Here is a 115,343-nt window from a genome sequence, read left to right as displayed (position 1 = left end):
CGCCTACGAAGCACGCAGTCTCGCGAGCTTGATCACGCTCTTCGGCCTCGCCCGCAAAGACAGCAGCTTCTCTATTGACGACGCCTGGGCCCTCTATCGCCGACCCGAGCACAAACGCGATTTTAACGCTGTCGCGGAGATCAGCGCGTCGTGTCATTATCCGGTCCGGATCCGCTGCCTCGGCGTCTGGGACACGGTCGGCAATATCGGCAATCCGTTTTGGTCGTCGGCGTGGTTGAGCCGCAAATTGGATTACCACGACACGCGATTGCACGACACCATCGACGTCGCGCTGCACGCGCTGTCCATCGACGAGGCGCGCAGCCCGTTTCGTCCAGCGTTCTTCAGCTATCCCGACGACATCCGGCTGCCGTCATACCAGTACGTCGAGCAAACCTGGTTTGCCGGAACGCACGCCGATGTCGGCGGTGGCTGGCCCGAAACGGCGCTGTCAGATGTCGCGCTGCTCTGGATGGCCGAACGCATCCGGGCGACGACCGACCTCGCCATCGACATCGAAAAATTGCGCCGCGAGAGCAAGCCCGATCATCTCGGGCTCCAACACTATTCGTCAAGGGGATGGCCCTACGCCGTCGGCCGCATTTTACCGTATGTGCGTCTTATCCAACAAAATTTGAGCGGGCTTTCTGAGCGCCGCCGCAGCGTTTTCCGCGGCTGGAGAACGAGCGCCGTCGCAAGTAGCCTCGCATCCCTCAACGAAACGATCCATCAAAGTGCGATCTCGCGCCTCGGCCAAACCGTCAAGGAAGCACGCGGCGATCTCGTTCAGGATATCGTTTACGAACCGCCGACGCTCGTCGACGCCGCGAACAGCGGAATCCCAGTGGCGCGCGCCCGGTTGCCCAAGCTAAGCCGCCGGCAACTCAATCCATCGCCCAGCGCGCCGGCGCGTCCGTCGCCGCCCGTTGCGGCGGCCGAACCCGAAAATCCCACCGTCGAAATTCATCAAGCCGAAACGATGCAAACCGAAACCCCCGCCGCCGCCAAAAACGGCGCGACGAACGATCTTCGAGAAGGTGTCGATATGCCCGAGACGAGTTCGGCCCTCAAAGCCCGCGACCCGGTGACGATAAACGAACCATCTGCAGTTCCGGCGGAAGCGGTGCCCGCTAAAATCAAAGTCGTGACCGTCCACGGCACCGGAGCAGGCGTTCCCGACGACGTTGGCCAATCGTGGTGGCAGAAGGATAGTGCGTTTCAGAAAAAGACGGCGGAAATCGTCGAACTGGCGGGAGACGACATCGAAGTCGTGCCGTTCCACTGGGGCACCGGCCCGAACAGCGAAACGAAGCGGCGCGAGGCCGGTGCGAAGCTCTACGAGCAGCTTCGCGGATACGACGAAGCGGGCATCGACTATTACGTCATCGGCCACAGCCACGGCGGTTCGGTGATCTATGATGCGCTCCTGCGCTCGGCAGCAAAAGCCGCGCCTTTGGAACGGTTGAAATCCTGGCTCACGGTCGGCACGCCATTCCTCGACTTTAAGCCAAGCTGGTTGCTGTTCAACCGCCTCAACATCTGGGGACAGGTCGCCTACGTGACAGGCGTCGGAGTTCTCTTGTTGGCGATCGGCCTCCTCGCATCGAAATACTTCGATCTTCCGTTCGCGCAGACGGTTTCGGCGTCTCTGGGCGACAAGGCCTTCGCCAATTTCTACTATCCCGTGCTGAGCTTCTTCTTCGGCTATGTCGTCATGTGCTTCGCAATTCTCACGGCCATCGAGAGACTGACGAAGCGCTGGTATTCGGATCGCGACAAGACGACGGTTCGCGACCTTTACGAAAAGAGGTGGGTGGGCCTCTGGCACCACGACGACGAAGCAATTAGTGCGCTGGCGAACGTGCGCGCGCTGCAACGGGCAATTATTCCATCGAATTTTCTTGTGCCCGTTTTCTCGCTCATCCCCCTGCTGATAACGATCTTCGGACTGGGCTACGCCATGGTCTATCTGGTCCATTCGTGGAATCCCGATACGCAATGGCTCAAAGATATCTTTGCCAAGTTGGCGACCGTCGACGCAGATCCGAAAAAGGATTGGACGCTTCAATCGCTCGTGTCGACGATCTGGGCCTTGGCAACGGCGGTCACATTCATCATGGGACCGATCATCGGCTTCTATCTTCTGATAACGACCATCGGCATCGGCCTCTTCCGCGGCTTCGCACACCTCATCGGCATTCCGCTGGCAAAAGCCATTGATCGCCTCGTTTGGGATTCCGTGCGCCAGGAAACCTGGGGTAACGATCGCCGGGGTGAATCCGTGCGATCCGTGTCTCCGACCCCGCCTCTTTTCTCACCGCGTTATGTGCCGCTGCCTGAAGCAGTGGCTTCTAAGATTGCCAAATATAGCGAGACACACGCCACGGAAACGCTGCGAAAAGCCCGCGAACTTTTGGGCATGACCGCGACGGCCACAGGAATGGGCGATATCGGGCGCGATCTCTCGCAACAACTCTCCTGGAAGGAGCTGATCCACACATCCTACTTCGAGATCGAGGAATTCATCGCCCTGCTCGCCGCCGCCCTCCGCAGTAACGGACTGAGCGCCGCCAAAGCCGCGAAGATCGCCCACGCGATAAGCGACGACATGGCTGAAGAATGGCTGCGGGATATTTCTACCCTTCCCAAGCCGTTGCCGGCCGACGAGGTGCGCTCCAGGCCATAGACCTCGCAAACAGCTGGGAACCTTGCCCATTTATTATGCGGCAGCGGTGGTACGCCGCAGTTGTCTGCCCTACTGCCAATGCCACATCTGAGAGAGTTCGTCCGTTCCGAACTATGCGCCCTAATGCACGCGCGTCTCCATCGATAAATCCGGATATCTCACATGACATCTCTGTTCGATCCGCTCAAAGCCGGCGCTTTCAATCTCAAGAACCGCGTTGTCCTCGCCCCTTTGACGCGCTGCCGCGCAAGCGCCGGACGCGTCCCGAACGACATGATGCGCAAATATTACGTGCAGCGCGCCTCGGCCGGAATGATCCTGTCGGAAGCGACCGCGGTGACACCTCAGGGCGTCGGCTATCCCGATACGCCGGGCATCTGGTCGGATGAGCAGGTCGCGGGCTGGAAGAAGATCACCGATGCCGTCCACGCCGCCGGTGGCACCATGCTGTTGCAGCTCTGGCATGTCGGCCGTATCTCCGATCCCTTCTATCTCAATGGCGAGCTCCCCGTCGCTCCGAGCGCGATTGCCCCCAAGGGTCACGTCAGCCTGATGCGCCCGATGAAAGATTTCGTCACTCCGCGCGCTCTTGTATTGAGCGAAATCCCCGGCATTGTCGCTGCCTATCGCAGCGGTGCCGAGAACGCCAAGCGCGCAGGCTTCGACGGCGTCGAGGTGCACGGCGCCAATGGCTATCTGCTCGATCAATTCCTGCAGAATTCGACGAACAAGCGGACCGACGCTTACGGCGGCTCCATCGAAAACCGCGCCCGGCTCATGCTCGAAGTCGTCGATGCCTGCATCGAAGTCTGGGGCGCTGATCGTGTCGGCCTCCACCTCTCGCCGCGCGGCGATTCACACGATATGGGCGATAGCAATCCGCTGGAGACGTTCGGCTACGTCGCAACCGAAGTCGGCAAGCGCAAGATCGCGTTCATCTGCACCCGCGAATATCAAGGCGCGGACTCGATCAGCCCCGAGTTGAAGAAAAGATTCGGCGGCGTCTTCATCGGCAACGAGAAGTTCACCACGGAAACGGCCAATGCAGCGATCAACGCTGGCGTCGTCGACGCCGTCGCTTTCGGCAAGACGTTCATTGCCAACCCCGACCTGCCGCTGCGTTTAAAGCAGGATGCACCTTTGAATGCTCAGGACCCGGCGTCGTTCTACGGCGGCACTGAGAAAGGTTACATCGATTATCCGGCGCTCGAATCGCAGAGCGCCTGAAGACCACACCTATCATCCGAGGGTCGAGCGCTCAGCGCTCGACCCCGCGCCGCTCCGAGATCGTATCGAAGGCGTTGACGAATTCGAGCGATCCCGGCGTGGTGATTGCCCGTGTCATACGCCGATCGAGTTCCGCCCGAAGCTGCTCGCCATTGAGCCCGATCACCATTTTATTCACGTAATAGGCGCGCCGCGCAAAAAAGTTTGGTGTCGGCGCATCCGCTCCCGGTGCCTGCAGCATCTCAAGCCCCGTCATCGGACCCGCAAGGTTCATGAGTTCGAGTTCCGCCCCCGAAAGCGACGTCCGGCCGTCCTTCGCCGCCAAGTCTTGCAGCGTCTGAAGCTTCGTCGCCTGCAGCATCGGCCCGATATCACAGTCGATGTTCAAGGTATGGATGCCCATTCCCGCCTCCGTCTTCGCATAAGCCTGCTGCACGTCCCATTCGAACGGCTGATGCTTCACGTTGGCGTACATTTTCTTGAGCACGACAAGCTTGTGCTTGAGCTGGGCCTTCCGCGCCGGCGAATTCCTCGGATCGTTATACTTCGCAGTCAGCCGCCGGATGAACATCGCGCCGCTGCGGGCAAGCTCGTTGATCGAGTTGGCGTCGAGAAGTTGTCCATAACCCAGGGCGCTCGAAATCGCCCGGCCTGTCTTCTTGATCGGATGAATGCCCGCCTGCGTGTCGTAGGTGCCGTTTCCGCCCGTCTCGAGCGCATAAACGCGCACGACTTGCTCCTTCGAAAGGCCAAGCACCTCAGCCTCCGCAGCGTAACGCAGTTTGAATTCTTTTTCCGAGACCCGTTCTGGAACAAAGTTGTAAACGCGCTTCGCGGCGGCGAGGTAATCCGGAATGGTCGACAATTCTTTCGACGGCGACGGATTGGCCTCCCTCTGCGCGACAAGAAACCGATCGTATTTCTGCGCGAGTTCGCCCGCGAGAGATGGCCCCCTGTAACTCGGCGGAAAGCTCATCACGTAGTCGCTGGCGCTAAAAGGGATTTTCCGCGCACGCTTCGCTCTGCGCACTTGCCGTTTCTCCTCGACGGCATCCCAATACGCGTCGAGTTGTGCTTTGAATTTCTCCCGGCCGGTCTTCCAAGTTTGAAACGCTTCAACCTCGCTGTCGGACAGCGATGTCAGAAAATCGATGGTCGACATCGCCCCGGCGGGCGGCGTCATGATGGGGCAAACCAGCGCGAGCACAGCCATCAGCGCCGAAAGGCCCTGTATCCGAAACGGCGATGTCATACGTAAGTAGGCCACGCGCAGTCCCATTTGCCTGTAAACGAGGCGCAGTTGATACGACGAATCGAAGGTAGCGTGATTCAACCGGCTCCGGCCACCCCAGGGACGCCACGCTTCGATTTCAGCCAGGTTGCGAAATGAACCCGCTTTCCGCCTCCAATATGGCAATACCCGATCTCGACGCCGCCGCTTTCGAGCGGCTGGCCCGGGCGCGCCTGCTCGCCAGCCCGCCGTTACTCAATGAACCGCAATCACCCGGCGACGACGATCTGAACCCCGGCATCGGCAGATTTGCCTCCGGGCTACGTCATGCCGCGGTGCTCGTACCCATAATCGCCCGCTCGCCGCTGACGGTGCTGCTGACGGCGCGCACCGAGCATTTGCCGTCCCACGCCGGGCAAATCGCGTTCCCCGGCGGCAAGGTCGAGACCCACGACGCGAGCCCGCTTGCTGCGGCTCTTCGGGAAACCCGCGAAGAAATCGCCCTCGATCACGCCTTCATCGAGCCCGTCGGCTACTTGCCGCCCTATCGAACCGGCACCGGCTTCATCATAACGCCATCCGTCGCCCTTGTACGCCCCGGCTTCAAGTTGACCGCCAATCCCGACGAAGTGGCCGATATTTTCGAGGTTCCATTCGCTTTTTTGATGAACGAGGCCAACCACGAGGTGCACAGTCGCGTTTGGAACGGCGCCGAACGACACTTCTATGCGATGCCTTACGGACAACACTATATTTGGGGGGCGACAGCGGGAATAATCCGCACGCTCCATCGGAGATTATTCAGCGCATGATCCGCATCGTCATTGAGAATATTTTCTTCTTCCTGCTCCCGACTTTTTTTTACGTCATCTGGATCGCCTTCTCCGAGGACAAGTGGCCGGGACTGATGACGGTCTTGGTACAAGCTCCCCTCGTCCGCCTGTTTGTTGCCGGAGCGGCGCTGATGCTCTTAACGCTCACAGTATTTTCCTCCCGCACCTATAACGACCCGAACGACGTCTACGTCCCGGCCTCGGTCGTGAACGGCAAGCTCGAACCCGGACACACCATCCACGAGCCTGAATCCCAGCTCCCAAAGGCGAAGCCCTGACCGCATGACCGAGGCTGCAATTAAATGGCCGCGCGTAACCGGCGCCTGGCTCCATTCTCCCGCACTGGTCAAAGTGTTCGCGGCGCTTTCGGGTGGCGGCGCCGAAGCCCGCATCGTCGGCGGAGCCGTCCGCAACGCGCTCCTCGACCGGCCGGTCCGGGATATCGACATCGCGACGACCGCTGTCCCCGAAGACGTTATGCGTCTTGCACAGACCGCAGGTCTCGGCGCGTACCCGACCGGCATCGACCACGGCACCGTCACCGTCGTCACCGATAAGCAGTCGTTCGAAGTCACGACCCTGCGCCGCGACGTGGCGACCGACGGTCGCCACGCGGTTGTCACCTTCACAACCTCCTGGGAGGAAGACGCCTCACGCCGCGACTTCACGATAAACGCGCTCTATTGCACGGCCAACGGCACGATCTACGACTCTGTCGGCGGCCTCGATGACCTGCGCCAGCGCCATGTGCGCTTCATCGGCGACCCGGAGGCACGCATTCGCGAAGATTATCTGCGCATTCTTCGCTTCTTCCGCTTCAGCGCCGAGTACGGCAAAGGCCACCTCGATCCGGCGGGGCTCGCCGCTACGAACGCACTGAAAGAAGGCCTCTCGCTGCTCTCCGCCGAACGCATCCGCGCCGAGGTGTTGAAACTTCTTGCCGCTCCCGGCGCGGTCGACGTCATCCACGCGATGTACAAAATCGGCATCCTGCAGCTCGTCGTCAGGACGCGCCTTGAGCCGGAACGGTTCGAACGCTTGGCGGCGATCGAAGCAACCCTCGGCGAGCCGCCCGACGCCCTGACCCGCCTCGCCGCGCTCGCCGTCAGCCACCCGGACGACGCATTGTTTCTCGCCGAGCAACTTCGCCTGTCGAACGCGGAAGCATCCCGCATTGCCGCCGCGTCCGCCGGCGATCCCGCGATCGACCCCGTGACGTCCGAGGCGGCAGCCCGCGCCGCCCTCTACAAGCTCGGTCCGGAAACTTTCCTCCGCGCGGTGCGGCTGGCATGGGCACACTCCGGCGCGCCGAGCAACAATCCCCATTGGCGGGCGCGAGCCTTGCTCCCAGACCGCTGGCATGTACCCGTAATGCCGTTCTCGGGCAGCGACGTCCTGGCCCTCGGCGTCGCGCCGGGACCGCAGGTCGGCCGCATCCTCGAAGCTTTCGAACGTTGGTGGGTCGCCGATAACTTCCCATCGGATGCCGAACAGCAAAGCAGTGTGCTTAAAGAGCTGGCTTCGAAGGCACTTACTTAACAAATCATTAAATTTCACTTCACCTTCGCTTGTGCTCCGACTAAGTTCCCTTTCCGCGGGGTTCGTCAGTTTTGTATTGCGTTGAGGAAATGCCCTGATGGAAAGCATCGGCCACGAGCGAGACCGTTCGCTCAAGTTCGTTCAAATCGTCTTTGCCGTTCTCGCCCTTCTCAGTCTCGTCTCGGCGCTGACAGTTTCGACCCGGGGCGTGGATTTGGGCCTGCCCGAAAACTCGACATATCCGATAGCGCTGGCGTTTCTCTTGGTTGGCGCCGTCGACACCATTCTGCTCTTTGCCTGGGAACACATCTTTCAGCGCACCGAGCTTTGATCTTTCGGCGCGCTGCCGCCCGAGACGGCGGTGCGCCTTTTTATCCGGCCTATCCGGCCGACGCCTTATCCCGCCAGGACGTCTCGCGGCGAGGCCTTAGCCAGCCGGCGAAACTGGCGCTATTTCATTCACCCTGTTGGTAAACACGCCAAAAGCGCAGCTTTACGGCGTCTTTACAGCATCGAACGCATCCGGCCGCATGCCTTCGTCATACGCCTGTTACATGAATCCGGTCCTACGTTTTACATGAAATGCATAGCCGCTTTTATGGGAAGCGTACTGACTGGGGGCCGACCTTGAGCGCACCGAACCCGGAATTGAACTATCGCACCGTTTTCATTTCCGACGTCCACCTGGGAATGCGTAATTGCCAGTCGACGGCCCTTCTCGATTTCCTGAAATACGTCGAATGCGAGAACCTCTATCTCGTTGGTGACATCGTCGATTTCTGGAAGGTCCGCCGCGGAGCGTACTGGCCGCAGAGCCACAACGACGTGCTCCAGAAGCTTCTGCGCAAATCCCGCAAGGGCACACGCATCGTCTTCATTCCGGGCAACCACGACGATGGCCTGCGCGAATATACCGGCACGAACTTCGGCGATATCGAGATCCGTCGCGACGCCGTTCACGAAGCCGCCGACGGCAAGCGCTACCTTATCCTGCACGGCGATGAATTCGACGTCGTCGTCCGCTACGCGCGCTGGCTCGCATTCCTCGGCGACCGTTCCTACGACGCCGCTCTCGCCCTCAACGTTCCGCTGAATTCCATGCGCCGGATGCTAGGCCTTGGCCATTGGTCGCTCTCCGCGTTCCTGAAGCACAAAGTGAAAAGCGCCGTGAACTACATCGGCGAATTCGAGGAAGCGCTCGCGGGCGAAGCCCGTCGCCGCGACACGCAGGGCCTCATCTGCGGCCACATCCACCACGCCAACACACGCATGATCGACGGCATCCATTATATGAACTGCGGCGACTGGGTCGAAAGCTGCACCGCGATCGGTGAACGCTTCGACGGTCAATTCGAAATTATTCGTTGGAAAGATCATCTGGCCGCACGCGCATCCCAAGCGCCTTCCGGTCGATGGTTGATCGAAGCCGCTTGAATCGGCACTATGCCGGACGAGAAGCGAGCCGGCGAACGGAGAATCCCAAGTGAACGCGACCGCAAAAGTCCTTGAGCCGACGAGCGTCGATCTGTTGAGCGAAGCAGTGCACCAAAATCGTGCACTGAGCATCGCCGGCATTCTCGAACGTACCTTTACATTCGCTTTCCGATCGATGGTCTATCCCCAGATCTGGGAAGATCCGCGCGCCGATATGGAAGCGCTCGAAATCACGCCGCAGACCCGCATCATGACCATCGCGTCGGGCGGCTGCAACGTCATGAGCTACCTCTCGGCGAATCCGGCGCGGATCTACGCAATTGATCTCAACGCGACGCACATCGCGCTGCTGAAGCTGAAAGTCGCGGCGGCCCAGCACTTGCCGAACCACGCCACGTTCTATCGCTTCTTCGGCGCAGCCAACGACCGGCGCAACGTCCACCTCTATAACGACCTTATCGCCCCCCACCTCGACGCTGATACGCGCGCCTATTGGGAAGGCCGCGAATTGACCGGCCGCCGCCGCATCTCGCGGTTCGCTCGGAACTTCTATCATTTCGGTCTGCTCGGACGCTTCATCGCGACCGGCCATATCGCGGCGCGCGTTTTCGGCGCCAAGCCAAAGCGCATCCTCGAGGCCCGCTCGATCGAAGAGCAACGTGAGATTTTCGCGCGGGAAGTCGCGCCTGCCTTCGACCACCCGGTGCTGCGCTGGATCACCTCCAATCGCGCTTCTCTTTTTGGCTTGGGCATTCCGCCCGTCCAGTACGATGCCCTCTCGGGCGGCGGCGCCCGGCCGATGAACGAAGTTTTGAAAGAGCGCGCCGAGCGCCTCGCGACGGGCTTCGACCTCAAGGACAACTACTTCGCCTGGCAAGCCTTCGGCCGTAGCTATGCGGCCCAGGGCGAAGGCCCGTGCCCGCCGTATCTGGAAAAGTCGAACTTCATGGCGATCAAGGCCCGCGCCAACCGGGTCAATGTCGTCCATGATAATATGATCCGCTTCCTCTCGGGTGAATCGGCGGAAAGCCTCGACCGCTACATCCTCCTCGACGCCCAGGATTGGATGGACGACGAGGCCCTCAATTCGCTCTGGCGCGAGATCACCCGCACGGCGCGTCCCGGTGCGCGCGTCATCTTCCGCACCGCCGGCGAAGAGAGCATCCTTCCCGGCCGCGTCGCCGACGACACTCTGAATCAGTGGACCTACGACGCCGCCAAGTCCGCCGAAATCCACGCCAAGGACCGCTCGGCGATCTACGGCGGCTTTCACCTCTACATCAAAAACGCTTGACCCGCGCGATGACCGAGAATGCGGCAAGCGCGATGGATGGCATGTATCGCCATCAGCGCTACATCTACGATCTGACGCGCCGCTACTATCTCATCGGCCGCGATCAGATGATCGCAGACCTCGATCCGCCGGCGGGCGGCACGGTGCTCGAAATCGGCTGCGGCACCGCCCGCAACCTTCTCCTCGCCGCGAACCGCTATCCGCGTGCGAACTTCTACGGCCTCGACGTCTCCGAGGAAATGTTGAAGACCGCGCGCGCCGCCATCAATCGCAGCGGATATAAAAAGACGATTTCGCTCGCGCAGGCCGACGCCACGACGTTCTCGCCCACCGATCTTTTCGGCCTGCAAAACATCGACCGCATTTTCATTTCCTATGCGCTGTCGATGATTCCGCCGTGGCAAGCCGTCGTCGACCGCGCCGTCTCACAACTTTCGCCAACCGGCGAGTTGCATATCGTCGACTTCGGCACGATGGCCTCGATGCCCACGTTGGGCCGCCGTGGCATGCGCGCGTGGCTGACACGCTTCAGCGTCACGCCCCGCCTTGATCTCGAAACCGTCGTTCGCGACGCTGCGCGCCGTCACGGCCGTAGCGCAACCTTTCGTCAGGGCCGCTTCGATTACGCCGCGCTCGCCCGCATCGGCGCGAAGCTTTCTTAAATCCGGACCGTCAGAACGCGCGCAAAAGCCCCGGCTCATCACCGGGGCTTCCGTTATCGCGACAGCCGCCCGGACGCTAAATGCTATTCCGCTGCGGGAGCAGCAGCGGGCGCCTCGGTCGGATGCGCCGCACCGTTGGTGACAATCGCCGCCGCGACAGGCTCATCTTCGGCAGCCTCGGCAGCCACCTCGATCGCGCCGCCACCGTCCGCCTCCGGAGCGGCCTCGGCGGCCACTTCGGATTCGGCGGACGCAACGGCCGGAGCTTCCTCCCCCGCAGCGGCATCAGGAGCCGCGGCGGCTTCTTCTTCCGGAGCGACTTCAGCGGCAGCTTCCGCTTCGACCGGAACTTCGGCCGGAGCCTCGGCGGCCTCCTCGGCCGGAGCGGCTTCCGATGCTTCCGCAGTTTCAGCTACCGCCGCCTCGACCACCTCTTCGACCGTCGGTTCGGCAATCGCCGCTTCTTCCGCGACAGCCTCCGCCGCTGCTGCCTCTTCCGCGGCCGCAGCAGCCTCTGGAGCGGCCTCTTCGACCACTGGCTCCATGACCGCGTCCGCCGCCAACACCGCCTCTACGGCGTCGGTATTCGCGGCAACGGGCACAGCAAGGACGTCCGAAAGCTCGCCAATGGCACGTTCGACGGCTTTCATGGCTTTGAAGTCCGGCGTCGCCTCAATGCGCGCTCGAACGTCATCGTGTAAGGTCTTGAGCTTGGACAGGATATCGGCCGACATCTATTCTTCCCTTTTTCTTGGGGTTTTGAGAATAAGTTTCCGCTTCGCCTGCACATGACTGAACATGCGGACGCTCTTCTTCAAATTTTTCAGTAATGCGCAAGAATAAATGTACAGGAATTCGCCGCGCCGCGAGCACCTGCGACAGACTGTCAACAACTATAAATTGCGCCGAGAGCCGGTTGGCTTGTTGAACGGTTTGGCCTCGCTGTCCGGAGGTGCTGTGATGGGGCAGCATCAGATTCGGAGACTTACGCATGGCAGAAGCAAATGCCGATATTCAGAACGCGCCCGACACTCTCACCGCGTCGGCAACGACCGTAACTCCACAAGAGATGGATGCGTCGTTCGTTCATCCTGCTCCGATTTGCAATCGGGTCTTGCTCACGATGTCCTCCTTAGGAGGTCGTCTCAGCTTTTTGGAGCTATCGCCCAATGGCGAGGCTCACTTCCGGTCAGCCGTTTTCATGACGCTGGATGGCTTGCTGAGCTTGCAGGAACTCATCCGCACAATGGTGCCGCAGCCTTTGGTCGATCACGCCTCCGAGGAGAACAAAGATGCTCCCCTCAGGTAAGGCTGCGGCGAAGCCTATCGCCGCAGCGACTCCCCCAGCCACAGATAAGATCGACACAGCGGCGTCTACTCCCGATTATGCGGACGCAGCGGAAGGGTCCACTGTCGTTACTGAACAGCGGACAACTCCTAGCCGGGGCGGAACAAGACTTCTCCGAATGGCGGGGAAGCGTCCGATGAAAGAAATTCCTTTCACGCCCGACAACATCAAGGAGATTGTTCGCCTCGCGAAAACGGAGCCGCCATCCAAAGTGGACTTCGGGATCGCTGCGGGCCTTTCCGGTTTTTTTCTAAACGTCGCTTTGGGGTTGAGCTTCGTTGAAGTTAAAACGACAGGATATTATGTGTGGCTATCTATTTGCTTTGCGGCGTTGGTCGGCGCTGCGGTCTCCTGGTGCCGATGGTTTGGAATAAGAAACACAGATACTTCGAGAACCGATATTATCGAACTGGTTGAGCGCATCGAGAAAGAGACGAAATTCGACTAAAGGTGAGCAATGTCCAGAGGCAAATATCTCTCACTTGAAGAAGCCCGCAACGCTGGCAAGCTCGAACAATTCGCCCAAGAAAATCCGAGCGAGGCAGAGCGCCGAGCTTAAAATTCTTCCGACAACAACACACCAAGCCACTTCGCGAAGCCACTACTCAACCTTCGCACTCCGTGTCCGCAGAAACACGGCAAGTTCGCGGGCACGCCCCCAGGCGTAGCCGAGCGGGGCTTTTCGCCAATAAAAACGTTGCTGCCCGCTGCGCGGAATCGATGAGCCGAGGCCGCCGGCTTGGCGGACGGGAGGCGGAAAGATGCCGTAGCCATTCAGCCCCATTTCCCACCCATAGCGAATGTCGACGTCGACCGGACGAGACCGCAAGTGCGGCTCCAACAGCTTTTGGCAACCCGCTCGGCTCAGAACGTAACCCGCTGTCACTTTCGGAAATCGCGAATAGCGGACCAGATTGCGCGCCCCGAGAGACGCTACGTTCCGGTGCGGATGTTGTTTGGCGCCCGACAGCCCGATCACGTCCCAATCGGATAGAAAACGAACCGCATCTGCGACCGCGTCCCATGTATCGGGTTCGACCTGAGCGTCGTCTTCGAGAATGACGGCGTGGGCAAGTCCGCGCTCCAGGATCGTGCGCGCGGCGACAAGATGGCTCGCGTAGCAACCGACTTCTCCCGGCGTCAACTCGGCTCCAAATTGCCCCTTGAGAAAGTCTGGAACGTTGACGCCCTGCACGCCCTCGACGCGCTCGAAACCGTCGCCCAACTGCGATTGCATGAAGGCTAGGCGAGCCGGAGCCTGCTTCAAGTTGATGACAAATATATCGACGCGATCCTGCTTCACGATTCTGTCCAGTTCGCTCCGCCGCGAAGGCGAGCCCAGCAACCGCGCGGTCTACGCGGGCGTGAGAGAAGCAACATTTTATACGAGTCGAGCAAGAACCGTGAACGTGAACACGGACCAGCGATCGATCGGCCTAGGGCGCTTGAAGTTGGAACGGACAACAGATTTCCGATGTGCCCCGGATCTACCCCCAAGATTTTCAAAGTGACGAATTTCAAATCGGCCGAACAAAAAAAGCCCCGCATCGCTGCGGGGCTTTTTGATTTATCTGTTGCGCCGAGCAGCCGGCTCCCCGGAGGGGAGTCGCTCGGGGCCAGCAAAAAACTTCCTTAGAAGTCCATGCCGCCCATGCCACCCATGCCGCCGCCAGGAGCGCCGTGCGAGTGACCAGAATCCTTCTTCGGCACGTCAGCGATCATCGCTTCCGTCGTGATCAAGAGACCAGCAACCGAAGCAGCGTCCTGCAGCGCGCAACGCACGACCTTCGTCGGGTCGATGACGCCCTGGGCGTAGAGATCGCCATACTCATGCGACTGAGCATTGTAGCCGAACGCGTACTTCGCGTTCTCGAGGATCTTGCCGACGATGACCGAACCGTCTTCACCAGCGTTCGCAGCGATCTGACGGGCCGGAGCCTGCAGCGCCTTGCGGACGATGTTGATGCCGACCTTCTGGTCGTCGTTCTCGGGCTTCAGCGCGTCGAGAGCTTTGCCGGAACGGAGAAGCGCGACGCCGCCACCAGGGACGATGCCTTCTTCAACGGCTGCGCGCGTTGCGTGCAACGCGTCGTCAACGCGATCCTTACGTTCCTTGACTTCGACTTCGGTTGCGCCGCCGACCTTGATGACGGCAACGCCGCCAGCGAGCTTGGCAAGACGCTCCTGAAGCTTCTCACGGTCGTAATCCGAGGACGTGTCCTCGATCTGCGCCTTGATCTGCTTCACGCGAGCTTCGATGTCGGCCTTTTTGCCCGAACCGTCGACGAGCGTCGTGTTTTCCTTGTCGATCGTCACCTTCTTGGCGCGGCCGAGCATCTGGAGCGTCACGTTCTCGAGCTTGATGCCGATGTCTTCGCTGATCACCTGGCCGCCCGTCAGGACAGCGATGTCCTCAAGCATGGCCTTGCGGCGATCGCCGAAGCCCGGAGCCTTGACGGCAGCAACCTTGAGGCCGCCGCGCAGCTTGTTGACGACGAGCGTTGCAAGAGCTTCGCCTTCGACGTCTTCAGCAATGATGAGGAGCGGCTTGCCCGACTGGACGACGGCTTCAAGAACCGGAAGCATCCCCTGCAGACCCGAAAGCTTCTTCTCGTGGATGAGAATGTAGGGGTTCTCAAGTTCAGCGATCATCTTGTCGGCGTTGGTGATGAAGTACGGCGAGAGATAGCCGCGGTCGAACTGCATGCCTTCGACGACATCGAGTTCGAAGTCGAGCGTCTTGGATTCTTCGACAGTGATGACGCCTTCCGAACCGACTTTGTCCATCGCTTCGGCGATCTTCTTGCCGACGACTTCGTCGCCGTTGGCCGAGATCGTTCCGACCTGAGCGATCTGGTCCTTCGTGACCTTCTTCGAGTTGATCTTGAGGTCTTCGACGATCGCCTGGACAGCGAGATCGACGCCACGCTTCAGATCCATCGGGTTGGAACCGGCAGCAACCGACTTCGCGCCTTCGCGAACGATAGCCTGTGCCAGAACCGTTGCCGTCGTCGTGCCGTCACCGGCGAGGTCAGCCGTTTTAGAGGCGACCTCTTTGAGCATCTGCGCGCCCATGTTCTCGAACTTGTCTTCGAGCTCGATTTCCTTCGCGACCGTCACACCGTCCTTGGTGATGCGCGGGGCGCCGAACGACTTCTCGATGACGACGTTGCGGCCCTTGGGACCGAGCGTAACTTTGACGGCGTTGGCGAGAATGTCGACGCCGCGAAGCATGCGCTCGCGAGCGTCTTGAGAAAACTTGACGTCTTTAGCTGCCATGTCGAGCAACTCCTAAGCTTTGCGAATTGGGGGGACGTGAATTAAGCGGCGGCTTTGGCCTTGGCGGGGACCGAGAGAACGCCGAGGATGTCGCTCTCCTTCATGATCAGGAGATCCTGGCCGTCAATCTTGACTTCGCTGCCCGACCACTTGCCGAACAGAACGCGATCACCAACCTTGACGTCGAGGGCGTTGACTTTGCCAGCTTCGTCGCGGGCACCGGGGCCGACGGCGATAACTTCGCCCTGCTGGGGCTTCTCCTTCGCGGTGTCAGGGATGATGATCCCGCCTGCGGTCTTTGCTTCTTCCTCAATGCGTTTCACGACGACACGATCGTGGAGAGGACGGAATGCCATGGGTTTAACCTCATGATTTGGCTAGATGATTTGTTTCGGTTCGCGGCTTAGCGATACTAGGCCACCAGCGACAAACGTCGCTGTTCGCCAGCTCTCTGCGAGCAGGACCGCTTGCGAGCCCGAACGCGACGGTTATATGCTGCGGACTGCTAGCACTGTCAAGAGTCGAGTGCTAAAAGTCTGCGCTTCAGCACCCCTGACGCTCCCGCCGATAAGCTCGCGGCGGCGAACGGGCTTTAATGAGTTTGTGCTGCACGGCGCGCAACAAAAGCGCGATCGCGATTAGGTTGCGGCGGCAAGAATCAGCCACGCAATTGCATGTCCTATGCAAAATGCACGCCCGATTAAATATCGCGCCGCAACCCGTGAAAGCAATTGTCGATGAAGGACCCACAATTCCTACCACGGGAGATTGAAATTACCCGATACGAATTGCGTCTTTTCCCTCTGACCTGTCGCTTACGATAAGCGTGGGATCAAATTGAAAAATCGGCGAGCTTGGCGCCCTTTTTCAACCGCTCGACCAGCCAGTTCGGCTTACGGCCGCGACCTGTCCAAGTATCCGATTTATTTTCCGGATTTGCGTATTTCGCGAGACCGACGGACTTGCCCTTTGCCGCACCCCGGCCGCGAGTAGCGCCGAATAGTTCGGCCACGGAAAATCCGTGCGTTTCCGCAAGATCCGCCACTTTCTTTTTCAGTTCGACCTTCTCGCGGTCCCGAGCAGCGGCGATTGCCTTTTGCACTTTCGTCTCAAGATCGACAAGATCCTTAAGAGAAAGCTTGTCGACATTAATCGCCGCCATAGCCTTTACCTTCCGCATCACTAACGACAACCTCTATTAAATCTTCTGCTCGCCGGTGTAGTCACATCTTGACGCCCGCGCAGCAGGAATCTCCAAGATGTGTCACCTTGTCAATGCAAAGTCCTCAATAGTCATGAATAATCGGCAAACAATAAATTGCCGATCACCTTATTTTGTCGAGGCCGCCGTTTATAAGCCAAAATAGACTGCATTTGCAATTGTAGTCCGGCGCTCAAAGAAACGCTCTTGTTGAGAAATAGCTCAAAGCTATCGGGTCGCTCCACCACATTAGAAGAAAATTCTTTTTTCCGGATCACGAAAAGACGGCAATCAGAATGCAGAATTCGGCAATAGTGCGCAGAACGCTCCGTACAAATACGAAACCCGCGTAATCCTGCATTGGACGCATCAAAAAGGCAATTGGCCCGCTCATTCGTGCTAGAAGGCGAGGATCGTTCTAAACTCCAATCTCGTCGTCAGATTGGGGTTTTTAACCCTCGCTGGATGCATCAGCGATTTGAGATCGTGGCGCCCCCGCTTAATTCCCGCGCTATCGGACGCGGGCAGCATCCGGAGACCCGACATGTAGAGAATGACAAGCGCTGATATGATCGGCGACATGGAACCGCGCCGCGGGATGCGGGTTCAGCCTTCGACTTGTGCAAGGCGATTCCAAAAGCTACGGTCCCGCGGCTTTCAACCCACCCCCAAACATCAGATGAGTGGCCGTCTATGACGCTGAAACTCCCCGATCTTCCTTACGCCTACGATGCTCTCACGCCGTTCATGTCGGCCGAGACGCTCGAGTTCCATCACGACAAGCATCACCTCGCGTATGTCGAGAATGGCAACAAGCTCCTCGCTGGCTCCAAATATGAGGGCCAGTCGCTCGAAGATATCGTCAAGAACGCCTATGCCGATAAGGTTGCAGGCCTCATCAACAATGTTGGCCAGCACTACAACCACCTGCATTTCTGGCAGTGGATGAAGAAGGGCGGCGGCGGCAAGAAATTGCCCGGCAGCGTCCAGGCTCTCGTCGACGGCTACGGCGGCTTCGACAAGGTGCGCAATGACTTCATCGAAGCCGGCAAGGGCCAGTTCGGCTCGGGCTGGGCTTGGCTCGCGGTCAAGGACGGCAAGCTTGAAGTCGTAAAGACACCGAACGGCGAAAACCCGCTGATGCACGGCTCAAAGCCGATCCTCGGCGTCGATGTCTGGGAGCACAGCTACTACATCGACTATCGCAACGCCCGCCCGAAATATCTCGAAGCCTGGTTCGACAATCTCGTGAATTGGGAGCACGTCGAAGCTCTCGTCGGCTGATTGAACGCCAAGTTCGACTGAGCCCACACTAATCTCGGGGCCTAATCTCGGGGCGTCTGCGCACCGGCTGCGGCCGCGCAGATGCCCCGATCTCGTTCGACGATCCACTCGAGCATTCAATATGATGCCCTAAAGCCACGGCAGTTCTCGTCGCATCGAGACTTTCCGCTTCTAACACTTTCGCCTCGTTGCCCCCGCCTTGTCCCTGCCGTAGAAGTAACGCAGTAGACGGGATATTTCGCGGCCGGGGGGATTCAGGTGTTCGTGCCTAGGCTGCACGTTGCTTTCATCGTCATTTTTGCGTTCGTGCTCACAGGCTGCGCGACGGTGATGACGCGCAACGGGATCTCAAGCGCGAAACTGGCCGAAACCGCTGAGATACCGGGCATGCCGGGCGTTCGCTTCTGGGGCGACGAAGTTCCGACCGACCCCATCGCGGAAATCCGGCGACGCACGTCGCATATGCCGCCGATCGCCCGCGACGCCAAGACAATGAACGGCCGAAAGGTCATCGATACCCTCGCGCTCTCCGGTGGCGGATCCGACGGAGCCTTCGGCGCAGGCGTATTGGCAGGCTGGACCAAACGCGGCGACCGCCCCGAGTTCCAAGTCGTAACCGGCGTCAGCGCCGGCTCGATCATTGCGCCATTCGCTTTCCTTGGTCCGTCCGAGGACGAAAAGCTTCACACCATCTGGACCCAATATAAGCAGGACCAAGTGGTCACTCCCGAAATCCTCTCCGGGCTTTTTGGAGGTCCGGCTCTCTCGAGCACCGCGCCGCTGCAAAACCTGATCGCGCATTACGTCGACCGCCCGTTTCTCGATCGCATCGCCGCGCAATACAAACGGGGCCGCATCCTCCTTGTCCTGACGACAAATCTCGACGCGCAGCGTCCCGTCGTCTGGAACATGGGAGAGATCGCCCTCAACCGATCGCCCGAGGCGACGGAACTCTTCCGCAAGATCATTCTGGCGTCTGCGGCGATCCCCGCCGCCTTCCCGCCAGTCAAGATCGAAGTTGAAGCCGACGGCAAGCCTTACGACGAACTTCACGTCGACGGCGGGACGACTCGTGAAGTTTTCGTCAGTCCCGTTGACGCCCCCCTCAAAGCCTTCGATACGCTCTACAAAGTGCCACCGATCCGCCGCTACTTCATCATCAAGAACGGCAAGGCAACGCCTGAGCAGGAAATCGTGAAGCCGACGACGCTTCAGATTGCAGGCCGCTCGATTTCGACGCTGATCAAGAGTCAGAACATGGGCGAGGTTTATCACATCTATCGTGTCGCCCTCGATGGCGGCGCCGACTTCAATTTCCTGGCCGTACCGCCGTCATTCACTTACGAAACCAAGGAAATCTACGACCCTAAATATCAGGCGGCGCTTTACGCCGAGGGCGCGAAGGTCGGCCGCAGAGGTATTTGGATGAAGCATCCCCCGGGCCAAGCACCGATCACGGTCGACGGAGTTCAGCCCCGTCCCGCAGCACCCGAGCCTGTCGCAGCCGCCGGCAGCGGCTAACGCGTCCGCGCACTTTTTCCAAGACGTGACGGGATAAAGCAAAGGCGCCGGTCTCCATCCACCAGCGCCCTCTCACAAATTCATCAATCTCGCCGGTTGATCAGAACCAGCGCGGCTGCCACCAATGCAGCAACATATGAACCGTTGTCGGTGAGACCAGATACGCGACGCCGATCACCAGCGCGACCACGATCAACCCGATAAACAATGTCGTGCCAAGCGGCGTGCGATAGCTAAGGCCGGTGCCCGGAATGCCGAGCGTAACCTGCTCGCCCTGCTTGCCCACGTTCAGCGTCGCGCCGTTACCGCCGAGGCTACCGCTGACGCCGGTCTTGCTGAGATTGATCCGAACGCCCGGAAGAATTGTGAATGTCTTGCGAAACCGGAAATAACCCATTTCATTCTCCTCGTCGGCGGTAGCCGCCGGTTAGAACATCCAATTCACGCGCCACAACACTCGCGATTTGCGAATCCTTGAAAAAACCTAGCGGCTCCAATCGTGATTTTCAACGGATTCGCAGGCAGTCGTCACTTACCGCGTAGGATATTCGAGAACGACGACAGCCGTTGCTTGATTTGCCCGACCATGGTGTTGCGCGACTGAAGCCGTTCGTGCGCCGATTCGCGATCGAGTTGCGTGCCGTATTTCTTCTGGTTTGCCGCATCCGCCTTGTTGATTGCCACCCGCTCGTCGGCGGTCAGCGGCCCAACGCGCGACATCGGCGGCCGGATCAGCGTCCGCTGAACCATCGACGGTTCGCCCTTGCCCGTCAGCAGCGACACCAGCGCCTCGCCAACCTGCAACTCCTGGATTGCGCGCTCCGTGTCGATCTTCGGATTCGGACGAAACGTCTGCGCCGCCGCCCGGATCGCTTTCTGCTCTCTCGGTGTGAACGCCCGCAGTGCATGTTGAACGCGATTGCCGAGCTGTGCCGAAACGCGGTCCGGCACGTCGCCCGGGCTTTGCGTCACGTAATAGACGCCGACGCCCTTCGAACGGATGAGCCGCGTCACGCGCTCGACCTGCTCAAGCACCGCCTTCGGCGCCTCGTTGAAAAGTAGATGCGCTTCGTCGAACAAAAAGACGAGCTTCGGTTTGTCGAGATCCCCGACCTCGGGAAGTTTCTCGAACAACTCCGTCAGCAGCCAGAGCAGGAACGTCGCGTAGAGACGCGGCGTGTTCATCAGCTTCTCCGCCGCCAGGACGTTGACCACGCCGCGCCCGTCGTCTGCGACTTTCAGAAAGTCCATGATGTCGAGCGCGGGCTCACCGAAGAACCTGTTGGCGGACTGCTCTTCGAGAACGAGCAAGCGGCGCTGAATGACGCCGACCGTGGCAGGCGCGATATGCCCGTACTCACTGCGAAGCGTCGACGCCTTCTTTCCCATTTCGTCGATGACGGACCTAAGATCCTGAAGATCCAGGATCGTCATCTTTTCGTCGCCCGCTTTGCGTTGGTCTTCGGCCCACCTGAATGCGATGTTGAGCACGCCTTCCTGCGGCTCGGTCAACTCCATCAGCCGCGACAGCAGCAGCGGCCCCATCTCCTGAACCGTCGCGCGCACCGGATGGCCATCGACGCCGAAGATGTCCCAGAAGACCGTCGGGAACGACGTGTTGCCGTACCGCGTGAGGCCGATCTCTTCCGCCCGTTCGACGAGCTTCGGCGACGGCGTGCCCGTGATGGCAATACCCGAAAGGTCGCCTTTGATGTCGGCGGCGAACACCGGAACGCCGGCCGCCGAAAATCCCTCGGCCAAGACCTGAAGCGTAACCGTCTTACCCGTGCCCGTCGCGCCCGTGACGAGACCGTGCCTGTTGGCGAGCGAGAGCTGGATGCATTCAGCGGCGAGGTCTTGTCCTGACTTGCTGACGCCGATGAGGATCAGGCCATCTTGAACATAGTCGCGAGGATCGGCGACGCCCTGGCCAGTCTCCTCGGGGCCATGCTTTCCGGTCATATCGCCTCCTCAATGCTCCGGACAGGCCGACTCGCCCTATCCCACGCCTGCCGTGATGCCATGCGCTGCGCACCGACGCAAACCTGGCCCAGCCCCAGCCGCCGTCCACGCCCCAGCGCGGCAATTGGGCCAAGCCACCGGAAAAATTCGGGCTCGCGCGACGGTCTTAACGGGGTATATCGGAAAGAACCCGTATCGATGACGCCCCTTTGCCTTGGGAACCAAGTTGTATGACGACCCAGACGCAAGACTTGCATTTCGCCCAGGATTTTCCGGACGCAAATATCGATGAATGGCGCTCACTCGTCGAAAAGGCCCTGAAAGGCGCAGATTTCGACAAGCGGCTCGTCTCCCAGACCGCTGACGGCATTAAGATCAATCCGCTCTACACCCGCGGTGACGCCCTTCAGAGCACGGTCGACGAAGTACCGGGTAGACCGCCCTTCACGCGCGGAATGGCGCCGGTCCGCGACGGCCTCGGTTGGGACATTCGAACCTTCCACATCGAATCCAACCCCCAAGCGGTGAACGCCGCAATTCTGGATGACCTCCAAGGCGGCGTGACATCTATCGCGCTCCAGGTCGGCGGCAACGGTTTGCCCACAACCAAGGACGCTTTCGCCGCGGCCCTCGCGGGCGTTCTTCTCGATGTCTGTCCCATTATTCTCGTCGCCGGAGAGAATGCCTTTGATGCCGCCCTGGCACTTCTGGCGGAGTGGGACGCAAAAGGCATCAAGCCGTCCGACCGCCAGGGGTCGTTCGGGGCCGACCCGCTCGGCACGCTCGCCGCGACCGGCCGACTTTCCGAACCGGTCGAAACCGCGCTCGCACGCGCCGTGGCCTTGATGAAGACGACGGCTTCTTCGGCTCGCGTCCAAGTCATGACGGCCGATGGCGTCGTCGCTCACGTCGCTGGTGCTAGCGAAGCCCAAGAACTCGCGTTCATGCTGTCGGCCTTGGTCTCTTATCTGCGCGCGGCCGAGCAAGGCGGGATCAGTCCGGCAGAGGCGCTGCCGAAAATCAACGTCGCGCTCGCCGCCGACGTCGACGAATTTTCAACGATCGCGAAATTGCGCGCCGCCCGCCGCTTGATCTGGCGTGTCGCCGATGCGTGTGGTGCCGGTGACGCGGCCTCCGCCGTCGAGCTCAACTGCCCGACGTCCTATCGCATCATGGCGAAGCGCGACCCTTGGACGAACATCCTTCGCACCACGATCGCCTGCGCGGGCGCGGCGCTCGGCGGTGCCGACGCCATCGTCGTGCTTCCCTTCACGTTCGCACTCGGTAAACCCGACGCGTTCGCGCGCCGCGTCGCACGCAACATTCAAATTGTCTGCCAAGAAGAAAGCCACCTCGGCCGCGTCAACGATCCGGCGGGCGGCTCCTGGTACGTCGAAAGCCTCACCGACGACATGGCGAAAAAAGCATGGGAGATTTTCCAGGATATCGAAGCCCGCGGCGGCCTCTTGGCCTGCCTCCAGTCCGGCTTCATCCAGCAGACAATCGCCAAGACGGCGGAAACGCGCGCCAAATCCATCGCCACCAACCGTCAGGAACTGACCGGCGTGAACGCCTTCCCGTTGCTCGGCGACGATGGCGTCCATACCGATCCCTGGCCTGCTCCGTCCGCGCCCGCTGGCAAAGCGGCAATCGAAATTGCGCCGTTGAAGCCTCACCGTCTTGGCGAAGCTTTCGAAGCGCTGCGCGACACCGCCGACGCACACGGCGGCTTTAAGGTATTCCTCGCCAGCATGGGCGAGATCGTCGATCACAACGTCCGCACGACCTGGACGAAAAACTATTTGGCGGCAGGCGGCATCGCTGCGCTCATCAGCGATGGCTACAAGACGCCGGAAGACGCCGTCGAAGCATTCCGCAAGTCCGGCGCATCGGCTGCCTGCATCTGCTCATCCGATGCGATCAACTCCGCTCTCGCCGCGCCAACGGCAACGGCTTTGAAAGCTGCCGGAGCCGCACTCGTGCTGATGGCCGGACGTCCGGGAGACAGCGAAGCGGCGCTCAAAGCCGCCGGCGTCGATCAGTTCCTGTTCGCCGGAGCCGATGCCGTCGCCACGCTGAAGGGCCTCCAGGAGAAACTGGCCTGAGCGAAAATAAGCCAAGGAACGCACTGCTCGTGGATTCAAAATTGCCGACCGTTCGGAAGGTGACGCATCGCAGAGATTTGCATTTGCGTTTGCGCCGTTATCGCCACGTCAGCCTGTCGCGCCGCGTCTGGCAGCGACGCATCATCTTTCTAACCGGCGCGATACTCATCGGCCTCGCGGCCGTGGGCTTCGCCGAACTCGCCGACAAGTCTCAGGACCTTTACTACGAAATCCTGAAAAGATGGCAGTGGCTGCCAATCCTCATGACGCCGCTCGGCTTTGCGGTGCTCGCCTATATCACGGCGCGGTGGTTCCCGGCCGCCGCCGGTAGCGGCATCCCCCAGGTCATCGCCACGCGCAAAAGCAAAAACTTCGCATTCCGTAACAGGTTACTTGGCTGGCCGACGATGATCGCCAAGGTCATCATGACCTCCCTCGCGCTTGTTGTCGGAGGATCCGTCGGGCGCGAAGGACCGACAGTCCAGATCGGCGCTTCGGTAATGCATGCCGTCGCCGGATTTGCGGGCATCGGCCGCCACAACGGTCTCGTACTCGCGGGCTCGGCTGCGGGCATCGCGGCGGCGTTCAACGCACCGATCGCCGGAATTTTGTTCGCCATCGAAGAACTGGCGAAATCTTATGCCGGACGTATCAACGAACTCGTCATCGCATCGGTGGCGATCTCAGGCGGCGTAGGCTGGCTCTTGATTGGCGACTACGCCTATTTCGGTGAAGTCTCGGCAAAGATGATCAACCCCGCCGATTGGGTTGCCGTCCCGATCTGCGCCGTGGTCGGCGGCATCATGGGTGGCATCTTCTCACGCTCACTCGTAACCCTGACGCTCAGACCGCCGCCGTTCGTCAAAAGCCTCCGCCGCAACCCGGCCCTGTTCGCTGCAATTTGCGGATTGATCGTCGCCGTGCTCAGCATCGCGACAGCGGGCTACGCCTCGGGCAACGGCTACCATGAAACGCGAGCGGGCCTCGTCCTCGGCGAACATATTCCTTATTGGTACGGACCGTCGAAGCTCATCACGACGCTGTTGTCGTCCGCCAGCGGTATTCCCGGCGGCCTTTTTTCGCCATCGCTCGCCGTCGGAACCGGGCTGGGCTCGATGCTGACTCCGATCTTCACGTTCATTGATCCCCGCGCGCTCATGCTGCTCATGACCGTCGGCTACTTCGCAGCTGTCGTGCAAGCGCCGCTCACCGCCGTCGTGATCGTGATGGAAATGACGACGGACAGCAGCATGGTCATCCCTCTGATGGCGACGGCGCTGCTCGCCGCTGGCATATCGCGCCTCATCCATCGCGAGCCGCTCTATCACGCGTTGTCCCACGGCTACGTGCCGTCTGCCCTCGACATCAAAAACGACGAAAAAAAATAGAGCGCACAGAAGCCGCGCCGGTCTTCAGCAGCCGCAGAAGATCCCAAGGCACGATCTCGCGGCCTTCGCGCATTTCGAGATCTGCGGCTCCATCGATTGGCCGGGGATTCCGATTTGGAAATCTTCGTTGCTGCTGCCGCCATCGGCCGCTAGAGCGCCACTCTGCGGAGACGGTCGATCAGCCGCGATCTTGGCGCGCTCGGCCGCTTCAGCGGGAACTACTCGATATTTCGCGAGACCGTTGCCGCTTTTCTTTTTTTTGGAGCAACGGCCGAAATCGGCGGCGCTTCCTCGGCGGAATCAACCACCATGCCGAGGCCCATAGCAGGTTCGAACCGCTTCTCGACGCGGTCATGGCTCGTCGTCGCCGCGACCTTCTTCTCCGCCTTGTGCCGTCGCGTCTTCTCGGCCGGATAACCCGTCACGATCTTCACAGGGTCCGCGAGAGCCTCCGCCGGTCGCCCGATCGGATCGGGTACAGAAATGCTCGGAACGCTCGGAATGCTGGCGACCACCACCGGCCGTGTGATTATGATCGGCGCTGGCTTCGCCACGCTAAGCTCGGCGGATTGCTGGGATGCTTGATGCTGCTCGGTCCCTTGAGACTCGAGGCCAGCAGTAAATTTGGCGCTCAAGGCCTCAGCCGCGAGACGTGCCGCTGGCGGATTTTGGGCGGCGAACGTCTGCGTCGCCATGATGAACTCGCTGAAATTGATGACCGGAACGAATTCCGGGATCTTCACCGCATCCGGCCTAACCAGCGGGATCGCGTCGGCCGCATCGGCCGGACTGCCGGCTCCAAATTTGGTCGGCGAAGAAAACGAAGACGCGACGACCGCGCCCAAAAGGACGGTGATTGCTTTGTATTTCACGACGCACACCCCACGCGATACTCGATGGGAGAACTCGTCGACTCCGGCCCGCACCGGTGCCGCGGCACCCGACAAAAACACACACGGCAGGGTAGCTGTCTTCCCTAACCCCCCGTGCCCCAATGACTAAAGAAACGCTAACAAAGGCAGGAGAATGGCGCGTTGCATACTCCACGCGAGTTCATCGCGGTGCTATTGGCGCGGCCGAAAACCCTGATGCGCGCCAGCGTCAGGCTCCCCTACTCCCGCCCGGAAGCTGCGAGTACGGCCATGATGCCAAGCATCGGGATCGATGCAAAAACCGATACGGCTGCGATCGCATATTCGTTGCCACCTTCAAACAGCGGCGAGAGAAGCGCTTGAGCGTCGGGAAGGGCGGCAACAACCACGGTTGCGGCAGTAACGACAGCGGCGGCGGCGGAACCAGCGACAATGGCGGACATGACGTCTCTCCTCTCGACTTGCGGCCGGCAATGGCCTGACGAGAGAGAGATTGCACCCGAAGCGCGCCGCCCGCTGTTACGCGAGTGACAACCAATCTGAAGGCTGGGTTGGACTTTTAACGAAAGAAATTCAGTCTGAAGCTACTGGTCGAGCTTCTCGATCTTGGCAGCCAAGTCGGGCACGACCGTCATGCGATAGCGGACGCCCTTGCACATGACGAACCACACCGTCTCGCTGGGCTTCGAAGCTTTCTCGTCCAATTTTGCGCTCTCGGGATGATCGCACGCAAAGCCCTGAAGGCGAAGTTGCGTCGCCAGCAGATCCATGGGCGGCTCAAGTCCGCTCTCGGCCAGGGCGCTTGTCGTCACCACCCCCGCGAAGACAGCCGAAACCAATAATGCAAATGAGTTGCTCATGAGACTATTCCGGAAATTGACGGCATAACGATACGACGAAAAGCGGATGGCATGCACGAGAACCGCCTTTCGAGGTAATATTATCGCGCCTATTCCTCAATTTTTACTGCACATGGACGATTGAGTGCAGCCACCAACGTATACGAAATCAACATCAATAGAAACCAAGACCCAAGCTTGCCGACGCTGACCAGCACCCAGCCATGCCTCTGGTTTGGGTAGGCCCAGGCGGCGGTAAATGTTCCGATGTTCTCGGCAAACCAGATGAAAAGCGCGACGAGGAAAAGGCCGAGCAGCAACGGCATGTGCCGGTGCGTCTTCCAGATTTTGTAGTAGATGGTGCACGGCCCAATCAGAATGACGGCCGCCGCGAACAGAAGAGGGCGGAAATCCCAGACGTAATGATGCGCGAAAAAATTCGCATAAATCGCAGCGCTTAGAATTCCGAGCGCCCACACCGGCGGATGCCGCGTGAAGCGGAAATCGAAAAGCCGCCAGCATCGCGCGATATACGATCCGATCGCCGCATACATGAATCCCGTAAAAAGCGGCACGCCACCGACGCGAAGCAAACTCGCCTCGGGATAGATCCAAGACCCGACGGACGTCTTGAAGATCTCCATCACCGTGCCGACGACGTGAAACACGAGGATGACCTTCGCCTCCTCGATCGTCTCCAGTTTGAAGACGAGCATCACCACCTGAATCAAGACCGCCGCGATAACTAGAAAGTCGTAACGCGCGAGCGTCGCGCCCTTCGGGTAGAAAAAATGCGTTGCGATCAGAAGGCCGAGCAGCAAAGCGCCGAACAGACACGCCCACGCCTGCTTAACGCCAAAGCGAACGAACTCGTAGGCGAAATGCGCGACGCGGCCACGGGCTTCGGCGGCTTCTCCAAGCTTCGCTTCCCAATCGATGAAGCGTGCCAGTGGCGGCCAGACCCGAGCCGCGCTTTGACGCGCGCCGTCGCCGGAAACCTTGCGTTGCATGCCTCACCCTGAAAACGGCGCCCAGACCGCGCGGCATCATGCCGAGGTTTATGGCTTTCTCATTTCCCCAGCGCGCCTTCATCAAGACCGCCGTCATTTGTGATATGGCAGGATCGAAAAGCTTCTCGGATTATTCGGCATGGCATCCCAAGACGCTCCGCCCTCCGCCCCAAGTCATTCCCTCCTGCTGCTTATGCTGATGGGCCTGCTGAGCGTCACCATTTCGGCATTCATAGCCGCGACGACGATGCTCGCACTCTCCGAGGGGCAGATCTCTGGAACAACCGCCGGATCGGCGGTCCAGAATTACGCCGACGACTTGCCGACAGCGGTGATCGCGGCGTTTCTTTGGTTCCTACCCATGGGGATATTCATTTTCCCACCCACTGCGAAATTTCTCGGCGCGGCCTCGGGCAGCGGGACCCTTCGTCTGTTGAAGTTCGTCTTTTTGGCAGCGGCTATGTGGTGCCTCCTCGCCGAAGCGATTTACCTCGTCCTGTCGCCGCTTGCGCCTGCGCCGCCGGGCGTCCAGCGCCACGATCTGATCAGCGCGGCGCTCAGCGGCGTCCTTTTCGCGATCGTTTACGATCTCCTTCTCCGCCGAAGGGACTACCTCTTGGACCGAAGCCGCCGTTAATCCACGCCTGCCACCCCACGCATGGGGGTAGACTCCCTGGACGGAGACAAAAGCCCGCGCGTGCGGCCGGGCTCCCGCAGGGGAGTCGCACGCGCCGACAAAACTTGTCCCCGCCCCTGGTTTTGCCGTACCGTACCCACGAACACATCCCATTTTGACCGGATCAGCGACCCGAATGACCTCGATCCCTAATTTCGCTCAGATTCCCCTCGATCCGGAAGTCCCCGGCAAACCCGCGGCGGCAGCCAAGGCTCCCGACACGCCCGTGTGGGAAACGCCCGAAGGCATTGCCGTGAAGCCGGTCTTCACCGATGCCGACACCGCTGGGCTCGACTTCGTCGATGGCTTGCCGGGCATTGCGCCGTTCGTGCGTGGTCCCTATCCGGCGATGTACGCGCTGCAGCCCTGGACTATCCGCCAGTACGCTGGTTTCTCGACGGCGGAAGATTCCAACGCCTTCTATCGCCGCAATATCGCCGCCGGTCAGAAAGGCCTCTCGATCGCGTTCGACCTTGCGACCCATCGCGGCTACGATTCAGACCATCCACGCGTCAAAGGCGACGTCGGCATGGCGGGCGTGGCGATCGATTCGATCTACGACATGCGCGTGCTCTTCGACGGCATTCCGCTGCAAGACATGACCGTCTCGATGACGATGAACGGCGCCGTGCTGCCCATTCTCGCACTCTTCATCGTCGCGGGTGAAGAACAAGGCGTGCCGCCGCAGAAGCTCGCCGGAACCATTCAGAATGACATTCTGAAAGAGTTCATGGTGCGCAACACCTATATCTACCCGCCGACGCCATCGATGCGCATCGTGTCAGACATCTTCGCCTACACCAGCGCGAACATGCCGAAGTTCAACTCGATCTCGATTTCCGGCTATCATATGCAGGAAGCGGGCGCGACCGCCGACCTCGAACTCGGCTACACGATCGCCGACGGTATCGAATATGCGCGCGCCGGTGTTGCGGCGGGCCTCGATATCGACGCCTTCGCGCCGCGCCTGTCGTTCTTCTGGGCGATCGGCATGAACTACTTCATGGAGATCGCCAAGATGCGCGCCGCGCGTCTGCTCTGGGCGAAGCTCATCAAGGAAGAATTCAAGCCGAAGGACCTGCGTTCTATTTCGCTGCGCACCCATTCGCAGACGTCGGGCTGGTCGTTGACTGCGCAAGATATCTTTAACAACGCCACACGCACCTGCCTTGAAGCGATGGCCGCCACGCAGGGCCACACGCAATCCCTGCATACGAACGGCCTCGACGAAGCCATCGCACTGCCGACGGACTTTTCCGCTCGCATCGCCCGCAACACGCAGCTTCTTCTGCAGCAGGAATCAGGCACCTGCCGCACCATCGACCCGTGGGGCGGCAGCCATTACGTCGAGCGTTTGACATTCGAGCTTGCGAAGAAGGCGATGTCGCACATCGAGGAAGTCGAAGAGCAAGGCGGCATGGCGAAGGCAATCGCCGCTGGCATTCCAAAACTTCGCATCGAGGAAGCCGCCGCCCGCACCCAGGCCCGCATCGATAGCGGCCGCCAGACCATCACCGGCATCAACAAGTACAAAATCCAGGGCGACCGAGAGGTCAACTTCCTCAAGGTCGACAACCGCGCCGTCCGCGAAGCCCAGTTGGCCAAGCTCGATCGCCTGCGCGCCGAGCGCAACGAGGTGGAAGTCCAGGCAGCACTCGAAGCACTGACGAATGGCGCGCAGGGCAACGCCAACTTGCTCGACCTCGCCGTTCAGGCTGCGCGCAAGAAAGCGACCGTCGGCGAAATCTCCTACGCGCTCGAAAAAGTGTATACGCGCCACAAGGCTGAAATCCGCGCCATCAGCGGAGTCTACAAGAAGGAAGCGGCGATGAATCCGAGCGTCGACCGGGTCAAAAAGCTTGTCGAAGCCTTCGACAAGAACGACGGCCGCCGCCCGCGCATCCTCATCGCCAAGCTCGGCCAGGACGGCCACGACCGCGGCCAGAAGGTCATCGCCTCGGCGTTCGCCGACCTGGGCTTCGACGTCGATATCGGACCGCTGTTCGCCACCGCCGATGAAGCCGCGCGCCAAGCCGTCGAGAATGACGTCCACGTCGTCGGCGTGTCGTCGCTGACAGCCGGGCACTTGACTCTGGTGCCGGAACTCAAGGCGGCGCTCGACAAGGAAGGCCGCGGCGACATCATGATCGTCGTCGGCGGCGTCATTCCGCCGTCAGACTATGACGAGCTGTTCCGCTCCGGCGCCAAAGCGGTATTCGGCCCCGGCACCAACATCCCCGAAGCCGCCGCCGACCTCGTCGAAAAACTCAACGCTCAGTTGGGGTACGTCGACAAACAAGCGGCCGAGTAATGCACTTTGATTACGTCCCCACGTGACATAAAATACGACCCGCATCTCGATCCAGAGCGAGTAGGTGCTATTGGCGTTGCACGCTACGCGGTAGAATTTTTTGCCGCTGGTGAAGCTGCTGACGATGCAATCGGGAGCGAGTATCTGGACGTCGCTCCCACGTCGGTGACATTCTTAATGGGCAGATCCTTGGAACTAGCCCTGAAGGCCTTCCTCATTCATAAAGAAATACCTCTCGACTTCCTTAAGAGAGATGTCGGGCATAACCTTGAGCGCGCGCTGACAAGAGCCGAATCTGCTGGTCTTTCGAGCATCGTCACACTCACCGACCAAGATCGCTCCATCATAATCATGCTGAATGCGAGCTACTCAAAGAAAGACTTGGAGTATTTCATTCGAGGAGCGGCCACATATCCCCTCTACCGTCCACTGCAGTCGGTTTGTAAACGCGTGCTGGAGGCGATCATCAATGAAATTCCTGATGCTCGAATTTTACTCCGCAGTCGAGCAGGTCGAATTTTTGAGAGCGTTCAAACTTAATGCGCTCGGATGCCTCTTGGAGCGCTAGCGGCGTTATAACTTCATAGCAAAAAGGCCCAAAACCATGGCATTCGACCTGATCAAGCTGGAAATCGAGCAGCTTCTGACCGACATGCAGAACCAGCCCCAAGACGGCCACGAAATTTATCTGTCCGTTATGGAAAAGCTGAACCAGCTAAAGGCGACCGGCATGCCGCTGCCGGAGGATCTCGTGACGCTCGAGCGCAAGCTTGAAGAAGAGTTCGCAAGCGAGCAGCGGGAAGGCGAATAGCGGCAATCGTCGCCACTGGCACCACGCGCTTTTCGCTCGTCAGGCGAACGAAAGACCAGAGGGCCGGCCATCGCGCGCCAGCCCTCTCAATTTCTCGCACTTAGTCTCGCTTACCAATTCCAGCGCACGCCGGCCTTGGCCTTGATTTCGTCGGTGTCGTCCGTGCGTCGACCGCCCTCGACATCGAGAAAAGCCTGGCCATGTGTGCCGAGCGCCACGGCGGCGCTTAGCCCCCCGAATGCAGTTCCGACAGAACGGTCCGAACCAGGATCGAACGAGAAATCTGCGCCGACGATCGAACCGCTGACATCCGTATTCCCGACCTGCGTGTAACCGCGAACGCCGACAAAAGGCGCCACGAAATATTCGACACCGTTCGCCGCCGAAAAGTTCATCGGCAGTCTGAGTTCGGCCCGCGCGTGAAACAATTGGAGGCTCTGACCGTCAACCGACATGGCCCCGGCTCCGCCGTCCTCGCTATAGCTCTCCGACCACGAACCCGCATAGCCCACACGCGCGGCAGCTAGGAGCGGCGTTCCCAGAAAGCCGCCACGAGAGGAAACGCCAAGAACCGGATTGACGAACATGCTCCAGTAATCGCCGTTTTCCGTCTCGGAGCCCGTGATCGTCAGATTGTTCGCGGTCGTGCGCTTGGTGCCATGTTCCGAGCCGCCCAGCGTCAACGCTCCGTTGAGATCGAATCCGCGAAATGCCTTCTGTGCGTAAAATCCGCCGAACACGCTCGTCGCATCGCTGCTTTCGGCGGCGTCATTCGCATCAACCGCGCCGTAAGCTCCGCCGAGAAAAACACCACCGCGCTCCCCTCCGCCGAAGTTGCGATCGTAGCCGGCGACCATTCCCCCGACAGTGCTCGACGTGTCCGAATGTCCTCCCTCACCGTCGGTCTGTGTCCAAGTGCCGAACGCCCCACCCCATCCGGCGAGTGCCGGCATATGGTCCCGTCCGCCGCCGCCTTCGCCCTCGTCCTTCAGAGAAGCGCGCATTCCAAGATTCATTCCGCCGGCAAAGCCCGACGACGCTCCCGCCCCCTGCGACCTGGGCGAAAGACCTTCCAACTGGCCAAAGACCGTATCGGCAATCCCCTCGGTCAAATCCGAGAAGGCACCGGCCGCAGCCGCCTGCGCCGAAGCATTGATGATCCCGACCTTGTTGCCGGATACGACAACCACCTGGCCAGGAGCGTTGACGATCTCGGGAGCCGAATTCGAGAACGTGTACACGGCGCCGCGGGTTTGCAGGTAATTCAAGGTATCCCGGCCGCCGCCGAGGTCCATCAGTCCGGTAACGACCGACCCCGAGCGCAAGGTCAGGGTATCGTTGCCGTCACCTGTCCGGATCGCTTCGGTCGCGCCAGCGATGGTTCCGGAGTTATCGATCACATTGTCATAAGCGCCTTCGATCCGAATGCCCGTCCCCGTGACGCCCTCAATCGTGCCACGATTGGTAATGTGCGTCGCCGCGACGCCCGCTCCGCCCGAGCCATCATCGATGAGGATGCCGTTCTGAGCACCACGAACAAGGGCGCCCGAGCCATTGATGATCGTGCCACCGCCGGCCGCGATGCCTTCCGAACCATTAGGCGCCCCGCCGTCATCGACGCCGCCCGCGCCGGTGCCGATAATCTGACCGTAGTTTTCAATGTGGGCGACGCCATCGATATCGACCCCGTCGCCGTCTCCATCGCCCTTGCCAACGTAATCACCGCGAATGAGACCGAAGTTGTACACCGAGCAGTTGCACAGCGTTCCAACCGTATCGAGGCCGACACCCGCGCCGTTCCGGCCAATCATCTCGCCGCCGGCGTAGTTCCATACGGTGATGCTCGTGGCCGCCGCATCGCCGCCATTCACGCCGTTGTGCTGGCCATCGATTACGCCATAGTTCTCGATGAGGATTTTGTCGACGCCTTCCTTGATGTCGATCGCGTCGTTCTTGTCTCCGAGATCGCCGGAGCTTTTGATCGTGCCGTAGTTGGTAATCTTCGTGTTGCTTCCCGGGCGGATTGCGTCGTCGTCTTTGGCGCTGATTAGTGCCGCGGTGTTATTCGGCGATCCATTGACGATCGTGCTCCCCGGCAGGTTGCTGTCGGCGAAATCGAGGGCCTGACCGCTGCCCTTGGCCCAGATGGTTCCTTGATTGTCGATATGGTAGCCGGTAGCCGCACCAATCTTCATGACGTCATCGCCGAGCGATGTAATCGATGCGCCGGCTCCGTTGTGGACATCGAGCGTGAGGCCGCTGGTTTGGCCGCGTATGGCTCGGGCCGTGCCGGTCTGCTCGATGATGCCGTTATTGTTGATCGTCGCCGTACCGCTCGTGCCGTTCACTCTCACCGAAGTGCTGTTCGTACCTGAGGTCCCCGATACGGAAAGCTTCGCACCTTTATCGACGGTCAAGACATCTCCACCATTGATGATCTGCTGAGCGGTCGTCGTGCCGCTGACCTTCGTTTCTCCAGCGAAGGCGGTCGCTGGACCTGAAAAAACACACGCTCCCGCAAGTCCGGCCTTCACGGCAAGACGAACCCCACGAACAATTTGCATATAGCCCCCAACGCACTGACTTACTCAGAGGGCTGTTAACGGCGGCATATGACGTCTCGCCAACACACGCCGTTGTGTGAAACCGCAAACACAACAGTGTGATCTAAAAAGCTCATCTTGGTCCGCGAAGCGGCCGTACCGAAATTCGCAGCCATCGCTTTAAGGCGTTCGCTACCTGTCCGGATACCACGCCGTAAACTTGACGGCAGCCAACAGCGCAAGGACCGTAACGATGATCCCGAAGCGGACCGGGATCTCCGGCATCGTAAGCATCACGAGATCGGCCAGAACAAGGGCGAGAAACGCCAGTGCCCAAACGGCTGCGATGACGTAATTGGTACGGACGAATTCAGGATTGCCCCATAGCGCCGGTTCTGTTTCCTCGCGCGCATACTGTAGTGTGAAAGGCTGACCGATTAACATCGAGAACAGCACGACCACTAGCAATCCGGAGTCGACCAGAAGCCGCACGGTAATGATCGACCAGTCCGGATTTTTGAGCGCGACGTAGGCCGCAAGTCCGGCGAACAATACAAAGGTTCCGACTTCGAGAATCTTGGCGGCGTGATGCAAGATAAAACGCTCACGCACAATCAGAATAGCCGACACCAACGCGCCCGCGACCAATCCCTCTAAGGGGCCTGCAAGCCTATCGACGATGGCAAAGACCACGAATGGCGAGAAGGCAAGCAGAATACCCACGGATCAACTCCCCCTGCATCAGATGCACACGGATTATCTCGGCACCGCTTATAGCACCTATGCACCTTTCCGCCGCTATCTGTAAATCCCGGGTGCGTCGAAGGAGAGGTCATGACAATCAAAGTCACGTCATGATGATGCTCGGCCGGATGCCGGGTGACGGCGGTGGAGCGCGGGTATCCGGAAATATTAACTCACCCGTGCCTTACGCCCCGCACCAAACTCGTCAGCAGGCGTACCACGGCGGCGACGACGAGACCGATCAGCAGAAGAAGCATCGACTTTGGTCCGAGTTCACCGAACAGACTTGCATACGCCGTATTCGATGAGCCCGATAAAAACCGCTCGACCAGACCTGCAATCGTCTCCAGAACGGCACCCGCGAAACGCACCAGCGTTCCGAAAAGCTCGAAGCTGTAGACGTTGAGACCGGTGTAAACGAGGATCGTCAGCACGAGTTCGACGATCAGCAGGATGACCGTCGAAACGATGGCGCTCAATGCCCGCATAAATGTCCCTCCGGGAAAATCAGAAGTCGGCATTATCGCCAAACAACGGCGTCAATATGCTGCGGAAGGCTCGACGGCCTCGCGACGGTTGCGGCGGAGCGTTGCGCAGAAACAAAAGCGGCCCCACCAAGGGCCGCTTCGCAAATCCATCATTCGCCCGGACGCGCCGCGTCCTGCGGCAGCGCTCAATACTTCCGCAAACGGAAGAACGCCGTGCCAGCTTCACCCGCGAGGCTCACGGAGCCGGTGCTGCCAGAAACCGTGATCTTGATCGAACCGCCGGTATTGTACTGCTCGTTGAAAAATCTGCCGACGTAGCTGCTGGCACCAACCTTTGTCAGCTGGGCCGTCTGATCGACCTTCGCCGATGGCGTCGCGCACGATGCCGACATTTCATAGCTCCGCTCGCCCGTTTTCGCGAAATGCGCGCGGCATCGCGCATTCTCCTTCGAGCCGGAGGCAAAATTGATCGAACCGTTTCCGGCCCATGTTCCGACGAGCATTGCGGACTCGGCGCGCGCTTCGGCAGCAGACAGACCGAGCCCCATCGCACCGGCGAGCACAACAGCAAAAATCGAAGCGCCACGCGCTTTCCAAGGTTGGCTCTGGATCATCAAATTACTCCGTTGAGACCGGTGCGCCCCGCCGATTATAGCGCACCTTGTCGAATGTTGCAGCGGGGAGCACGTAGGCATCGAAGCGAATTTCGTCAATTGCCATGATTTCCAAACTGCGCGTTTTCCTGGTGTCGCCGCGCGGTTCTTATGGCGCGGCAAAAACGTTACCGCCCCAGATCAGTGAACCGTGATGACATCCATGTGACGCGGTCCAGCGCCACCTCGACACTTGGTTGCGGCATTCTTACCGGCCGAGCTTGTCGTTTAAGAAAAAGCATGCTCAGCAGGGGGCATGAAGACCCTTCCGGAATCCTTCCGCCCTTTCGATGCCCGCATGCTCGACGTCGGCAATGGCCATTGGGTCTACGTCGAGGAAGTCGGCTTGAAGGGCGGCCGCCCGATCGTATTCCTGCACGGTGGCCCCGGAAGCGGGTCGCAGGCAATGCATCGGACGCTATTCGATCCGGCGCGCGACCACGTCTTTCTGGTCGACCAGCGCGGAGCCGGACGCAGCCACCCTTACCTTTCGCTGCAAGCCAACACGACGGCGCACCTCGTTGCCGACCTCGAGGTCATCCGCGAGCATTTCGCCATCGCGAGATGGATGATGGTCGGCGGCTCGTGGGGATCGACCCTGGCGCTCGCTTACGCCGAACAACACCCCGAGCGCGTGTCAGCTCTGGTTCTGCGCGCCCTCTTTCTCGGCACTGACGAAGAAGTCCGCTGGGCCTTCGTCGATGGCCCGCAAATTTTTCGCCCCGAGCTTTTCGAAGCTTTCTGCCGCCATCTTCCCGTGGCGGAGAGGATCGACCCTCTCGCCGCCTACATCGAACGCTTGGCTGGCCCCGACGGCGCGAAGCGAACACTGGCCGCTCACGCTTGGAATGCCTACGAGCGCGCTCTCTCCGAGCTGGCGCCGAAACATGCCGCTATTCCCGAGACGGTTGCCGACGGCGCGCGCCTGCCGCCGACGCCGATCGTCGAAGCTCACTATATCAAGAACAGTTTCTTTCTGACGCCCGGTCAATTGCTATCGAATGCCCATAAGCTGCGGGACATCCCGGGCGCTATCATTCAAGGGCGCTATGATCTCATTTGTCCGCCGAAAAACGCCCACGCGATCGCCGAGGCGTGGCCCGCCGCCCGCCTCGAAATCATCGATCACGCCGGCCATTCGATGACCGAGCACGGCGTCATGGACGCCATGCGTCGCGCGATTTCTTCTCTCCCGGATCAGACCAGGGCAACTTAACCACTCTGGCCTAACTCCGGCAGTTCCGCGTCCGAGCGACACAGTCGAGACCAAATTGGCAATCCCGGCTTGACTTTAGGTCCGAACACCGTCACTAGCACGGACATTGCTCTTCGATGGCGCTCGGGTCCTCGTGCCACTCCAAGCGGTTCAATCACCGCGCTCGACCCTGCATTGAGATCAATCCTTATAGACAAGGCCACACCCCGAAAGCGCCGGTGTGGGCCATGGGACTAGCACCGGCACGAGATGCGCGGGCCTAGAAGCCCTTGGGAACTCTTTCACTTTGACAAATGAGACTTTTGAGGCGTTCGGATTTGCCGAGCCTCTTTCGCGCGCACTCACGCAGTGCGGCTACACCACCCCTACGCCTATCCAGGCCCAGGCGCTGCCGCCGCAACTCGAAGGCCGCGACATCCTTGGCATGGCCGAAACCGGCTCCGGCAAGACCGCAACCTTCCTCCTCCCCCTTCTGAATAAGATGGCGACGAACCCGTCCGACCCGCAGTGGAAGCAGGTTTTTGCGCTGATCCTGGCGCCGACGCGTGAACTCGCGGTCCAGATCGACCAGGAAGTCGCGAAGCTGTCGCGTAACATGAACCTACGCCGCGCCGTCATCCTTGGTGGCGTCAGCAAGGGTCCGCAGATCAACGCTCTGAAGCGCGGCGTCCACGTTCTCGTCGCGACGCCGGGCCGCCTGCTTGACCATGTGAACATGCGCAGCTGCGATCTCTCGGGCGTCCAGACGCTCGTCATCGACGAAGCCGACCGCATGTTCGACATGGGCTTTATTCGCGACATCAAGAAGATCGTTTCGCTCATCCCGCAGAAGCGCCGCACCGCACTGTTCTCTGCGACGATGCCGGACGAAATCAAGAAGTTCGCCTACGACATCCTGCACGATCCCTATCGCATCGATCTCTCTGCGAAAAAGATTGTCGTCGAGCGCATCGATCAGAAGATCATGATCGTGAAGTCGACCGAGAAGCAGAGCCGCCTGCACACCATTCTCGGTGATGAGGCCACCAAGCGCGTCATCGTTTTCACGCGGACGAAGCGTGGCGCCGACCGCGTCGCGGATCGCCTCGCAATGGCCGGCATCAGCTCGTCGGCGTTCCACGGCAACAAGGCCCAGAACGCTCGTCAGCGCGCCCTCAATGATTTCACGATGGGGCATGTCCGCGTTCTCGTTGCGACCGACATCGCAGCACGCGGCATCGACGTTTCCGACGTCACGCATGTCATCAACTTCGACATGCCGCTCGATCCCGAGACCTATGTGCATCGCGTCGGCCGTACGGCCCGCAAAGGCACAAGCGGCATCGCGATCTCGCTGTGCGATCCGTCAGAGCGCCAGGAAGTTCGCGCAATCGAACGGATGATAAAGCAGCCGATTGAAGTCATCGACGACGTTGGCGGCGAAGTCCTCCCGATGCCGGAACGTCATTCTCATCGCGATGAAAACGCTCCGCGCCGCGAAGGCGGACAGCGTGGCGGTCGCGGTGGTGAAAACGGCCATCGCGGCGGCGGCGCTCGACCGAACCGTAGCGCTGGAGCGGCTCACCCGAGGCGCGAACGCTCGAACAACGGCCAGCGCGCTGAACGCTCGCACGGCCCGGCTGAGCGCCGTCCCTACAATCCTTTGGGCGACGCCTTCGGCTCGGAAGGAACGGCGAAGGCCGGTGCAGCCGGTCGCGAGCATCGCCCGCGTCCGGACCACACCCGGCCCGATCGTCCGCAGCGCGATCATGCGCCTCGCTGCGAACCCCGCTCGGCCGATCAACGCTCTGCCAACGGCCATAGCCGTCCCAGCGAGCACCGTTCTGCTGAACGCCGCCCAGGCGAGCGCTCGAACAGCGAACGACCGAACGGCGAACGCCGCGGTCACGAGCATCGTTCAAGCGAACGTCCGGCCGGTGAACACCGCGCGTCCGAGCGTCGTGGCGAACATCGTCCCGCGCGCCCGTCCGACAAGCCGCACGCCGATCGCAACCACGCTTCCGCGGGACGCCACCGCACCGAAGCGGGCAGCGCCAATCGCGAACCCGGTCAAGCACCGAGAAAGCCACAGCAGAACGGCGAAGGCCGTCGGTCTTGGGGTGATGCCGGCGCTCCGAAGTTCATGAAGCGCAAGGATGACGGCACCCGCGCCCGTCCGGCCCGCTAAGCAGCGCACAGCTAAGAAATAATATGAAGCCCGGCCCATAAAAAAGGCCGGGCTTTTTAGTGCCCGGCCAAGTCTGGCGACTGGAGAGTAGAACAGCGGGAAATAGGACCGAAGAACCTTAGCCCTTCTTGTCCGGCTCTGCCGGTGCCAGTTCCGGACCGCCGTCGTTGTCGTCGTTGTCCTTCATCTGCGAACCGCCGTGATCGCGACCGCCGTCATGGCCGAACCAGCCGTGTTGACGGCCACCCGGACCCCAGCCTTCGGCAAAGCGGTGTCCACCGCGATGACCGCCAAAGCCCGGCGACAACTGATGCATCAACGGACGCAGGACGTCTTTCTGCTCATCCGATAGCGACGCGTAGAACGGTGAGAACGCCGTCGAGAACGCCTTCATGTGGTCGGCGCGCTCGGACATACGTGCGCTCATCTTCTCAAAGCGCGTTGCGAGATCGGCGCGTTTGTGTTCGCCGTCCTTATCGCCCTTTTCGCGAGCAGCCTTCCACTCTTCGCGCTTCTTCTTCCATTCTTCGATCCGCGATTCACGCACCTTGAATGCGCCGCGAACCTGCGTTTCGACCGGCGCCCAAAGCTTCTCCTGGTCCGGCGTGAGTTGTAGCGCGGTCTTCACCATCGCCAAACGGCCTTCCTCGAGACGCGAGCGGGTTTCGGGCGTCATTGTGCGCCAGCCGCCGCCATCAACCGTCTTGGCGATAGCAACGGTAGCGGGCACCGCTACGATCGCTGCAAGAGCAATCCAGGTACCGCGCGATAGATTTTTCATGAATATCTCCTTCGGGCCGGAGAGGCATTGGGGATTATTGCCCGGCCATCGAAGTTAAAAACGCAGCCATGCTCTCGATCCGTCGCGAGACTTTGACGAGCGTGCGAGATGAATAAAAATGAACGAAATCAGGCGAAATATCGGCAAACGGTCGCCCGAAATGCAAAGGCGATATCACCGCGAAGGCGCAGCGCCAAAACGCCTAATTCGTTTGGTTGATGATCGCCGGAGTGCGCGGATCGATAGCGGCAGCCCGGCTCGGCTTATCGGCTTCTCCAAGCTTTTGCGGAGCGACCGAGCCGCGCAGCAAATTCGCCGAAGGCTGCGCATAGATCACCCGGTCACGGCCCGCAAAGCATCCAGCGATGCAAATCACGAGATCCTCGTTCGGCCGGGACGCAAGAATTTGCTTCACCAGCGGGCTCTCCGTTCCCGGCAGTTCCCGCAACGTCGAACCGTCCACCGGAACACTGTTGAGATTGCCAGGCTTCGGCGTGTACGCGTCGGCTCCCGCCGGTTCGAGTTGCCCACCTTCTACCGAGCCCCCATCGACGTCCCCGTCTTCAGCGAAGACGCCCGTGATCGGCATGAGAGCGAGAAAAGCAAAAATAGCGGCGGGGGCAATGAATCGCGACGAGCTACGCATAACGCCAGGCTCCAATACTGAACAAATCCGCAAGAAGTGTGCCGCACCGAAGTTAAGGAAACGCTTAAACCTCTCCCGATGGCGCCGGTTACGGCTATTGGGCGATCGTCACTTCGAAGGAGCGGCCGACGGTTTCGCCGCTCGCGAGCTTCGCCGAGACAGCGAACCGATCCGTTCCCTGCACCCCCTCCCGCGCTGTGTAGTAAACGCCCGTGCCCGTCGCTTTCTGGCCGAGGCATGTACCCTGCGCCGAGTATTGTATCGTCGTCTCCTGACCGGGAACGAACGTCACATCGCCCTTTGCCGGGGGCTGGGTAATCGTGATTTCAGGTGCCGCCAACGGCTCGCATTTGGCGCCGAGCCCGGCAAAGATGAAGACGCGCGCACGCCGTCCCGGCACCACGGGCGCTGACCTGACCGCCACATCGGATGGCTGCGCGCTGCTCGGCGACTGAAGTCCCGCGACGCCTGCCCCCTGCCCCGAGCATCCCGCGACACCGACAATGAACCCGCTCGCGATCGCCCCCAGAAGGTAGCGCAGCCAAGCGGCGCGGCCGCGAAATTTGCGGCTTATCTGGTCGTCCGAACCCGCCACCTGGTCGCCCAACTCCCATTTTCACCATCGAACCGCAGCCTCGGGTCCGGACGGCGCTTAGATAAAGCTGCTGGAGGTCGTGTGCAAACGTCTCGTCACGGGGCCGACGCCCAAGGACTTCTGACCGGCGGCAACAGGCGCACACGCCGGCATGAAAAGCATGACGGGCACCTCCTATTTGCAATAGCGCTCGAAGAGGTGCCCGGCCATCAAGCCTGTTGTTTGTGAAGACAAGCGCGAATGGCAGAACCTATTTGCCGACAAGATCCCCAAAAAACTGTAACCGCGGGAACAGAAAGCGAGCGCCGGAAGGCAGCCGCGAACCGCAGGCCCGCGCTATCCGCGCCGACATCGGCAACGCCTTATGACGGTTCACTTCCGCTTTTTGACCTCGCGGTTTGTGAATCGCGCATTGCCGAGCCCGGTCCCTATGGTCAAGACCGCCCAGCGCTCCCGCTCCTGCATACGGGGCAACTCGCTCAAACCTTGCACCACCGCATCGTTGTGCATGACGATCATCGTCTCGGAGCCGCCGATCTCCGGTATGCCGGCTTTGATGGCGCCGGGAAGGTGGAATCCGCGGCTTTCCCAATTGCCGGGCAGATTCTGTCCGCCCCGATCGATAGAGCCGTCCTCGCGAATGATCCCCGGACAGCCGATCCCGATCACCGGCGCAAGCGCGAATTTCTCTTTCTGGTTCCAGTGAATTTGCTGCTCAAGCATCCTTACGAGGTGAGCGACCGCTTCCGTGCGATTGGTTTCCGCTTCCGCGTGACACCAAATCTCCGAGTTAGCGACGTTGCTCTTCATAAGATCGGGCGATTTCTTGAGATTAAGCTGCACGGTCCCGACGCGAATATTCGTGCCCCCGATATCGACCGCAAGCATCGTGTCATGACCTTTGAGCATCCACGCCGGCAGCAAGTGCGCCGCGCCGATCAGACCGGCCTCATCCGGGTCGTTATGGATCATTTCGAGATCGACGTTGACGTCCTCGGCCTTCAGAAGAAGGAGCGTCCTCCCGATCACCAGTTCGCCGATGCGGCTACCGCGAAAACCTCCGCCGACGACGATGACTTCCGTATCGCGCCAATCTTTCGTCTTTAGAAAGCGGCTGATCACCGTCGCAAATTGCTGGGAAAATTCCTCAACCGCACTTTGCACCACGCCCGCCGCTTCCGGATCGCCCGTCTGAAGCTCATCCAGGAGATCCTGCTTCTTCAGGTTGTCGGTACTTTTATCGCCGAACGGATCCTCGCCGGTTTTCTTCAGCGGCTGGCGCCACTTCTCGACGATCTCCCAGAACGCCCCTTTACTCGCTTTGTCACCGATAAAACCATCACCGTCGCGAACTTCGAGGTTGTAGCTATCGACAGTCACGCTCGGCAAAACGGCGGCGCCATGAAACGGGAGATCGGATCTCGAAGACGTGGGCTTATCCATCCAGCGAGAGACGCAAACCGCGTGAATAAAGTTCCCATCGCGCGCAGCGGCCTGCGGACGGGGCGCGTCGCCGCCGTTCCCGGCCGGAACCCCTTTGACCGGGAATGCCGTGCAAAATGAACGCAGTCCTCCCGCCGCGCGGTGCTTTCCCAAATATGACAGTTGCGGCCGGATATCCGAGGTGATTTTTGGACTGTCGCGAGCCCGCTACGGCCGGTTACGGCGTCAACATTGGGTGCTCGCATGACACAAAAAATCTCGGGGTAAAGAGTTATGACATCGGAAAGCAACCTTGAAGAAGCCCGATCCGAGGCCCAGCTCATACTTGCTCTGCAAGACGAGGAGGTGGCCAAGATCTTCTTCCAGCAGACGATGCGGCGGAACCTCTCGCGCACCGTGCGCCACCTCGACAGGCTGGTGAAGAGTGGCGGCGATGATCGCAAGCTCGGTGAGAGTGCGCTTGAGAGATTGGGCTTTAGCGCGGAACATTGACGGGTCCGGCGCCCCTTTCGAACCTCGGAGGCAATGAATGCAAGACGAAGATGTCGTCGTCACTTCTCCCCTCAGCCGAGATTTCGTTCACGACGGCAAATACGTGAAGATAACTATTTATCGCGGTACCCGCAGCGACGACGACTGGATGCTCGAAGTCGTCGACGCCGATGGGCATTCCTACGTCTTCGATGAGATGTACGGAACCGATCAAGATGCCCTGGATGCTGCCGTCAGCCAGCTTCTCAACTCCTGACGACGTGCTGCGCCGGGGTTAATAAGGCGGCGCGCGCTTCGCCCGCTGCACCTTGGCCGCTTCCGTCCACCACGAGAGATCTTCGGCGAAGCGTGGAAATGCTCGCTCCAAGCCCTTACCCGCATCGCCTGTCGGCTCGCCGTCCGGGCCGAGCGTCTGTCCAATCGGGCCGACCGACAGGGTGCTCGAAATAACGATCATCCCCATTTCCGAAAGCGTCCCATGCCACGCAGTCGCCGACCGGGCTCCGGAAATGCGCCCGGCCGAATAGCTCGCGATCGCCGCCGGACGCCAGAACCACTCCTCCAGAAAATGATCGGTAAGATTTTTGAGACCGGGTTGAACGCCCCAATTGTATTCGCCAACCACGAATACGAAGGCATCCGCGGCCTTGATCTTCTGCGCCAGGGCTTCGAGCTCAGCCGGAGCGGTCCCCGGTTTATATTCCTTGTACATCCGGTCGAGCATGGGAAGGTTGACCACTTTTGCGTCGATGAACTCGACATCGAGATCTTTCTGCCGCAAACGGGATACGATGAAATCTGCCAGCCGGATGCCCATGCGGTCGCTGCGATAGGAGCCGTAAAAAACCAGGACTTTGTCGGACACGTTTGCTCTCCTTACATAGGGACGCGGCTTGAGGCATGGGAACGATTGAAATAGTAGATCTTTCTATGGCGAGCTTTCGTATCGTCCAAATGAAAATGCACCGGGTCCGAGATCGTTGCAAAATGTCCCATCCGGTATAGTGCCGCCGTTCAGTTAGGTTGCGATCACACATGACACCAGACACCACGCCCATTGTCGTGCGGCGGCGCGAGCAGATGTTCTTGCATCTGGAACAGCACGAAATTGATCGCGTGCGCCGGTTCGGCGAAATTGAATCCTTCGCTCCGGGCGAACACCTCGCTGAAGTCGGCAAAGTCGCGCACGGCCTGATGATCGTCTTGCGCGGTACCGTGGAGGTCACGCAGCGAGACAGTACGGGCGCCCGCAGGCTTATCGTCACCCACAGTCCGGGCTCGTTTATGGGCGAGCTTGCCCAACTCTCCGGCCGGCCCGCCCTCATCGATGCCGTTGCGAAAGAGCCGGTAGAAGCCCTGGTCATCGCCCCAGGTAAACTGCGCTCGTTGCTCATCGCGGAAGCCGAACTCGGCGAGAAGATCATGCGCGCACTGATCCTGCGGCGTGTCGGCTTGCTCGAAACCGGTGCGGGTGGTCCCATCATCGTCGGCCCGGCCGGGAACAGCGACGTGCTTCGCCTGCAGAATTTCTTGTCGCGCAACGGCCACCCGCATACCGACCTCGATCCGGAAACCGATGCCGAGGCGCGAACGCTGATCGAGCGCTTTAACGTCGAACCGTCTGCGCTGCCCATCGTACTGTGCCCAAGCGGCGATCTCCTTCAAAACCCGAGCGAGTTGAAGCTTGCGCGGTGCATTGGGCTCGCGCGCGCCATCGACGGCAATCGCCTTTACGACGTGGCAATCGTCGGCGCCGGTCCGGCCGGAATGGCGGCCGCCGTCTACGCTGCGTCGGAAGGACTGTCGGTTATTATCCTCGATTGCCGTTCGTTCGGCGGACAGGCGGGCGCTTCCTCGCGCATCGAAAACTATCTGGGCTTCCCGACCGGCATCACCGGCATGGCGTTGATGGCCCGCGCCTACAATCAGGCGCAAAAGTTCGGTGCCGAATTCGCCATTCCTTCGGAGGTCGCAAAACTCGAAACACATAAGAACGGTAGCGAAGAAAACTTCACACTGCGGCTGACCGACGGTCAAAGCGTTCGCACCCGAGCCGTCGTCGTCGCGAGCGGCGTCCGATATCGCCGCCTCGGCGTCGAGAATTTGGAAGACTTCGAAGGCAGCAGCGTCCACTACTGGGCATCCCCGCTCGAAGGAAAGTTGTGTTCACGCCAAGAGGTCGTATTGGTCGGCGCCGGAAACTCGGCCGGACAGGCGACGGTCTATCTCGCGGGCCGCGCGGAGAAGGTTTGGCTTCTCGCGCGCGGCGGCGACATCTCGCTGACCATGTCCCAATACCTCGTCGATCGCATCAAGGGCCTCTCCAACGTCGAGATTCAAACCAAGTCGGAGATCACCCGGCTTGAAGGTGGCGACGGCATTCTCGATACGATTTCCTGGCGCACCACTTCGGGAGATGTTGTCAGCCGCAAGATTCGGCATTTGTTTCTCTTCATCGGCGCCGACCCCGAAACCAATTGGCTTTCGGGAACCGGCGTGAAGCTCGACCCCAAGGGCTTCGTATTGACCGGTGTCGGCGCGGGCGAGGATTGCGCCTCGCTGGAATCGAGCGTGCCCGGCATTTTCGCCATCGGCGACGTTCGCGCCGGATCGATTAAGCGCGTCGCGGCCGGAGTCGGCGAAGGCGCGCAGGTCGTGGCCGCCCTTCATGCCTTCCTTGCATCTGTACACCCGGCCGTTCCGGCAACTTAGAAAACACAATGCTTCCACCGATCGGTCACATACGTCCGATCGAATGGCCTAGGCGACCGCGCGCGCCGCTCGGGATAGAATGACACCATCAGGAATGAGAGGGCTCGTATGGCGGTTTGGCGAATAGCGATTTTGGCGGCAGCATTGCCAGCCGCTTGGGCGGCTCCGTCTCGCGCCGACGAATGCGAGGCCGTGACAGCAAACCTCGGCGCCCAAGTTCCAAAGATAGCCGTCGCCGCGCGCACCGCGGAGGGGCAAGCCATCATCATTCAATTGAAACACCCCGATGCCGACGAACTCACGCTGAGCTGCGACAACACCGAGATAACTCGACAGGCAGAGGTCACCGCCAAGTGGAACTCGGCGTGGCCGCCGGCGCGCTTTTTCGATATTGTCGCTTCAGCCGGCGCCGTCGTCGTAGCAAATACCGAGGCCGCCGTCCGAAGCGGCGCCATCCTCTGCGCGCAAAGGGCTATGACGGCAGACGGGAACAGCGCGACTTTCGACGTCAACGGCGCACGTTTCGAATGCGTCACGACGACCGGCGTCAACGGATCGACGCGCATCCACATTTCGAAGCTCAACGATGCGCCACCGCAATAGAACATCCCGCAAAGCGACGCCTCGGTCTGGCGCTCAACTCTTGCATGTCGTCTTGCTTTGACCGCGCGTGAGCGTCGCGTCCCGGCCCTTGATCCAGAACTCGATTTCGCCCGCCGCGTATCGCCCGCCGTCGGCAGAAAGCACCTGCGGAAGCGTCACCTTCTCCTTCGATCCGTCGAACACGATGTCCGCCACCGCCGGAGACGCATGAAACGTTGCCGTCAGATCCGACTTGTCGGCGCACGCGTAGTGCACAGCCTCGACAGCGATCGCGGATGACGCGAGCCCCATCGAGACACAAAGTGCGCAGGCAATCCCAATGACGACTCTGATCATGACCGTTCGTACCTAAGAGCAGGGAGCTTCAGGGTTCGATATCTACGCTTACGATGGTGGAAAGTCTAACCGAAGAACAAACAGCCTGACGCCCCTGAGTTCGTCGAATACGCGCCCAACGGCATCGTCGCACCCAATGGCGATGTTCGCGTCATGCGCCCGATGCCACGCCGTCGAGCGTCGCGACGGCATCGTCCGGCAATTCCAACGCGCCAGCCGCCAAGTTCTCCCTGAGATGAGCAACCGACGATGTGCCGGGAATAAGAAGGATGTTCGGCGCGCGTTTGAGCAACCAAGCCAATGCCACCTGCATCGGCGTTGCGCTAAGATGTTGCGCGACCTCGGATAAGGTCGACGATTGCAATGGAGTGAACCCTCCAAGCGGAAAATACGGCACATAGGGAGTGCCATCACGGGCGAGATCGTCGATCAGGGCGTCATCCGCCCGATGCGCAAGATTGTAGTGGTTTTGCACGCAGACAATTTTGCATATGCTGCGTCCTTCCGCGATTTGATTGGGCGTGACGTTGCTCAGCCCGATGTGACGGATGAGGCCTTGCTGCTGTAGCTCGGCGAGAACGGTCAGCGGCTCCTCGATAGATCCCTCGGCCGGTCCGTGAATGTCGAAGAGGCTTCGAAAATTGACCACATCGAGCGCATCCAGACCGAGGTTACGAAGATTTGCGTGGACCGCTTCAATCAGTTCATCGCGGGAAAGCGCCGGTAGCCACGATCCATCCTCGCCGCGTCTGGCGCTGACTTTGGTAACGATGACCATATCGTCCGGGTAAGGATGCAGCGCCTCGCGGATCAGTTGGTTTGTAACATGTGGGCCGTAGAAATCGCTGGTGTCGATATGGTTCACGCCGGAAGCGACGGCCTCGCGCAGCACGGCTAACGCCGCATCATGATCCCTCGGTGGACCGAATACGCCCGGCCCCGCGAGTTGCATAGCGCCATAACCGATCCGCTTCACCGTGCGCTCGCCGAGAGCAAATGTCCCTGACTGGTCCTCACGCATCGCCAAGATTTCCCTTGATGAGTCTATCGTTGCCCCCGTCGGCGAACGCCTCACGTGTCTATACGTGAACAACGAGAATGGCAAAGAGCGGCGGCGTTACAGGAAAATTTCAAAATGGGTTCACGTAATTCGTTATCGCGATCATGCGCAGCATGACGCGACGTATGACGTGAGTGGAGGTGACGTGCTCCGTGAATATAGCCGCCGATCCGGTGCTTCCTGCCGGCAAATGGTGGGCAAGCGAGTCATCATCAAGTTTGATACGAACGATGAATGGAGCCGATTGGACGTCCGTCGGCATGACCGCCATACCAGATGTTTTCGTTTGGCCGGTCGCAACGGCCTGTAATATGGCTTCAACTTTTCCGGTGTAAATCTGGCCCGGAAGATATTTGAATGTCATCTCCACCGGCTGTCCTGCTTCGATATAGCGAGAATCGATTTGCGCAATCTCCGCGCCAATAATCGTCTCAGACGTATCTATGAACGCCATCACGGGAGAGAGCGGCAGCGACGTAACGCGTGCGCCCTTTCTGAGCGCTAAATTTGTTACGTAGCCATCGGCCGGTGCGCGCACCACGGTTTTATCGAGATTCCATCGCGCTGCGCGCAGTTGAGCCTTGAGCTGATCGACCTCCGCTTGCCGCTGCTCGACGTCGAATTGGCGCCCGGCCGCTCGGTTCGCAAGCTCTGTCATTTGTCCGAACCGGGTTTCGGAGAGCTTAAGCTGCGCATCGAGAGCGTCGACTTGAGCTTGGAATGGGATGGGATCGATGCGGAAAAGCACGTCGCCCGATTTGATCGGCACATTGGGCGAAGCGGGAACGTCGAGCACTTCGCCCGAGACATCCGGCACGATCTCGACAGAATGACGGACAACGAGAACAGGCCCGGAAGGCGCACCCCAACCCATCGGTATGAAAAGACCGATAAGGAGCACGAGTAAAACGATGATCGGAGAAATCTTCCAGAAAAGATTGAAGCGAACGATCTTGAACCAGACCAGCAAAAAGAGAACGAGCAGATAGACGCTGAACAGAAAAACGATCATGGCGCCGCCTCGCGCCTATAGGGAGCTGGGGCATCTACGAAAGCCCAGATCAGCGCGAGGGGCCAAAGCACGAAGCCGCAAATGAGCGTGATCCAACCGGCGACCTCCACCGCTTCGGCCCAAGGATGGTTACGCTTTTTCGCGATGTAGCCGGGCGCCATCCCAATAGCGACGAAGACGACAATCGCCGTGATCACCAGAAAGATGAGAATGAACCAGGCAAAAACATCGATGAATGACATGGCTTGGTGCTCCGACAATCCGGCGGATGTTTACACACGAACGCGCAGATCTATTCACTTCGATAAAATCACCTGGCTCTCGTTTCCCGTCGCGCACTCCTTGGCTATTGCCCACTCACCTGTGTTCATCATTCGGTTTTTCACTCGTGGCCATCGCCAGACCCGGCTCCCTCAGCGGCCGACCCGACGCGCTTTACCGCTGGCGGATTCCATTGGCCGGTAAGGGCTTCGGATTTCGGAGCATAGAGGCGCATGGTTAGGTTGAATGGACCCTTTGGAGCAGGCAGCCAATTTGCGTCCTTCCCCTCACCCGGACTCTCGCTCTGAAAATGGAGGTCGAGCGATCCGTCAGCATTCTTCTGGAACGGCATCCAACTACTGACCGCGAAGCGATTGAGACCGTTCGCCACCTGAAAACCTTCAGGGTCGTAAAGCGTGATCGACCAAAACGCGTCTACCGGAGGCGTCGCGTCCTTATCGAAGTGGATCGTGTACTTGTTGACGCCGTCGAGAGGTTTGCCGCTGTCGTCGGCGAGATTAAACGGATAGATGGCATCCTCGGGCACGTTCGCCCCGAGCCCGACTTGCGCGACGACCGCGCGCTTCAGATAGTAGTTGCCATAAACGCCCATTGTGTCCGTGTTCATCGACCAGCCGTTGGCCACACGAGCAAGCGTCGCTAATTTCCAAGTCATCAGCTTTTGCGCGTCCGCAGGTGCGGTCGCGAGTGCCTTCTGCACGGCAGGATCAAGGCTTCCGAAGTCGAAACTCTTGCCGGGCTCGATACCGATCCGCTTCATCTGCGCGATGATCGGCTGATCAGTGACATGAGGCGGATGAATCTTGAGGAGTTCGGCCGCCCGAGCAAAATATTTGTCTGCGGGCATACGATCGACTTGAAGCTTCGGGGGCGTTTTCATATCGATCGCCGGATCGATCTTCGCTTCGATTGGCTTCGGAGAGCTACCCCATTCGGACAACGGCGTGATCTTGTAACCAGCCTGGATCCTGCGCACGGCCTCGTAATCCGATGGGCCATCCGTCTTGGTGCGGCCGATGATCCAGACATATGGCGTCGGTGCATCGATGCGCGTGAATTCGGACGACACCGCTCCCGTCCAACCGGGGGGAACAATGACGAAATTGCCTGCTTGAGTTCCGGTTGTGCGCCAGCCGGGCGATGCGAATACGTCGGTCCACATATCGAGCATCGGCAGGAGGTAATAGCGGCCTCCCGTATCGGGAACCGAGATGACCACGGGCTCCTTGGTTAGATCCAGCCAACCGCTGGAATAAAGCGTATCGAAGTTCGGCCGCACGACGACCCGCATATCGGCCGTCGGGAACTCCGGGACATTGGCAAACCTGTTCATCGGCCCACCAATTTCCGATTTTCCGGCTTCGACGTTCGTGAGTTGCTGCCGCGTCAAGTCCAAGGTGACAAGCGGATAAAGATAAACATACGCATCCACGCCTATCGCGTGTGCTTCCGCGGCAGACATGCTTGATGCCGGCGCCGCGTCGGCGTTCCGTGTGGCGCCGGCCAGGAGAAAGAGAGCGGCTAGTCCATAAGTAGCCGTGCAAATCACGGTCCTCGAAAGTTTCTGCTTCACGAGCTTCACTCCTCCACAAGCGGCGGCCTCTTCACCGCATTGGTTCAATTCATCTTCTCGACGTCAGGAAGCACCCAAACCTTGTCGAAGAATTCCTTCTCCGGCCCGTAGAGACGGAACATCAGCTCGAACGCCCGCTGAGGATCGGTCGGCACCCAGTTCGATTCCTTGCCCGCCGGGGCCCTCGGCCCGAAGTAGACGTCGATCGAACCGTCGGTGTTCTTATGCAAATCGGGAATCTGCGACGACCGGCTCGCCCGCGTCATGTTGCGTATTAACGCGTGGGTCTTACGGTCGTAGGCGGTAACGGACCAGTACTGCTTGATCGGCACATTGGGCGGCACGCGCAGCTGATAGGTGTTGCCGCCGTCAAAAGAGGCGCCATCCTTGTCGCGAATGGAGATCAGGTAGAATTGGCCGGCGCCCAATCGTTTGATGCCGACAAAAGCATAGCTATAGACGAGGCCACGATCATCGGTTGGATAGGTATTCGGATCGGCGAAAGCATCGCCCGCTGCTTTGACGGAGTCCGGAGGCGCGGGAAACGTCCAGCGACTGGCCGTGGAGAAGAAAGGCGGTAGGCCGGCATCATATTTTTGTTCCAGCCACGCGCCGGCTTCGCGCACCCCCGAGTCAAGAGACTTCGTGGTTTCCTGAATAGGGCTGTACGGCTTGCCCTTCTCGATGCCAAGCGACTTGAGCTGATCGATCATCGCGCGGTCGCGTTGCAGCCAGGGTTCGCTCTGCACAATGCGGTCGAGATGCTGAAAGAAACTCGCATCGAAGCGGATCGTCGAATCGAAGATGACGTCCTTAGCATCGACGAAGACCGTCGCTGCCGGATTGGCCGCCTCCGCGAGCGGATAGACCTTCAACGTCTTGCCATAGGCGATGGCCTTCGCGACGTCGGCATCGCCATGACTTTTGAGATTCGCGCGGAACAGTATGTAACCGCCGAAGGTGTCGGATTGCAGCGTGGTGTAACCGGCGGGCCGCGGCCCTGCGTAGCCCGGTGGCAGGATCAAAAATTTCCCACCCGCGCCCTTGTCAACGCCGAGCAGCCCAGCGTCCTCCAACGGCATCTGCCAGACGGTGACGATGTTGCCATTGAACGATCCGCCCGGACCTGCGGCCGGCAGATCGAGAACGATCGGACCGTCTTTCGTGTTGAAAAACGCCATGAAGTAGAGCGCGTCTGGATTGGGCGTCAACGTCTGGTTATGCCAGTCGAGGGGACGGCCCCAGTACACGACTTGCCCGACCTTGGCGCTCGTCTTGTTGAGCATCTCCTGAAGCATCAGATCGTAATTGACCGCTGGCATACCCCAGATAACGGCCTCGACGGCGCGACGCTCGATGGCGCGGCGGGTAATATTTTCTGCGGAGAAATCTTGGGCCCGTGCATGGCTTTGCCAGAGCGTCGCCGACAGACACAGGCCGACCACAGCCAGGCTTGCGACGGAATACCGGTGCCGCTTGAGGACGGCTATCATCGGGGCACCTCCTTCTGAGGCGGAAATATCGTCTTCCAATCCGCTTTCATATCGACCACTGTCCAGCCCTTGGATGTCGCTTCGTCGAGCGCTTTGTCGAGCTTGCCGATGCGCGAGTCGCGGTCGTAGGCGTATTCACGCTCCGCGTCGGTGTGATGCACGAGGCCCATGAACTGCAGATCATCTCCGGATGCTGTCCACTCAAGCATCTGCTGGTCGCCATCGGAATTGCCGAAGGCGAAAATCGGACGACGGCCGATAAAGCGATTGATGCCGACGGGCTTACCGGGACCGTCATCTATGAATGCGACTTTCGCTTCCTTGATGAGTTGTGCTTTGCCGTCCGCCCCCAACTCGAACTTGACGACCCCCGACGAGCCGACGACTTGTTCAGGCGGAATTCCGTAAGCGCGTTCGGCGAAGCAACGCATAAACTCGACACCACCGCCCGAAACGATGAAGGTTTTAAAGCCGTTCGCTCGCAGATATTCGAGCAACTCCAGCATCGGTTGATAGACGAGTTCTGTATAAAGACGCTTGAATCGGGGATGTTTGGCCGTCTTCAACCATCCATCAACGAGTGCGTTGAAAGCGTCGGTCGACATTCCGGCATGCGTCGCAGCGACGATATCGAGCAGTCCTTTCTCACCAGACGCCGCCAATTCCTTTCGATCACCGTCGAGCACGGCCTTGAAAGGTTGTTCGTTTGCCCACTGCGGATGAGACGGCGCCATGGACTTGATCATGTCCATCGCGAACGCGAGTTGGAAGTAAATCGGTTGCTCGGCCCACAGCGTGCCATCGTTATCGAAGACGGCGATACGCCGTTCCTGTGGCACGAAATCTGGCTCGCCGATCTTCGTCACCTTAGCGACGAAGCTGACGATGCTTTGCTTTGCAGGGCCTTCGTTCCAGGACGGCAGTGGATCAGACTGAGCAACGGACTGCGAGGGCGGAAACGCAAGCGACATTATGGCGATCAGGGCCGAGAGGAGGCCGCACCACCGAATTGAGGCACCATCGCTCAACATTTCCGCCTCGCTGGATTACTGCATGCCCCGTTGCTGCAGCTGGTCGTCGATCATCTGGTTCAAGTGGCCGCGAATCCGGTCGAGGTCTAACGACTTCTTGAACGTCTCCCTGCGTTTGATGTCGTCCATTTCTTCGCTCAGGATATTCGCGGGATTGAAGCTCGGCGGGAACGAACGAGGCGGAAAGTCCTTGAATGTCGACGCAAACTGAAAGACGTCGTCCATCACCCCGTACATCAGTTGGACGTGATCCAGTTGCCAATCCCAGAAGGTATTGGATGTAATGTCGGCGCGCTCGAACGGATCCTGGAAAAGGTTGAATATCTTCTGCAGTCGCAGAGTCGTGAACGGCTCGGCCCAGACCTCCATTGTTCCCGGAGAACGCTGCTCGGAAAAGACGTACTTATAGTCGCCCTGTCGAAAGTTTATGAGCAACCCGTCGTCGCTAGAATAGAAGAAATTGTTGCGGGCGCTTTTGGTGCCGTTGTTATTCGCGGCACTGCCACTTACAGTCTTCAGGAACGCGGATTGATCGTAGCCGTCGAGATGAACCTTGTAGTTGATCCCGTTCGCCGTGTATCCGGCTTTAAGTTTGTTGACGATGTCCGGCTCGCCGGCGATTGAGCACAGCGTCGGAATCCAGTCGTTGTGACTCATCAATTCGTTGGAGACCGTGCCCGGCTTTATATTGCCGGGCCAGCGAACCAGGCAGGGCACGCGGAACGCGCCCTCCCAGTTGGTATTCTTCTCAGACCGGAACCAAGTCATGGCGCCGTCCGGCCACGTATTCATATGTGGACCGTTGTCGCTCGAATAAACGACGATGGTATTGTCCGCGATGCCTATGTCGTCGAGTGCTTTGAGCAACGTGCCGACGGTATCGTCGTGCTCCATCATGCCGTCGATGTACTGGCTATCGCCGTGCGTATAGCGACCGCGATGACTTGCGCGAACATGGGTCCGTAAGTGCATCCGGGTGCCGTTGAACCAGCAGAAGAACGGCTTTCCCGCTGCGTTCTGCCGCTTCATGTAGTCGATAGCAGCGGCGGAGGTCTCATCGTCGATCGTCTCCATGCGCTTCTTCGTGAGCGCTCCCGTGTCCTCGATCGTCTGCTTGCCGACCTTCCCAAAACGCGGGTCAACCGTGGGATCATCAACGTCGGTTGCCTTGCATTTGAGCACTCCGCGCGGTCCAAACTTCGCGAGGTACGCAGGGTCCTTCGGATAGTCAGGAAGTTCCGGCTCTTCCTCGGCGTTGAGATGGTAAAGGTTGCCAAAGAACTCATCGAAACCGTTCACCGTGGGCAGCGACGGGTTGCGATCGCCGACGTGGTTCTTACCAAATTGCCCTGTGCCGTAGCCGAGGTTCTTGAGCAGACCGCCGATCGACGGGTCAAGCTGGCTCATACCCATGGGCGCACCGGGAAATCCGACCTTGCTAAGCCCGCTACGCATGATGTGTTGGCCGGTGAGGAACGCCGAGCGACCCGCCGTGCAGGATTGCTCGCCGTAGTAATGCTGAAACTTGAGACCCTCCTTCGCGATGCGGTCGATGTTCGGAGTCTCGTAACCCATCAGGCCATTCGAATAGGCGCTGAGGTTCGCGATGCCAATGTCGTCACCCCAAATCACAAGAATATTTGGCTTACCCCCCGCGGACGGAGTTGCTGCCGTCCTCGCCGGTTGCGTTTCTTGCGCCGTCGCACGTGCGTTGAGCGCGGTCGACAAAGCGAGCAGAGATGCGCCGCTTCTCAGAATATTTCTGCGATCGAGCACACAATGCGATTCGGTCTTGTCCTGAGGGTCCTTCGGGGCGGACGTCATGAGAGATTTCCTTTCGTTACGCGTACTCCCCCCAAGATGCCCCTCGGCATTTGATTGAGGCCGCGCGCGTGACACGCGCGGCCGTGTGTGGGATGCCCCGTAAATTTTCAGCCGCAGTTCGCGTAGTATCTGTCGCGCCAATAGCCGCTTCCGGTCGCGTGCCACCGGTTCCAGTAGTAGCTGCATGAGTTCGATGCAGCGCCGACCGCGACGCCGGTTGCAACCGCACCGGCGACCCAAACGCCGTTGACCCAGCGGCCGCGACGATAACCTCGTCGATAGACGCGATTTGCCACCCGCGCCCGGTTATTGTACCTCACGTTGTGTCCCGCGACGTGGGCCCTCGCGTGCGGATGAGCGAACCTGCGAGCGTCCGCTTGCGTCGCGACGCAAGACATGCCGATAAGGAGAGTTATCAGACCGGCAATAACGGACAGCGATAATGTCTTCATTTCAGCCTCCTTCGTTGTTTTGCTTCTTCTTTTATTTTCGAACGACGCAGCGAAATCCGACGTGACTTGCCGACGTATCTATAGGCTCGGGATGCCGTGCAGCAGGCCGATAGCGACGGCAATAATTCGGCGCGCAAAGATGCGAGCCACCTTTCAAGACTTTTCGTGGAATACGGATGTGCGGCTGTTGCGGGTCAAAGCTCTTGTCTTGACTCGGACCACGAGGATTTTCCGGAATGCAGCAGGCCTTTGCCGCATCCGCCGGGTGCTTCGGCGCATACCAATCTGTCGTCCATTCCCAGACGTTCCCTATCATGTCGTAAAGACCGTAGCCGTTCGATGGAAATGCCTTTACCGGCGACGTTCGCTCGAAACCGTCGAGGGCTAGATTTTCATTTGGGAAGCTTCCCTGCCACGTGTTGGCCATATGCCGACCGTTTGGCGTCAGCTCATCACCCCAGGCGTATTCTGCTCCCTCGAGTCCTCCGCGTGCGGCGAACTCCCACTCGGCTTCTGTCGGCAATTCTTTGCCGGCCCACTTGGCGTAGGCCTCGGCGTCTCTGTACGCGACATGCACGACGGGATGATCTTCGATCCCCTTCGTCCAGCTACCCTTCCCTGCCGGATGGCGCCAGTCGGCGCCGAAACGGAATTCCCACCATTGGCTCCAGTTGCTCAACCCCACCGGATGCTTCGGCGGATGAAAGACAAGAGACCCTGCCTTCAACATGTGAGGCAGGGCGCCGGGATAGTCTTCCGCCTTGGGCACTATCTCAGCAAACGTCTTGTATCCCGTCTCTTCGATGAACCTGCGAAACTGCGCGTTGGTCACTGGCGCTTCGTCGATCCAGAAGTCATCCACCGCAACACGATGAACAGGTGCCTCTTCGGGATAATGCTGGTCCGACCCCATCGCGAACATGCCGCCCGGAATGAAAATCATGCCGTCGTTACGAGGCCGGGACATAGCCTGCCTGGCAAGAACCTCGGGATCTACGCTATCGAACACCATTTCACCTACCGACCGGTTGACGAATTGAACCCTCGCTTAAGATGCACGTCGATGGACTTCGGCTATCTCGGTAAAAATTTAGAATGGTAGCGCTACGTTCGATCTCGCCGCTGCCAGAAAGAATGATGCGCGTGGCCTTGGCCGAACGCTCGCAGGATTGCGTGAGAGCACGCACAAAATTATTTCAGTTCGCATCTTCGGACACGCACCGATAATTTTTAAGCATTGAAGAAGCTTTGATAAATGGGAAACCCGGAGAATCGATTCAAATATTCGATTCAATGAAACCATATCAGCTAACCGCATCTCCAGCCTCATCTCTGGATCTGTAGTAGCCCTGCCCGTCCCAAACCACAGTCTGACGAGCACCAAACTTAGTCAAACGAATACGTCATTGCGATGCGATAGCAATGCAGTCTTCGGCAAATGCGAAAATTGAATATTTGCCGCTCGTTTATTCGATGAAACTCAATAACGAATGGTGCCGGAAAGAATTGTCATGCTGCCGTCCCAGCGTCGCTCGACGTTAAATTCCTCGTAGTGACGCGCGCTAAGGATCAGCGGCGTCTTTCCAACCAGCGTCGTGTATGAGACGCCGCCGCCAATGGCATCGACGCTTCCCTCAAGAGGGCCGAGCACCGCACCGCTGCCGGAATCGCCCGTCAGCTGACGATAGTCGTACCCAACGACGCCGATGACGAGCCCCGGAGAGATCTCGCGGCCGACGGCCCACTCAAAATGAAAATCGGTACCGCTCAGGTAGTCCGTTGTGACGTTATCGAAGTTGAAGGTGACGCCCACGGCGCCGTTGAATTGCAGTTTTGAAGTCTTCTCCGTCCACGTGAACGCCCATCCGGTGTCGATTCCCGGACGGCTCAAACCGATGATGGGCTGAAATCCGACGGCATACGAGCCGGACGGCGCGACGACCTGAACATAGATCAAATGCGCAAAGTCACCGTCCTGCCATCCGAGTTGTAGGCGCGTGGTGATGTCGCCCAATCCCCATCCGGCCGTCTCATCGTGGAAAGTGTTGCCCAGAGGACCGGTCACGGTCGCTCGTAGATCGTTGTGGCCAACCGGGATCGTCACGCCAATTCCAAGATTGCCGCCGAAAACCTTGCCGTCAGGAACGTAAAGCCCGTTTAATGCCTGTTGGAAGAATTCGACCTTGGCGCCGGCTTGCAACGTGACATTGCCAAAGGTTATTGGCGTGTTGATCTCGCCTTGATAGTAACCGCTGACAGACGTGAGGTAGGTTCCCGGTGGCGGCGTCACGCCGGCGCCGAACGCTGCGGCGCCAAGTCCGTAGGAAGAAAACCCAAATTCGTCTGCGCGGGCGTTCGACACCAACGCCAACGAAAGCGTGCTACTCACGATGATTGCCATGCTCGTGCGCATTTCCGGACCCCCATCCAAAAGAACGCAACAGCGCGGCGACGATAACTCGGGCCGAGGACCGTTGATGTAGCGGATGGGGCACTCATGCCCAATTTTCAGCCTACTTTGCTTACTGCGTGAAAACGCTTCCGATCTAGCGAACCATTTACAATTCCGGCCACTCAGCGCGGGAGACTTGGATTGGGCGGTTTATCGAGCGATTGCGCTACGCTTTACCCTCCCTCCCTTTCATGAGAGATGAGGTTGTCGATACGCGACAGAAAGAGTTGCAGAACCGGTGATCGGTTTGCCCTGTTGTAGCCGATGACGAGCTCAATCGTTGCCCCCTCCTTCGATCGGGCGGCTGGTAACAGACCAAGTGATGAAATTCTGCGCGTATTTCGGCAACAGCGTCAGGGCGCGTGTCGACGCCACCAGTGACATCCCCATTCCAAGGTTTTCGATCTTCTGATCGCTTTTGACCGAAAATCCGTGCTCGTGGAAATAGTCGTCGATCACTTGGCGAAACACAGGCGCCGTGTTCGACATACGAATGAAGCGCTCCTTGGCGATCTCTTTCACGCTGACGCTTGTTTTTCTCGCCAACCGATGATCGCTTGGCGGTAGACTGTGTCGACTGCCCTTCGCCCGAAGGAGTGCCGTTCGCGGTGGGTCGGCGCTGTGACTCAACAGTTGACCGGCGTCCGCCCGCTGTCGGCTCAAAATCTGTCAAGTAATCTGTGCGTGAGAGCTGGGAATTGTATCGAGCGATAGGAAGCTGATCATGCGCCCCTCGGCCGGAATGACACCGCGCACGACAGCCTTCGCCATTTCGGTTGCGACGTCCGGAGTTGGCTGGATTTGATCGGCAGTCGCGCTGAATATTTCCGACACCGCGTCGACAAGCAATCCAACGACTTGCTCTCCAATCTCGGTGACCATGATGGCGTGACGCGTCGTCGGTTCCGCTGGAGCAAAACCCATTCGCGCCGAAAGATCGATGATGGGCAAGACCGTGCCGCGGAGGTTGATGACACCCAACACGTGGCTTGGGGCGTGAGGCAATGGCGTTGCAGGAGTCCATCCGCGAATTTCGCGCAGCGCCATGACGTCGACGCAGTATTCCTGCTGTCCCATCCGAAAGGCAATGAGTTCATGGACCTGGCTAGACTCGGATTTCATCTCGTTCATCGTCGTTTACCGGTTGAGAGCCCTGATTGCGGTAGGATGTGGGTAGGATGTTATTGGGTCGACCGACGATCGAGATCGGTCCACCCGCGAGATTCAGAATTCTTCCCATCCATCGTCGGCGCCGTTGACAGTTGCCGCGCGGCGTGGCGTCCGCGATGCGTCGTTCATCGCCTTCGCCGCGGGCCGTGCTGCGGCAAGACGGGGCTTGGCACCAGAGGTTTTCGCTGGTGTGAGCTTGGAAGGGGTACGGAAAGCGTGGGGAGCGGCTCTCTGGAGCTCACTGCGAATTGAATTTCCAGAAGCTTCGCCGATTTCGAAATTGCCGATGAGTTCAGCCATTGCATCCGCCTCCTTGGAGAGCGCATGGACGGCAGCTGTGGCCTCTTCCACCATGGCAGCGTTCTGCTGGGTCCCCTGATCCATCTGGCCAATGGCCGTATTGATCTGACTAATACCAGTCGCCTGCTGCTCTGCTGCCAACGCAATATTTGCGACCAAGCCGCTAATCTCGTTGACGCGCACCACAATACGACTCAAGGCCTCACCGGTTTCTCCGACCAACTTCGCGCCAGCCTCGACTTGATGCGAACTCGTAGAAATAAGCCCCTTGATTTCCTTGGCGGCCTCTGCCGACCGCTGTGCCAGAGCTCGGACTTCGCTCGCAACGACCGCGAACCCCCGCCCAGCCTCGCCCGCGCGCGCAGCCTCGACCCCTGCGTTCAGAGCCAAAAGATTGGTCTGGAAAGCGATCTCGTCGATGACCCCGATGATCTGCGAGACCTTTTTAGCGGATTCTTCAATCTGGCCCATCGCCGATATCGCTTGGCGAACGACCTCGCCGCTGTGCTCTGCCTCCCCGCGAGCCTTCGAGACGGTATCGCTTGCCTTTCTGGAACTTTCCGCCGTCTTCGCGACCGTCGTTGTGATCTCGCTCAGTGCGGCCGAAGTTTCTTCGAGCGAGGCTGCCTGCTGCTCGGTCCGTCGTGAAAGATCGTCGGAAGCTGCGGCAATCTCCGTGGCGCCAGATCGAACGGCGTCCGCGTTTGAATTGACACCCTTGATCGTGTCTTGCAGCTTGCCCATAGCGGCATTGAAGTCCGAGCGAAGCTGCTCGTATTCCCGTGGAAAAGCCTCGCCAATGCGGAAGGTCAGAATGCCATCCGATAGCTGCCTCAGCCCGTTTCCGAGCGCGTCGACGACATGGGCCTGCTGTTCCGATTTGGCCGCGCGTTCCTCTTCGGCGTGGCGGCGCTCGTCCTCGACGGCGGTGACGTCGGTTGCAAACTTGACAACTTTGAAGGGCTTTCCATTGGCGTCCAATAGAGGGTTGTAGGACGCTTGGATCCAAACGTCTTTGCCAGTCTTCGAAATCCGCCGGAACTTGTCGGCAATGTACTCGCCTCGGTTGAGACGATCCCAAAACAGCCGATAGTCGTTGCTCTTCGCGTAATCGCTATCGACGAACATGCGGTGGTGCTTGCCGGTGACTTCATCCGCCGTATAGCCCACAACGGCCAGAAAGTTCGGGTTTGCCGTAATGACTGTGCCGTCAAGATTGAACTCGATGACCCCCTGGGACCGGCCGATAGCTGCGATTTTCGCTTCCAGTTCCCGCGTCTGCAATTCGACCGCCGTGATATCGGTCGCAAACTTGACGACTTTAAAGGGCTTGCCGTTGGCATCGATCAACGGATTATAGGAAGCCTGAATCCAGACCTCCTTGCCGCTCCTCGAGATCCGTCGGAACTTGTCGGCGACGAACTCGCCGCGGTTCAACCGATCCCAAAACAGCCGATAGTCGCTGCTCGTCGCATAGTTGCCGTCGACGAACATGCTGTGATGTTTACCGACGACCTCAGCCAACGAATAGCCGACAACCGCGAGAAAGTTTTCGTTTGCCGTAATCACTGTCCCATCGAGGTTGAACTCGATGACGCCCTGCGACCGGTTGATGGCTGCCAGTTTGGCTTCGACCTCATTGGCGGTGCGATTTTTGAATCCGAGCACGGGGGTTTCTCCCAGGATGGGTTTGCTAAGGGCCTGCGTTTTTTGCGAAGATCGACGCGGGGATACGATTGAGCCGCGACGCTCTTCTGAAGTGATCAGACGCACAACAAGCGTCCGAACGCACGCAGGTGGGGCTCATTTGGAGAGATCAACGCATTCCGGGTTTGCGCCGGGACAGACCGTCGGCATCATGCCCATGACCATCGGACGTGCGGTCATCCATCTGTTTAGTAAACTTATTCGACCACCGGTTTATAATTAATAAATTCCTTCCACGGATCGTTGCTCCGCTGGCAGTGAATGCGAAAGTCCGCTTCGGGTCTTGGTCGTGTAAAAACACATATGAGCGTGTTGAACCTGGATGGCGGGGCAGTGAGCAGGTCGGCCGGTTGCCTCACCCCCGATGGCCGCTATAAGCGGCTTGGTGCCGACGATGTTCATGACGCGGGTCAGATTTTAGGCCTGTGGGGCTCACGTCCGCTTTGGGCCATTTGCCGACAACGGGGAGGGCGCGCGTCAATGTTCACCGGTGGTTCGCCATGATTAATTAATATAGCCATGAAAAGGCGCGTCGCAGAAATGCCTCGCCGTCCTTTCGAATGACCACTCCATGCGCGACCACCACATGCGCGGGATGCTTGTCAATCAAGGCCTGGATTTTGTACTGTGCGCTTTGGCGGTGACGGAAGCTGATCCGGTAATCGATTGGCGGATAGCCTTGTCCTTCAATCATTTTCGACAACCTCGCGATTATTCGCATCCACCATGGCCAGTGCAGCTTCAGGAACTCTTCGCTAAAAGTTTGCGATAAGTCGGCGATGATGACGGTGCGAGAACTGCGGTGGAAGAAAATAAGCTCGTCCATGAATGGCGAGTTGGTGAAGTAGGCTTGGTCAATCTGCCCGGCCCAATCCAGGGGCGGGTCCTCGGCAAGCGTCTCCGAGAATTTTAGGTCGCGACACTTAGCGATCGTCGAGGCCGTCCCCCACATTTTCGCGGACGGAAAAGCCGCCTGCCATTCGCCCAGGAAGAGGTAATGCAGATTGTCGGGGCTGACGATGTGCCGAACGGGCCCCAGGGCGCGCACCGTTCCTTCAATTTCTGCATTTTTCTTGATCGGCGACCACAGCCAGAGCCCACCATCAGCGAGCCGCACGATCGCCATCCGCGTCGGGTAAGCGAAACCGTGGAACGAGACAATCCCGCCATCGGCAACCCAAACGTCTGATGCAAGGGATTCAAGCATGGTGTTAGATTTAGGTAGCCAAATGTCCGCCTTCCACCCTGACCGGGCCTCTGAGTGCGCTCAACGGAAAGACCGCTTAGGGCCACTACCGGACTCACCTCGGCCTTATCCCTCTCCTCCCCACTCCCTCATCCTGCCCTGATCCTACCTCGTCACGAGGGTCATGCTGGAGGCATGCTTTCGGAATGACCTTGCGAGGCGGTCTGTTGCATGAGGAAGAACAGGTCGGCAGTTGACATGCAGTCTTCGTGCAGACTGCGCGTCGGTTCGCCATGCGCGAGCATGGATGGAACCTCGCGCACGAGGTCCGCTCGGCCGCCCAGGGGCAGCGATGCTCACCGGCATGCGCACGATTGAAGTGTGTTACAACTATACCGTGCCCTTGTGACCAAGCTGCAATATTCTGATTCGGAGCAGATTTGATTCGACCTGTCATCAGATGGGGAGCGGTTATGCGCTTGAAACTGACGCTAGCGATCATCGTGATTTTTATGGCGGCCCCGGCCGTCGCCGCGGACAGGTCGTTGCCTGGACAAGCCACGCCGGCCCGCGGTGTCTACGTCGGCGTTTTCGGCGGTGGGGGCTTTGGCAGCACCACTGACGTCACCCAGCTCGGCACCGCCTTTTTCTCCGAGGCCGAGGGAGGCCCCTTAGCTGTCAATGCGACGGGGCGGACCGACAGCGGCGGTGTCGGGTTCGTCGGCGGTCAGATCGGTTATGAATGGTCGCACGGCTCGGTGGTGCTGCCCGCCTTCGAGATCGAAGGTCTTTATCTCGACGCCGGAACCCGACGCGCGACGCTGCAAAACCCCACCGACCGGCTTCCCGAGCACACGTTCGACGACAGCTTCCCGATGAACAACGCCGTTGTTCTGGCGAATCTTGTTCTTAGCCTTCCGACTTCCTATGGCGTGACGCCCTATTTCGGCGGCGGCATCGGCGGCGCCCGCGTCGCCATCGATGGCGCGCATTCTCTTCAGACGAACCCGACGGAGGCTGGCATCAACCACTTCAACTCCGGCCCCGACTCCACTGCCTGGTCCTTCGCGGCACAAGCCAAGGTCGGTGTTCGCGTCGCCCTTGGTAGCAACGCGTACGTGTTCGGCGAGTATCGCTACTTGTACGTGGGCTCCACCGATCAGATTTTCGGGCCGACCGTTTATCCCACTCATGTTCCCACCACTGCCTGGACGGAGCGCTTCGGCGAGACGTCCTACAATCTGGCGACCGCCGGCATCGGGTTTAATTTCTAGTTTGACGCCGTGGACGCGCCGCCGGGACACAGCGTTCCGGCGGCGCGGTTCGCGCGTTGCGCCATGCCGGCCTGATGGAGAACGCCATGTAGGGCTGAGGGGCGAGAGTCTGCTTCTGACCCGTAACTGCACAGGCCTCCTCAGTACGCTTTGAACCAATAGCGGTGTTGTTGTTTGAAAACGCGAGCGCGCCGGTTGCCGATGCAGAGCACGGTAAGCTGTTGGTTAGCGACGCCCTTCGCTCGCGGCCCAGCGATGCAGTATCAGTTTCGCGATCTCTAGATATTCCCCGCCGAAATGATGTCCTCCGGTCCGTTCGACGAGCGTAGCGCCATTTAACTCGGGCAAGGCACAGCCCGTTTCTCCATCGTTCTTTTCCTCCACGCTGTAGATGCAGGTGACTTTGTCTTTGGGCAGGTTCGCCATGAAGGGCCGCAAGCTGATGTCGTCGGATGAGCGAATACCAAGCCAGCCCGCCATCGACATTTCAAACCGTCCAACCGGTTCGGGCGCCATCATCACGATCAGTTTGACGCGCTTCTGTAGATTGGGATCGAGCTTTGACCACACCATCGGGATGGTGGCGGCGCCGAACGAATAGCCAATTAGGGAGACGTCTTGAATTGTCCGTCGTCGAATGCATTGAGACAGTTTGCGTCGTGACTGAGCGAAGGGCTTCGGCTCATCTGGGTTGAAGTTTAAGCGGCTTTCTTATGGTGCTGCAATCGTCGTTTCCGGATGGTATCGCGTTTGATCCTTTCTCGTTGCGACAAGATAGTTTGAGCTCTGCCGAAGTAGACATCGGCGGGTGTGAGGTTTTTCAAGCTCTCGTGGTAGCGGCGGTGATTGTAGTGCTCGACGAAGCGTCCGATGTGAGCTTCGAGATCGCCGGGCAGGTAATAGTTTTCGAGAAGGATGCGGTTCTTCAAGGTCTGGTGCCAGCGCTCGATCTTGCCCTGGGTTTGCGGATGGTGAGGTGCTCCTCGGACGTGGCTCATGCCGTTGTCGTCGAGCCATTCTGCGAGATCGGCAGAGACGTAGCTCGAACCGTTGTCGCTCAAGAGGCGTGGTCTGTGGACGACACGGGCCTGGTCGCAGCCTGAGGCTGTCAGGGCGAGCTGCAATGTATCGGTGACGTCTTCAGCCTTCATTGTGGTGCACAGCTTCCAAGCGACGATGTAGCGCGAGAAGTCGTCGAGGATAGTCGAGAGATAGAACCAACCCCAGCCGATGACCTTGAGATAGGTGAAGTCAGTCTGCCAGAGCTGATTGATCGCGGTGGTCTTGTCCTTGAACTCATCCGCCGCTTTGATGACGATGAACGCCGGGCTGGTGATGAGGTCATGGGTCTTGAGGAGGCGATAGACCGAGGCTTCAGAGACGAAGTAATTCTGGGTGTCGGTGAAGCGTGCAGCGAGTTCGCGCGGCGACAACTCGGGTTTATCAAGCGCCATCTCGACGATGCGGCGGCGGACCTCGTCGGGAATACGGTTCCAGACCCGCGACGGCTTCGACGGCTTGTCGGCCAGCGCTTCGACGCCGCCAGTTTGATAGCGATCATACCAGCGATAGAACGACCCCGGCAGAATGCCGAGCTTGTCCAACGTGCGCCGCACGGGCAGATGCGACTGCTCGACGATACGAATGATCTCAAGCTTTTCGGAAGCCGGATATCTCATGCCTCGTCTCCCCCATCCCCGGTCATGCTTTTTTTGAGCAGACGCAGTTCGAGGGCTTGCTCGGCAACAACTTCTTTCAGCTCCAGGGCTTGGCGCTTGAGGTCTTTGACCTCGCTGGTGGTTGCCGATCGGGCCGTGTCGCCGGCGAGACGCCGCTTGCCGGCTTCGAGGAACTCCTTCGACCAGCTGTAGTAGAGGCTTTCGGCGATGCCCTCCCGGCGGCAGAGTTCGGCGATCGTCACTTCGCCGCGCAAGCCGTCAAGGACGATGCGGATCTTCTCCTCGGCCGAATATTGCTTGCGGGTGGCCCGGCGGATGTCTCTCACGAGACGCTCGGAAGGTGTCTCAGGCGTGCTGGATTTAGGTCTCATGCCAACTCCTCAGGGGGTGACGATGAGCCAAAAATCCTCCGTTCCTCAAGTCGCTAAATCTGACTCACATGCTTTGATGTCGGACACCTGTCGATGGCTGATGACCGGACATCGGAGGATCGACTACAATCAGAGTCGGCAACATGAGAGCCCAGGTCGCTTGACGCCCGAAGCGTTCGCTGTCCAACTTAAACCAACCCGAATTTGCGTATGAAACCCGAAACAAAGATGGGATTCAACCCGCAATAAACTACCATTGCAATTGGGCCACCCAGCGGGAGCTGATCACGAAGGCGCCCAACTTTTCTTGGTTACAACTTGGTGCTCGTACGGAAACCGCACCCCCCGCATGGAGATGTGTCATTGCACGAGCGTACAGTCAAAACGACCGCGAAGCGTTTTCTATTACCCTTCAAATCGAAAGCTGGCTCCCCGCCTCCCGTTTGGCTGATGCGCCAAGCCGGCCGTTACCTTCCCGAATATCGTCAGGTAAGAACGAACGCCGGAAGCTTCCTCGATTTGTGTTACACTCCGAAGCTCGCCGCAGAAGTCACACTGCAACCGATCCGTCGTTACGGTTTTGACGCCGCGATTCTGTTTTCCGATATTCTCGTCGTGCCAGAGGCCCTCGGGCAAAAAGTCAGCTTCATCGAAGGCGCCGGCCCGCGCCTTGATCCGATAAGATCCGGTGAAGATCTTTCCCGGCTCGACCTATCGAGCAGCAACGACAAATTCGCTCGTGTCTGGGACACGGTGTCGATGCTTGGCCAGAAGTTGCCAAGCGAAACGGCATTGATCGGATTTTGCGGGGCACCTTGGACGGTCGCGACCTACATGGCGGAAGGCCGCGGATCGACCGATCAAGCAGCCGCGCGCAACTGGGCTTATCGCGACCCGGTTAGCTTCGGAAAGCTTATCGATCTGCTGACCGAGGCTTCGATTGCCTACCTTTCAGGACAGGCGTCAGCGGGCGCAGAGGCACTCCAAATTTTCGATAGCTGGGCAGGAAGCCTAGCCGATGATGAGTTTGATCGCTGGGTGATCGCGCCGACTGCACAGATCGTCAATGAAATCCGCAGCCAACATCCGGACGTGCCGATCATCGGTTTTCCTCGCGGCGCGTCGGCCTCACTGGCAAAATACATCGAACTAACGGGTGTTGACGGTGTGAGTTGCGATACCGCCTGCCCTTTGAGCACCATGCAGACCATTGCCCGAATGGGCACGGTCGTGCAGGGGAACCTCGATCCTCTCTTGCTCGTCGGCGGAGGTGAGGCTTTGGACAAGCGTGTTGATGCGATTATCGATGCGATGAAGGGCCTGCCGTTCGTGCTCAATCTCGGCCACGGAATCGTGCCGGAGACGCCGCCAGAAAATGTCGCCCGGCTTGTTCAGCGGATTCGTTCGTGAAAAGCTAAAGTAAGTTGGGTGCACGCCCAGCAGTTCTGTCGCTCGCAGAGCCGACATCGCCGTCGCGATTTCACTCATCGAGGCCATCCTGGCCGCGTGGGTAAGGTCTCGGACCTTTCGCCCGAGTCGAAGATCTCAAGGTGATGGAGCATCGACTTCCCGAGCGTAGCCACCAGGCCGGCCATGATAGTCACTTAAATCCTTGGGGCTTTGGCTCGTCCTGCAAACCGCGTGCACGCTCCACCAAGTTTTGGCAAACTTTTCCACCTTAAACTGTCAATATAATTTGACAGCAGGCGCATAATATTCTTCGATACGAAAGTCGCATCTTGGGATCCAGCCTGTGCGGCACCCATAAACTTGGTCGCCGGCGCGACAAGTCAAACGCCGGCGATTATTTGCTTGAGCACATCGTTCAGAGCTTCTCCCGTGATGTCGAGTGCGTCAGCATTATATCGGCTCTAAGTCCGATGTTTCATAGCAGAGCCTGGATGCTCGCCTATCCGTCTCTTTGACTTTGCCTAGTGCCAGTATGTTCGGGAAGTGCGTTGTTCACTTCAACACTTCCTCGCTCATCTATCGTCATCAAAACCGCGCGAAAAATTTCCACTCGTAAAAGGTTTTGCGGACCCCCCCCCCGGTTTAGACAAAATCCCGCCTTTTCCTCTAGCGTTATTTTCTTCTCCGCTTTTTTAACCTTCACGGGGATCGTTACTGAAGGCAAAGACCATGAAGACGGAGTGGAAATACCAGTTGCAGGCGCGACGATTGTTGCTGCAGTTCGCGACAACTGTCTTGAGGCGGTCACACCTAGATCGGTCGAGCTTGAGTTAGCGAAAGTATATAATCCGCCGCCTCTTTGCCCATCCGCTTTGCGTCTTGAGGATTTCCACTTTTTCGTACCCGGTGGCTCGTCATGCCGTCTGGCGAAAGGAGTTGTCCCAGAAATTTAAGAACTCCACGATCTATCGTAGCGTAACCCGCAATGGACGTGCGGCAGGAACCATCTAAGCGGGCGAGAAAAGCTCGCTCAGCGCTCAAGGTCACCTTGGCGCTGGCGTCGTTGATCGGAGCTATGAGACCGGCAGCAAACTGGTCGTCCGATCGAATCTCCAACCCAATAGCGCCCTGCCCGACAGCCGGAATCATTTCATCAATCGGCATTAGGGCCGTCGCGATATTCTCAAGGCTCAATCGCTTTAATCCAGCTACCGCCAAAAATGTCGCGTCCACCTTACCCTCCTCCAGTTTCCGCAATCGCGTTTGTACATTCCCCCGAAAATCGACGATCTGGAGATCTGGACGAATATTGAGAACCTGGCTTCTCCGACGAAGCGAAGACGTGCCGATTACTGCACCTTGCGGGAGTGCTCGAAGGTTGGCATGCAGCAACGAAATAAATGCATCGCGCGGATCTTCTCGACTCAGAACCGCACCGATCTCGAGCCCTGCAGGAAGCCGTGTTTCCATGTCTTTCATTGAATGGACGGCCACATCGATTTCTCCGGCGAGGAGAGCTTCTTCAATCTCCTTAGTGAAAAGACCCTTACCACCCACTTCGGAAAGAGGCCGGTCCAACACTTCATCGCCCATTGTTTTTATAATCGATATCGTGACCGCGTTGGCTGCTAGGCCATGTGCTTGAACCAGGGCCCTAGCGACCTGGTTCGCTTGGGCGAGCGCCAGAGCCGATCCCCGTGTTCCAATACGAAAACAGACCTCACGCAAACAATCTCTCCGCTTTTCACCCGATCGAGAATGTCGAGAGAGTTATTTTGCCCATCCTACCTGGCCAACTTACGCATTGTTCCATCTGACTGGGATCGAGAAACAGCCAACGTGTCTGACGGGCTTCCCTTTAAGCTATTCTTCAACCGCATCTTGAGATCACCAAGATGCGCAATCAACGCCGCTAACAGCCATGCAACGAGAATGAACCGACTTTCATTCTCAAGCGCAGATCGAAGCGCCAACAATAAGCAAATACCCGGAAGCATGAGGGCCAGAATTTCGATCGACTTCAAACCGCGTTGGGTGAAGCGGTTTAGAGCCAGAAGCGCGAAGCATTCAATTGCCATGAAGCCGAAAATGACATCGATGATGCGACCACCTTCGAGTGACTTTTCCAAAAGGTCCTGCATCAGATTGGCATCCCAAAACCGTTCAGCTTGACAACCTCAAAATTAAGAAGAGCCGCGAAGGTCACCCATGCAAGATATGGAACGAGAAGCAGACAAGCTTTCTTGGAATAACGAGCGAAAATAATTATCGGCAAAAGTATCGAGAGCCAGAGCACGCCGACCTCCAGCAGTGCCCAATCCGGACGATGAAGCCTAAAGAACAACGCGCTCCAGAAGATATTCAGAAATCCATTGAATGCAAAAAGACCAATAACCCATTCGCGACTCGCCTCGTCCGGCGCGTCCCTCCAAGCCGTCGCTCCTGAAAGGGCCGCAAGCGCAAATATCAGCGTCCAAGCCGGACCGAAGGCCCAGTCGGGCGGCTGCCAGTCTGGCTTTTTGAGTTCGTGGTACCAGGGACCCAAATCGGTCATCGACGCACCGAGGACGGCGACCACGATGGCGGCCGCGCCCGCAGCAAGGACAGGAAGCCAATAGCTAGATTTGGTCACGGCGTAACGATTCCCAGCAGGTGCGCCATGTCCTTTACGAAGATACGGACATGAGCCATTGGCGCTTTACGGACCAACTGCTTGTGCATGTACGATTCCCATGTCAACCGCTGTACATCGCGATCGCTACACATGGAGACGAAGCGCTCCCGCCGCTTGTCACTTCTGTACCAAAAGCGCTGCATGATTCCGAGAATCCAAAAAACGCGTCCATGCTCGCGCATGAACCTCTTGCGCGCAGAAGCTAAAGAACGCGCGTCGCCAGTTTTAAGAAATAGCTCGACTGCATCTGCTGCCAGACGACCGCCCGTCATCGCGTAAAAAATGCCTTCGCCCGACGCCGGAGCCACCACGCCGGCTGCATCACCCGCGAGGACGACATCGCGGCCGTTGTCCCATTTCTTCAGGGGGCGCAATGGTATCGGCGCACCCTCCCGCCGGACGGTCTCCGCGTCTTCCAACCCGCTACGAGCACGCAGTGCACCGACCGCGGAGCGTAACGAAAATCCCTTGTGCGCGCTCCCCGTCCCGATGCTCGCCGTATCGCCATGGGGGAAAATCCACGCATAGAAATCGGGAGAGAAAGCACCCTGATAATAGATATCGCATTTGCCTCCATCGTAGGTCTTCGCAACAGTCGCCCCCGTATTGGCCGTCGCCGAGACCGGTATCTTGATGATCTCGTGATAGGCAAAAACATAAGGCACACGCCCAGCGCCCGGCACAGCCTGGCGCGCAATCGCGGACAACGCGCCGTCCGCCCCGACAATCGAGCGCGCTCGCACCGCTCGCATTTCCTCATCGCCTGTCGAAGTTCTTTGCCTATAATTCACGATAGAGATGCCGTCGGCGTCCGTGCTTAGATATTCAAATCGTCCGTCGACACGTACCGCCCCAGCCGATTTCGCGCGCTCTCTCAACCATTCGTCAAAGACGTCGCGGTCGACCATGCCGACATAACCGTTGTCTTGAATCGGCATATCGACGCGTCGTGACGAAGGCGAGAATATTCGAGCGCCTCCAACACGTGCCACGATAAGATGATCCGGAATTCCGAAATCTTCGATCAATATGGGAGGCACGGCGCCGCCGCATGGCTTGATACGTCCGGCGCGATCAAGAAGAAGTACGGTTCTGCCTCTTTTCGCAAGATCGTTCGCCGCAGTAGAACCAGCGGGACCACCGCCGACGATCACGGTGTCGTAGGTGACAAGTCCGGTCATCCGTTTCTACCCCTTGTTGACTTGAACTCCAGCGAGCGGCCCCATCGAAAGCCATCGTTCTTCCAAATGCTTTTTCTTTTCCTTCATCAATCTGCGAGCGAGCACGGCGGATGCGAGAAAAAGCGTGGACTCAAGCGAAAACGCAACCGCGTATGAGGCGACAGTAGATCCCGATAAAGCTCTTACGACATCGACGGCGACCGTTCCCATGAATCCGCCAAGACCAAAAGCAACGGCTTGTGCAGCTCCCCAAACGCCCATGCGGACGCCTTCGGACTTAGACCGCCCGCTTTTAGCCAGCGCCATCATCGAGCCGATGGCAGCCACGGCGAATGCGCCGTTCGAAAACCCCAATGCAAAAACGTTCACGGACAAAGGCCAGGGCGGACCGACGATCGCGGCAACTGCGAGCCCCAGCAAAGCAATGCTGGACGCGAGACATCCCAGTATGCTCCAGGCCCCGAGACCTCCTGCGCGTATGCGTGAGCTACCGATGAAGCCGACAAGAAGCATTCCCGCAAACACACCCCCATGCTGAACCCCCGACAGCTCTGTCGATTGTCCCGGTGTAAATCCGAAGATGATCCCGGAGAACGGCTCGAGTATCAGATCTTGCGCGCTGTACGCCAGCATGGAAACGAAAACGAAGATCGTAAAACGCCGCGCTGTCTCGTCGTTCCAAACCTCAGCCACGGCACCGCGAAACCCGGAAAAGCGCGACGACGGCGCTTCGTATCTCGCTTCGACGGCCGACGTTTTGCTTTCCAGGGTGACCAAGGCGACGCAAGTTAAGAGTAATGCGCACAAGCCGACGATTGCTGTCACTGCGACGAGCCGCAATGGAGAATACGGATCCAAAACTTTGCCGACCGTGATCGCCGTAATGGCAATCCCCGCGATCATCATTAGCCAAACGACCGTCGCGGCCCCCGCTCTCTTGCTTTCTTCGGCGCGGGCAGCGAGCAGAGCCAGCAACGAAGTGCCCGCCGCTCCAACGCCAAATCCAATCATGACGAATGCGAGCACGGCAACCGCCAAACCCAAGAGCATTTGATCGGCCATGACGACAATTGAAGCCGACGCGACGGTCGCCCCCACAGCAAGAGTCAACACGCCACCCACAATCCACGGCGTTCGTCGTTTGGCGATGTCGGAGCCGTGCCCCCATACCGGCCGCAGGAATTGCACCGCATAATGGAGTCCGACGAGTGCTCCGGGTATCACCGCCGGAAGCGCCAATTCGACAACCATGATTCGGTTCATCGTCGACGTCGTAAGTACGACAATCGAGCCGATCGCGGCTTGCACAAGCCCGAGACGAAATATTCCAAACCAGCCTAGCGAAGGGGCGTTCAACCGACACCTCCGTTCAGGAGGCGCAGGGCGAACGCGGCTATCAGCATACCAGTAACGTAGAGGCTGACGCCGGTGGCATTGTACCAAGGCGCCAACTCGCGCGGCTTCTGAATAAGTCGCGTCATGAGATAAAGTTGGACAACCAATGCCGCCGCAATGGTGCCAGCGTGTACGGGTCGTCCCCACACGAAAAGAAGACCCACCACAACCACCTGCGGCGCGGCCATCATGGCGCACGCCACTAGCACGGCACGCCTGGGTCCCAGTTGAACGGGAAGCGAATCTACGCCGGAACGCTTGTCGCCCTCAATGGACTTGAAATCATTTAGGGTCATGATGCCATGAGCCCCAAAGCTATAAAGCAGTGGGATGACAAGTCCTCTCCAACCCGGAAGCGAACCAGCCATAACGGTCGCGCCGGTAATCCATGGCAACCCTTCGTAACACAGGGCCACCGCCGAATTTCCCCACCAGCCGTTCTTCTTCAACCGCACGGGCGGTGCACTGTAGGCCCAAGCCAGGAGAAGTCCGATGATCGCAGCACCAAGCACCGCGGTTCCGAGCAGAGCGGCGACGAAAATCGACACGGCCGTCCAAACCACAGCAAGAATGATGCCCCATTCACCCGGGATACGTCCTGAAGGAATCGGTCGATTTGGCTCGTTAATCGCGTCCACGTCGCGATCATACCAATCATTGACTATTTGACTGGTCGCGCAGACCAAGGGCCCGGTGAGCAACGCACCCACAAACACAAACGGCCAGCGCCCATCAAATCCGACACCCGCTGCAACGACTCCGCACCCGAACGCCCACATCGGCGGGAACCACGTGATCGGCTTCATCAGCTCAACGATCGCCCCAATCGTTGGTAGCCGAAATTCCGTCAATTGGAATGATCTTTTCATATCGTCAATTTACATTGACACATTCCCGCAAGCAAGCCCCCGCAATGGGAACGGGGAGAAAAGATTTGCTACGGATTGGAGGCAGACAATTGGTGTCGATTAGTCGTTTTCGTCATCGACGTCGTCAATTCCAAATCGCCGGAGCTTTGAATATAAGCTCTGCCGGCTCAAGCCCAACATTTCGGCTGCCGACGCACGATTGTCGTCCGTCAGTTTCAACGCAGCCTCAATACAAAGTTTCTCGATGACGTCGGTAGTTTCGCGCACAAGTTCTTTGAGCGGAACCCGCCCGACCAGTTCCGTTAGCTGTTCGACCGACCTCGGCAATTCGCTTTTCGGGCGAGCCTTCGGAATGTCGCTGCGCCCTACATTTCTAATCGTAAATCCGAAGCAGGGATTCTCACCGGTCGGAACGCTGACCGCGGAGATCTCGACGTTCTCGTAGGCCCCATACTCGCCGCGGAGAACAGTTGCGAAATGGCGGACCGCACCGTGCTCGCGTATGTTCGCTACGAGCGCGTTGATGTCAACTCCAGGGCGACCCACCCATCGATCGATCAATTCGCCTCGGACCAACTCCTCGTTGGCGAGCTGAACGAGTTCAAGAAATGCAGGATTGGCTGTGAGTATGCGCCGATCGAGGTCGGTCACAACAAACCCCTCAGGAAGATTTTCGACAACGCTGAAAACTTTAGATGAGGGCTTCGACACGACGCCCCCGGCAACAACGGGGGAAAGTCGAACGAGTATGTGAGACGACGTTTCTTGCCTAAAGAGTGAGGCCGAGACAAAACATTCTCGCTTGTTTTCGACGAGCTGAGCCTTCACCTCTTCAGCCCGCCCCGTGGCCTTGATCGCGGTCAACTGTGCTTGAACCGCTTTCGTGCTTTCTGAGTTGAATATCTCGAGAAATGCCTTCCCAACGATTCGCTTGCTATTTCGGTTTAAAAGCAAAGTGGCCGCAGGGTTGGCATCGACCAAACGCAATGTGTTGGCATCAACGATAAGCACCGGTTCCGAAGCAATCTGAAATAGCACGCGGTAGCGTGTTTCGGCATGGCGCAGCCGCGCATACTCTTTTTCCATCGACTGCTGTGCATCGACCAGACGCTGCTGCAGCGCCGCAACCGTTCTTAGATCGCGACCAACGGCGACAAACCGGCCATTGGTTCCGATTGGAACCGCGGAATAGCGGATGGGAATATCCCCGTGCTTTGATGGATGGTTGACCTGGCGCCATTCGACTGGTGTTTTCGGCGACGCCGCGCCGCGAAGCAATTCTTCAATCTTGCCACGGCATTCGATTGTCACCGTTTCAATCCACGGCTCTCCAACCCACTTGCCAAAACCCTCCGACGATAGATCTTGGCTTCCGAAGGCGACATCGCGAATGATGCCTTTTGCATCAATAATTAAAGCAATATCTGCCGCAGCTGCGATGAGCTTTGCCGCGCTATCGGCATCAAGATCACCCAGAGTTCTCTTGGGGGCTCGGAACACGATCCCTGCTTCTCGAGCGAACACGGTTGTATCCCTTGGCCAGAATCCTTCGCACTTGCTGTGTTCTCAGTACCGCACTCAGGTTATGTCAAGCAAGTTGGAAAGCTGGCAACGGCCCTTCGCCCGTCAGGGGCCGTCGCATCCGCGCCGATACACGTTACAAGCTTAGGATTTTCTAGAAACAATCTACCACCTACCATCATGAGTGCGTCGCGGTTTAGAGCCGATCTCCGCAACGAGGTCACAAGAGCGGACAGCGCGCTCTCAGGAGCGTCGTTACTGACCGAGAGTCCAACAACATCAAATGCCTCGCTGTGGGCGAAGTTCAACAGCTCCTCGGTCGTGTCGCAGGTACCACCGGATACGTACCAGCCCTCTCGTCGAAAGAATTCCTGAACGATAAATAGCCCGAAGGTGTGTTGGTCACCCGGCATGACTGCTAAAAATGCACGACGCTGCTGGGCAAGGGGAAACTGGTCGTCATTGCTTTCTGGAGCGAGATCGCGAAGCAGTTGCTGCAGCTTTGAAAGGGCGATTGTGACGTCGACAAAATCGCAAATATCGCGTTTCCAGAGCTCGCCAAGATATCGGGCGGCCGGAGCAAAAAGCCAAAGCAATACAATGTCTAACGGAACCCCTCGCTGGCGTGCAGCGAGCACGAAAGATTTTGCATTGTAGACGTTCTCTTTCAAGAGCACCTGAACGAAATCTTCGACCTCCTCAATCGTAATAGAGGGCGCGATGTTTAAGTCGTTCGCGAGCTTTTTCCCGTGCGTACTATGCGCGAGCAATAAACGCGGCACGATCTCCGCTTCGATCGTTTGATGCAGCGCATTCTGCTCAATACTCGTCAGTCCGGGACTGTCGATTGCCGACTGGTCGTCGTTGAGCCGAATGCTCCAATCGCCGATGCTGCAGTCGTGCCAGTACTGCTTAAGTTCCACCAGGGGCCGAACGGTCGACATTGGCTTCCCTCCCGCCGCCACGCGCGCAAACTCGCGCGCGCCGATTGATGTCTTCTCGCAATTCCTACATCCGATGCTTGCAATAGCCGGGTAACCTTGCGACAGTTAATCTCACTGGACGGTATCGGCCGCACCGAAGGTTTGACAATCAAGACTCATCCAGAAAAAATGTAAAGTATTTTTTACGTCTAATTTAGTTGACACTATTTTTTGAAGACCCTACCCTCCTGGTGAGATCGACGATCCTAATCGGCGACACCAGTGCGGGGAGGTAGAGCTCGGTGACGAAATCACAGCGCTCCGAAAACAAGTCTCTCTACAGCGACGAACAACGACGACGCCGTGATGTGTCGCCATGGACAATGGTCCAAGGCATTTTGGCTCCGCTTCAATTCCTGGTTTTTATTATCAGCGTCGGCCTCGTGCTCCGCTACCTCGTGACTGGCTCCGGGTACGCCGAAGCGAACATTTCAATCGTGATAAAAACGCTATTTCTCTACGCGATCATGATCACGGGCTCGATCTGGGAGCATGACGTCTTTGGGCGTTATCTGTTCGCACCCGCATTCTTCTGGGAAGACGTCGTCAGCATGCTCGTGCTGGCTTTACACACGGCTTATATCGCCAACCTGTTTTTGAATTTCATTGGTCCTCGCGAGCAGATGCTGCTCGCCTTGGCGGCGTACGCTTCCTATCTCGTAAATGCCGCGCAATTCCTGCTAAAATTACGCAGGGCACGTCTGAGCGCACGATCATCTGACTTCGATCTCGCGACCGCGATGGAGGGATCATGACGGTCGCCCTCAACATATATCCCGATGAGCGGAGCGCTAAAGGATGCATTGAGCGTCCGGTGCTGCGCCAAAGAGGTCAGCGCGAAGTTTTCTGTGGCCTTACGGGAATTGTATGGCTGCATCGAAAAATCCAGGACGCTTTCTTCCTCGTCGTTGGCTCGCGAACTTGCGCGCATCTCATTCAATCGGCCGCCGGCGTGATGATTTTTGCTGAACCTCGCTTTGCAACCGCGATTCTTGATGAGAGAGATCTTGCCGGGCTTGCCGACGCGAATGACGAGCTAGATCGCATTGTCTGCCGCCTCCTCACGAGGCGCCCAGACATCAAGTTGCTCTTTCTCGTAGGCTCCTGTCCTTCCGAAGTGATCAAGCTTGATCTCGCGAGAGCTGCGACCCGGCTTTCCAAAATTCATGCTCCGGATGTTCGCGTTCTCAACTACTCCGGCAGCGGCATCGAAACGACCTTCACGCAAGGCGAGGACGCATGCCTGGCGTCGCTCGTCCCGGAACTTCCGCACGATGATCCGGCAGCGCCGCAAGCCCTGCTTGTCGTCGGAGCGCTTGCCGACATAGTCGAAGACCAGTTTCGCCGATTGTTCGCAGAACTCGGAATTGGTCCTGTTCATTTTCTTCCTCCTCGACGATCCGCGGACCTGCCGCCGGTCGGCCGAAACACGCGTGTGCTTCTTGCTCAGCCGTTCCTCGGCGACACAGCAAAAGCGCTCGACGAACGTGGCGCAAAACGACTTGTCAGCCTTTTCCCCTTGGGCGCAGAGGGTACGACGGAATGGCTGCGGGCTGCGGCAAATGCCTGGAACGTCTCAGAAGAAACATTTTGGAGCGTCGTGACGCCTTTTTATCTGCGCGCGCGAACAGCGCTCGGCCGCTATCGTGATCAGCTCGTCGGAAAGACAATCTTCTTCTTTCCGGATTCCCAACTCGAGGTGCCGCTGGCACGATTTGTATCCCGCGAACTAGCGATGCATGCCCTCGAAGTCGGAACACCGTACTTGCATCAGCAGCATCTCGCGGACGAAATCGTCAGCCTTCCCGAGGAATCCGTTCTGAGCGAGGGGCAGGATGTCGAACTGCAACTCGATCGGTGCCGTGAAGCCAACCCGGATATTGTCGTCTGCGGTCTCGGTCTAGCCAATCCATTGGAGGCCGAAGGACTGACGACAAAGTGGTCGATCGAATTCCTGTTCACGCCGATCCAAGGCTACGAACAGGCCGGAGACCTCGCCGAGCTTTTTGCTAGGCCGTTGATCCGACGCTCGCGGTTGGAGGTCTAACCGATGCAGCTGACGTTATGGACATACGAAGGGCCGCCGCACGTTGGAGCGATGCGTATTGCGACTGCAATGAAGGGCGCTCACTACATTCTTCACGCACCACAAGGCGATACCTACGCGGATCTGCTGTTTACGATGATCGAACGGCGCAGCGAACGCCCTCCGGTGACCTACACGACGTTCCAGGCACGCGATCTTGGCAGCGATACGGCGAATCTCTTCAAGTCAGCTGTCCGCGACGCATATGAGCGGTTTAAGCCCGATATCGTACTCGTCGGCGCCTCTTGCACGGCTGAGTTGCTTCAGGATGATCCTGGCGGTTTGGCACTCGCTCTCGGCTTGCCGGTACCGGTCGTTCCACTAGAACTCCCGGCCTACCAGAAGAAGGAAAACTGGGGCGCCGCGGAAACCTTCTATCGCTTGGTGCGCGCGTGCGCAGGACCGCACGCACCTCCGACAAACTGGCAGCGCCCCCCACGCGATAAAACCGTTCGGCCGCGTTGCAATCTTCTCGGTCCCACCGCCCTCGGATTCCGTCACCGCGATGACGTGGCGGAACTTACACGGTTGCTCGAACGCATCGGGGTCGACATCCATTGTATCGCGCCCCTGGGCGCGACCTGCGATGATCTTTCGAGGCTCGGCGAAGCCGACTTTAATATTGCGCTGTACCCGGAGATCGCGGGCCCAACGGTCCAATGGCTCGAAAAGGCGTTTCGCCAACCTTGCATTAAGAAAATTCCGATCGGCGTTTCCGCCACCCGCGAATTCATTGCCGAGGTCGCGGAAGTTGCACAGATCGATGCGAGCGCCATCCTTGCATCGGAAAGTTGCCGGCTGCCTTGGTATTCGCGCTCGGTGGATTCCAACTATCTGACCGGAAAGCGTGTCTTCATTTTCGGCGACGCCACGCATGCGATTGCAGCCGCCCGCATATGCAAGGAGGAACTGGGGTTCACTGTCGTCGGCCTCGGAACCTATAGCCGTGAATTTGGCCGGGACGTACGAGAAGCGGCAAAAGCCTATGACATCGAAGCTCTAATTACTGACGACTATCTCGAAGTCGAAGCAAAGGTCCAGGATTTACAGCCGGAACTCGTCCTCGGAACGCAAATGGAGCGCCATATCGCCAAGCGCCTCGGCGTTCCGAGCGCTGTGATATCGGCGCCGGTGCACGTTCAGGACTTTCCAGCTCGCTACTCTCCCCAAATGGGATTTGAAGGCGCGAACGTCATTTTCGATAGCTGGGTGCATCCATTGATGATGGGTCTGGAGGAGCATCTGCTTTCGATGTTCCGCGAGGATTTCGAATTCAACGACGGCGCATCGCCATCCCATCTCGGTCCCTCCCCGCCGGTAACAGCGGACGGTCCATCAGCATCCAACAGCTCGAAAAACGCTGTGGCAACTGCGACGCTCATATCGTGGGCATCAGAGGCCGAAAGCGAACTCAAGAAGATACCCTTCTTTGTTCGCGGAAAGGCACGACGGAATACGGAGCGATATGCCGTCGAACGCGGCATGGCAACGGTAACCCTTGAGACACTTTACGATGCAAAAGCCCATTACGCTCGCTGACGCCCAAAGCGCAGTAACAATCAAGTTCGTGATGGTGACTCTCGACAGTCACCTCGCGGGCGCGGCCGAACGGGCTTTGCTTCAGCTTCGCCGCGCAGTACCGGGACTTGAACTCCGCCTGCACGCCGCAGCTGAGTGGGGCGACAACCCCGATGCCCTCGCCCGGTGCCGCGCGGATATCGCGACCGCCGACATCATCGTATCCACGATGCTGTTTATGGAAGATCACATTCAAGCCGTTCTGCCCTATCTTCAAGCGCGCCGCGAAACTTGCGATGCCATCGTTGGCGGCATGTCGGCTGGCGAAGTCATTCGCTTAACCCGGCTCGGGCCGTTCCGGATGGACAAACCCGAACGCGGCGCAATGGCTTTGTTGAAGCGTCTACGCGGCGGGAAGAAAAACGGAGCAACAGCCGGCGCCCAGCAGGTTGCAATGCTGCGGCGGATACCGAAAATTCTCCGCTTCATTCCGGGCACTGCCCAAGACGTGCGCTCCTATTTTCTGACTTTGCAATACTGCTTGGCCGGTACCGACGACAACATTGTCAATTTGGTCCGGTATCTTATCGACCGCTACGCCGACGGGCCTCGTCGCGGTCTACGCGGGACCTTGAAGGCTGCGCTGCCGACCGACTATCCGGAAGTCGGCGTCTATCATCCACGCCTCCCCAAGCGCATCTCGGATCGCTCGGAAAAACTTCCAACTCCGCAGAGCCATGTAAAAGGCACCGTCGGACTGCTGATCATGCGATCGCAAGTTCTGGCTGGGGACACGGCGCATTACGACGGAGTCATCGATGCGCTCGAGTCCCGGGGCTTGCGCGTGATCCCAGCGTTCGCAACCGGCCTCGATGCCCGGCCAGCGATCGGAGCCTTCTTCAAGACCGATAACCGCGTTTGTGTCGATGCAGTTGTTTCGCTCACCGGGTTCTCATTGATCGGTGGCCCGGCTTACAACGACTCCAAGGCGGCCGAAGAGGTGCTGAGCGACCTCGACGTTCCCTATCTCGCTGCGCATGCCCTCGAATTTCAGACTCTGGAGCAGTGGGGCGCTTCAGATCGCGGCCTGCATCCCGTCGAGACCACAATGATGGTCGCGATTCCCGAACTCGACGGGGCCACTGGACCTACAGTATTCGGTGGCCGTTCCGACGCGTCTGGCAAGCCATGCTTGGGATGTCACCGCGCCTGCACGTTCTCGGCGATCGAGAACGCGCGAAATATGCATGTATGCATCGATCGCGCGGAAATGATGGCCGCACGAGTTGCCAAGCTCATCGCGTTACGGCGGACCGCGCGACAGAACCGGAAGGTCGCGGTCGTGCTGTTCAATTTCCCGCCCAATGGCGGCGCCACCGGCACAGCCGCGTATCTCGCGGTTTATGAATCGCTGTGGAATACGATGAAAGGGCTGTCTCGGGCCGGCTACTCCGTGGATGTCCCCGCTAGCCCGGACGCCTTGAGATCCGCGATACTCGGAGGCAATTCCGAGGCCTTCGGAATGCCCGCTAACGTCGTGGCTCGCGTATCGACCGATCACCACATTCGCTCCGAAACCTGGTTGAGCGAGATCGAAGCGCAATGGGGTCCGGCACCCGGCAAGCATCAAGCCGACGGTCGATCGATCTTCGTTCTCGGCGTAAAATTTGGAAATTTGTTCGTCGGTATCCAGCCTGCGTTTGGATATGAAGGCGATCCGATGCGGCTCTTGTTTGAAAAATCATTCGCACCCACTCATGCGTTTTCGGCCTTCTACCGATTTTTGCGAGAAGATTTCGGAGCGCACGCATTCCTTCATTTCGGCACGCACGGCGCGCTGGAATTCATGCCGGGCAAACAAGCCGGAATGTCGGGCAGCTCGTGGCCTGACAGGCTCATTGGCGAGACACCGAATTTCTATCTCTACGCCGCTAACAATCCATCTGAAGGCGCGATTGCCAAACGTCGTTCGGCGGCAACTTTGATCAGTTATCTCACTCCGCCTGTCGCTCAGGCCGGCCTCTACCGCGGACTGATCGACCTTAAATCGTCTCTCGATCGTTGGCGTAATTTGCCGTTAGAGTCGGTCGACGAAAAAACGCGCCTATCGGAGCTCATTCAATCTCAGGCGGCAGGCCTCGATCTCGTGCCGGCCGAGCCGCTTTGGCATGTTGCCGCGGAAAGCGAAGTCGCCGCCCTCGTCGTCGCCGTTCGAGAACTTGAACTTACCCTCATCCCACACGGCCTCCACGTTGTCGGAACACCAATGTCTGTTCCCGAGCGCACGGAATTACTTCTCGCTGTGGCGGACGCCTCGCACGGCGTCGTGCCTGAACGCCCGGCAATCGAGGCTACAGTCGCGGGCGCATCGCCTGAGTACGCGGTTCGCCTAAGCGGACTTGCGCCGACCGACGCAAACATCGATATTTTCCGCGAACTCGCAAAGACCGATCGGTTGCTTTCGGAAGAGCACGAAGTACCGGCCATCGTACACGCTCTCGACGGAAATTTCGTGAAGCCAGCGCCGGGAGGAGATCTGCTCAGGAGTCCGCAGATATTGCCGACCGGACGAAATGTTCACGGCTTCGATCCCTTCCGTATCCCAAGCGCCTACGCGGTAAATGACGGTGCGCACCAAGCCAACCGCTTGATCGCGCGCCACACAACTGAAACGGGATCGCCCCCGGAATCGGTCGCTATTGTCCTTTGGGGTACCGACAATCTCAAAAGCGAAGGCGGACCTATCGCACAGGCGTTGGCGTTGATGGGAGCGAAACCACGCTTCGACACTTACGGCCGCCTCACTGGGGCTTCACTTATCCCTCTATCCGAGCTGGCTCGCCCGCGGATCGATGTCGTTGTGACGTTATCAGGCATCTTTCGCGATCTATTGCCACTTCAGACAAAGCTTTTGGCGGAAGCCGCGTTTCTCGCAGCAAGCGCTGAAGAGCCGGTCCAGCAGAATTTCATTCGCAAACATACGCTGTCATATCAGGCACAGCACGGTTGCGATCTTGAGACAGCCGCCCTACGCGTTTTCAGCAACGCTGACGGCGCCTATGGATCGAATGTCAATCAGTTGATTGACAGCGGTCGATGGGACGAAGAGGACGAGCTTGCCGAGACCTACACACGCCGCAAGTGCTTTGCGTATGGCTGCTCGGGTCAATCCCACAACCAGGCGGATCTTCTCAAAAGCATTTTGTCGACTGTCGACCTAGCTTACCAAAATCTCGAATCCGTCGAACTTGGAGTCACCACGGTCGATCATTACTTCGACAATCTTGGTGGCGTCAGTCGCGCGGTTCGACGCGCGAAAGGCAACGCGATCCCGGTCTATATTGGAGACCAAACCTGCGGCGAAGGGCAGGTCCGCACGCTGTCCGAACAAGTCGCACTCGAAACACGTACGCGGATGCTGAATCCGAAATGGTACGAGGGCATGCTGAAACATGGCTACGAAGGCGTTCGCCAAATCGAAGCCCACGTGACGAACACGGTCGGCTGGTCTGCGACGACGAGCCAAGTCGCCCCGTGGGTGTACCAGAGGCTGACGCAAACATTCGTGCTTGATGAAGACATGAGGCGGCGACTTGCCGAACTCAATCCGTTGGCTTCCGCGAAAGTCGCAAATCGTCTGATTGAAGCCTACGAGCGCAATTACTGGGCGCCCGACGCCGCAACTCTCGACGCGCTACGAAAAGCCGGAGAAGAACTAGAAGACCGCGCCGAAGGCGTTGGACTGGAGGCCGCAGCATGACCGTACTTTTGAGGACAATTCCTGCCGCTGCGACTCGCGGAGATGGTGACGGGAGCGTCCAGATTTCGCTCGATCCCGCCGTCCAGATTGGAAATGCGAAAGTGTTTTCGGTCTACGGAAAAGGCGGAATTGGAAAGAGCACGGTGTCTTCCAATCTCTCGGCCGCATTCTCGAAGCTCGGCAAGAGAGTTCTCCAGATTGGCTGCGACCCCAAGCATGATTCAACATTCACACTGACAAAGAGGCTCGTCCCTACAGTTATCGATGTTCTCGAATCCGTGAACTTCCACAGCGAAGATCTCCGCGTCGAAGACTTCGTCTACGAAGGATACAACGGCGTGATGTGCGTCGAAGCAGGCGGCCCTCCTGCGGGAACGGGATGCGGGGGATATGTCGTCGGACAGACGGTCAAACTTCTCAAGGAACATCATCTTCTCGAAGACACCGACGTCGTGATTTTTGACGTTCTGGGCGATGTTGTTTGCGGTGGCTTTGCATCTCCCCTCCAGCATGCGGATCGTGCGCTGATCGTGGCAGCGAACGACTTTGATTCAATCTTCGCGATGAACCGGATTATCGCGGCCATCCAGGCGAAATCAAAAAACTATCCAGTGCGGCTCGCCGGTGTCATCGCCAATCGCAGCGCTGCGACCGACCAGATTGATCGCTTCACCGAGGCCACCGGTTTGAAACGGCTGGCGCTGATCCCGGATCTCGACATCATCCGCCGCAGCCGGCTGAAGAAATCGACTCTGTTCGAGATGGAACCGTCCCCCGAACTCGAGGCTGTCCAGAATGAATACCTGAGACTTGCCGCGAGCCTGTGGGCCGGCAGTGAACCGCTCGACGCAAAACCGATGAAAGACCGCGAAATTTTCGATTTTCTGGGATTTGAATGATGGAAACGCATTCCTATCTCCGGCGCCGAGATCAAATTCAAAACTATTTTAATGACACGGCGGCTGACGCGTGGAAGCGTCTGACTTCGGATGCGCCTCTTGGTCGTATACGTCAGACAGTGCGCGCCGGTCGCGACGAGATGCGAGCGACGCTGATCGGATGGATGCCGGACGATCTTCGTGGCGTCCGAATTCTTGATGCGGGCTGCGGAACAGGCGCTCTCGCCAACGAGGCAGCCGCCCGCGGTGCCGATGTCGTCGCAACCGATCTTTCCAGCTCCCTCATCGAGATGGCACGCCAACGGACGCCGCGAACGTTTGGTGCGGGCCATGTCGAATTCATCGTCGGAGATATGCTGCAACCGGGGCTTGGCGAGTTTGACTACGTTGTCGCCATGGACTCTCTCATCCACTATTCGGCGCCTGATATGGTTGCAGCTGTCAGCCGACTAGCTGAGAAATCAAAGCAAGGGGTTTTCTTCACCTATGCGCCCAAAACGCCCGTACTCGCGGTAATGCATGCCATCGGCCGCGCGTTCCCGCGTTCGGACCGAGCGCCGGCCATCGAGCCTATAAGCGCTTTCAAACTCGGCGAACTGCTCAATTCGGAGCCGAAGTTGGGCTCCTGGAACATGTGCCGAACAGCACGGATCACGAGCGGATTCTATAAATCTCAGGCCGTGGAGCTCGTCCCGGAATGAAAAAAATCAACGAGAGATTGGCAAAGAAGTGGCTTCTTCTGAGCCCTCGAATGTTGCCTTTCGCAGATGCCGCCTCTCCAGACTTGCCGCTGTCGAGGCTTCTTCGCCTTTCTCTATTTCAGGTGTCGGTCGGCATGGCTCTTGTCTTGCTGAACGGAACGCTCAACCGCGTCATGATCATAGAGCTCGGCGTGCCGAGTTGGCTCGTCGCGTTCATGATATCTCTACCTCTCTTATTTGCTCCGTTCCGCGCTCTAATAGGATTTCGCTCAGATAACCATCGATCGGTTCTAGGTTGGCGCCGCGTTCCGTACATCTGGTTCGGAAGTCTCGTGCAATTCGGCGGCTTAGCGATCATGCCTTTCGCCCTTATCCTCCTATCAGGGGATTCCAACGGCCCGGCGTGGGCAGGTTATGCAGCTTCCGGTTTAGCCTTTTTGTTGGTTGGCGCAGGCCTTCATACCACTCAGACGGCAGGACTGGCCCTCGCGACCGACTTGGCACCGGAAGCATCGCGCCCCCGCGTGGTTGCTTTCCTGTACGTGATGTTGCTCCTCGGTATGGTGGCAAGCGCTGTATTGTTCGGGCGTCTGCTCGCGCAATTCAGCGAGATCCGACTTATTCAAATCATCCAGGGAACTGCATTGCTGACGATGATTCTTAACATCGTCGCCCTCTGGAAACAGGAAGTTCGAGATCCTTCGCGTACCAACCACGAAGTTGAACAGCCTTCCTTCAAGGATTCCTGGCGCGCATTCCGGCAGGGCGGACGGTCAAGTCGAATCCTGCTCGCAGTAGGATTGGGTACCGTCGGCTTCAGCATGCAAGATATTTTGCTTGAGCCATATGGGGGAGAAGTCCTGCATCTCTCGGTAAGCGCAACGACGGCGCTCACTGGCATTCTTGCCGGCGGTACACTTTGCGCCTTTGCAATCGCCGCTCGCGTCCTGAAAAACGGCATGGATCCATATCGCCTCGCGGGATACGGCGCGCTCGTCGGTGTCGTGGCATTTTCCGTGGTCATTTTTTCGGACCCGTTCGACTCACCAAGTCTATATCGAATAGGGTCTGCACTTATTGGATTGGGCGGCGGCCTTTTCGCAGTCGGTACTCTCACCGGCGCAATGGCTCTTGCCGAAAACGGTTCAACCGGATTGGCGCTCGGAACGTGGGGCGCGGTACAAGCGTCGGCTGCTGGACTCGGGGTTGCGCTTGGCGGAGCCCTCCGCGACGCCGCCGGCAATCTCGCCGCGCATGGCGTCTTAGGTCCAGCATTGACAGGTCCTGGGGTCGGCTACGGCATCGTCTATTATATCGAAATCATGCTCCTCTTCGTGACCTTGGCAGTCGTCGGGCCGCTCGTTCGTCCGGCGCTTGGATCTCGGTCACGCGATAAATCGAGTTTCGGTCTAGCCGAATTCCCAGGTTAAATTTGCCTCAAGGAGGTTGTGATGAAGGGTCAGATTACTCAAACCATAGATGTGGCGCAGATCGTGCTGTATGCGTTCTGGGCGTTCTTCGCATATCTCGTCTACTGGTTACGGCGTGAAGACAAGCGTGAAGGATATCCGTTGGAATTTGAGCGCCAAGAAACCGCGCCGTATCTTAACTTTCCGCCCATCCCGAAACCAAAGAAATTCTTCCTGCCTCATGGAGGCGTAGCGTACGCACCTCGAAGCGATCGAATAGAACCGAATATACGCGCCGAGCCGATCGCTGCATGGCCGGGCGCACCGCTCGAGCCTGTCGGCGACGCCATGAGTTCTGGAGCAGGCCCCGGAGCTTATGCGCTGCGCGAGGATGCGCCCGATCTGACAATCGACGGCGTTCCGAAGATCGTGCCTCTCCGTGTGGCGAGCGGAGAAAAACTCGTGACGCACTCTCAACAAGGCACCGAGTCGTCCCCGAGGCCCACATCGGGCGAATACAAGCACTTTACAATAGATCCCAATGATCCCGATCCCCGCGGAATGGAGGTTGTCGGCGCAGACGGTCTCGTCGGGGGTATAGTTTCAGACGTTTGGATCGACGTGTCCGAAGTTGTCATTCGTTACCTCGAAGTTCAGCCGAAAGGCGGCAGCCGAAACGTCCTATTGCCGATCACTTTCTCTCGGATCGACGGCAGCAAGGGTACTGTAACCGTCAAGGCGGTTCTTTCATCGCAACTCGCCGGCGCGCCAACGACTCGCGATCCCGACAGAGTGACATTTCGCGAGGAAGACAAAATCTGCGCCTATTATGGCGGCGGCCTTCTCTACGCGACGCCTCGTCGTCGGGAGGCATGGCTGTGAGGGAGCACGATAACGAGCCCGTTCCGGGCCTGCCAGAACGTTTGCCGAGCGGAGAGAGAATTCTTTGGCGAGGCGCCCCGTCAATGTGGGGAATAGCGAACCGAGCGCTGCACATGCGGGCTGTAGCGATCTATTTATCAATGATCGTATTGTGGGGAACGGCGTCAGCGGTAGCAAATGACCAGACACTCCGTGACGTGATCGTATTCGCCCTTAAGCTCACGGGCCTTTCGCTAACTGCGCTGGCGGCCTTGGCTCTGTACGCGCGTTTGGTAACGCGAAGCGCGCTGTACACGATCACCAATCGCAGGATCGTAATGCGATTCGGCGTCGCGCTTCCGATGACGATAAACATTCCTCTGAAAATCGTCCGATCGGCGGATCTTAAACTCTATCGCGACGGCACCGGCGACATCCCCGTCTCAGTCGATAGCGAAAGACGGCAGTCGATGGTCGTACTTTGGCCCCATGTCCGTCCGTGGCGGACAACAAAGCCCGAACCGATGCTGCGGTCTGTCCCCAACGCCGCAGCGGTCGCCGAGCTTTTGAGCTCGGCGCTTAAAGAAGCTTCAACAGAACGCGCGGAGATCCAAATTCGCGTGCCCCTTGCGGCAATAGTTAAAGCGAAGGCCAACGTGCCGAGCGACCAAACGGTAGCAGCATAAGGAGACCTGCCGTGCCAAATGCTGTGACCCAGACTTCACCGCTTCCGGCAACACCTCTCATATTTGCGGTTGCGCTTATCTGCGCCGCTTTGGCGGTGGCGTGGGGCGCGCGCATATCGGGTGTTGGAACGACGCAGCTCGACTACACACGTCCTGCCGCGGCGCGAGATCTCTTATTTGAAGATGCCGCGACCGGATCGGTCGTCGTGAAAGATGCAACGAGCAGACAGCAGATCGGGGAGATCGTGCCGGGAAAAGACGGTTTCGTCAGAGCCGTGATGCGCAATCTGGCCCGCGATCGTCTCATTTCTGGCGGCGCCAAGACGACGCCTTTTACATTAACTCGCTGGGACAACGGGCGGCTCACGATTTCCGATCCGACAACAGGTCAAAGATTGGAACTCGTCGGATTCGGCTTCAGCAATGAACAAGCATTCGCAAAATTCCTTCCGCAAGGGGGCAAGCTTCAATGAGTATAAATTTTCTCATGGGGCGTGAAACGATCGAAGTCCCTTGCACGATCGAGATCGAAAACACCTTTCAAAGCTTGCATGCTCACGTCGATCTCGACGGCGATCTTGCAATGAACGCGGGCGATCAGGTTCTCGTCCACGGCGACCCGGTCCGGGTGCCATACGGGCAAAAAATTACGCTCCGGCGTTTGGCGACCGTGACGAGAGCCAATCGTCTGGACCGCGCATGGACGAGATTACTTGCGCGCCTCGAACTGACTGAACTTTACGAAGTCAGCTTCTCATCAGGGAGCAAGCTATGACCATAGAATCCATCGGCAGGCCGAACAGCGCGACGATCGCAGCCCAACAGGATACTCTGCTCGCACCGCGTTTCTACACGACCGACTTCAAAGAGCTCGATGCCATGAGCGTTGAAGGCGTGCGCGCTGAATGGGACCAGCTCCTCGCGGAAATGCGCGCGGACCCGAACAAGGGTCATTTTCGCCGCAATTCCGAATGGACGAAAATTGAACTCGAAAGCTTGCCTGAAGGTCTTCGCAAGGAGTTTCTCGATTTCCTTGTCAGTTCGCTGACGGCAGAATTCTCGGGGTGCGTCCTCTACGCCGAGATGAAAAAGCGAGGGAAAAACCCCGACATCGTCGAACTTTTTCGGTACATGAGCCGGGACGAGGCGCGGCACGCCGGATTTATCAACGACGCACTCCGTGACTTTGGCATCGGTATCGATCTAGGTTTTCTCACCAAAGCGAAGAAATATACCTTCTTCCGCCCTAAGTTCATTTTTTACGCAACCTATCTTTCGGAAAAGATCGGCTACGCCCGCTACATAACGATCTTTCGCCATCTCGAACGCAATCCCGATCGCCGGTTTCACCCGATCTTCAAGTGGTTCGAGCAGTGGTGCAACGACGAGTTCCGCCACGGCGAAGCGTTCGCGTTGCTGATGCGCGCAAACCCACAATTTCTCACGGGCATAAATAAATTATGGGTCCGCTTTTTCCTGCTTGCCGTGTATGCCACGATGTATGTGCGCGACCACGCTCGTCCGGAATTTCATAAAGCCCTCGGCATCGAACCGACGGAATATGACTATCGCGTCTTCAGAATAACGAACGACATTACACGTCAGATTTTTCCGGTGGTGCTCGATATCGAAAACCCAATCTTTCGTCAGGGTCTCGAGCGACTTCGCGTCCTCAACGACAAAGCGTCCGAAGCGCAGAAAGAGGGCGGCATCCTCGGCAAACTAAAGCGCGCATCGCTCGGCGCCGGAGCGGCTTACACATTCGGTCGGCTGTTCCTGCTCCGGCCAGTTGAAAATGCGGTTCCGGAATCCAGCCGCATGGCGCCAGCCTGGTAATTTGGGATTTTTTAAATTGGACTACGCGATCGCCATCACTTTCGCCATTTTCGTCTGGTGGTTCAGCACCGGGGCGGTGCTGTATCTCCTGCAAATGCCGCACACGACGTTCGGCGTCAGCATGATGACCGCTACCACCGTTGCCGGGACGGGTCTGTTCGGCCTTTGGGTGACGAGCGACGATACGACGGTCGCTTCCGCTTTCTGCGGTTTTAGTTGCGCCCTCGTTGTTTGGGCGTGGCACGAAATGAGTTTCCTGACAGGCTACGTCACGGGATCACGCGTCACCCCGTGCCCGACGGGCGGGAGGGAAAGCCGTCGCTTTATTTATGCCACCCAAACGGTGATTTATCATGAAGTGGCAATTCTTGCGACCGCCGCGGCAATTGTCGCTCTGACGTGGGGCGCGCCCAATCAATTTGGAACCCTTACATTCATCATCCTTTGGCTGGCCCGCCTCAGCGCGAAGTTAAACGTGTATTTCGGCGTTCCAAATCTTACCGAAGAATTTTTGCCTTCACATCTCGCTTATCTGAAGAGCTATTTCCGCAATCGGCCGATGAATCTTCTGTTTCCATTATCGATTACAATATCCACGGTACTGACTTGGCTCTGTATTGACCGCGCCGCTGCGCCGGACGCCACATCTTTCACGGCTACGGGCTGGTGCTTGCTCGCGACATTGATGTTTCTCGCGGTGGTCGAGCATTGGTTTCTAGTGCTGCCCCTACCCGTCGCAGCACTTTGGAATTGGAAATCTGCGGAGATCCCGCAGGACGGCAGCATCGTGGCGGCAGACATCGCGCCAGTTGCAGCCCACCCCGGAGACAAAGATCTGCGCCGCATCGCGAGGAGCGCATAGCGATGATCAATTCGAGAAACATTCGGGAGGACAACATGCAGTACCAACGCCTGTTTCAGAAACATCTTGACGTGCTTCAGTGTGAGGGGCGCTACCGCATATTCGCGGACCTGAAGCGCCGCCGCGGTAGCTATCCTTTGGCTCAGCATTGGAACGGCGGAAAAAATCGCGAGGTCACGGTTTGGTGCTCGAACGACTATCTAGGGATGAGCCAACATCCATTAGTCCTCGAAGCTATGCATACTGCGATCGATACTGTTGGCGCGGGTTCTGGGGGAACGCGGAATATTGCCGGCACGACCCACTATCACGTCGAGCTCGAGGAAGAACTCGCCGACCTTCACGGCAAGGAGGCGGCGCTCGTGTTTACATCCGCATATATCGCCAATGACGCCACTCTTTCGACGATTACCAAACTCATTCCGGGCCTAGTGATTTTCTCCGACGAGAAAAATCATGCATCAATGATCGAAGGCATTCGGCGTGGGCAGGGCGAGAAACAAGTTTTCCGCCACAACGATATTGCTGACCTCGAATCTAAGCTGAAAAAGTATCCAAAGAACACTCCGAAGCTGATCGCCTTCGAAAGCGTCTACTCGATGGACGGGCACATATCGCCCGTGGCAGCAATTTGCGATCTCGCGGACAAATACAACGCCTTGACCTATCTCGACGAAGTCCATGCGGTAGGTCTCTACGGTGCACGCGGCGGCGGCATCGCGGAACGCGAGGGTGTTATGTCTCGCATAGACATCATCAACGGCACGCTCGCCAAGGGGTTTGGCGTCATGGGGGGATATATTGCTTCCACGCGTGCCTGCTGCGATGCGATCCGATCATTCGCGCCAGGGTTCATCTTCACAACGTCTCTTGCTCCGGCGATCGCAGCGGGCGCCGTCGCGAGCATACGGCATCTCAAGACCAGCACGGCCGAACGAACGGCCCATCAGGAACGTGCTCGTACTCTGAAGCGTCGTCTAAAAGAGATGCGGCTCCCTGTGATGGACAATCCGAGTCACATCGTTCCCGTGATGGTTGGAGATCCAATCCACTGCAAATCCATAACCGACACCCTCCTCAACGAGCACGGAATTTACGTGCAGCCCATCAACTATCCGACCGTACCGAAAGGCACGGAGCGAATGAGGCTGACGCCATCGCCTGTTCATACCGACGAGCAGATGGCCGTTCTGTTGCAGGCTCTTGAATCGCTTTGGTCGGCGTGCCCAATCGCCAACGGCAAATATATTCGGCTCGCTGCAGAATGACTTTGGCTCAACCAAAGAACTGAAATTTACGTCGACGTTCAACGGGAGAAACTGAATGCGAGCATGGGTAATAGTAGCTGCACTATCTGCAGGAATTCCGACCTCAGTGATGGCGGCCGACGCCGAAGCAGGGAAGGTTGTGTTTCATAAGTGCCAGGTCTGCCATCAACTCGGCAAGAATGCCGTTGGTCCGAACTTGGTAGGCGTTTTCGGACGAAAGGCTGGCACGGAGCCAGGTTATAATTACTCGCCAGCGGTCAAAAATTCAGGCATCACGTGGGACGATGCCAACTTGGATGAATGGTTGCAGGGACCGAAGAAAAAACTTCCCGGTACTAAAATGCTTTTCGCCGGTCTCAAAGATGCGACGGACAGGGCAAACGTAATCGAATATCTAAAAACTCAAAAATAAAATGCACATAAAGGAAGATAACCGCGAAGTGCACCTTCGCGGTTTCTTTATGCCTAAATCAACGGGAGTGCTTTCGCCCGAAGATCCTATCAAAACTACGGAGTCGCCGGCGCCGTCGCAGGAGGTTGGCTAACCGGTGCGTCGGATGCGGGCGGCGAAGCGGCGGCAGGCGCCAGACCAGATGGCGTAGCTGCGTCGGAAAGCGGAACAGACGTTTCCTCCGCAGTCGCCTCCGGCGTGCTATGACGACCAATATAGCTACCTATCGCGCCTGCAAAAATTGTCACCGCGAAAAAACCGAACAACGTGACTACGGCCACGCTCGCGCCGCTCGGGGGTTCTGATCTGCGCTGCATTGCTTGTCTCCTCTACCTGACGGCCACATCTATCTCGAATTCTCAGGACTCTAGCCTTCAGTATTTTGGTTGCTTATCCGCCGGCAATTTAAACCGAATATCTCCCGCCTAGCAGTTCAGATCTCAACAATCTAAACCGGCAAAAAAGCGAGCGGCTGCCGAATGATCGGAAGTCGCTCGAGTTGGGACAACCACAAAACGTCACGTGCGGATCTCATCTAGGGATATGCAGTAGGGGCCAATCCGTGCCTCATGCCCCAATCGTACCAGTTATCGACGACTGTTCCGGTTAGAAGAATGCCTATACCGCCGCAAAGAGGACAGAGAACTGCGAACCACCAAGCCCATCGATGAATGGATTCGACGGTAGCGTTGAAGCCCATAGTCCAGCGCCAGAAAAGCGCGGCACGCTCTGCAGCAGTTCCGCGATCCGTAATCTGCTCCAACTCGCGATCCCCGCCGTACCTACCGACTGCCAGGATCGTGGCGCCGTGCATCGCGAACAGCAGTGCTGACCCGTAAAGGAACGCAATCGAAAGCATGTGAAACGGATTGTAGAAGAGATTGCCGTGATCAAGAGAGAACTGATTTGTCCAATCTAAATGCCGAAAGATTCCAAATGGCGGAGCGACGCTCCAGCTTCCCATCAGAATTGGACGAATGTATCCCAATACGAGAAACAGCCAGATAGCCGCCGCGAAAGCCCAAGCTACATGCGTCCCCATTTTCAACTCGCGGGCACGCTTATACATCCGCACCCACCACAGAAGAATGGAGGTCGTGAGGAAGAAGCCGGCCATCAACCACCATCCACCCTCCTTCAAGGGTGGAAAAATTGTAAGCCCCCATTTTGCATCCGGCGGTTCGAGCGATAGCCAGAATAGCCGGCGGATGAACTGGATGGGATTCCAGTCAACCGATGCCAGCATGTTGAGACCTATGATCTCGATCGCGATAAAGCCCGACACAAGAGAGAGAACTCCGATCGTGCCGAGATAAACGGGCCCGATCTGCGCATCGCCGATCTTGCCAGCCCAGTAGGAAAAGAATGGCTGCCCTTGTCGGGGCCAACCCCGCCGAACGGGCACACCGAATTCGACGGGGCCGCGAACTTGCACTTGCGTAAATATGTTCTGATATTGTGCCATAGCGTTTCCCTATCGTCTCATGCCCAGATCGGAAGCTTCAGCCACCAATCCCACCAGTCAGCCCAAGCGTTGCCTTCCGCCCATAGCGGCCCGCTGATGATGATGCAGATCGCGCTGAATAAGACGGCGGACAAAGCCAAAAATAGCCCGAGCCGATGAATGCCGACGGTGCCGATCGAATAGCCAATTGTGTCGCGAAAGAAAGTGTTCTCGTGGTCAGGAGTCTTGACTGGCTCGTTCTCGAGCTCATGTCGCCCCGGATTGACCGCGGAGAGGATCACGCCGCCGTGGAGCGCAAGGGCCAGACACGTCGTGAAGAAGAACGACACCGCAATCATGTGCGCGGGATTGTAGTGGAAATTTCCGTAGCTATAGCCCGTGTTGGATACCCAATCGAGATGGCTCATGATTCCGTAAGGGAACCCGTAAGACCATGAACCCATCAATACCGGGCGTATGACGACAAGCGTGGTGTAAGCAAGAATTGCAAAGCCGAAGGCAAAAGGCACATGATAACCAATTCCAAGCTTGCGGCAGATTTCAACCTCTCGCATAGCCCATGAAATGAACGATCCCAAGGCACACACGGTTACAATCTGCCAAATCCCACCTTCCTTCAGCGGTGCAAATGCCAAACCGTATTTCACATCCGGTGGATTGATGCTCAGTTGGAACAAGCTCCAGGTCGGCCCTTGCGAGACGCCATAGAGGATCATCGCAACGCCAACGATCACGAATAAAATTGTCGTGACGCCGAAAAAGCCGACGTAGAAGGGGCCGACCCAGAAATCGAACAGGTCACCACCTATGATCGTGCCGCCGCGAACGCGATATTTTCTCTCGAAACTCAACATGGCCATCGCTCGGTCCTCCGGATGCGCACGTCTTTCGCGCGCTCATGGCATATCGGACGTGAACGGGCTCGGCGCCTATATCCGAGCCGCGTCCCTTCTATCGTCTGCACACACATCAGCCTGAAGTTCAGGCTGGTGCGCGGTTCGGAACTGACTGTTGAATTTCCGCTTTCGGCGCTACGCCCTTGTGAGCGCCCTCGAGCCAGTTGAAACGATCCGTGCTGAGCAATATGAAGTGAATGATCAGAGCGAGCGCAAACAGAAAGGTGAATAACGCGATCAGCGTACGACGCGGATCGAATAGAAGCCAAAGTCGCCACATGTCACCTTCTCCTATGCCACCAATGATTTCACGAAGCTCACCGCGTCGGTTATTCCGCCCGCTGTGGCATAGTTGACGGCATCAGTGACGCCATCTAGCGACGCATAACCGTTGGGACCTGGCAACCAAGGTCGCCACATCCAAACCAGAATGTGAGCCACTATCGCAATGACTGTGAACAGGATGAAGCTGGTCATAAATATACTGTGAAATTCCTTCGCTTCCTGTTCAGTCAAGCCGGATAAAGATCCGCCTCGCCTGTCGTCTATCGCCATGTTCTTTCTCCTCATGCGAGTTTCAGACTTCACCGCCTGTTCGGCGGCAGAGATGGTCGCGGCCTAGACCGCGGCCCCCGCTCAGCAAGCGCCGAGCGAACCATTCGCCCTAACCCATGAAGGAGTAGGCCGAGCAAGTTTTCGCTGCATCCCACGCGCGGGTAAACACGGAGGGCCGGCGGCGATCTCTAATTGTATTGAGCCAGTTCCACGGCATAAGTCGCTCGAGCATTGCCGCCGCGAGAAAAACAACAAAGCTCGCCGCAAAGATGAGGTGATATTCAATTGATGGCCTTCGATCGGAATGTGCATGCCGTTCGTGGCCAGTTATGTCTATCGCCATCGCGACCTCCCTGCCCTATGCATCTATTCGCCGTGAAAATTCGCCAGATAGCTGCCTCATGCCGCTCTTCCGCTCTCGATCGATGTGCTCGATTTCGAAACGCGTGAAGCAGTAACGCGCGCCTCGCCAGCACGCCGGGCTTCACGCTCAGCCGTATCGCGGAGCCGCTTCGCTGCGGAAATCCGGATTAGGACTGGATGAGATTCAAGTATGATCTCGAGCTCATCGTGTGCGTCGTCATCCCACGGAAGCTCCGCGTGCAAAGCAGCCGGTGTCGCTTCCACCTTGTCGAGTTCAGTTCCAAGCGGAAGGATGTTGAAAAGCGCGTCAAACAGAGCATTGCAGACTTCTTGGACGAGATAAGTCGCGCCGGAGTAGCCCATGAATGGCGTTCCGGTATGGCGCCGAATGACGGCACCGGGAAAGGAAGCCGGGATATAGATGGATCGCGCGCCGACCTCGGCGAGATACATGCGCTCGTTGTAGCTCCCAAAAAGAACGAGAGGCGTCTTCTCTTGAACAGCTTTTCTCACAGCATCATTATCCGGCTTAACGCCATGACGCCGGGCGAAAGAGAACGCACACGGAAGCCCCATCTCGACTTCAAGAAAATTGCGAACGCCGCGCGCGTAAGTTTCATTAGCCACGATCGCAAAATTTGCGGTGCCAAAGAAATCCTGGGTCACTGACCGCCATAGATCCCAGAGCGGCTTTATAGTCGTATGCTTCTCGCGTTCGATGAAAGGCTCTGGATCGATTTTGAGCAGATCTCCGAGCGCGCGAAGGAATTTCGTGGTCGAATGCAGTCCCACAGGCGCCTGTAGAAATGGACGTTCAAGCGTCTCGCAGAGCAAACGCCCAAACTCGCGATACATGCAGACATTAACTTCGGCGTCAGCGAGCTTCGGTACGTCCGCAAGATGCGAGCCGAGTGGGAAGACCATGTTGACTTCCGCGCCTATTCCTTCAATCAGCCGCCGAATTTCAGCGAGATCGCTCGGCATATTGAATGTGCCGTACATGGGCCCGACAATATTGACCTTCGGCTTTTGCCCTGCCGGTCTCGCCCTCAGCGCAGGAACTTTTTTGCGTCCAAATTCGGTCCACAGCCAATTGATGGCGCGGTTTGCGCTCTGCCATTGATCTTCGTCGATTGTGCGGGGCAGGAAGCGCTTGATATTGGTTCCTTCAGGCGTCACGCCACCGCCGATCATTTCGGCGATCGAACCGGTGACGACGACCGCTGGAAGCGAGGGATCGAGCGTCTTATGCGCGCGCTTCATGGCCTGCTCGGTGCCATGCTGGCCGAGCTCATCTTCCGACAATCCCGTCACGACAATTGGCAACTCGTGCGGCGGAAGAGCGTCCGTATAGTGGAGGACGGAGGTAACAGGTAGATTCTCACAACCTACCGGTCCGTCGATGATGACTTGAAGCCCCTTTATCGCGGCAAAAGCGTAGACTGAACCCCAATAGCCGCCCGCGCGATCATGGTCTGAGACGAGCATCAGATCATCTCCTCTGCTTTATTTTTTTTGGCGTCCTTATCCAGACGGCGTTTGTAGTCTTCGCGAAATTTCACATTATCCTTGGGCACATCTTCCCAGATGCCGGCCGAAGGCCCGTGTCCGACTCCTTCGAAGAAGTTTTTCATCACATCGAAACGCGTTTTGTTGGCGAGCGCGGCATTGACGACTTGCGCGAGAGAGCCAGCGCCAGCCGGCCCCATGAGCGGGCGCGCCGAAATGAGGTTCGTAAAATAGAGTGCCGGAATCGCCATCTCTTTTGCTTTTTGAACGACCGGCGTGGTGCCAATCGCGAGGTCCGGGTTGAACTCCCGTAGTGCGGCGAGATCCTGCTCAAGCGACGCCCGATAGGTCACCGTTATTCCCTTGGACGACAGCCATTCGCAATCGGGTTCCGACCAGACGGTGCGAGGGCAAGCCGTGCCGACGTAGCGAACATCGGCGCCACTCTCAACGAGCAGACGGGCGACGAGGAGCTCAGAACCTTCGTAACCCGAAACCGTTAGGCGGCCCTTGATCGGCATTTTCTCGAGCGCGGCAGAAATTAGAGGCAAAACTCGGGCTTTTGCTGCATCGACTTTATCGAACGGCACATTGCAGATCTTTCCGATCGAATCGATCCAAGCCGCAGTTCCGTCCAGACCGACCGGCGCAGAACCGATAATCGGACGTCCGGCTGTCTCGAATTCGCGAATGGTTGCGGTGTAAAACGGATGAACAGCCGCGACTGCCGCGCAATCGAGTGCAGCATAGAGTTCTCGCCATTCACGCGTCGGCACGACGGGACCTGCGGCCAAGCCGAGCGGCTCGAGCAACATACCAATCCCAATTGGGTCCGCCGGAAACATTTCGCCGAGCAATGCAATCGTCGGCTTGCCGCTGCGGCCGGCACGGGGAGCTTTGACCGGGCCGAGTTCCGCTTCGGTGCGCGCGTACTTCAGCATCGCACCCGCGAGAACATCCTTTGCTTCCGCGTGCGTCGGCACGCCGAAACCAGGCACATCGATGCCGATAATGCGGACACCGTCGATCTGTTTCGGCAGGAGCTGAAGTGGAATGCCGGAAGCCGTAGGAACGCAAAGATTGATGATGACAATGGCGTCTTGCTTTTCGGGGTCTGCGAGTTTGTAGACAGCTTCTCGAATGTCCTCGAAGAGCTTACCCGTCACCAAAGTTTCGGAGTTGAACGGAACGTACCCAACCGTTCGGCGCGCTCCGTAAAAATGCGATGTAAACGTCAATCCGTAGACACAGCAGGCTGATCCGGACAGTATTGTTGCTGTTCTGCGCATCCGCAAACCTACGCGCAGCGATCCGAAGGCCGGGCACATACTCTGGGGCTGATCGTGCGGACCTTTCGGATAATCCGCAGCATAGCGTGCGAGCAATTCAGTCTTGCCGGCAGCCTCAGCCGCTTGGCGCAATTGGTCTTTGCCGGCGTGGCAACCCAAACCATCCATTTTGATGGCGGCGCCTTTCATCTCCGAGGCCACGCCGCTTGCAGCCGCCGCTTGACCGCCATCCGACGAAGGCACTGGCGCCAGCTCGTCGTAGACGACTTCTGCAGTCGCTAGCTCTGAAAAAACTTCTTGCTCAGACACTGCCATCGGCCAATTCTTTTCAGAATGAAATCAGACGGTCTCGTAAATGACTTCAAGGGACGGCTTATCGACAACCGTTCCACCACACATGTCTTCGAGTGATGCGGGTTGAAGAACGACGTCGCGGCCCGTGTGTTCGCTTGAGAAAAGACCGAGCAACTGGTCCTGCGTCAGCGGCTTCGGCCTCAACGGCGGAGCTTCGGAGACATTAAGCGACAGTTCTTCGAAAAGTGGTGCCCACCGGCCTCCGGGCAGCCCCACGATCTCGTAGTTCGCGCTTTTTTTGCGTATGTCGTCGTGCGCGGGAATTGCAGCCAGTATTGGAATACCGGCCTCTTTGCAAAAGGCGCTCGCCTCTCCGGTACCGTCGTCCTTGTTGATCACCATTCCCGCAACGCCGACGTTCCCACCAAGCTTGCGGAAATATTCAACGGCCGAGCACACATTGTTCGCGACATACAGAGACTGCAAATCATTTGAACCGACAACGATCACCTTCTGGCACATGTCACGAGCGATCGGCAGACCGAAGCCGCCGCAAACAACGTCGCCGAGAAAATCAAGAAGGACGTAATCGAAGCCCCATTCGTGGAAGCCAAGTTTTTCTAGAAGTTCGAAGCCGTGAATGATGCCACGTCCGCCGCACCCTCTGCCGACTTCGGGGCCGCCGAGTTCCATGGCGAATACGCCATCGCGCTTGAAGCAGACATCGCCGATCTTGACGTCTTCACCGGCTAACTTCTTTTTTGACGACGTTTCGATGATCGTCGGACAGGCGCGACCGCCAAACAGAAGCGATGTTGTATCGCTCTTGGGATCGCAACCGATAAGCAGCGTGCGCTTACCCTGCTGCGCCATCATGTACGAAAGGTTAGCAAGCGTGAAACTTTTGCCGATGCCGCCCTTGCCGTAAATGGCGATGATTTGCGTTTCTTTGGTCGGCGCCGTCGTAACGACCGGATCCGGCTCTATTGCCGCCTCGGCACGCAAGAAATCTTGCATTTTTGGTCCGGACGAATGTGAAACAGCGCCCCCGCATCCACTCATGACGCTCTCCAATCCAAAATCATTTTCAAACAAGTCGGGTCGTTGAAGGCAGTGCGATACGCAGCACCGGCATCTTCGGCGGCCATGCGATGCGTAATCAGGCCATCCAAGCTAAGACGCCCGGTCTCAATCAGCCGCTTCACACCCGCGATATCGTCGGGCTGCCATTCAGCAGCGACACGAATGCGAGCCTCTTTCATAAAGGCAGGCGGAAAAGCGAATGATAGAGGTTCAGAATAAAAGCCCGCGAGGACAACCTCGCCCCGAGGTGCCAAGCGCCCGATCAGCGTATCGAGCAGCTTCGAATCCCCACTGACGTCGTAGATCGAGCGAAACCCCTTGTGGGCGTCGGTCGGAGCAACGACCTCGTATCCACTGGCGCCCAATCTTCTCTGCTCGTTAAGTTCCCACACGACCGGAGGCGCATTCCCGAGCGCGATCGCAATACGTGCCAGCAAGCGACCAAGAACGCCATGGCCGACGATCAAATCAGGAGCGACGGAACCCTCGACGATAGCGTGATACGCGGTCGCTGCGAGAGCGATGAGAACACCGCGCTCGCCCAGCGCTTCATCGATTGGTATCGCCCGACGGCCTGGGACGACAACGCGCGACGCCGCACCGCCGAATAGACCCCGAACGTCGCCGTAGCATTGAGCGCCCGGGACGAACACTCGATCGCCAACAGTCTGCCCGGAGTTACGTCCCGCGGAGAACACTCGGCCAACCGATTCATACCCCGGCACAAGTGGATAGCCGAGGCCCGGGAACTGCGGCATGCGCCCTGACCAGAGAAGACGTTCCGTTCCGGTGCTGACGCCGCTCCAATCGATGTCCACAACCACATCGTCGTCTCCGGCAGCAGCAAGCGCAAGACGGCTGAGCTCAAGGTGCTCGGGCTTTTTCAAAACGACGGCGAGGGCGTCCATATCTGATGACCCACTGCTGCAGCAGCGACGAGAGGCGCGATGCTGATCTCTTATTCGTCATCCTAATACGACACTATAGAGTGTCAATATATATTTACACTTTTACGCGGACGCTGTGATGACGCCCGTCTGCAAAAGGCGACGACCCTGATGAAAATGCACGTCTTTAAAACCGGCTTGCGTCAGTATCGCGGTAAATTTTTCGCGCGAACGCACGCGACCACGACCCATCGCCATCAAGTAAAATCCAAAATATGCCGACGCTATTGGCGCATGCCCCACGCACGGTAGAGGCTCGGCGATAAGGACCACGCCACCCTCACTGAGCGCCGCTCGCGCCGCTCGCAACAGCGTGAGAACTTTTTTATCGTCGTGATCTAGTGCAATCCTGATGAGCGAAATAACATCGGCACCCTTAGGAAGGGCATCGGAAAAGAAGTCGCCCCCGAAGATTTGACAGCAACGAGAAAGACCACGAGTCGAAAGTTCTGCTCGCGCGCGTTCGGCAACCGCGGGAAGATCGAAAAGCATCAATTCAAGTTTCGGAAAGCGCCTCGATACCTCGGCAAGAAATGCGCCCTCGCCGCCGCCGACATCCAGCAGACAACGGAAACTATTGAGCGGATAGGCGTCCAACACCTCATCGGCGACGATAGGTTGCGAGGCCGTCATCAGGGCACTGTAAGAGGCGACGTCCTCGGAACTGAGATCACTCGGTCGAGCGGCGGCGGCATAGGGCCAATACTTTCCCAGCTCCGTCGACTGCCCCGAACGTCGCAACAAGGAAACCGGATCAATCAAATCGGCATAGAGATGACGATGATGCGCTATCATTCGCGCCAAGCCGGGGTTCTGCGCGACAGAAGCCCCAAGCGGCCCGAGACCATATTTGCCGTTCGATCGCTTCTCGAGGAGACGCAGGGACACTGCCGCTTCCACGAGACGGGTAGTTGCTTCCGTCGAAAGAGCGCCATGTCGCGCGAGCGATTGCAAATCGAGCGGTTTTTCGAGCAGAAGATCGAATATGCCAAGCTCGACACATGCGGCGAGCACCTGGGAATAGACGAACCCGGCGCAAATATCGAAAAGATCGCGCGCTCTGCGACGAGCAATAAAGCGAGTCGGCCAGAATGAAGCCGCGCCGCGTTGAAACCCAGGATCGGCGTAGATCCGGTCTCGCCAAGCAAACCAACGATCACCTAGCGCCAGGGCCGAAAAATGTTCCCGCAGGGGAGCGACCACACGACCGAAACTCACCATAGCGCCTCACTAAGCGGCGACGAGCAACTCTTTCGGAAGGTAAGGGAGCGCCGACCGCGCGATGTGGACCCGTAGAGCATCACTGCCCGGACAAGCAGGCACGGATTCCGACGCGTCTGCGAGCAAGCTGCGAAGGCGCCGAACTGCGCCCTGCACACCCAGTTCGGTTGCTGCATTCGGACGTCCTAAGGCAAGGTCGCGCTTACCCGGCTTTCCCCGTTCCTTGGGGTCGGCAACAACATCGCAAATATCGTCCGCTATCTGATATGCCTCTCCTAGGAGATCCCCCAGACGGCGCCAAGGCTCGGACTCGTGACCCGCGGACTCTGCGCCGGCGATCGTCGCGGCCGAAAACAGCGATCCCGTCTTGGCCCTATGGTATTCCGAAATGAGAATTTCCTCTTCGCACTCCCACGCCTGTCCGGCAACGATACCGCAAGGGCCGCCGACCGCTGCTGCCACGGTCGAAAGGATGTTCGCTGCACGCTGCGTCGAAATCGGCATGCACAGCCCAAGAGTTTGAAAAGCTGCCACGATCAGAGCATCGCCCGCAAGAACTGCAAGGGGCGCACCAAACGCCTTGTGGACCGAGGGCTTTCCGCGCCTCTCATCGGCATCGTCAAAACACGGTAGATCATCGTGGACCAAAGAGGCACAATGCAAAAGCTCTATCGCCGCCGCTGCGCCGTTTGCCAACTCTGGCTCATCGTCACCGCACGCAACCGCAACCGCCAGACATAATCGGGGACGGACGCGCGCGCCCCCTGGAAACACTGCGTGATGCACGGCCGAGCGCAGTTTTGGTGGACAGGGAGCTTCACAAGCAAATTGAAGTGTGGCCTTGAGAGAAAGCTCAATGCGTGGTTCCGCGCTCATGATCCACATCCCATTGTAAGATATTTTTACCTTTAATAAGTGTCCATTTCAGTTTACATCAGTCATTCACGAATGCAACGCGAATGTTGGATTGCATGTCTAAGGCAAAACGTGTGGTCGTGATCGGAGCCGGAATCGGCGGCCTGGTTGCAGCTGTTGAATTGGCGATCGGCGGCTGCGAGGTCACGGTTTTGGAGCGCGCCGCCGAACCCGGCGGCAAGATGCGCACACTCACCGTAGATGGACGACAACTCGACGTTGGACCGACCGTATTCACGATGCGGTGGGTATTCGATGAAATTTTCGCCGAGGCTGGTACCTCGCTCGAAAGCTTCATCACGCTCGATCCGGTGTCCGTGTTGGCACGGCACACTTGGAGCGAAACCGAGCGGCTGGATCTTTTTGCCGATATCGCGCAATCGTCGGACGCAATCGGCGCATTCGCAGGCGCAATTGAGGCTCGAGCCTATGTCGCGTTCTGCAAACGCGCGCAGGCGACCTATGACACGCTGAAAACATCTTACATTCTTGCCGCGAAGCCAACGCCGCTGTCGCTCACTGCGGGAGCAGGATTGAGCGGATTGGCGGACCTTTGGCGCATTTCCCCATTCGCGACGCTCTGGAAGACCCTTGGTGATTATTTCAAAGACGCCCGCTTGCGCCAGCTTTTCGCTCGTTACGCAACTTATTGCGGTTCATCTCCGTTCGATGCTCCCGCCACGCTCATGCTTATCTCTCACGTCGAACGCGAAGGCGTCTGGATTATCGATGGGGGCATACACCGCTTAGCGAAGGCGTTGGAAAAACTGGCCCGTATGCGAGGAGCGACTTTCCGCTACGAATCCGAAGTAAGGGAAATAAACGCCCGAGGCGGCAAGACTTGCGGCGTGACCCTGACATCGGGCGAGCGGATCGAATGTGACGCAATCATCGCCAATTCCGACACCAACGCATTATCTGCCGGATTGCTGGGAGCCGACGCGGCCAAAGCCATCAATACCTCTAGCGGCCCCGCCTCGTTATCTGCGGTCACTTGGGCATTGGTCGCCAAGACACGCGGATTTCCGCTCGCACGCCACAACGTCTTTTTCTCGGACGATTACCGGTCGGAGTTCGAGGATCTTTTCTCCCGAAAGCAGATACCTTCCAAACCCACGGTGTACGTCTGCGCCGAGGATCGCCACGAAAATTCGGCGAGCGGTATCGAAGAAGAGCGGATCTTTATATTGATCAACGCTCCTCCTACCGGCGACATCCACGCGTTCGATAAACCGGAGATAGTCTCATGCGCAAAACGCGCGTTCGGCCTCTTGCAGCGGTGCGGTCTTTCGATAGAAGTCGATCCGAACACGATGGCCGCGACGACGCCGCGCGATTTCGCGAAACTTTTTCCGGGTACGGGGGGCGCGCTTTACGGCCGGGCCTCGCACGGTTGGGCGGCATCTTTCGCTCGCCCGACCGCGAAGACACGCCTCGAAGGTCTTTACCTCGCAGGAGGGAGCGTACATCCGGGGCCGGGAGTTCCGATGGCCGCGATTTCGGGCAGACTGGCCGCGACGCAACTCCTCTCGGATATCCATTCGACTCCGCGATTCCACGGAATGGCTATGCCTGGTGGTATCTCGACGCGCTGAGTAGCGATGGTCAGCAAGCCATCACTATAATAGCTATGCTCGGAAATGTTTTTTCACCGTATTACGCATTTGCGCGTCGGCACAATCCCGCCGAACCGCTCAATCACTGCGCGATCAATGTTGCCTTGTATGGGCCGCGCAGCAAACATTGGGCTATGACCGAACGCCCTCGCCACGACATCCAGCGCACGCCGATACGGTTGACCATCGGTCCGAGTTCGGTTTCGTGTGACGCCAAAAGCATTACGTTCATGATCGATGAGGTGTGCGTGCCGCTGCCCACACGCATCAAGGGCAGGGTGCGCGTGTTCCCATCGGGGATGAACGCTATTCCGACCGCGCTCCATCCCGCGGGCCTTCATTGGTGGCTGCCGATCGCGCCGTCGGCGCGCGTTGAAGTCGATTTTGACGATCCACGGAAGACCTGGACGGGCGATGGATATCTGGACTGCAACTTCGGTCAGCAACCCCTCGAAGCTGCCTTCAAACAATGGAATTGGGCCCGTGGTCAGACCAAACAAGGCTCAGTTATCTTGTACAATGTTGAAACGCGAGAGGGGGACCGGATTTCTCTTGCAAGACTTTACGATATGTCGGGCCGTATGCACACCTTGCCTCCGCGAGGCGAAGCGAAACTGCCGAACACGCGTTGGCATATAAAGCGAAAAATAAATAGCGATGACGATACCCAGCCACGAATTTTGAAAACGTTCGAAGACACGCCGTTCTACGCCCGCTCGCTCATCGAAACGACACTGTTTGGCTCCCGAACGACCATGGTGCACGAAAGCCTATGCCTCGATCGCTTTGCCAATCCTGTAATACGATCGATGCTACCATTTCGAATGCCCAGGTGGCGTCATTCGAAAAAACCGAGACCGTCAGAAGGCGGCACTAAATAACGCAAGATTTTTTCAACCATGGCGGGGCCACGATGACCGACGTGATAACCTTGCATTCCCGGCTCCGGCAAGAGACGAGAGCCCTCCACGAAGATTTGGAAAGCGTCGTCAAGATCGACGATCAAATATCATCCCTTCAGCGCTACGCCGCTTATCTGGCACGCTTATGGGCACTGTACGCGGCGGCAGAGGAGGCACTAAGCGCGATCGATTTTAGGCCGCTCGGCTTCGATTACGGTGATCGTCGACGATCTGAACTCATCGCGTGCGACCTAGGAACTCTGGGCATCGATCCATCGACGCTGCACTGCGGGAAAAGTATCGAAGCGCCGCTGAAACGAACAATTGAATCCGGATTAGGCTGCATCTACGTCCTAGAAGGATCCGCGCTTGGTGCTCGCGCCATGGCACCCTTGGTTGAAGCAAAGCTCGGTCTTACCAAAACGCATGGCGCAACTTTTTTTTGGGGCTATGGCGAAAACGGCAAGCCGCTCTGGCGCACTTTCCTAAACTCCATCAATTCCATAGATCCGGCCTCTGCCGAAGCGGACAAAGTGGTTGAATCTGCTCAGTCGACGTTCTTGTTTTTTCGGCGCTGGCTACCCGAGTGTCGCGAAGAAAGAACCACTTCCGTCGTCACGTAGACTTGACAAAATATTTGCATCCAGAGACGATAGTTTAGCCCCGCTAAGAGGGAAGACGTGGAGGAGATGGCCGTGCGCCTATTTGGGCCGCACATTGCTGCGCGCTACCGCACTATCTGCGGCGCAGAACTTAGGATTCGGCTATGAATGCAGCCGATCACCCCAAAACGAAGGCGATTATCACCGCTAAAAACGTCGACCTCTCGAACTGCGATCGCGAGTTGGTTCAATTTCCAGGCGCGATCCAGCCGCACGGTGCGATGCTTATCGTCGATGAGCCGGAATACATCATTCGCCAAGCCAGCGAGAACTCCGCGGATTTTGTTGGACACACTGCTGAATTCTTGCTCGGCAAATCCATAGAAAAAGTTTTCGGACACAGCGCCCCGCAGATGCTCGATCGCTTGCGGCGCGTGTCCCTTGAAAACGGTCCCGTCCACGTGGTTAGGGAATCGTTTGCCGGGTCCGCGCGGGGCGTGAACATTTTTGCTCATCGTTGCGGCGGCGCACTAATTCTGGAACTCGAACTTGTTGCATCACAACACGACGTGATGACCGCGCATCTGTATTCGGATGTGCGGGAGACCGTGGCGGAACTGGAGAATACGAAAGGGCTTCAAGCGTTCCTCGACTTGGCCGTCAAGCGCATTCAGACCTTCACAGGCTACGAGCGCGTCATGGCATATAAATTTGCTGAGGACGGCAGCGGACAGGTCGTAGCGGAGGCAAAACGCGAAAATCTTGAGCCGTATCTTGGGCTCCGCTATCCCTCAACCGACATTCCCGCGCCGGCTAGGCGTATGTTTGGCTTGAGCTGGTTACGACATTTGCCCGACGTCGACTATGTCCCCGTTCGGCTTTATCCCGAGTTCCATCCCGCAACGCACAAGCCCGTTGATATGAGTTACGCAATCTTGCGTAGCGTTTCCGTTATGTATTCCGGCTACCTGAAAAACATGGGCGTTAAGTCGACTATGGTCATGCCCCTGATGAAGGAGGGGAAACTGTGGGGATTGATCTCCGCCATGCATCACAGCGGTCCGATGCAGGTCCAATATGAAGCCCGCATGGCGGCTGAATTCCTGTCGCACATGCTGTCTCTCTTGATGGGTGCGAAAGAAGATGCCGATGGATTTAACGAACGGCTGCGCATGACCGCCATCACTGACCAACTTGTTGAAAGGTTGAGCCGTCAGCCGGCCTTACATGAATCGCTGGGTGCATCTGATCAATCGCCAAACTTGTTATCCCAAATTCCAGCAACGGGGGCTGCGGTCGTAGCACAAGGAAAGATCTCCACCATCGGAGTCACGCCCCCCAAGAAAGCGATCCAGGCGCTCGCGAAATGGCTCGCCTCCCAAAGTCAACCGATCTTGGCCACCGACCGCCTCTCCGAGATCTATCCTCCCGCTTCCACTTTTAAGACCGTAGCGAGCGGCGCGTTAGCCGCTAGAATATCTCATCAGAGCTCTGATTTTCTTGTGTGGTTCAGACCAGAGCACATCGAAGTTGCTAAGTGGGCGGGCGATCCCAAGAAGCCCGTCAAGATCAGCGAGGCCGCCGGCGAGCTTCGATTGCAGCCTCGCAGCTCATTCGCCCTTTGGAAGGAGAGCGTGACCGGGAGGTCGGAGCCATGGCGAAAGGACGAGGAGGCGATTGCCGGCAACCTGCGACAAGCAATTTCGGAGGTCATTTTGAGCAGGGCCCAGCAGATCGAGCGAATGAATTCCGAATTGGAAAAAGCGAATGTTGAACTCGACAGCTTCGCTTATGTTGCATCGCACGATTTAAAAGAACCACTGCGCGGCGTGCATCTTTTGGCAAGCTTTCTCAAACGCGCTCTAGAAGGAAAGCTGAATACGGAAGGCAGACAGCAACTTGAAACGATATTAAAACTCACGCGGAGAATGGACGACCTCATCGAATCTTTATTGCAGTATTCCCGAACCGGCCGTCTCGAATTGAATCTTGAGATGGTCGACATGGATGAATTGCTTGACGAGGCGCTCGTCGACTGTCGTCATACGGCGGGTCACAACGATGTCCGCATCCGCCGATCGGGCCCGTTAGGAATAGCAAAATGTGATCGCGTTCGGACCCGGGAGATCTTCTTAAATCTCATTATCAACGCAAAAAAATACAACGATAAAGCACAACGATGGGTGGAAATCGGAGTCGAGGATACGTCGCCTCGTCGTTATTATGTGCGCGACAATGGCATCGGCATTTCCGAGGACTCGCGGGAGCGCATCTTCGAGATTTTCCGGCGTATCCATGGCAAAGATGAATTCGGCGGCGGCGTGGGCGCCGGACTGACGATCGCACGGCGGGCCGTCGAGAGACACGCGGGAAGAATTTGGGTCGAATCATCACTCGGCAAGGGTTCGACATTTTATTTTACACTTGCGCCGGAGGGCTCCGCATGACCCCGCAACTTGGCACAATATTGTCGATCGAAGACAATGACACGGATTTCATGACGTTGGAGTTTGCCCTTCGCTCTGCGGGCGTTAAAAACCCAGTCCAACGGTGGGATAACGGCAGCACGGCCATGCAGATCCTCATCGGCAGCAAGGCCGAATTTGAGGGGCTGAAAGCATCTTTAGTCCTCCTCGATCTCAACCTTCCCGGCGTTGACGGCCTCCAGTTGCTCAAAGCGTTACGAGCCCGCGATCCCAACCGGCGAATACCGGTTCTAGTTTTATCGACTTCATCGCATCCTCGAGACATAGACGCCTGTTACCTTGCGGGTGCAGACGGATATTTGGTCAAGCCGCTCGACCTGGAATCCTGGGAAGCGGATGTGGGTAACCTGGCTGAAAAATGGCTGGCAGACCATCGTCAGAATTCTGCGGAGCGTGAACAAGCAGTAACACCCTCGGCCAACCTCAAAAAATGCGAACCAACTGCGTCGATGCGAAAGAAATTCGAGCGCGACATGCGGAGGTCGCAGCTGACCCGAACAATAGAATGCGAAATCATTCCAAGATTATTGATTGCGCACGGTTGCGTAAGTTCAATATCGGCAATTCACAACCTGCCTGCAGGAACCGTCGAATCCGGAGATGAGGTTGCCGAACTCGTGCATTTGGTTCTCGCGCGGGATGCCCGCGTAGCAGCATCGTACATTGAGACCCGACGTCTCCAGGGCGCAACTCTAGAGAACCTGTTTCATGTGCTTATCGGCCCCGCTGCGCGCTTGATCGGAGATTTGTGGAAGGCGGAAATTTGCAGCTTTCACGAGTTTTCCGAAGGTTTATCTCGCCTACAGCTCATGCTGGTGGAACTCGGCCCCAACGCGGATAAAACCCGACTGCACTAAGATCACGCTGTGCCTCCTCGTTCTCTAAGGCATGCCGGGTGAATGAATAGTCGCGCGCGCGACTGCGTGTTCTGGAGAAGGCGCCAAAATTCATCCCGCGACTTGCGGTAGATGCGGAAAAATGATCCACTGCATTGACACGTCAAAGTGTCACCAATAGTTTACAATCAGCTTGGCGTGATCAGCATGTTGGGCCGAGAAGCGGTCGACATCTGCTTTGAAGGTAAACCAATGCGCGCTACCTTTCCTTTCGCAGCAATTCTCGGCCAAGACGAGATGAAACTCGCGCTTCTCGCGTCGGCGATCGATCCGACTCTAGGCGGCGTACTCGTTTTCGGCGATCGTGGCACCGGTAAAACGACGGCCGTGCGGGGCCTAGCCGAATTGCTGCCGCCGATGCTCGTCGTCTCCGGATGCCGGTACCATTGCGATCCAGGCGCCAACGGATCGGGCTGCGACGACTGTCAAACTCGTGGCCGCCAAGGCCCACTACCGAGTGAAATGGCGCCTGTCCCTGTGGTTGATCTACCGCTCGGTGCCACCGAGGATCGCATCGTCGGTGCGCTTGATCTTGAGCGCGCTCTATCTCGGGGGGAAAAATCGTTCGAGGCCGGATTGCTGGCGCGAGCCCACCGAGGCTTTCTATATATCGATGAAGTCAATCTCCTGGAAGATCATCTCGTAGATCTTTTACTCGACGTTGCGGCATCCGGGGAGAACGTCGTTGAGCGTGAAGGCTTAAGCGTTAGGCATCCTGCCCGCTTCGTGCTGATCGGCAGCGGAAACCCCGAAGAAGGCGAGTTGAGGCCACAGCTGTTGGATCGTTTCGGTTTGTCCGTCGAGGTCAGCGCGCCTGAAAATGTTTCGACGCGCGTCGAAATTATCAAACGCCGTGATGCCTTTGAAAATGACCCCGCCGCGTTCAAAGTTAAATGGCTTCCCGAAACCCGGCGCATCCGGGAACAGATCCTGTCCGCACGCAATAAACTGCCTAAAATGGAATTATCGCAAGAGGTCTTGGAACGGGCCGCAAGTCTTTGCGTCAGGCTCGGGACTGATGGGCTCCGCGGAGAATTGACGGTTATGCGTGCGGCCCGGGCCGTTGCGGCGCTCGAAGGATCCGATGCCGTCTCCGATCATCATCTGCGCCTCGTTGCGCCGTCAGCGCTTCGCCATCGTTTACGCCGCAATCCACTAGATGAAAGTGGATCGACCGCGCGCATCCAACGCACGCTTGAGGACGTCTTCTGTGGATGACGACGAACGAACAGTCCTTGAATTACCGTTTCACGACGCGATGCTTGCGGCCGCCGTTTTCGCTGCCGACCCAGCGCGCGTTGGTGGCATTGTCATTCGCACCGTGTCAGGTCCAGCCCGCGAGTCTTGGTTGCGGAACACGCTATCGCTCCTAGACGCGGGAACTCCTGTCCGCCGGGTGCCGTCTCATATCGGCGACGAGAGCCTTCTCGGCGGCCTTGACCTCGCAATGACGCTCGCGACGGGCCGACCTATCGCGAGGCATGGGCTACTAAAGGAGGCCGACGGCGGAATTATCATTATTCCTAGCGCCGAGCGGCTTACAGCGCCACTTGCGAGCCGCATTGCCACCACCATGGATTTGGGCGCAATACCACTTCAGCGCGATAAGTTCACCGCAACTGCGCCGACGAGCTTCGGCATCATCGCATTGGATGAAGGCCAATCTGCAGAAGAGCGCCCTCCCTCCGCTCTTCTTGATCGCGCCGGACTTCACATCACACTACCCGATGCCGCCAGCCCGAAAATCGATGTTGACACGTTCACGCGCGAGCGCGTGAAGATTGCGAGCAGAGCTGCCGCCTCAATTCCCCTTGACGACGACTGCATCAGACTGCTCTGCGAACTGGGGGCGGTCGTCGCCGTATCATCAACAAATGCAATACTTCACGCCTCTAGAATTTTGCGTCTAGTCGCAGCTCTCAACGGTCGCAACCGCGTCTCAGAAGACGACATCGCCGCAACCATTCGTTTGGTCATCGCTCCTCGGGCCACGCGACATCCGGAAGAAGCGGCCGACAACTCTCCGCAGCAGTCTGACACACACGATCAGAATCCGGATGATAATTCATCGATCCAAGAAGAAGCCGGACGGCTCCCTGATTCCCTAATCGCCGCAGCTAAATCTGCCTTACCACCGCATTTGTTGGAACGCTTGCAATCGGACAACCACCACCAATTCAGCAAATCAACAACCGGAAAGTCAGGAGATCGAAAGAAGTCACCGCGTCGTGGCCGACCGATCGGATTTAAGGCTGGCCCGATTTCTCAAGGCGCTCGGTTGAATATCGTCGAAACTCTACGCGCCGCCGCCCCCTGGCAACCTCTTCGTCGCCGGGAAATCGCGGCACATTGCGAAACGGACGCCACCAATCGCATAGCCGTAAGGGCGGTAGATTTCCGGGTATGGAGGCTAAAGAGCCGGGGCGAAACGGTAACTGTCTTCGTTGTCGACGCCTCGGGATCGACAGCAGTGCAACGGCTGGGAGAGGCCAAGGGCGCAGTCGAGATCTTGTTATCCGAATGCTACAGCCGCCGGGATCACGCAGCGCTAATTGCCTTTAGCGGACGGGGAAGCGAACTGCTTCTACCACCGACCCGCTCGTTGGCGCGAGCCAAGCGAAATCTCGCGGATCTTCCCGGTGGAGGCGGTACACCGCTGGCATCCGGCATCGACGCGGCGGCAGAGCTTTGCGATGCCGTGAGAAGAAAAGGTCAAGCGCCGAGCGTCGTAGTTCTCACCGACGGCCGCGCAAACCTAAATCGCAATGGCAAACCCGGACGCGCAGCAGCTGAAGAAGATGCCGTCCAAGCAGCGAAGACGCTGAGGTGCATGGGCGTCCCTGCGATCGTCATAGACACGTCCGCCAAGCCAAATGCACCCGCTGCCCGACTTGCAGATGCTATGGGTGCCGAATACCTGCCGCTGGCATATGCCGATGCCGATACGCTTTCGAAGGCCATCAAAGCGCAAGATGCTAGGAGTATCTGACAGTGAGCGCCGGGTTGGTTTGGAACCGCGACGGAGCGGATTGGCCGAACCGAGAGACAAGCCAATTCATCAGCGCCGCTGGCCTCCGATGGCATGTGCAGATCGCCGGCAACGGGCCGGTAGCGCTCATGATACACGGCACAGGCGCGTCGACGCACTCGTGGCGTCGTATTATGCCGCTATTGACCCGACGGTTCACCGTCGTCGCGCCCGACCTCCCCGGCCACGGATTCACGTCCACGCCGGATCGGAGTGGGCTGACGCTTTCGAGCATCGCGCGCGAAATGACCGAACTAATGCGAGCGCTCCGCATGGAGCCTGACCTTGTCATCGGTCACTCAGCCGGGGCCGCAATTGCAATTCGCGCGACGATCGATCGGCGGATGCGGCCTCGCGCCATCGCAAGCATAAACGGAGCGCTTCTGCCCTTTGGAACGCCCATCGGCCAGTTTTTCTCACCTCTTGCTAAGCTACTCGTATCTGCGCCCATGGTGCCGCAAATCATGGCTTGGCGAGGACAGAACCGCGCAACGGTCGAACGCGTGATTTTAGGAACGGGCTCAAAGATCGAGCCGCGAGACTTGGACTACTATTCCCGGCTCTTCAAAAATCCGCGACACGTCGCCGGCGCGTTAGGCATGATGGCCAGCTGGGATCTCACGAAATTCGCAGCTGACCTGCCGCTACTGAACACCGACATCACCTTGATTGCCGCCACGAATGACAGGGCAATATCGCCCGCAGACGCAATAACGGTAGGGCGGCTCATTCCGAATGCCCGGATCGTTAAGGTGGAGCGCGCCGGGCACCTCGCCCACGAAGAGCGACCGGAGGAGATCGCGAGGATCGTTGACGAGATCGCCGACGCCGCCTCGGCGGATCAATTCCGAAGCAAACGATACAGCGGATAAAACTCTTGCGTATAACATCTTGACACTATTTAATGTCCACGATTGTTGACACTAGATAGCGGACTGCCGTGCATGTTGGCTCCTAACAGCGACCGGCCTCACGCCGTAATTATAGGAAGTGGATTTGGCGGGCTTGCCGCCGCCATCAGACTAGGTGCACGCGGTTATCGTGTCACCGTCCTCGAAAAACTTGACGGCCCAGGAGGCCGCGCGAGTGTGTTCCGCCAGGACGGGTTTACGTTCGACGCCGGACCGACCATCGTCACTGCACCATTTCTTTTCGAGGATCTTTGGCGGCTTTGTGGTCGCGAGCTTTCAGAAGACGTCGAGTTGAAAGCACTCACGCCATTCTATCGCATCAGATTCGATGACGGCGAGACATTTGATTGCACGCCAGATGCCCAGACGATGCGCGATGAGGTGGCGCGCCTCTCGCCGGATGACGTCGTTGGTTATGAGAACTTCATGCGTCTCGCAGAGGAAATATACAAAATCGGCTTTGAGCGGCTCGGCCATGTGCCCTTCTCATCATGGTCCGACATGGTTCGCGTCCTTCCCGACCTCATACGTCTCGAGAGCTATCGAAGCGTGTATGGGCTCGTCTCCAAATACGTGCGCGATCCGAATATCAGGCTGGTACTGAGTTTTCATTCTCTGTTCGTTGGAGGTAATCCGTTCAGCGTCACGTCGATTTATGGATTGATTTCCTTCCTCGAACGGCGTTGGGGTGTGCACTTTCCCATGGGCGGCATGGGCGCGCTCGTCGCGGGACTTGCGCGCCTTATCGAAGGACAAGGCAGCGAAATCCGCTACGACGCGGAAGTTGAACAGATACTCCTCGACGGCCGCACAGCCCGCGGCGTCCGACTTATAAGCGGCGAGACGATTATGTCGGACATCGTCGTGTCGAACGCCGATTCTGCCTGGACCTATCGCAATCTCCTGCCCGGCAAATCGCGTCGACGTTGGACCAATAGAAAAATTGATCGCGCCCGCTACTCGATGGGTTTGTTCGTCTGGTACTTCGGCACCTCGCGGCGTTACCCCGCCATCCCGCATCACACGATCTTGCTCAGCCCTCGGTACCGCGAACTCCTGCGCGACATCTTCGATCACAAGCATCTCGCCGACGACATGAGCCTCTATTTGCATAGGCCGACAGCGACAGACCCGAGCCTCGCGCCGGAAGGCTGCGACGCGTTCTACGTTCTCTCGCCGGTTCCACACCTCGATGCAGGAATCGATTGGCCGACGAAAGCCGAGAGCTATCGCCAAGCGATAGCGAAGCGGCTCAGCGAAGTTGCCCTCCCCGGCTTTGAGGAACACATCGTCACTTCGCGCATCATGACACCATTGGATTTTCAAACCCGGCTTCACGCCTTCAAAGGCGCGGGGTTTGGCCTTGAGCCCACGCTCACTCAGAGCGCCTGGTTTCGGCCGCACAATCGCAGCGAAGACATCGAAAATCTTTATCTTGTCGGCGCCGGCACACATCCAGGCGCCGGCGTTCCGGGAGTGCTTTCTTCGGCGCGAATTCTAGAATCGTTGGTGCCGAATGCTGCCACATTCAAACGGGGGTAAATCGATGAGCGGATCCGATACGGCCGCATGCCGAACACTTTTGAGAAGTGGATCTCGGACGTTCTATATGGCGTCGTTCTTGCTATCGCGCCGGGTCAGAAATTCTGCGTCCGCTCTCTATGCATTCTGTCGGATCGCGGATGACGCTGTCGATATCGAAGGCGGAAGTCTGGCGGCGATCGCGAACCTGCGGCGACGACTCGACCTCGCCTATGACGGCCATCCTCTTTCGACCCCCATCGATCGGGCGTTCGCGGCAACGATCCAAACGTATGCCGTTCCGAGGGAGCTGCCCGAAGGCCTCATTACCGGCCTTGAATGGGATGCCTTATCTCGCCGCTATGAAACCATCGAAGAACTTCAAGCCTACGCCATTCGCGTTGCAGGAACCGTGGGCGCCATGATGGCGGTTCTGATGCGTGCATCGTCACCAGAACTTGTCGCGAGGGCATGCGATCTCGGCGTTGCCATGCAGCTGACAAACATTGCTCGCGACGTCGGCGAGGATGCCCGCATGGGGCGCTTATACCTGCCGTCGGCTTGGATGCGCGAAGCGGGCATCGACCCGGTCCGATGGCTTGCCCAACCTGAATTTTCACAACCCCTGCAATCTGTCATTTCCCGCCTTCTGAAGACGGCAGACGCGTTTTACCAG

Annotated in this window: 108 protein-coding genes and 1 pseudogene (2 of these 109 running past the window's edge); 52 read left to right on the top strand and 57 right to left on the bottom strand. The window is 58.2% G+C overall.

Annotated features, from left to right (window positions below; translation table 11 throughout):
• Positions 1-2,686: the 3' portion of a phospholipase effector Tle1 domain-containing protein gene (locus WC811_RS03690; protein WP_372641095.1), read on the top strand. It extends 290 nt beyond the left edge of the window; 2,686 of the gene's 2,976 nt are visible here — the last part of the coding sequence; its start codon lies off the left edge, out of view; it ends in the stop codon at positions 2,684-2,686.
• Positions 2,687-2,848: 162 nt separating this feature from the next.
• Positions 2,849-3,913 carry an alkene reductase gene (locus tag WC811_RS03685; protein ID WP_372641093.1) on the top strand — a complete coding sequence of 355 codons (1,065 nt, stop codon included), beginning with the start codon at positions 2,849-2,851 and terminating at the stop codon, positions 3,911-3,913.
• A gap of 31 nt (positions 3,914-3,944) precedes the next feature.
• Here the strand turns inward: WC811_RS03685 and WC811_RS03680 are convergent, their stop codons facing one another.
• Positions 3,945-5,180 (bottom strand): hypothetical protein, encoded by a 1,236-nt coding sequence (locus WC811_RS03680; RefSeq protein WP_372641091.1) that lies wholly within the window; start codon positions 5,178-5,180, stop codon positions 3,945-3,947.
• 119 nt (positions 5,181-5,299) lie between these two features.
• On the opposite strand from WC811_RS03680, the gene WC811_RS03675 reads away from it, so the two are divergent.
• The 7 genes from WC811_RS03675 to WC811_RS03645 all read left to right on the top strand — a co-directional run bounded on the left by WC811_RS03675 (position 5,300) and on the right by WC811_RS03645 (position 10,906).
• The gene (locus WC811_RS03675; RefSeq protein ID WP_372641089.1) at positions 5,300-5,956 is read left to right on the top strand and encodes a CoA pyrophosphatase; all 657 of its coding nucleotides are present in this window, start codon (positions 5,300-5,302) and stop codon (positions 5,954-5,956) included.
• Positions 5,953-6,255, top strand: a complete 303-nt coding sequence (locus WC811_RS03670; RefSeq protein ID WP_372641087.1) for a DUF6111 family protein — start codon at positions 5,953-5,955, stop codon at positions 6,253-6,255. The genes WC811_RS03675 and WC811_RS03670 overlap by 4 nt, the downstream gene beginning before the upstream one ends.
• Before the next feature lie 4 nt (positions 6,256-6,259).
• Complete coding sequence (locus WC811_RS03665; protein WP_372641085.1) at positions 6,260-7,516, top strand: CCA tRNA nucleotidyltransferase; 1,257 nt, start codon at positions 6,260-6,262, stop codon at positions 7,514-7,516.
• A gap of 97 nt (positions 7,517-7,613) precedes the next feature.
• Positions 7,614-7,847 carry a hypothetical protein gene (locus WC811_RS03660; protein ID WP_372641083.1) on the top strand — a complete coding sequence of 78 codons (234 nt, stop codon included), beginning with the start codon at positions 7,614-7,616 and terminating at the stop codon, positions 7,845-7,847.
• Positions 7,848-8,098: 251 nt separating this feature from the next.
• Complete coding sequence (locus WC811_RS03655) at positions 8,099-8,950, top strand: UDP-2,3-diacylglucosamine diphosphatase (protein WP_372641081.1); 852 nt, start codon at positions 8,099-8,101, stop codon at positions 8,948-8,950.
• Between the two features lie 49 nt (positions 8,951-8,999).
• On the top strand, positions 9,000-10,244 hold the full coding sequence (locus WC811_RS03650) for a DUF3419 family protein (protein WP_372641079.1): 1,245 nt from the start codon (positions 9,000-9,002) through the stop codon (positions 10,242-10,244).
• Positions 10,245-10,252: 8 nt separating this feature from the next.
• Complete coding sequence (locus tag WC811_RS03645; protein ID WP_372641077.1) at positions 10,253-10,906, top strand: class I SAM-dependent methyltransferase; 654 nt, start codon at positions 10,253-10,255, stop codon at positions 10,904-10,906.
• 83 nt (positions 10,907-10,989) lie between these two features.
• Here WC811_RS03645 and WC811_RS03640 read toward each other — a convergent pair whose 3' ends face one another.
• Positions 10,990-11,640, bottom strand: a complete 651-nt coding sequence (locus WC811_RS03640; protein ID WP_372641075.1) for a hypothetical protein — start codon at positions 11,638-11,640, stop codon at positions 10,990-10,992.
• Positions 11,641-11,897: 257 nt separating this feature from the next.
• Here WC811_RS03640 and WC811_RS03635 point away from each other — a divergent pair, with 257 nt between their 5' ends.
• The gene (locus tag WC811_RS03635; RefSeq protein ID WP_372641073.1) at positions 11,898-12,215 is read left to right on the top strand and encodes a hypothetical protein; all 318 of its coding nucleotides are present in this window, start codon (positions 11,898-11,900) and stop codon (positions 12,213-12,215) included.
• 175 nt (positions 12,216-12,390) lie between these two features.
• On the top strand, positions 12,391-12,702 hold the full coding sequence (locus WC811_RS03630; protein ID WP_372641071.1) for a hypothetical protein: 312 nt from the start codon (positions 12,391-12,393) through the stop codon (positions 12,700-12,702).
• Between the two features lie 153 nt (positions 12,703-12,855).
• Here WC811_RS03630 and WC811_RS03625 read toward each other — a convergent pair whose 3' ends face one another.
• From WC811_RS03625 to WC811_RS03605, 5 genes are all read right to left on the bottom strand, one after another.
• Positions 12,856-13,557 carry a glycosyltransferase family 25 protein gene (locus WC811_RS03625; RefSeq protein WP_372641069.1) on the bottom strand — a complete coding sequence of 234 codons (702 nt, stop codon included), beginning with the start codon at positions 13,555-13,557 and terminating at the stop codon, positions 12,856-12,858.
• Positions 13,558-13,886: 329 nt separating this feature from the next.
• Complete coding sequence (groL, locus tag WC811_RS03620; RefSeq protein ID WP_372641067.1) at positions 13,887-15,533, bottom strand: chaperonin GroEL; 1,647 nt, start codon at positions 15,531-15,533, stop codon at positions 13,887-13,889.
• 41 nt (positions 15,534-15,574) lie between these two features.
• Complete coding sequence (gene groES, locus WC811_RS03615; protein WP_372641065.1) at positions 15,575-15,889, bottom strand: co-chaperone GroES; 315 nt, start codon at positions 15,887-15,889, stop codon at positions 15,575-15,577.
• Between the two features lie 476 nt (positions 15,890-16,365).
• A complete protein-coding gene (locus tag WC811_RS03610) occupies positions 16,366-16,695 on the bottom strand; it encodes an H-NS family nucleoid-associated regulatory protein (protein WP_372641063.1) in 330 nt (109 codons plus the stop codon).
• Positions 16,696-17,133: 438 nt separating this feature from the next.
• Positions 17,134-17,316, bottom strand: coding sequence for a hypothetical protein (locus WC811_RS03605; protein WP_372641061.1), 183 nt, complete (start codon positions 17,314-17,316; stop codon positions 17,134-17,136).
• A gap of 111 nt (positions 17,317-17,427) precedes the next feature.
• Between WC811_RS03605 and WC811_RS03600 the strand changes: the two genes are divergently transcribed.
• Both WC811_RS03600 and WC811_RS03595 read left to right on the top strand, forming a co-directional pair.
• Positions 17,428-18,018 carry a superoxide dismutase gene (locus tag WC811_RS03600; RefSeq protein ID WP_372641059.1) on the top strand — a complete coding sequence of 197 codons (591 nt, stop codon included), beginning with the start codon at positions 17,428-17,430 and terminating at the stop codon, positions 18,016-18,018.
• Between the two features lie 258 nt (positions 18,019-18,276).
• Positions 18,277-19,539 (top strand): patatin-like phospholipase family protein, encoded by a 1,263-nt coding sequence (locus WC811_RS03595; RefSeq protein WP_372641057.1) that lies wholly within the window; start codon positions 18,277-18,279, stop codon positions 19,537-19,539.
• A gap of 100 nt (positions 19,540-19,639) precedes the next feature.
• Here the strand turns inward: WC811_RS03595 and WC811_RS03590 are convergent, their stop codons facing one another.
• Together WC811_RS03590 and WC811_RS03585 are read right to left on the bottom strand one after the other, a co-directional pair.
• The gene (locus tag WC811_RS03590; protein WP_372641055.1) at positions 19,640-19,936 is read right to left on the bottom strand and encodes a DUF4236 domain-containing protein; all 297 of its coding nucleotides are present in this window, start codon (positions 19,934-19,936) and stop codon (positions 19,640-19,642) included.
• Positions 19,937-20,067: 131 nt separating this feature from the next.
• Positions 20,068-21,501, bottom strand: a complete 1,434-nt coding sequence (locus WC811_RS03585; RefSeq protein ID WP_372641053.1) for a helicase HerA-like domain-containing protein — start codon at positions 21,499-21,501, stop codon at positions 20,068-20,070.
• 230 nt (positions 21,502-21,731) lie between these two features.
• Here WC811_RS03585 and WC811_RS03580 point away from each other — a divergent pair, with 230 nt between their 5' ends.
• Both WC811_RS03580 and WC811_RS03575 read left to right on the top strand, forming a co-directional pair.
• Entirely contained in the window at positions 21,732-23,606 is a 1,875-nt protein-coding gene (locus WC811_RS03580) for a methylmalonyl-CoA mutase family protein (protein ID WP_372641051.1), read from the top strand.
• A 29-nt stretch (positions 23,607-23,635) separates the two neighbouring features.
• Positions 23,636-24,994 (top strand): chloride channel protein, encoded by a 1,359-nt coding sequence (locus WC811_RS03575; protein WP_372641049.1) that lies wholly within the window; start codon positions 23,636-23,638, stop codon positions 24,992-24,994.
• A gap of 218 nt (positions 24,995-25,212) precedes the next feature.
• Here the strand turns inward: WC811_RS03575 and WC811_RS03570 are convergent, their stop codons facing one another.
• From WC811_RS03570 to WC811_RS03555, 4 genes are all read right to left on the bottom strand, one after another.
• Positions 25,213-25,866, bottom strand: coding sequence for a hypothetical protein (locus WC811_RS03570; protein WP_372641047.1), 654 nt, complete (start codon positions 25,864-25,866; stop codon positions 25,213-25,215).
• Between the two features lie 239 nt (positions 25,867-26,105).
• Positions 26,106-26,309, bottom strand: coding sequence for a hypothetical protein (locus WC811_RS03565; protein WP_372641045.1), 204 nt, complete (start codon positions 26,307-26,309; stop codon positions 26,106-26,108).
• A gap of 141 nt (positions 26,310-26,450) precedes the next feature.
• Positions 26,451-26,726 (bottom strand): hypothetical protein, encoded by a 276-nt coding sequence (locus WC811_RS03560; protein ID WP_372641043.1) that lies wholly within the window; start codon positions 26,724-26,726, stop codon positions 26,451-26,453.
• 89 nt (positions 26,727-26,815) lie between these two features.
• Positions 26,816-27,715 (bottom strand): DUF817 domain-containing protein, encoded by a 900-nt coding sequence (locus WC811_RS03555; RefSeq protein WP_372641041.1) that lies wholly within the window; start codon positions 27,713-27,715, stop codon positions 26,816-26,818.
• Positions 27,716-27,854: 139 nt separating this feature from the next.
• Here WC811_RS03555 and WC811_RS03550 point away from each other — a divergent pair, with 139 nt between their 5' ends.
• The 4 genes from WC811_RS03550 (at position 27,855) to WC811_RS03535 (ending at position 31,513) form a co-directional block, all read left to right on the top strand.
• Positions 27,855-28,352, top strand: a complete 498-nt coding sequence (locus WC811_RS03550; protein WP_372641039.1) for a hypothetical protein — start codon at positions 27,855-27,857, stop codon at positions 28,350-28,352.
• 175 nt (positions 28,353-28,527) lie between these two features.
• Positions 28,528-30,702, top strand: coding sequence for a methylmalonyl-CoA mutase (gene scpA / locus WC811_RS03545; RefSeq protein WP_372641037.1), 2,175 nt, complete (start codon positions 28,528-28,530; stop codon positions 30,700-30,702).
• Positions 30,703-30,708: 6 nt separating this feature from the next.
• On the top strand, positions 30,709-31,242 hold the full coding sequence (locus WC811_RS03540) for a hypothetical protein (protein ID WP_372641035.1): 534 nt from the start codon (positions 30,709-30,711) through the stop codon (positions 31,240-31,242).
• Positions 31,243-31,306: 64 nt separating this feature from the next.
• On the top strand, positions 31,307-31,513 hold the full coding sequence (locus WC811_RS03535; RefSeq protein ID WP_372641033.1) for a hypothetical protein: 207 nt from the start codon (positions 31,307-31,309) through the stop codon (positions 31,511-31,513).
• Between the two features lie 110 nt (positions 31,514-31,623).
• Here WC811_RS03535 and WC811_RS03530 read toward each other — a convergent pair whose 3' ends face one another.
• From WC811_RS03530 to WC811_RS03515, 4 genes are all read right to left on the bottom strand, one after another.
• Positions 31,624-34,077 carry an autotransporter domain-containing protein gene (locus WC811_RS03530; protein ID WP_372641031.1) on the bottom strand — a complete coding sequence of 818 codons (2,454 nt, stop codon included), beginning with the start codon at positions 34,075-34,077 and terminating at the stop codon, positions 31,624-31,626.
• Positions 34,078-34,248: 171 nt separating this feature from the next.
• Complete coding sequence (locus WC811_RS03525) at positions 34,249-34,779, bottom strand: hypothetical protein (protein WP_372641029.1); 531 nt, start codon at positions 34,777-34,779, stop codon at positions 34,249-34,251.
• Positions 34,780-34,973: 194 nt separating this feature from the next.
• Positions 34,974-35,288, bottom strand: coding sequence for a hypothetical protein (locus tag WC811_RS03520; RefSeq protein WP_372641027.1), 315 nt, complete (start codon positions 35,286-35,288; stop codon positions 34,974-34,976).
• Positions 35,289-35,473: 185 nt separating this feature from the next.
• Positions 35,474-35,902: a hypothetical protein gene (locus tag WC811_RS03515; protein ID WP_372641025.1), complete on the bottom strand. Its 429-nt coding sequence runs from the start codon at positions 35,900-35,902 to the stop codon at positions 35,474-35,476.
• A gap of 295 nt (positions 35,903-36,197) precedes the next feature.
• On the opposite strand from WC811_RS03515, the gene pip reads away from it, so the two are divergent.
• Complete coding sequence (pip, locus tag WC811_RS03510) at positions 36,198-37,157, top strand: prolyl aminopeptidase (protein WP_372641023.1); 960 nt, start codon at positions 36,198-36,200, stop codon at positions 37,155-37,157.
• A 286-nt stretch (positions 37,158-37,443) separates the two neighbouring features.
• Positions 37,444-39,324: a DEAD/DEAH box helicase gene (locus tag WC811_RS03505; protein ID WP_372641021.1), complete on the top strand. Its 1,881-nt coding sequence runs from the start codon at positions 37,444-37,446 to the stop codon at positions 39,322-39,324.
• A gap of 118 nt (positions 39,325-39,442) precedes the next feature.
• Here the strand turns inward: WC811_RS03505 and WC811_RS03500 are convergent, their stop codons facing one another.
• The 4 genes from WC811_RS03500 to WC811_RS03485 all read right to left on the bottom strand — a co-directional run bounded on the left by WC811_RS03500 (position 39,443) and on the right by WC811_RS03485 (position 42,789).
• Positions 39,443-40,105, bottom strand: coding sequence for a Spy/CpxP family protein refolding chaperone (locus WC811_RS03500; protein WP_372641019.1), 663 nt, complete (start codon positions 40,103-40,105; stop codon positions 39,443-39,445).
• Between the two features lie 202 nt (positions 40,106-40,307).
• Positions 40,308-40,751, bottom strand: a complete 444-nt coding sequence (locus WC811_RS03495) for a hypothetical protein (RefSeq protein ID WP_372641017.1) — start codon at positions 40,749-40,751, stop codon at positions 40,308-40,310.
• 94 nt (positions 40,752-40,845) lie between these two features.
• On the bottom strand, positions 40,846-41,346 hold the full coding sequence (locus WC811_RS03490; RefSeq protein WP_372641015.1) for a hypothetical protein: 501 nt from the start codon (positions 41,344-41,346) through the stop codon (positions 40,846-40,848).
• Positions 41,347-41,718: 372 nt separating this feature from the next.
• Positions 41,719-42,789: an ROK family protein gene (locus tag WC811_RS03485; protein ID WP_372641013.1), complete on the bottom strand. Its 1,071-nt coding sequence runs from the start codon at positions 42,787-42,789 to the stop codon at positions 41,719-41,721.
• 273 nt (positions 42,790-43,062) lie between these two features.
• Between WC811_RS03485 and WC811_RS03480 the strand changes: the two genes are divergently transcribed.
• Entirely contained in the window at positions 43,063-43,281 is a 219-nt protein-coding gene (locus WC811_RS03480; protein WP_372641011.1) for a hypothetical protein, read from the top strand.
• 37 nt (positions 43,282-43,318) lie between these two features.
• Positions 43,319-43,537, top strand: coding sequence for a hypothetical protein (locus WC811_RS03475; protein WP_372641009.1), 219 nt, complete (start codon positions 43,319-43,321; stop codon positions 43,535-43,537).
• 18 nt (positions 43,538-43,555) lie between these two features.
• Here the strand turns inward: WC811_RS03475 and WC811_RS03470 are convergent, their stop codons facing one another.
• Positions 43,556-44,146, bottom strand: coding sequence for an NADPH-dependent FMN reductase (locus WC811_RS03470; RefSeq protein ID WP_372641007.1), 591 nt, complete (start codon positions 44,144-44,146; stop codon positions 43,556-43,558).
• Positions 44,147-44,316: 170 nt separating this feature from the next.
• Between WC811_RS03470 and WC811_RS03465 the strand changes: the two genes are divergently transcribed.
• Together WC811_RS03465 and WC811_RS03460 are read left to right on the top strand one after the other, a co-directional pair.
• The gene (locus tag WC811_RS03465; protein WP_372641005.1) at positions 44,317-45,993 is read left to right on the top strand and encodes an FAD-dependent oxidoreductase; all 1,677 of its coding nucleotides are present in this window, start codon (positions 44,317-44,319) and stop codon (positions 45,991-45,993) included.
• A gap of 108 nt (positions 45,994-46,101) precedes the next feature.
• Positions 46,102-46,596: a hypothetical protein gene (locus WC811_RS03460; RefSeq protein WP_372641003.1), complete on the top strand. Its 495-nt coding sequence runs from the start codon at positions 46,102-46,104 to the stop codon at positions 46,594-46,596.
• A 33-nt stretch (positions 46,597-46,629) separates the two neighbouring features.
• Here the strand turns inward: WC811_RS03460 and WC811_RS03455 are convergent, their stop codons facing one another.
• The 15 genes from WC811_RS03455 to WC811_RS03385 all read right to left on the bottom strand — a co-directional run bounded on the left by WC811_RS03455 (position 46,630) and on the right by WC811_RS03385 (position 62,495).
• Complete coding sequence (locus WC811_RS03455) at positions 46,630-46,932, bottom strand: MliC family protein (RefSeq protein ID WP_372641001.1); 303 nt, start codon at positions 46,930-46,932, stop codon at positions 46,630-46,632.
• Positions 46,933-47,083: 151 nt separating this feature from the next.
• Positions 47,084-47,953, bottom strand: a complete 870-nt coding sequence (locus WC811_RS03450) for an aldo/keto reductase family oxidoreductase (RefSeq protein ID WP_372640999.1) — start codon at positions 47,951-47,953, stop codon at positions 47,084-47,086.
• Positions 47,954-48,062: 109 nt separating this feature from the next.
• On the bottom strand, positions 48,063-49,004 hold the full coding sequence (locus WC811_RS03445; protein ID WP_372640997.1) for an HlyD family secretion protein: 942 nt from the start codon (positions 49,002-49,004) through the stop codon (positions 48,063-48,065).
• Positions 49,001-49,246 carry a DUF3302 domain-containing protein gene (locus WC811_RS03440; protein WP_372640995.1) on the bottom strand — a complete coding sequence of 82 codons (246 nt, stop codon included), beginning with the start codon at positions 49,244-49,246 and terminating at the stop codon, positions 49,001-49,003. Before WC811_RS03440 ends, WC811_RS03445 begins: the two co-directional genes overlap by 4 nt.
• A 140-nt stretch (positions 49,247-49,386) precedes the next feature.
• On the bottom strand, positions 49,387-50,748 hold the full coding sequence (locus WC811_RS03435; protein ID WP_372641748.1) for a DUF1254 domain-containing protein: 1,362 nt from the start codon (positions 50,746-50,748) through the stop codon (positions 49,387-49,389).
• Positions 50,749-50,903: 155 nt separating this feature from the next.
• Positions 50,904-52,352 carry a DUF1254 domain-containing protein gene (locus WC811_RS03430; RefSeq protein WP_372640993.1) on the bottom strand — a complete coding sequence of 483 codons (1,449 nt, stop codon included), beginning with the start codon at positions 52,350-52,352 and terminating at the stop codon, positions 50,904-50,906.
• Complete coding sequence (locus WC811_RS03425) at positions 52,349-53,383, bottom strand: HAD family hydrolase (protein ID WP_372640991.1); 1,035 nt, start codon at positions 53,381-53,383, stop codon at positions 52,349-52,351. The genes WC811_RS03430 and WC811_RS03425 overlap by 4 nt, the downstream gene beginning before the upstream one ends.
• A 15-nt stretch (positions 53,384-53,398) precedes the next feature.
• On the bottom strand, positions 53,399-55,207 hold the full coding sequence (locus tag WC811_RS03420) for an arylsulfatase (protein ID WP_372640989.1): 1,809 nt from the start codon (positions 55,205-55,207) through the stop codon (positions 53,399-53,401).
• A 107-nt stretch (positions 55,208-55,314) separates the two neighbouring features.
• The gene (locus tag WC811_RS03415; protein ID WP_372640987.1) at positions 55,315-55,659 is read right to left on the bottom strand and encodes a hypothetical protein; all 345 of its coding nucleotides are present in this window, start codon (positions 55,657-55,659) and stop codon (positions 55,315-55,317) included.
• A 31-nt stretch (positions 55,660-55,690) separates the two neighbouring features.
• Positions 55,691-56,626: a formylglycine-generating enzyme family protein gene (locus tag WC811_RS03410; RefSeq protein WP_372641746.1), complete on the bottom strand. Its 936-nt coding sequence runs from the start codon at positions 56,624-56,626 to the stop codon at positions 55,691-55,693.
• A 513-nt stretch (positions 56,627-57,139) separates the two neighbouring features.
• Positions 57,140-58,060, bottom strand: a complete 921-nt coding sequence (locus tag WC811_RS03405) for a transporter (RefSeq protein ID WP_372640985.1) — start codon at positions 58,058-58,060, stop codon at positions 57,140-57,142.
• A 324-nt stretch (positions 58,061-58,384) separates the two neighbouring features.
• Positions 58,385-58,741, bottom strand: a complete 357-nt coding sequence (locus WC811_RS03400) for a LysR substrate-binding domain-containing protein (RefSeq protein WP_372640983.1) — start codon at positions 58,739-58,741, stop codon at positions 58,385-58,387.
• A gap of 39 nt (positions 58,742-58,780) precedes the next feature.
• Positions 58,781-59,242: a chemotaxis protein CheW gene (locus WC811_RS03395; protein WP_372640981.1), complete on the bottom strand. Its 462-nt coding sequence runs from the start codon at positions 59,240-59,242 to the stop codon at positions 58,781-58,783.
• Between the two features lie 93 nt (positions 59,243-59,335).
• Positions 59,336-61,249 carry a methyl-accepting chemotaxis protein gene (locus WC811_RS03390; protein ID WP_372640979.1) on the bottom strand — a complete coding sequence of 638 codons (1,914 nt, stop codon included), beginning with the start codon at positions 61,247-61,249 and terminating at the stop codon, positions 59,336-59,338.
• A 547-nt stretch (positions 61,250-61,796) separates the two neighbouring features.
• Complete coding sequence (locus WC811_RS03385) at positions 61,797-62,495, bottom strand: DUF4336 domain-containing protein (protein ID WP_372640977.1); 699 nt, start codon at positions 62,493-62,495, stop codon at positions 61,797-61,799.
• Positions 62,496-62,947: 452 nt separating this feature from the next.
• Here WC811_RS03385 and WC811_RS03380 point away from each other — a divergent pair, with 452 nt between their 5' ends.
• Positions 62,948-63,748, top strand: coding sequence for an outer membrane protein (locus WC811_RS03380; RefSeq protein WP_372640975.1), 801 nt, complete (start codon positions 62,948-62,950; stop codon positions 63,746-63,748).
• A 225-nt stretch (positions 63,749-63,973) separates the two neighbouring features.
• Here WC811_RS03380 and WC811_RS03375 read toward each other — a convergent pair.
• Positions 63,974-64,423: pseudogene (locus tag WC811_RS03375) on the bottom strand (AcvB/VirJ family lysyl-phosphatidylglycerol hydrolase); the annotation flags it as partial.
• Between the two features lie 23 nt (positions 64,424-64,446).
• A protein-coding gene (locus WC811_RS03370; RefSeq protein WP_372640973.1) for an IS3 family transposase occupies positions 64,447-65,798 on the bottom strand; the annotation gives its coding sequence in 2 pieces (ribosomal slippage) (positions 64,447-65,462 and positions 65,462-65,798; 1,353 coding nt in all).
• Between the two features lie 357 nt (positions 65,799-66,155).
• Between WC811_RS03370 and hemE the strand changes: the two genes are divergently transcribed.
• A complete protein-coding gene (hemE, locus tag WC811_RS03365; RefSeq protein WP_372640971.1) occupies positions 66,156-67,208 on the top strand; it encodes a uroporphyrinogen decarboxylase in 1,053 nt (350 codons plus the stop codon).
• 810 nt (positions 67,209-68,018) lie between these two features.
• Here the strand turns inward: hemE and hemC are convergent.
• The 8 genes from hemC to WC811_RS03325 all read right to left on the bottom strand — a co-directional run bounded on the left by hemC (position 68,019) and on the right by WC811_RS03325 (position 75,792).
• Positions 68,019-68,936: a hydroxymethylbilane synthase gene (gene hemC / locus WC811_RS03360; protein WP_372640969.1), complete on the bottom strand. Its 918-nt coding sequence runs from the start codon at positions 68,934-68,936 to the stop codon at positions 68,019-68,021.
• Between the two features lie 56 nt (positions 68,937-68,992).
• Positions 68,993-69,349, bottom strand: coding sequence for a hypothetical protein (locus WC811_RS03355; RefSeq protein WP_372640967.1), 357 nt, complete (start codon positions 69,347-69,349; stop codon positions 68,993-68,995).
• Complete coding sequence (locus WC811_RS03350; protein ID WP_372640965.1) at positions 69,349-69,840, bottom strand: TspO/MBR family protein; 492 nt, start codon at positions 69,838-69,840, stop codon at positions 69,349-69,351. The genes WC811_RS03355 and WC811_RS03350 overlap by 1 nt, the downstream gene beginning before the upstream one ends.
• Positions 69,837-71,063 carry a geranylgeranyl diphosphate reductase gene (locus tag WC811_RS03345; protein ID WP_372640963.1) on the bottom strand — a complete coding sequence of 409 codons (1,227 nt, stop codon included), beginning with the start codon at positions 71,061-71,063 and terminating at the stop codon, positions 69,837-69,839. The genes WC811_RS03350 and WC811_RS03345 overlap by 4 nt, the downstream gene beginning before the upstream one ends.
• Positions 71,064-71,069: 6 nt before the next feature.
• Positions 71,070-72,419, bottom strand: a complete 1,350-nt coding sequence (locus tag WC811_RS03340; RefSeq protein WP_372640961.1) for a BCD family MFS transporter — start codon at positions 72,417-72,419, stop codon at positions 71,070-71,072.
• The gene (gene chlG / locus WC811_RS03335) at positions 72,416-73,327 is read right to left on the bottom strand and encodes a chlorophyll synthase ChlG (protein ID WP_372640959.1); all 912 of its coding nucleotides are present in this window, start codon (positions 73,325-73,327) and stop codon (positions 72,416-72,418) included. Before chlG ends, WC811_RS03340 begins: the two co-directional genes overlap by 4 nt.
• Before the next feature lie 99 nt (positions 73,328-73,426).
• Positions 73,427-74,827, bottom strand: a complete 1,401-nt coding sequence (gene ppsR, locus WC811_RS03330) for a transcriptional regulator PpsR (RefSeq protein WP_372640957.1) — start codon at positions 74,825-74,827, stop codon at positions 73,427-73,429.
• Between the two features lie 83 nt (positions 74,828-74,910).
• Positions 74,911-75,792, bottom strand: a complete 882-nt coding sequence (locus WC811_RS03325) for a B12-binding domain-containing protein (protein ID WP_372640955.1) — start codon at positions 75,790-75,792, stop codon at positions 74,911-74,913.
• Between the two features lie 281 nt (positions 75,793-76,073).
• Here WC811_RS03325 and bchF point away from each other — a divergent pair, with 281 nt between their 5' ends.
• The 15 genes from bchF to WC811_RS03250 are packed head-to-tail and all read left to right on the top strand — an operon-like array spanning position 76,074 to position 92,129.
• Positions 76,074-76,586: a 2-vinyl bacteriochlorophyllide hydratase gene (gene bchF, locus WC811_RS03320; RefSeq protein WP_372640953.1), complete on the top strand. Its 513-nt coding sequence runs from the start codon at positions 76,074-76,076 to the stop codon at positions 76,584-76,586.
• The gene (locus WC811_RS03315; RefSeq protein WP_372640951.1) at positions 76,583-77,878 is read left to right on the top strand and encodes a ferredoxin:protochlorophyllide reductase (ATP-dependent) subunit N; all 1,296 of its coding nucleotides are present in this window, start codon (positions 76,583-76,585) and stop codon (positions 77,876-77,878) included. Before bchF ends, WC811_RS03315 begins: the two co-directional genes overlap by 4 nt.
• A gap of 3 nt (positions 77,879-77,881) precedes the next feature.
• The gene (gene bchB, locus WC811_RS03310) at positions 77,882-79,456 is read left to right on the top strand and encodes a ferredoxin:protochlorophyllide reductase (ATP-dependent) subunit B (RefSeq protein WP_372640949.1); all 1,575 of its coding nucleotides are present in this window, start codon (positions 77,882-77,884) and stop codon (positions 79,454-79,456) included.
• Positions 79,431-83,195: a magnesium chelatase subunit H gene (locus tag WC811_RS03305; protein WP_372640947.1), complete on the top strand. Its 3,765-nt coding sequence runs from the start codon at positions 79,431-79,433 to the stop codon at positions 83,193-83,195. The genes bchB and WC811_RS03305 overlap by 26 nt, the downstream gene beginning before the upstream one ends.
• A complete protein-coding gene (gene bchL, locus WC811_RS03300; RefSeq protein ID WP_372640945.1) occupies positions 83,192-84,094 on the top strand; it encodes a ferredoxin:protochlorophyllide reductase (ATP-dependent) iron-sulfur ATP-binding protein in 903 nt (300 codons plus the stop codon). The genes WC811_RS03305 and bchL overlap by 4 nt, the downstream gene beginning before the upstream one ends.
• Entirely contained in the window at positions 84,094-84,795 is a 702-nt protein-coding gene (gene bchM, locus WC811_RS03295) for a magnesium protoporphyrin IX methyltransferase (protein ID WP_372640943.1), read from the top strand. Before bchL ends, bchM begins: the two co-directional genes overlap by 1 nt.
• Entirely contained in the window at positions 84,792-86,225 is a 1,434-nt protein-coding gene (locus WC811_RS03290; protein WP_372640941.1) for a BCD family MFS transporter, read from the top strand. The genes bchM and WC811_RS03290 overlap by 4 nt, the downstream gene beginning before the upstream one ends.
• A gap of 21 nt (positions 86,226-86,246) precedes the next feature.
• The gene (locus tag WC811_RS03285) at positions 86,247-87,086 is read left to right on the top strand and encodes a PRC-barrel domain-containing protein (protein WP_372640939.1); all 840 of its coding nucleotides are present in this window, start codon (positions 86,247-86,249) and stop codon (positions 87,084-87,086) included.
• Positions 87,077-87,751 carry a photosynthetic complex putative assembly protein PuhB gene (puhB, locus tag WC811_RS03280; RefSeq protein WP_372640937.1) on the top strand — a complete coding sequence of 225 codons (675 nt, stop codon included), beginning with the start codon at positions 87,077-87,079 and terminating at the stop codon, positions 87,749-87,751. Before WC811_RS03285 ends, puhB begins: the two co-directional genes overlap by 10 nt.
• 11 nt (positions 87,752-87,762) lie before the next feature.
• Positions 87,763-88,224 carry a photosynthetic complex assembly protein PuhC gene (gene puhC, locus WC811_RS03275; protein ID WP_372640935.1) on the top strand — a complete coding sequence of 154 codons (462 nt, stop codon included), beginning with the start codon at positions 87,763-87,765 and terminating at the stop codon, positions 88,222-88,224.
• Positions 88,221-88,526, top strand: coding sequence for a hypothetical protein (locus tag WC811_RS03270; RefSeq protein ID WP_372640933.1), 306 nt, complete (start codon positions 88,221-88,223; stop codon positions 88,524-88,526). Before puhC ends, WC811_RS03270 begins: the two co-directional genes overlap by 4 nt.
• The gene (gene acsF, locus WC811_RS03265; protein WP_372640931.1) at positions 88,523-89,587 is read left to right on the top strand and encodes a magnesium-protoporphyrin IX monomethyl ester (oxidative) cyclase; all 1,065 of its coding nucleotides are present in this window, start codon (positions 88,523-88,525) and stop codon (positions 89,585-89,587) included. The genes WC811_RS03270 and acsF overlap by 4 nt, the downstream gene beginning before the upstream one ends.
• A 16-nt stretch (positions 89,588-89,603) precedes the next feature.
• On the top strand, positions 89,604-90,449 hold the full coding sequence (puhE, locus tag WC811_RS03260; RefSeq protein WP_372640929.1) for a putative photosynthetic complex assembly protein PuhE: 846 nt from the start codon (positions 89,604-89,606) through the stop codon (positions 90,447-90,449).
• A gap of 35 nt (positions 90,450-90,484) precedes the next feature.
• On the top strand, positions 90,485-91,717 hold the full coding sequence (hemA, locus tag WC811_RS03255; protein ID WP_372640927.1) for a 5-aminolevulinate synthase: 1,233 nt from the start codon (positions 90,485-90,487) through the stop codon (positions 91,715-91,717).
• Positions 91,718-91,772: 55 nt separating this feature from the next.
• Positions 91,773-92,129, top strand: a complete 357-nt coding sequence (locus WC811_RS03250) for a cytochrome c family protein (protein ID WP_372640925.1) — start codon at positions 91,773-91,775, stop codon at positions 92,127-92,129.
• Positions 92,130-92,703: 574 nt separating this feature from the next.
• On the opposite strand, the gene pufM is transcribed toward WC811_RS03250, so the two are convergent.
• From pufM to WC811_RS03200, 10 genes are all read right to left on the bottom strand, one after another.
• Positions 92,704-93,633, bottom strand: a complete 930-nt coding sequence (gene pufM / locus WC811_RS03245) for a photosynthetic reaction center subunit M (protein WP_372640923.1) — start codon at positions 93,631-93,633, stop codon at positions 92,704-92,706.
• A gap of 17 nt (positions 93,634-93,650) precedes the next feature.
• Positions 93,651-94,493, bottom strand: a complete 843-nt coding sequence (gene pufL, locus WC811_RS03240) for a photosynthetic reaction center subunit L (RefSeq protein WP_372640921.1) — start codon at positions 94,491-94,493, stop codon at positions 93,651-93,653.
• Positions 94,494-94,614: 121 nt separating this feature from the next.
• Positions 94,615-94,809: a light-harvesting antenna LH1, alpha subunit gene (gene pufA / locus WC811_RS03235; RefSeq protein WP_372640919.1), complete on the bottom strand. Its 195-nt coding sequence runs from the start codon at positions 94,807-94,809 to the stop codon at positions 94,615-94,617.
• Between the two features lie 11 nt (positions 94,810-94,820).
• A complete protein-coding gene (pufB, locus tag WC811_RS03230; RefSeq protein WP_372640917.1) occupies positions 94,821-95,084 on the bottom strand; it encodes a light-harvesting antenna LH1, beta subunit in 264 nt (87 codons plus the stop codon).
• Between the two features lie 399 nt (positions 95,085-95,483).
• On the bottom strand, positions 95,484-96,935 hold the full coding sequence (gene bchZ, locus WC811_RS03225) for a chlorophyllide a reductase subunit Z (protein WP_372640915.1): 1,452 nt from the start codon (positions 96,933-96,935) through the stop codon (positions 95,484-95,486).
• Positions 96,935-98,434, bottom strand: coding sequence for a chlorophyllide a reductase subunit Y (gene bchY / locus WC811_RS03220; protein ID WP_372641744.1), 1,500 nt, complete (start codon positions 98,432-98,434; stop codon positions 96,935-96,937). Before bchY ends, bchZ begins: the two co-directional genes overlap by 1 nt.
• A gap of 150 nt (positions 98,435-98,584) precedes the next feature.
• Positions 98,585-99,556: a chlorophyllide a reductase iron protein subunit X gene (locus WC811_RS03215; protein WP_372640913.1), complete on the bottom strand. Its 972-nt coding sequence runs from the start codon at positions 99,554-99,556 to the stop codon at positions 98,585-98,587.
• Positions 99,557-99,597: 41 nt separating this feature from the next.
• Entirely contained in the window at positions 99,598-100,530 is a 933-nt protein-coding gene (gene bchC, locus WC811_RS03210; RefSeq protein ID WP_372640911.1) for a chlorophyll synthesis pathway protein BchC, read from the bottom strand.
• A 102-nt stretch (positions 100,531-100,632) separates the two neighbouring features.
• Positions 100,633-101,790 carry a methyltransferase gene (locus WC811_RS03205; RefSeq protein WP_372640908.1) on the bottom strand — a complete coding sequence of 386 codons (1,158 nt, stop codon included), beginning with the start codon at positions 101,788-101,790 and terminating at the stop codon, positions 100,633-100,635.
• 9 nt (positions 101,791-101,799) lie between these two features.
• On the bottom strand, positions 101,800-102,666 hold the full coding sequence (locus tag WC811_RS03200; RefSeq protein WP_372640905.1) for a polyprenyl synthetase family protein: 867 nt from the start codon (positions 102,664-102,666) through the stop codon (positions 101,800-101,802).
• Positions 102,667-102,761: 95 nt separating this feature from the next.
• Between WC811_RS03200 and crtD the strand changes: the two genes are divergently transcribed.
• The 10 genes from crtD to WC811_RS03150 form a co-directional block, all read left to right on the top strand.
• Positions 102,762-104,300: a 1-hydroxycarotenoid 3,4-desaturase CrtD gene (gene crtD, locus WC811_RS03195; protein WP_372640903.1), complete on the top strand. Its 1,539-nt coding sequence runs from the start codon at positions 102,762-102,764 to the stop codon at positions 104,298-104,300.
• A gap of 35 nt (positions 104,301-104,335) precedes the next feature.
• Positions 104,336-105,202: a hypothetical protein gene (locus tag WC811_RS03190; RefSeq protein ID WP_372640901.1), complete on the top strand. Its 867-nt coding sequence runs from the start codon at positions 104,336-104,338 to the stop codon at positions 105,200-105,202.
• Positions 105,203-105,234: 32 nt separating this feature from the next.
• The gene (locus WC811_RS03185; protein WP_372640899.1) at positions 105,235-105,846 is read left to right on the top strand and encodes a biliverdin-producing heme oxygenase; all 612 of its coding nucleotides are present in this window, start codon (positions 105,235-105,237) and stop codon (positions 105,844-105,846) included.
• A 143-nt stretch (positions 105,847-105,989) separates the two neighbouring features.
• On the top strand, positions 105,990-108,272 hold the full coding sequence (locus tag WC811_RS03180) for an ATP-binding protein (protein ID WP_372640897.1): 2,283 nt from the start codon (positions 105,990-105,992) through the stop codon (positions 108,270-108,272).
• On the top strand, positions 108,269-109,168 hold the full coding sequence (locus WC811_RS03175; RefSeq protein ID WP_372640895.1) for a response regulator: 900 nt from the start codon (positions 108,269-108,271) through the stop codon (positions 109,166-109,168). The genes WC811_RS03180 and WC811_RS03175 overlap by 4 nt, the downstream gene beginning before the upstream one ends.
• A 231-nt stretch (positions 109,169-109,399) precedes the next feature.
• Positions 109,400-110,425 carry a magnesium chelatase ATPase subunit I gene (bchI, locus tag WC811_RS03170; protein WP_372640893.1) on the top strand — a complete coding sequence of 342 codons (1,026 nt, stop codon included), beginning with the start codon at positions 109,400-109,402 and terminating at the stop codon, positions 110,423-110,425.
• Positions 110,367-112,196: a magnesium chelatase subunit D gene (locus WC811_RS03165; protein WP_372640891.1), complete on the top strand. Its 1,830-nt coding sequence runs from the start codon at positions 110,367-110,369 to the stop codon at positions 112,194-112,196. The genes bchI and WC811_RS03165 overlap by 59 nt, the downstream gene beginning before the upstream one ends.
• A 2-nt stretch (positions 112,197-112,198) precedes the next feature.
• Positions 112,199-113,107, top strand: a complete 909-nt coding sequence (bchO, locus tag WC811_RS03160; protein WP_372640889.1) for an alpha/beta fold hydrolase BchO — start codon at positions 112,199-112,201, stop codon at positions 113,105-113,107.
• Positions 113,108-113,179: 72 nt separating this feature from the next.
• Entirely contained in the window at positions 113,180-114,688 is a 1,509-nt protein-coding gene (locus WC811_RS03155; protein WP_372640887.1) for a phytoene desaturase, read from the top strand.
• Positions 114,663-115,343: the 5' portion of a phytoene/squalene synthase family protein gene (locus tag WC811_RS03150; protein ID WP_372640885.1), read on the top strand. The gene runs 402 nt beyond the window's last position; only the first 681 of its 1,083 coding nucleotides appear in the window; the start codon lies at positions 114,663-114,665; its stop codon lies beyond the right edge, outside the window. Before WC811_RS03155 ends, WC811_RS03150 begins: the two co-directional genes overlap by 26 nt.

This window comes from Hyphomicrobium sp., from assembly GCF_041659645.1.
Lineage (GTDB): Bacteria > Pseudomonadota > Alphaproteobacteria > Rhizobiales > Hyphomicrobiaceae > Hyphomicrobium_B.
Note: the sequence above shows the minus strand (reverse complement) of the source record. Positions and strands in the feature narration are given on the sequence as shown.

Excerpts from the sequence above, each read along its gene's own strand:
- WC811_RS03460 (WP_372641003.1), top strand. The coding sequence starts at position 46,102 with ATGGCGGTTTGGCGAATAGCGATTTTGGCGGCAGCATTGCCAGCCGCT.
- WC811_RS03585 (WP_372641053.1), bottom strand. The coding sequence starts at position 21,501 with ATGACCGGAAAGCATGGCCCCGAGGAGACTGGCCAGGGCGTCGCCGAT.
- WC811_RS03405 (WP_372640985.1), bottom strand. The coding sequence starts at position 58,060 with ATGGCAATCATCGTGAGTAGCACGCTTTCGTTGGCGTTGGTGTCGAAC.
- WC811_RS03250 (WP_372640925.1), top strand. The coding sequence starts at position 91,773 with ATGCGAGCATGGGTAATAGTAGCTGCACTATCTGCAGGAATTCCGACC.
- WC811_RS03665 (WP_372641085.1), top strand. The coding sequence starts at position 6,260 with ATGACCGAGGCTGCAATTAAATGGCCGCGCGTAACCGGCGCCTGGCTC.
- WC811_RS03190 (WP_372640901.1), top strand. The coding sequence starts at position 104,336 with ATGCTCGGAAATGTTTTTTCACCGTATTACGCATTTGCGCGTCGGCAC.
- WC811_RS03180 (WP_372640897.1), top strand. The coding sequence starts at position 105,990 with ATGAATGCAGCCGATCACCCCAAAACGAAGGCGATTATCACCGCTAAA.
- crtD (WP_372640903.1), top strand. The coding sequence starts at position 102,762 with ATGTCTAAGGCAAAACGTGTGGTCGTGATCGGAGCCGGAATCGGCGGC.
- WC811_RS03345 (WP_372640963.1), bottom strand. The coding sequence starts at position 71,063 with ATGACCGGACTTGTCACCTACGACACCGTGATCGTCGGCGGTGGTCCC.
- pufL (WP_372640921.1), bottom strand. The coding sequence starts at position 94,493 with ATGGCCATGTTGAGTTTCGAGAGAAAATATCGCGTTCGCGGCGGCACG.
- WC811_RS03175 (WP_372640895.1), top strand. The coding sequence starts at position 108,269 with ATGACCCCGCAACTTGGCACAATATTGTCGATCGAAGACAATGACACG.
- bchZ (WP_372640915.1), bottom strand. The coding sequence starts at position 96,935 with ATGCTCGTCTCAGACCATGATCGCGCGGGCGGCTATTGGGGTTCAGTC.
- WC811_RS03555 (WP_372641041.1), bottom strand. The coding sequence starts at position 27,715 with ATGCAACGCAAGGTTTCCGGCGACGGCGCGCGTCAAAGCGCGGCTCGG.
- scpA (WP_372641037.1), top strand. The coding sequence starts at position 28,528 with ATGACCTCGATCCCTAATTTCGCTCAGATTCCCCTCGATCCGGAAGTC.
- WC811_RS03685 (WP_372641093.1), top strand. The coding sequence starts at position 2,849 with ATGACATCTCTGTTCGATCCGCTCAAAGCCGGCGCTTTCAATCTCAAG.
- WC811_RS03475 (WP_372641009.1), top strand. The coding sequence starts at position 43,319 with ATGCAAGACGAAGATGTCGTCGTCACTTCTCCCCTCAGCCGAGATTTC.
- pufM (WP_372640923.1), bottom strand. The coding sequence starts at position 93,633 with ATGGCACAATATCAGAACATATTTACGCAAGTGCAAGTTCGCGGCCCC.
- WC811_RS03355 (WP_372640967.1), bottom strand. The coding sequence starts at position 69,349 with ATGCAGGACCTTTTGGAAAAGTCACTCGAAGGTGGTCGCATCATCGAT.
- bchC (WP_372640911.1), bottom strand. The coding sequence starts at position 100,530 with ATGGACGCCCTCGCCGTCGTTTTGAAAAAGCCCGAGCACCTTGAGCTC.
- WC811_RS03420 (WP_372640989.1), bottom strand. The coding sequence starts at position 55,207 with ATGACGTCCGCCCCGAAGGACCCTCAGGACAAGACCGAATCGCATTGT.
- WC811_RS03670 (WP_372641087.1), top strand. The coding sequence starts at position 5,953 with ATGATCCGCATCGTCATTGAGAATATTTTCTTCTTCCTGCTCCCGACT.
- WC811_RS03590 (WP_372641055.1), bottom strand. The coding sequence starts at position 19,936 with ATGGGTTATTTCCGGTTTCGCAAGACATTCACAATTCTTCCGGGCGTT.
- WC811_RS03455 (WP_372641001.1), bottom strand. The coding sequence starts at position 46,932 with ATGATCAGAGTCGTCATTGGGATTGCCTGCGCACTTTGTGTCTCGATG.
- WC811_RS03450 (WP_372640999.1), bottom strand. The coding sequence starts at position 47,953 with ATGCGTGAGGACCAGTCAGGGACATTTGCTCTCGGCGAGCGCACGGTG.
- WC811_RS03185 (WP_372640899.1), top strand. The coding sequence starts at position 105,235 with ATGACCGACGTGATAACCTTGCATTCCCGGCTCCGGCAAGAGACGAGA.
- WC811_RS03560 (WP_372641043.1), bottom strand. The coding sequence starts at position 26,726 with ATGAGCAACTCATTTGCATTATTGGTTTCGGCTGTCTTCGCGGGGGTG.
- chlG (WP_372640959.1), bottom strand. The coding sequence starts at position 73,327 with ATGAAAAGATCATTCCAATTGACGGAATTTCGGCTACCAACGATTGGG.
- WC811_RS03520 (WP_372641027.1), bottom strand. The coding sequence starts at position 35,288 with ATGCGGGCATTGAGCGCCATCGTTTCGACGGTCATCCTGCTGATCGTC.
- WC811_RS03215 (WP_372640913.1), bottom strand. The coding sequence starts at position 99,556 with ATGCAAGATTTCTTGCGTGCCGAGGCGGCAATAGAGCCGGATCCGGTC.
- WC811_RS03675 (WP_372641089.1), top strand. The coding sequence starts at position 5,300 with ATGAACCCGCTTTCCGCCTCCAATATGGCAATACCCGATCTCGACGCC.
- WC811_RS03425 (WP_372640991.1), bottom strand. The coding sequence starts at position 53,383 with ATGTTGAGCGATGGTGCCTCAATTCGGTGGTGCGGCCTCCTCTCGGCC.
- hemA (WP_372640927.1), top strand. The coding sequence starts at position 90,485 with ATGCAGTACCAACGCCTGTTTCAGAAACATCTTGACGTGCTTCAGTGT.
- WC811_RS03430 (WP_372640993.1), bottom strand. The coding sequence starts at position 52,352 with ATGATAGCCGTCCTCAAGCGGCACCGGTATTCCGTCGCAAGCCTGGCT.
- bchM (WP_372640943.1), top strand. The coding sequence starts at position 84,094 with ATGGAAACGCATTCCTATCTCCGGCGCCGAGATCAAATTCAAAACTAT.
- WC811_RS03155 (WP_372640887.1), top strand. The coding sequence starts at position 113,180 with ATGTTGGCTCCTAACAGCGACCGGCCTCACGCCGTAATTATAGGAAGT.
- WC811_RS03635 (WP_372641073.1), top strand. The coding sequence starts at position 11,898 with ATGGCAGAAGCAAATGCCGATATTCAGAACGCGCCCGACACTCTCACC.
- WC811_RS03500 (WP_372641019.1), bottom strand. The coding sequence starts at position 40,105 with ATGAAAAATCTATCGCGCGGTACCTGGATTGCTCTTGCAGCGATCGTA.
- WC811_RS03535 (WP_372641033.1), top strand. The coding sequence starts at position 31,307 with ATGGCATTCGACCTGATCAAGCTGGAAATCGAGCAGCTTCTGACCGAC.
- WC811_RS03550 (WP_372641039.1), top strand. The coding sequence starts at position 27,855 with ATGGCATCCCAAGACGCTCCGCCCTCCGCCCCAAGTCATTCCCTCCTG.
- WC811_RS03645 (WP_372641077.1), top strand. The coding sequence starts at position 10,253 with ATGACCGAGAATGCGGCAAGCGCGATGGATGGCATGTATCGCCATCAG.
- bchL (WP_372640945.1), top strand. The coding sequence starts at position 83,192 with ATGACCGTACTTTTGAGGACAATTCCTGCCGCTGCGACTCGCGGAGAT.
- WC811_RS03270 (WP_372640933.1), top strand. The coding sequence starts at position 88,221 with ATGAGTATAAATTTTCTCATGGGGCGTGAAACGATCGAAGTCCCTTGC.
- groES (WP_372641065.1), bottom strand. The coding sequence starts at position 15,889 with ATGGCATTCCGTCCTCTCCACGATCGTGTCGTCGTGAAACGCATTGAG.
- WC811_RS03410 (WP_372641746.1), bottom strand. The coding sequence starts at position 56,626 with ATGTCCCGGCCTCGTAACGACGGCATGATTTTCATTCCGGGCGGCATG.
- WC811_RS03165 (WP_372640891.1), top strand. The coding sequence starts at position 110,367 with ATGAAAGTGGATCGACCGCGCGCATCCAACGCACGCTTGAGGACGTCT.
- WC811_RS03385 (WP_372640977.1), bottom strand. The coding sequence starts at position 62,495 with ATGCTTGAATCCCTTGCATCAGACGTTTGGGTTGCCGATGGCGGGATT.
- WC811_RS03465 (WP_372641005.1), top strand. The coding sequence starts at position 44,317 with ATGACACCAGACACCACGCCCATTGTCGTGCGGCGGCGCGAGCAGATG.
- bchB (WP_372640949.1), top strand. The coding sequence starts at position 77,882 with ATGCAGCTGACGTTATGGACATACGAAGGGCCGCCGCACGTTGGAGCG.
- WC811_RS03580 (WP_372641051.1), top strand. The coding sequence starts at position 21,732 with ATGACGACCCAGACGCAAGACTTGCATTTCGCCCAGGATTTTCCGGAC.
- WC811_RS03200 (WP_372640905.1), bottom strand. The coding sequence starts at position 102,666 with ATGAGCGCGGAACCACGCATTGAGCTTTCTCTCAAGGCCACACTTCAA.
- WC811_RS03325 (WP_372640955.1), bottom strand. The coding sequence starts at position 75,792 with ATGTCGACCGTTCGGCCCCTGGTGGAACTTAAGCAGTACTGGCACGAC.
- WC811_RS03515 (WP_372641025.1), bottom strand. The coding sequence starts at position 35,902 with ATGATCCAGAGCCAACCTTGGAAAGCGCGTGGCGCTTCGATTTTTGCT.
- WC811_RS03660 (WP_372641083.1), top strand. The coding sequence starts at position 7,614 with ATGGAAAGCATCGGCCACGAGCGAGACCGTTCGCTCAAGTTCGTTCAA.
- pip (WP_372641023.1), top strand. The coding sequence starts at position 36,198 with ATGAAGACCCTTCCGGAATCCTTCCGCCCTTTCGATGCCCGCATGCTC.
- WC811_RS03630 (WP_372641071.1), top strand. The coding sequence starts at position 12,391 with ATGAAAGAAATTCCTTTCACGCCCGACAACATCAAGGAGATTGTTCGC.
- WC811_RS03530 (WP_372641031.1), bottom strand. The coding sequence starts at position 34,077 with ATGCAAATTGTTCGTGGGGTTCGTCTTGCCGTGAAGGCCGGACTTGCG.
- WC811_RS03600 (WP_372641059.1), top strand. The coding sequence starts at position 17,428 with ATGACGCTGAAACTCCCCGATCTTCCTTACGCCTACGATGCTCTCACG.
- WC811_RS03480 (WP_372641011.1), top strand. The coding sequence starts at position 43,063 with ATGACATCGGAAAGCAACCTTGAAGAAGCCCGATCCGAGGCCCAGCTC.
- WC811_RS03610 (WP_372641063.1), bottom strand. The coding sequence starts at position 16,695 with ATGGCGGCGATTAATGTCGACAAGCTTTCTCTTAAGGATCTTGTCGAT.
- WC811_RS03380 (WP_372640975.1), top strand. The coding sequence starts at position 62,948 with ATGCGCTTGAAACTGACGCTAGCGATCATCGTGATTTTTATGGCGGCC.
- WC811_RS03485 (WP_372641013.1), bottom strand. The coding sequence starts at position 42,789 with ATGGATAAGCCCACGTCTTCGAGATCCGATCTCCCGTTTCATGGCGCC.
- WC811_RS03435 (WP_372641748.1), bottom strand. The coding sequence starts at position 50,748 with ATGTCTGCCGCGGAAGCACACGCGATAGGCGTGGATGCGTATGTTTAT.
- groL (WP_372641067.1), bottom strand. The coding sequence starts at position 15,533 with ATGGCAGCTAAAGACGTCAAGTTTTCTCAAGACGCTCGCGAGCGCATG.
- WC811_RS03445 (WP_372640997.1), bottom strand. The coding sequence starts at position 49,004 with ATGATCGTTTTTCTGTTCAGCGTCTATCTGCTCGTTCTCTTTTTGCTG.
- WC811_RS03605 (WP_372641061.1), bottom strand. The coding sequence starts at position 17,316 with ATGTCGCCGATCATATCAGCGCTTGTCATTCTCTACATGTCGGGTCTC.
- WC811_RS03315 (WP_372640951.1), top strand. The coding sequence starts at position 76,583 with ATGACGGTCGCCCTCAACATATATCCCGATGAGCGGAGCGCTAAAGGA.
- puhB (WP_372640937.1), top strand. The coding sequence starts at position 87,077 with ATGGCTGTGAGGGAGCACGATAACGAGCCCGTTCCGGGCCTGCCAGAA.
- acsF (WP_372640931.1), top strand. The coding sequence starts at position 88,523 with ATGACCATAGAATCCATCGGCAGGCCGAACAGCGCGACGATCGCAGCC.
- WC811_RS03415 (WP_372640987.1), bottom strand. The coding sequence starts at position 55,659 with ATGAAGACATTATCGCTGTCCGTTATTGCCGGTCTGATAACTCTCCTT.
- WC811_RS03205 (WP_372640908.1), bottom strand. The coding sequence starts at position 101,790 with ATGGTGAGTTTCGGTCGTGTGGTCGCTCCCCTGCGGGAACATTTTTCG.
- WC811_RS03395 (WP_372640981.1), bottom strand. The coding sequence starts at position 59,242 with ATGAACGAGATGAAATCCGAGTCTAGCCAGGTCCATGAACTCATTGCC.
- WC811_RS03290 (WP_372640941.1), top strand. The coding sequence starts at position 84,792 with ATGAAAAAAATCAACGAGAGATTGGCAAAGAAGTGGCTTCTTCTGAGC.
- WC811_RS03285 (WP_372640939.1), top strand. The coding sequence starts at position 86,247 with ATGAAGGGTCAGATTACTCAAACCATAGATGTGGCGCAGATCGTGCTG.
- WC811_RS03495 (WP_372641017.1), bottom strand. The coding sequence starts at position 40,751 with ATGCGTAGCTCGTCGCGATTCATTGCCCCCGCCGCTATTTTTGCTTTT.
- WC811_RS03305 (WP_372640947.1), top strand. The coding sequence starts at position 79,431 with ATGCAAAAGCCCATTACGCTCGCTGACGCCCAAAGCGCAGTAACAATC.
- bchI (WP_372640893.1), top strand. The coding sequence starts at position 109,400 with ATGCGCGCTACCTTTCCTTTCGCAGCAATTCTCGGCCAAGACGAGATG.
- WC811_RS03655 (WP_372641081.1), top strand. The coding sequence starts at position 8,099 with ATGCATAGCCGCTTTTATGGGAAGCGTACTGACTGGGGGCCGACCTTG.
- WC811_RS03440 (WP_372640995.1), bottom strand. The coding sequence starts at position 49,246 with ATGTCATTCATCGATGTTTTTGCCTGGTTCATTCTCATCTTTCTGGTG.
- pufA (WP_372640919.1), bottom strand. The coding sequence starts at position 94,809 with ATGTGGCGACTTTGGCTTCTATTCGATCCGCGTCGTACGCTGATCGCG.
- WC811_RS03565 (WP_372641045.1), bottom strand. The coding sequence starts at position 26,309 with ATGTCCGCCATTGTCGCTGGTTCCGCCGCCGCCGCTGTCGTTACTGCC.
- pufB (WP_372640917.1), bottom strand. The coding sequence starts at position 95,084 with ATGGCGATAGACGACAGGCGAGGCGGATCTTTATCCGGCTTGACTGAA.
- WC811_RS03640 (WP_372641075.1), bottom strand. The coding sequence starts at position 11,640 with ATGTCGGCCGATATCCTGTCCAAGCTCAAGACCTTACACGATGACGTT.
- bchY (WP_372641744.1), bottom strand. The coding sequence starts at position 98,434 with ATGAAAGGCGCCGCCATCAAAATGGATGGTTTGGGTTGCCACGCCGGC.